The organism is Lysinibacillus sp. CD3-6, from assembly GCF_006351725.2.
Lineage (GTDB): Bacteria > Bacillota > Bacilli > Bacillales_A > Planococcaceae > Lysinibacillus.
This window is the reverse complement of the sequence record NZ_CP085880.1, coordinates 2133841-2249183: the sequence shown is the minus strand read 5'-3', so window position 1 is coordinate 2249183 and position 115343 is coordinate 2133841. Positions and strand designations below refer to the sequence as shown.

The following is a 115343-nucleotide window of genomic DNA, read 5'->3' as shown; positions in this document are numbered from 1 at the left end:
CATTCGTGCTTAGGAACAACGATAATCCTGTATTACTTTGACCTTCGATTTGACTATTAAAAAAGAAAATAACCATTCCCGTAACCCCATAAGCTATTCCAACTGTTCCAACTAAACTGATGCATATTGCAATAAACATACTATGAAAGCAATGACGATAGCTTTTCATTCTTAGAATGAGGTACGTTGGATGATCACGCAACTCACGCAAAATAAACGAACTAAAAAATAGAAGGATAGGGATAAAAATTAATAACCAACGTAACAAGTCGAATTGGATATTTAAAGGCATATAGAACATAAATACAATCCGATTTGCATAGCCATTTGGGATGAGATCTCCATATGTGGTATGAACAAGAATACCATTCAGTACAAAAACGCCAACGATACATAGAACATACGTAGGTTTAAAGAAAGAACATAAATAATAGAAAATTAATTTTTTTAGCATTATTTTCTCTCTCCAATATACATATCCTTATGATTGATACAGCAATACCCAATTAAATAAAGTATGAAAATTAACACAATCCAATATAGTAGAATTGTATATGGATAATCGGTTATGTCAGAAATTGAGCTAGTGGTATATTGAAAAACATTGATATGGTCATAAAATAAATAAGAAGAAATAGGCGTTATTTTTGAAAGGAACACACCTATATTCAACATGTTGACTAAAAGAACGACTAAACAAGCTAATAATATCCGTCCTGTAAACAAGTAGCTTATATAAAAAAGCATTCCGAAAAAACATAAAAACAACCATAATAGTACGACTGACATCGTAGTTAAGAAAATAGGTGTGCTATTACTTAATAGCTCAGTATGATGTTTATAGTAATGAACACTATAATTACTCCATTGATTCTTAAAATCTAATACAAATACAGCTTCGAGTACCATTATTGCCACAAGCATTAAACAGAAGTATGTAGCTGACTTTACCACTCGTAAAAGGTTTGCATGATACCATTGCCGTTTCGTATAAAATCGAATTAACAAATAGTTTTGCACATTCCCTAATGAAAATAACGATATAAGAATCATTAAAAATGCAGGCAAGATAGAATAAAAAAGAGGATGAAACTCCGTAAGATGAAGTAATAAATCAAAGATATTTCCTTCGACTAATTTTGTTGATAGCAACAGATTATAGAAATATAACATCAACACAATATAAACGAAAACGATACTTTTATTAGCTGAATATAGCTTTAATCGTTTTTTACTCTTTAAACCGCTCTTCAATCTTTGTTGCCCCTCCTATAAAAAATAGTGTCATCCCCACTACAACAAGCACTACGCCGTATAGAAAAGTTTGGTCAATATGATATTGGTCAATGATATCCACATCAAACAATGCCATCGCATTTAAAGCAGGGTGAATTTTCGCCAATACTGTCACTGAAATAATAAGATAAATAAACGGTATAAATATCGCAATATATTTATTTTGAATTACCGCAGATATTCCTAAACCTAGAGTTGCAAATATCATCCCACAACAAAACATAATTCCGATCATTATCATCATCATGAGAATTGGTGAACTTACACCGATACTTTGAAAAAAACGTACAGGATCTAATTGATCTCTGGATCTTAGCATTGGTACATTTAATAGAAGCTTTAAAACCATTAAAAAAATAAAAGCAATAAAAGGGCCAATTGCAACAGCTACTCCTCCTGCAAGGGCATTTACAGCTAAACGAATTGTCATATAGCGGCTTTTTTTCATACGGTATTGTATATAATGATGGAAGCCTGTTTGAATATCTATTCGATAAGAATTCGCATACGGCATACATGCAATAATGGGAAACGCAATAACGATAAAGGATGCCGTTCCAGCATTATAGCCCTGTAAAAAGGCATATACAATTGAAATCACCCCGCTATTAATCCATATTAATGCTTCCAGCATACCAATAAAAACGAGTAGAATAGAGGAGGCTATTGTGATAAGTCCCATTCTGGATAATAATGCTCTTTTAAACTCTTGCCTAATATACATAATCATCTCAACACCTCAACTTTCACCATTTCCAATCAATTGATTGAATGACCAAAAATTGAGTATCTTTTATCAAATCGATTAATTAGGTGTCCACGTTCCTGCAGTATCGACTGTTTCTAACGTACCTGGAGAAGTTGATATATTTAAATAAACATTCTCCCCTACTAAAGAACTAGCATTTCCTAAATAATCCATTACAATAACTTTGCGCTCTTTGTATGCTTCTTTTTTTGTAACATTTCTAGTCCCCTTTTCAACCCATGATACCAATTTGCCTTTCTGAATATACGTTACTAAATTGTAAGCACTGCCCGTAGTTTCTTTAATAGCATCATTAGTCTCTAAATCTTCGAATCTCGGAACTTTCCCTGAATATTGGTGATATGTTGGGGACGCATTTGCAAATGAACCAAACCCTATAGTCAACAAACTAACAGCTACAATACTGGCAAAAAGTTTAAACTTCTTCATTTTGCTCTCCTTTGGATTGTAATGTGGTTCTCACTATTTTCGGTCATTCAATTATTATAATTTTACTATTATTCAGTTTATTTCGTAAAGTATTTATTGTTAAAATCGCTATATTTAATTGATATTTCATTAGTATACAAGGTAAAGTTACTATTTTCACCGCTGGGTGTTATACAAGAAGACCAACTACTTTTTATTTATAAGTAGCTGGTCTTCTTCTATATGTTTCAATATTGTTTATCGTTCTATCTCAAATTCCTGTGGTCCTGCATATGGTGGGGCGATGTTATATTCATAGAAAAAGATGACAGGGTTTCCTTGTTCATTAATATAGAAGTTTTTAGATGTAAACTCGTCTATTCCTCCAGCACCCTTTGAAGCGTAATATTCCTCATAATACCATAATAGATTTTCATCAGCCTTGGCACGCTCCTTCACTTGACGTTCAATCTCAGGATCTACTATTTTCTCGTAATCGGGACCTAGTAAATCAACAAGTGTTAGTTCCTTTCCTGTTGTCAGATCAATATTATAAAAATATTTCGTGACAAATGTTAATCCGTTCGTTGTTTCTGTTTCACTAATGATAAATGACAAAATCTGTTCATTTGAACTTTTCACTTCATAATCAAATTTGTATATGCTCGGCGTATATTCAATATCCTCCGAATACTCCCCATCTCCAAGGTAGTTTTTTTTGAATTCCGCTGAGTCTTGCCTTGCCTTCTCAGCAAGACTCTCAATTTTTTTCTTAATCATCGTATTGATTCGATTTTCTATCGATGGATTACGCATATCAGTAAATTTTGGAATTTTAATATGCGCATCAATATAATCGGTTTTCTCTATATATTCATCTATTGTAATTACTTTAGCTACTGCCCCTAGTACAGGAACTTTTGATACTGCCAGTGCAAATGTAGGGCTTAAGTTTACAAAGAACATAAATATAAGACATGCCGTTAAAGGAATTGCAATAGATTTCATTTTCATAATTGTTACTCTCTTCTTCGGAGCCATCTCATTTTCAGCCTTCGTTAATACTTTTTTTCGTATCAATTCCTTATTCGCTAAGTTTTCTTCAATAACACGTTTTAATACTTTTCGTTCATGCTCTCTCATTTAGCTTCAACCGTCCTTCCCAAACTTTTTTCGTATTTCGTGAGTGGTGCGGTAAATATAGTTTTTTATCGTCGATTGGTTTAAATGCAGTAATTGAGCAATTTCAGGAATTGATAGTTCAGCATAATAAAATAAATAAAACACCTTTTGTACCTTTTGTGGTTTTGATTGCAAGAAGCGCCAAATAGCCGATAGCACTTCTTTATTTTCTAATGCAATTTCTATTTCATTTTCGTATAGTTCACTATTTATATCAGCCTGATTATATTCTTTATCTTCTTTATTTATATCAAACAACGGTATGAGGCTTTTTACTTTTTCCTTTAAAGAATAATGGTTGTAGATTTTCGATTTAGCGATGCGTATTACATAGGCCTCTGGATTTTTAATATAATCGTGTCCCTTGTTCTTTAGTATTTGATAAAGTGCTAAATATGTTTCTTGAATAATATCAGGAATAACATTCGTATGATTGCATTTACTAATGACATATATTAAACATTGATGATAAGTTTTATCATATATTTCGTTAAATTTTTCTTCGACTACTTGCGTATCCAAAGACTCACCTCCCTTTAATGATACGAGGGGATGCAATCTACGAATGATTGAACAAATATCCTAAATGTTTTAATTAGTTTTGTTTTTTGGCACAATTAATTGCCAAAATAGGGATCGACTTTTTCTTCTTGTAGTGTTAAAAGTTCCGATACCGTTACAAACTCATATCCCTCTTTTTTTAACGTTATTAATAACTCTGGTAAAGCTTCTGCTGTTGCAGTATGAATATCGTGCATTAATACGATAGATTTATTAGAGACATTATTTAAAATTTCTTCTTTTATCGTTGCTGGATTACGACTTTTCCAATCTAGTGAATCCACAGACCATAGAATGGTAGTATAATTATTTGCATTTGTATAGTTTAAAATATCTTGATTGTATACCCCATATGGAGGTCGAAACAAAGTTGCTGTTATACCTGTCGCCACTTCAATAATATTGTTTGTTTTATCGATTTCTTCTCTCATTTCTTTATGCGTCAATTTCTTTAAATTTGGATGACTAAATGTGTGATTTGCTATTTCATGACCTTCAGCAGCTACTTGTGCCGCAATATTTGGATACATTTCAACTCTGCTTCCTAGCATAAAGAAAGTTGCTTTTGCTTCATGTTGCTTTAAAGTTTGCAATACTCGTGGTGTTACTTTTGAGCTCGGTCCATCATCAAAGGTAAGCGCTATGTATTTTCCATCTGGACGCAATACAGTTGTTTCTACTTCTTCTATTACTTCTTCCACGTTAGCTTCATTTTCTTCTGCTATTTCTTCGGTTTCTACAAGCCTTGCCGCATTACTAACAAGATTTTCAGCTTGTCCATGATCCTCTATTTTTCCACCTATTAAGTAATAACTAGCTCCTAGCATTATAGTAAAGAACACAATGACCGCCACAATTCTAGTCCATCTAATTCTTTTCCTACCTTTCATTCCAATACACCTTTCTTTTCTAAATTTAATCTTTATAAAATAGAAGAGAATAAGAGAGTTGAAAAAGTTTCAATGAATTTTAAAAAAATATATCTTTTTTGTAGCATATGCTATAGCATTTTTCTACTTAGCCAATCTATAAAAAAACAGGTCTCTCAAGAGGACCTGTCATTTGTTATTGCTTATATGATTAATCAACAGTTTTTCCACTTGTGATTTGAGAGCCTGATTAGCATAACGGAGTACTACATCATTACCTGCCGTCGCGACTTGCACGTCACTAAAATATTCATCTACAGGCTGCCATCCTACTACGCGTATGCGATGCTGTGCAAGCTGACGTTTGAGGTTAAAATATTCTTGACGTAGTTCCTTAAGCAATGAATCCATTAAAGGAAGAAAGACTATTTTCATTTTAAATTGTTCCGCTTTTTGATAATCAATTTGCAATGATTTCACAGCTAACTCCAACAATAAATATTTGTGTAATAATTGTCTTTCATCGGCTTTAATCATAATAATCAGCTTCCAATTGTGCTGATTGTATATGCTGTAATGGAATGCGTATAGTCCTCATCAGTGTTTCCAGTATAAGTTCATTTGTATTGAAATTAATTGATTTTATTAATCCAGTCCATTGCGTAGTTTTACTGTCCGTCCATACTTCTAACTTAACGTCGCTTTGCTGATGATAGGCTTGATTTATTGTTTGTTGTAATTCTTCTAGCTCCCAATCCGTTAGCTCTCTTGGTGGCTCTATATATTCTGTTTGCTTACACACTCTCAGCAGCTCCAAATGTTCTGGCAACATCATCGATGCCCATTTAATACTCCCTCTATCCTTTATCATTTCATTCACTCCTATGCCAAATGACCACCAACTAAGCGATCTCGTTTAATAGCTGTACCAGCTCTTGTATAAGACACGGCTCTTAATATAGAGGTAGCTCCAAACCTATTGCGTATTGCATCCATTGTAGGCCCTATGATTTGTCGTTGAGGTTTACGTTCATCAAATAAATCCAACTGAATGCTATGTTCTTTCTCTAGGTTGGATATTCGGACTGATAATTGTCTTGCTGGCTCTCCAGCAAAGTGCTCATCCAGTAATTCAATACAAGCTTTATACATCACAAGCGTTTCACTTGTTGGTCCTGCAATGGTTTTAGAGCGATGAAACCCTTTGGTCATAGCATTATGACTATATGAAAGACCTAAGCTAATTGTACGCCCAACAAACCCTGCATCACGTGCGCGTTTCATTACGTCTTCACACATTTCTAAGAGCACTACAGAAATATCTTTACGTGTGTGATAATCTCTCATCAGCATTTGACCCTTACCAAAACTTAAAGCGCCGTTTGTTATTAACGGCTCCCCTAATTTGGATAAATCTATTCCCCATGCATGGTGATAGAGTTGATTGCCCATTACACCAAATCGCTCTTCTAATTCTTCTAAATCTGCATTAGCCAAACCACCAACTGTTTGTATTCCCATAGCATTTAGATTTGCTTCCATTCGTTTTCCTATGCCCCACATTTCGGATAAAGGTCGTACAGGCCATAATTTCTTCGGAATATCCTCATACGTCCATTTGGCAAAACCAGTTTTCTTGGCATCGAGGTCTAAAGCTAATTTGGCTATTAACATGTTTGGGCCCATTCCGACTGCACTTGGTACATTAAATTGGTCCAGAATAGCTCTTTGTATTTCCTTCGCCGTTTCCTCAGGCGAGCCCCACAGCTTTTCAGTACCAGTTAAGTCAACAAAGCTTTCGTCCACACTATACACATGTATAGCCTCAACTGGTACGTAATTAGAAATCAAATTGGTAATTGTCATCGACATTTGAATAAAGAAACTCATTTTAGGCTCAAACAATCTAATGTCAGGATGCTTCGGTATCTCATAACGACGACTTCCAGTTTTGATTTTAAATTTTTCTTTCATCAATGGTGATGCAGCAAGTACAACGCTGCCTGGTTGGTCAAAGTTTGCTACTACTGCAACTGGATTTTCAAGAATATTTAACCCGTGTAACATTGCTACACAGCTGGCATAAAAGCACTTCATATCAATACACATAATAGGTCTATTTGGCATACCTTCATAATTCATACAACTTCACGCCCCTTACGAACAATAGGAATAACGGCTAGAACATTACTGATTAAAAAAGTACGCCTTGCATGTCTTGTAAAACAAAATGCTTGAAATGAATCGCCAACAATTTTAATGACTTTCACACGCCTTTTTGTGACGGAACCATCTTTCGCTATATACATCATGTTCACTAATTGATTGCGTTGCATAGCTTTAATCAGTTGCTCTCTCATCTTCGTTTTCCTCCTCAGTGCCAGTCATTCAAAAAATTTTGCTCCACTAGCAACATCTAATGGCACAATAATTTTCCCTTTCCCTATCTTATGTAAGAACACTTGTTTGTATACATATTAGAACAAATGTTTGTAGCTTGGCAAGATTAAATTTTTGGAAACAAAAAAAGACCAGTTACTCAAATGAGTTCCTGACTTAACCTTAGCTTGCAAATAATTGGAAAATAGCTATGCATCAGTGCATGATGCAGATCGTTTGCAGCACATAATATTTCACTTCTAATAGCTAGCTAATAAATCGTGCTCATCTCATGTTTGTATTATTCTCCAGAACTCTCCTGCTTACTAATAGGAATGATTGAAAATTATTGAAATAAGTATAGAACATCTTATTAAAGTCTATTCTAAAAACTAAGCAATAAATGTGAGGAGCCTACAATTCAACATGAAATTTAAACTACCTTTCAGGAAAAAAAAGACTCCTGTAGAAGTACCTATGCCTAAAGAAAATCGTGAGAAAATTGCCCAATCAACAGATTACTTTATTCAGTCAATAAAAGACGCTACGAATAATCCATCTGATTTAATTATTAAGTCTGTTCCTCCTAATATTAGTCTGATTTATATAGATAATTTAGTCGATAAGCAGACATTAAACAATGATATTATAGCCAATTTACAAGACAAACCAAATGAAACACCAGAAAACATAAAGGCTAATCTTTCGATACCTGAACTTACTGTAATCAGCCATCTAGTGGAAGCAACTGAAGCAATAGTAGATGGATCTGTTGTGATTCATGTAAATGGCTTCGCACAACTAATAGTAGCCAATATTGCGAGCCGAGAATCTCGATCATTGTCTGCTCCTGAAAATGAATCACAAGTGATTGGAACACAGGTTGGCTTTAACGAGAGTCTTCCTACAAATATTTCTTTAGTTCGTCGTTATATAGTCAATACTGACCTATGTATTGAAGAAATAAAAGTGGGAAAACGTACAAATACTTCCGTCACGCTTTTATATATGAATGGTATTGCCGCCGATGAAATGGTGAATACGTTACGTCAAAGAATTACAGAACTTAACATAGATGCACTACTCGATAGTGCGGTTCTAGCTGAAATGATTGACGATAACTCCATGTCCGTCTTTCCTCAAATGTTGTTGACTGAAAGGCCCGACAGGTTTTGCGATTGTCTATTAGATGGAAAACTGGGTATTATCGTGGATGGTAGTTCGATGGCTATCGTTTGCCCTCAATCTTTTACTGAATTTTTTCATAGTCAGGAAGATCAAAACTTAAGATGGCAAATTGCTACCTTTGTTCGGATATTGCGCCTTACTGCATTCTTTATATCTGTTTATTTAACACCGATTTATGTTGCAGCATTAACTTTTCATTATGAGGTTATTCCTCAAGCTTTCTTAATTCCACTAAGTGAGTCTAGAGCATTAGTGCCTTTCCCACCAATATTCGAAGCATTACTCCTTGAGTTCATTATTGAATTACTGAGAGAAGCTGGAGCAAGATTACCAACAAAAATCGGACAAACTATCGGTATTGTGGGTGGTATCGTAATTGGAACCGCAGCAGTACAGGCAGGTATTACAAGTAATATATTACTTATTATTATTGCATTAAGCGCATTGGCATCATTTACTTCACCAAGCTATATGATGGGTAATGCAATCAGGCTTATTCGGTTCCCAATTATTATACTTGCAGGATTTTGGGGTTTTTATGGTATCATGCTAGCCTTTTGTTTTATATTAATTCATCTAATCCGTCAATCTAGTTTAGGTGCTCCGTATATGTCTCCACTTTACCCACCTAGAATGAGAGGCATGCTAGATAGCGTGATTAGAATGCCTAAACCGTTAACGGCAAGAAGACCCGCCATGACAAGGCCTGCGGATGAGGAAAAATTTGCCCCTGAACCTGTAAAACCCGAAGAAAGCTGAAATGAAGGTGAAATGAATGAAAAATCCTATACAAATTGGTCCTCAAAACATGATAAATGCTTACTTGCTTTTTTTTGTCATTCACAGTGCACAAATAGGAGTCGGTATACAGGGATTTCAACGTATTATATATAAAGATGCGGGACACGATGCATGGATTTCAGTTCTATTGGCTGGCATAGCCACACATATCGTTGCTTTTTGTATGATAAAAACATTAGAAATATACGGTTCAAATGATTTATATGGGATTCAACAAGATATCTTCGGCAAGTGGATAGGCAATTTTTTAAACGCCATCTATATAGCTTATTGCTTTGTAGCATTTTTGTCTGTGTTACGTAATTACATGGAAGTGATTCAAGCATGGATTTTTCCTAGTATCGGTGCATGGTTTCTATCAGCTACTTTACTAATAATCATTATCTATGCTTTCACGGGTGGACTTCGAGTAATTGTGGGTGTTTCTTTTTTTAGTATCGTACTCTCTTTATGGATTTTACCTATGTTACTATTTCCAATGAAGTTTTCAACAGCAGATAGTTTACTTCCTGTTTTAGAAACGAACTTTAGCTCAATATTAAAAGGTGCACAATCGATGACCTTTACAATTATTGGATTTGAAATACTTAATATAATTTATCCTTTCATAAAGGACAAAAAAAACGTCCGTAAGTATACACATTTAGGTTTGTTGGCTACCACCATCATATACCTAGCAGTGATGTTAGTTTCCATTACTTACTACAGTGAAGGAAAGCTACTTAAAACAATATGGGCAACACTGACATTATTTAGTTTTATCAGTTTTCCCTTTATGGAGCGATTTGAATTTGTAGCGGTTTGTTTTTGGATGTTAATTATTTTACCAAATCTTTGTCTCTATTTATGGGCTGCTTATCGAGGAACTCTACGACTAATAAATATAAGCAGTACGAAATTTGTATGGATTTTCTCTTTTCTTATTTTCACTGTCTCACTACTGATTCAAACTCGTACCCAAATTGATACGATTAACACGTATTTTGGAAAAGTAGCTTTTTATATCATCTTTGTATATCCAATTATCTTATTTTTCTTCGCGATACTTAAAAAACATTTCAAATCAAAGAAGGAGCATAAAAATGAAAAAGCATAGACCAATTATTATCCTTCTTTTATTATTACTTTTTTTATGCGGCTGTGCAGAGACCAATATTTTAGATCAAGTCGGCTTAACGACTTTAGTTGGCTACGATGTAGGAAAAGAAGAGGAAATAGCTACAACAGCCGTTATTCGTGAAGTAAATCCTGAGTTTCAGAGTAATGTTGAAGTCATTACAACAGAGGACGCAACGAGTAAAGGAAGTCGGATGAAGTCTAATCGAAAGCTGTCTAAAAAGATTATGGTCGGTCAAATGAGGGTCATATTGTTTGGCGAAGAATTGGCGAAAGATAAACTGCATTATTACATTAATACAAACCTTGAAAATGCAAGCGTAAGCAATAGTTTGTATATGGCTGTCGTAGAAGGTAAAGCAGAATCATTACTTAAATACGAATATAAAAATATTGATGATATTGGTCAGCATATATATAAGCTTTTAGAACAAAACATTAAACAAGAGTATACAATTTCTCCAACACTTCATGAAATTGCTCACGATTATTATACGACGGGTAAAGATATAGCCATGCCTATAATAAAAAGAGATGAAGAACTTGTCGAATTAAGTGGAGTAGCCCTTTTTAAAGATGACAAAATGGTCAGTACACTCCCAGCGAAAGATAGTTTTTACATCAAAGTTGTTAGAGATACATTTAAGGTAGGCATATTTGAAACAACATTAGAAGAAGAGGATCTCCCCCCATCATTACTGAAGAGCAAAGAAAAAGTCCCTGTAGCTTTTGATGCCATTCAATCACAAAGAAACATTCAGTTAGTAGATGCTTCTAAAACAGAATTTGACCTAAACATTAAAATGAAAGCACGCGTATTAGAAATACACCAAGATATAAATTTAGGCAACCCTAAAAAAGTAGCAGAACTTGAAAAGGCAATTAGTAAAAAACTAACAAAGGATATATCGAGAGTAATTGCACAAAGTCAGGAGGTCCAATCCGATATCTTTGGATTTGGAGAGCAATATAGAAGCACTGTGCGAAACTCGAATTTAACAAAAGAAAAATGGCATGAAATTTATAAAGACATCAAAGTGAATGTGAATGTCGACTTTGTTATCGTAAGGAATGGCGTTTTCGAATAAATGACTAAGATTCTTCAGAAGTTAAAGTCAATTATTTTAAATCGCTGTTTATTTGTTGGCCAGTCATAACGGACAAAAAATTGTGAAAAAACTTTTCATAATTTATATCGAATGCAATCCGATGCTTTTTTTGCCCAGTATTTAGGTTTTCATATGTTAGGGTCTCTGCAATACTTTGTCCTCTTGCAGGACCGTCCAGTTTGTCGATGACGGTTACAGGATATGACTCATATGTGAACATGTCAGGGTTCATAACAGCCATAAGGGTTAGTGCATCGTGAAGAGGACTCCCTAGAAGTGAGGGGTCCCTTTCTTTATAAAAACGCGTATAATACTCCATTAATGGTTTGAAAATTTTTGCCTTCCCAAAGTGGTCGATATAGTCCACCATGCCAGGTGTAACAATAGCTTTTTGTGTTGCATTTAAAGGAATGATTGTCACATTTTTAGCATAGTTGAGTACAATGTTTACCGCGAAAGGATCTCCGTGAAAGTTCGCCTCAGCGATGGACGTTACATTTCCTGGAACCCCAAAAGCGCCACCCATAATATAAATTTCCTTTACATTTTTCATTAAATCTTTGTAGAAGATAAACATTGTAGCTAATGAGGTAAGCCGACCGATATTTACGATAATCAGCTCATCCTTATATTTTTTTATGATATTTACGATTTCTAAAAAGTTTTCCGTTTTAAAATCGTAGTCTTCATTTAGTATAATTGGTCCAAGACCATGTTCTCCATGAATTTCTGGAAAGTATGTTGGCTGTTCCCCAGTTAAAGGTACTTCTGCCCCTAAAATAACAGGAATTTCCTTAGGGAAATTAAACAATTTCATTAAATACAAAATATTCGCAACTGCAACTTCTCTAGATACGTTTCCGTAATCTGCAATTAATCCAACAATTTCTATTTCTTGATGTAATCTAGCGTAGATTAATGCAGCTGTATCATCAATGCCAATATCCCCGAATAAAAGCACTTTTTTCACGAAAGAACCCCCTTTTATTTCCACGAAAGCTATCCTTATAGAAGCATACATAGTATATGAACAAAAGAAGTGATTCGTTATTAATAAGGATTTTCCAAACGTTTGAGATCTAAAAACTATCCAAAATTCGAATAGATTCAGAATGGTTTAAAAAACAAGAAGGCAGACTATGTCCAACAAACATTACACAAATTAAAGAAGACATACCTATTACTCATCCTGAAAACAAAAATGCCCGCTATTGAATAGCGAGCATAAATGTCAATTGATATTGCGTGCCAGACACTTAAGTGTATTATTTGCTTCTCACAAACAATAGTTTGTACCATTGATTAACTAAAAACGGCAAGAACGATAAGCTATAAATAAAGCCTAATTGTGCGCCAGTTAATGGGGCAACTTCAAATATATTCGTAAACGATGGTACAAATAATACAACATGTAAAGCAATAAAGCCGATTAAAAATGCTAACCAAGTATATTTATTCGAAAATACACCGATAGCAAAGATGGACTGTTTGGATCGGGAGTTAAAGCCATGAATAAGCCTTGATAAACATAGCGTTGTAAATGCCATTGTACTTGCTGTTAAAGTATCTCCTGTTGACAATCCTATTTCAAAAGCAACCGCCGTAGAAATAGCAATTAATAATCCTTCAAGTATCACTTGGGTTGTAAATATTCTATTTAGTAATGGTGTGTGAATATTTCTTGGCTTGTCCTTCATTGTATTTTTATTATTTGGTTCCAACCCAATGGCAATTGCTGGCAAACTATCAGTAAGCAAGTTAATAAATAATAGATGGACAGGCGCAAATGGAACTGGTAAACCTAAAACAGTTGCATATAAAACTACAAAGATCGCCCCTGCATTGCCTGAAAGCAAAAATAAAATGGCATTTTTAATATTTGTATAAATACTTCTTCCATTTGATATTGCTTTGACAATCGTTGAAAAATTATCATCCGTTAAAATCATAGAAGAAGCATCTTTTGCCACCTCAGTACCAGTTATCCCCATCGCAACACCAATATCAGCTTGCTTTAAGGCTGGTCCATCATTAACACCATCTCCTGTCATAGCAACGACGTTTCCTTTTTCCTGCCAAGCTTTTACAATACGTATTTTTTGCTCAGGTGTGACGCGAGCATACACTGAGTAATCTTGCACTTTATCTTGCAGTTCTCGATCAGTTAATTTTTCAATTTCAGCTCCTTCAATCGCTTCTGTTGGATCCTGTAAAATACCAATTTGCTTAGCAATTGCAGTAGCTGTTATTTTATGGTCACCTGTAATCATTACAGGTTTAATACCTGCATTAATACAGCTTTCGACTGCAGCCTTTGATTCTTTTCTAGGAGGGTCCATCATTGCGATTAATCCGACAAAGATTAAATCTCTTTCGTCTACAACAGAGATTGCCCGTGGTTCATATACCGCCTTGTAGGCAATAGCCAATACTCTTAAACCATTCATCGAAAAGTCTCGGTTAACTTCTTCGATTTTTTTCTTATGCTCATGAGTAATAGTTAATAAACCATTAGAAGTATGAATTTTCGTGATTTTCGAAAGTAAAACATCTAATGCTCCTTTTGTAATCATAATATTTTGCTGATTTATACGATTCACCGTACTCATAAGCTTTCTATCAGAATCAAAAGGAAGCTCTGCCACCCTTGGACAATTTTCTCTGACGAGTAATTCATCAAAGTCATATTGCTTTCCTAATTTCACAAGCGCAATTTCAGTAGGATCACCGATTTCTTTATGATCTCTTTCCAACGCATCATTACATAATATTGCCTTCCAAATAAGATCTTTTTCGATTGTGTTTCTCATATTAAGTTGATCATGCGGAATAACTTTTTGATCAACATATAAATGCTGCACAACCATTTTATTTTCAGTTAAAGTTCCAGTCTTATCAGAACATATAACAGAGACACTCCCTAAACTTTCAACAGCAAAGAGTTTTCGTATAATAGCATTTTCCTTTGCCATTTTTTGAGTCCCAAAAGCCAATACAATGGTCACTATTGAGCTTAACGCCTCAGGTATAGCAGCAACTGCCAATGAAACAGCGAACATGAAGGATTCTACCAACTCACGCCCTCGAACAAGGTCAATCGTGAAAATAACTACACAGATCATCGTAATTCCTAAAGCTAATTTTTCCCCAAACTGATCTAGACTAACTTGTAGAGGTGTCTTCTTTTCTTTCGCAGTATCTAGCAAATTGGCTATTTTACCAATTTCCGTTTCCATTCCAATAGCAGTAACAATCACAATACCTCGACCATTCGTAACAAAGCTCCCTGTAAAAACCATATTCTTCTTATCAGCAATCGTTACATCTTCCTTGATGGGATCCGCAAATTTTGCAACGGCCAAAGATTCACCAGTGAGGGAACTTTCATTTATATGAAGATTATGGCTCTCTACTAATCTTCCATCAGCATTTATATAGTCACCCGCCTCTAAATACAGCAGATCTCCTACTACTATATCTTTAGACGGAATCTCGATAATCTGATTGTTTCTCATCACTTTTGCAATTGGCGAGGACAAAGCTTTCAAATTGCCTAAAGATTTTTCCGCCTTTACATGCTGTACAGTACCGAGAATAGCATTTAAAATAATGACAATTAAAATGACAATTGTGCTTTCTACTTCACCTAATAGAAATGAAATTATAGCAGCTATCATTAAAATGATAACTAATAAATCCTTAAACTGACCGAAAAAAACGGCAAGTGTACTTATCTTTTTAGCTTCCTCTAATACATTAAAACCATACACTTCTTGCCTTTTTTGAACGTCAGAATCACTCAATCCTTTATTGGTCACGCTCAATTTATTCATGACTTCTGCGGACGACTGCTGATGATATTGTGTCATTTCATTTAGTTCTCCTTCCAGTGTAATTTTATTAGACGATCATACTCATGACGAAAAACGATTGCTGCTATTTTACAAACAATAGCGTCTCGCAAAACTCAAATAGACTTTTTTAACCTATGTGTCATTCATCGTAGAGTTGACTATTTCAATAGAAGGAAAATGTCTATTAAATAGTCTTTTAGCTACCAAATTTCAATTTCCATCCTATCTACTCCATCTCCAAATATTCGAACTATAACAATCTATTCCTTGTCCTAATCCAGTATGATAATAATTAATATAGAGATTTAAATTTTTGTCCTATCGGTGACGTAAACTTGCAATCGTTACTTGCTCCACAAAAAAGACACTCCCTAACATTCAGCATCAAAGGGAGTGTCCATTACTTTATCAAGTACTATATTTAAATGATTTCAATGATAGGCAAAGTGCTAAGACGAAGCATCCAATTAAGATAAATAAGGACTGGCACCAACTAGTCAAATTCATTAGTAAAGCCCCTTTAATTCCATGTAAAAACCATTCAAATGGATTGATTAAACTGATATATTGCACCATTTTAGGAGATTTATCCATTGAGAAAAATGCATTACTACATAGTAGCATTGGTATCATGAGCGCATTAGCCGACATACTTAAATGCCCTTCATTTTTTACTAAACTTGAAACAAAAAAACTAAGAAATACAAAACTTAAAGATGCTATTAAAATAATGGGAGTCATGAAAAGGATCGTGTTGAACGAGAGATGTAGTGGATGAATGACTTTGTAAAAGAAAAGCACGATATATGAAAGTATTATGGCGATGAACGACCATGCACAAGAAACGCTAATAATATACTTCCATAAAGGCAAAGGAGTTGCGTGAAGCAAATTGTAAACGCCTCTCTTGCGTTGTGATAAAGAGACAAAAGCAGTAGTCATAAATGAATAAAAGAACACACTAGTTGCAATAATTCCATTCACATAGTTTTCAGCATAGCCTGGGGTAAATATTTTTATGGCAACAATCGCAGTAAACGGCATGATAATTGACCAAAAAAGTAGGTACATATCTTTTATTGCAACTTTCAAATTTAACATGAAAATAGCCTTCATTGAATCCTTCACCTCACTTCGTTAATTTTAAAAATAAATCTTCTAAATTTTGAGTATGATATTCCGCTAGTAAATCATGGTGAGTACCGACCGCAACAATTTTACCTTTATTCATCATAATGATTCGGTCAGCAATATTGCTCACTTCCAACATATCGTGAGAAGCAAAAAGCACCGCCACACCTTTTTCCTTTAAACTTTTCAGCATGCTTTGAATGTCCTTTTGGCCTCTTAAATCTAATCCAGCAGACGGCTCATCCAAAATTACTAATTTGGGATTATGCAACGTTGTCACAACAATGGCTAAACGCTTTTGTTGACCTAAAGATAATTTAATGGCAGGCGTATTTTTTACATGTAATAAATCAAAAGAAGCAAGTTTTGCCTCAATCATTTTATTGGAAAGAACAACATTATAAAATGCAGCGAATAGTTTAATATTATCCTCTACCGAAAAGCCTTCAAAAAAAGGAGTAGACTGGAGCTGGGTGCCAATTTCTTTTTTATAATTTGGCGTCCAGTAATGAATCGTTCCAGCATCTTGAGCAATAATGCCAAGAAGCATACCGATTGTTGTTGTTTTACCAGCGCCATTCGACCCAATTAGTGCAATTGTTTCCCCCTCTTCAATCTCGAAATTTATAGCATCAACAACACAACAATCTTTATAGTATTTTGTTAAATTACAAGCACTTATTAGTTTTTTCACTAGCTGCCCCCTATTCAACATTGTATACTCAACTTTGACTATAAACGTATTTTTTAACTCCCTCATTCATTCGAGAGAGTTATTTTGATCTTTTTGCATTATCTTTATAGCTTGCTGGACAAATTTTTGTTGAACTTTCACAATTTCCAACATATTAGCAAATGCTAGTTGCGTTAGCTCTGGAATTTCACCTTGCATCGCATGCATTTTCGCCTGATAACCGACTGTTATAGCTTTTTCTTCATCGTCCAAAATTTTCTTTTGCTTTTCCAATGCACAAATAGCTTTTTCATTAGGAAGCTTAAATGCAAAGGACACACCCGAGTACAATGTCGTGGGATACACAACAGAAGATTGTTCTAGCGCTTCGATAATTAATTGCTGTTCATATGCTTTGCCCTTTTCAGTAATTTGGTAAATAGCCTTTTGTCTAAGTCCTGTCGATTCAATACTGGCAACCTCGATATATCCATCTTTTTCAAGCTTTTTCAGAGCATTGTAGATAGAGCCAATAAGAACGCCACCCCATCTTTCGGCATCATTCAATTCAAGCATTACTTTAATATCGTAGCCAGTCATCGGCTTTAAGCCCAGCATTGCAAGTACTAATAATTTCGTCACAATAATCACCTTTTTATATTCAACGTTGAGTAAGTTGAATATAACTGGAAATTCATTGTTTGTCAATAGATGCTTACCTACTGTGATGACGCATCTCCATTGATTTCAAAAGATTTATAATACATAAATACAACTTTAATTTTTATTTTTGTGGTATACTACTTTGAGTAGCACCATCAAAGGGCACAACCAATTCTCTAGCTGTAGCGTATTTCATACGTTGCAGCTTTTTTAGCTCTAATTGAATGCTTAGGCTTGAGTGTGCTTAGGTCTGGCACATCTAAACGCTTTGTAAAGAAGAAATGGTACATAAATTAGTATTATATCTATATAAATCCAATCAATACATTAAAGTAAATATAATCGTCTTGAATATTATACAGTTTTAACAAGAAAAGCCTTCTTTTAGTTAATAAATGTAGAAATCTTTCCACTATAGGTAGCTAAATAACCCTTTCCCGCTGGCATAGCTCCTTGTAATCTTAGATTTCCTCTATATAAATAACCATCAATCCATTTTTCATAAGGATACAATGTTGGTATAGAACTATTAAATGTATAGTACACTTGATGTGATGCATCTGCATAAAGATAAAAACCTCGCGGATTAATATCAGATTTAGTGATTGTCTCTGATATTATTTCTCCATCTTCATATTCTTTATTGATGTCGAAGCCAAGTGGTAGTTCTTCAGGTTCTGCTACAGATTCTGCTATAGGCTCTGCTATTGGTGTAATTTCCCTAACATCATTAGAGCTTGTTTCCTCGGCAGCTAAAGAGATTGCCGAAAATGCAAAAATTCCAAAAACTAATGTAAACGCGCACAACAAAATACTTAGTCTCTTCATTTTCTTCATCATCTCCTTAATATTGAAAATCACTTTAATTATAAAAAACAAACACATAATATTCAATATTTTTTCACAATTCAAACTACTAAAATTAAAAAGTTCAGGCTCAATATTAATGAAGTAACTAGACTTTTAATAACGGTTATTTATCCAATGACAAGATGACATGTACAGATTACTACTGTGTGCTGGGGGTTATTGGAATAAGGGTATCGCCGCTGTTAAAAAATGGATTTTTGAAGAAAACTTATTAAGACAAGCATCTTTCTGGTCTGGTGAAGGAATTATTGATTTAGAAATTCACAGCACACAGCATCTTGCAAGAGGATTACGATGGTAAAATTCTTATCTAGGCAAGCACTCTATATAGGAATAACCCCGTTTAGAGTGCTTGCGCGTTTAGCTGAATGGCGTTTGTCACTAATTTTAGAATATACCTAATTATTTTCTTTATTTTTCAAAATGTTTTTAAGCTCTAAAAATCCCGAGATTAGCATTAATATAGCTAACGGTATAAATAAGAGTACAAACACTTCTTGGTTTATGTTATTTGTAATTAATAGAAGTAAGGCAAGGATTGTGATTACAGTAATAAAGCCTACATATTTATAATATTTGTTGGAAGTACATGGCACCCTTTCTAACTTTTTAATTAACTGATTTTTCGGTTATTTCTAGTATATAAATTAGGTAGTTCTACATATGACATTTATTAGTTCCTTCAGCAACAGATAATAGCAAAAGGGAGGTGAATTTTGTGAAAAATAAAACTATTTTTTATATTTTTTTAACATTATTCGTCATTTTCTGTCTAGGGATGCTATCATTCTATAGTCTTAGCAATGAATAGCAATGTTTATCTATCATCATTCGTATCCAGGCAAACAGCCCAATCTATAACCATTTTAACGCAATAAAAGTACTCTAACCAGGTGTAGCCTTGTTTAAAGTACTTTTATTGATTAGTACAATCTTATGATTTCATTTCTTGCCATTTCCAATATGCTTCATATAGCATATCGTGTAGAAATTCCTCATACTCTCGTTCCTCATCTAGACCTCTCTGTTCTAGTTTTAGCCCTAACCACACCGTATCATCATTTCTAAATTTAGGATCACCAACACCATCTATAATACAGAAAAAGTGAAAAAAGGTTGAAAGCATCCGATCGCGAACAATCTTTTCAATGCCACATATACTATGAAAATCAAATTCATTTGCTTTTAACGCTTTAACTTCTTCATCAGTTAATTTTAACTCTTCCTCTACGCCTATTATCGCATTTTCTGGATGACGTAAACTATCACCCATTTTAGAGTATTCTTTAATTAATTCATGAACCTCCATTAGTAAACTCATTTGACTATCCATCTAAATCACCACTTTTAAGTTAATTTAGAGAAAAATCCTCAACTATCATTTCTGAGCTATTTTCTTAGTGGTAGCTTATTTACTTACGCCATACAGTTTAAAAAGTTCGCCGGATTCATATTGTTCAAGAACTATGCTTGCATGAAAACTGGTCATATTCTGTCCCATTCCTGCAATCTTTTCAAGCATTTTTAAAGCATCCGCTCTGCGATAGTCCACTACAATTGCATAAATACTGCAAACATATAAGACAAAAGGATTATCATGTAAAAACAACTCATCTAACACGTCTGTTGCAAGTTCGGATGATTGCTTTAGTTGATCCAAAATAACTAGCAATGCCCTATTGGATTTATTTCCTCTTTTATAATCTCCAGTCATCTGCGTTTCTTCTGCTATCAAGCAATGTTTGATAAATGTTTCAACTAATATTTTCTCATCTTGCACATTATCACCTCATATTATTATCGTAGACTATCCATAATTTTTATACCATAATCATATTGATAATCCCAACTCTTTCCAGCTATCCAATCCCTTACTCGTTTACCTTCCGTATGAGGTTGGATAGAATTATAGTATCCTGTAATTCTTTGATGATGTTGTATATCAATGGATACGATATTACGAGTATTGTGAATAGATGTTTTACTAAAGCCAGACTTTGCAATTTGTGATTGTTCAACAATATGATGCCATTGTCTATTTGTACCAGCATTCCCTAAGAATTTTCTTAAAGAGTCAAAACTATTAAAGCCTCTATGAGATAAGTTTTTAATTGGTACTCCAAGAACATACCTGGCAGTTGTTCGAATTGCAACTCCTCCAACAACATACACAAAAACCGGTAATACAGAAGCATTTAATTCAGTTGAATCAATATTGTAAACTTCACCTGTTTCAATGTCTTGTAAACTTGCTTTAAATACATCGTCTTTGTTTTCATGCACAACTGCCGCGAGTTTTTTATGAATCTCTTCACCTTTATCGTCTATAAAGGTACTAGTTAAGATAATTGTATCGCTTTCTGGATACATATCTAACTCAAATCTAGCATCGAAATCAGTTGTTTTTAAATTAAGAGTTACAATAATTTGTCCATTTTTAAGGAATTCGATGCCTAAATCCAAAGATTCAATATCTTCAAGTGTTTCCTTTCCATATAAATTTTTAATTTCGTTTTCTATCTCTTTCCTTATTTCCCTTTCTACATCTTTAATTTCTGTATCAATATCATTTTGCAACTGTTTTTCATTATTATTTTCAATATTATTTATAGGTATAATCGTACTTGCACCTGCAGGCGGGATAGTTACACCGAAAATCAAAAAAATAACCATTAATATAGAGATAATCTTTTTCATAAATAATCTCCTTTCGTTATTAATTATCTTCTATAACCCCATATCCATATTCACGATCCAAACCTTCTTCACCTAAATCTTTTGCCTGTTGCTTTAACAGTGCCACTATTGATTCCTTACTTAACGATTTCTTTTTTGCAGCCATTAGGCTGGCAATATATTTAGTAGCTTTGGCAGTTGCAAAGGACGTCCCAGTAAATTTTCTGTAATATCCATTTTTGTCTATAGCTACGACATCTTCTCCCACAAAGGCGAAATCAATTTTTCCTTTTCCTGTTGAACTAAGTCGTCTCAACTCAGTATCTGTAGCAGTAATAGATATCACTTCATCATATTTTGCTGGATAATCAACACCAAAACCGAAAGTGTTGCCAGCAGCTGCAATAATAAGGATTCCATTTGCAACGGCTTTACCAATAACAGTTTTGACAGCTAAATTTTCCGTTTGGTAACCAAAGCTGATATTGATAATATCTACTTCTTGCTCAATACACCATTCGATGGCTTTAACTAAGTCTTCTGCCTTCCCCTTACCGTCCTTGTCCAAAACTTTCACATCAATCAAGTCAATCTCACTATTTTCAATAATATTAGCAATTGGAGTTCCATGACTCATTTCATCAATAGTGGGCGATGTCGGGTCTATTGCATTAAATTCATCAACAATACCACTTTCCAAAAATTCTTCATTAATACCACTATCTAAAATTGCCACCTTAAACCTTTCTTTTTGGACTTCCTGATTTTCTGATACAACATGATGAGTAAACACTAAGATAATGATTAAGGTAGCAAATACAAAAAAAGAAACTTTTTCATATATACCTCCTTCAATACATTTCAGAAACTAATAGTTTTGTCTTTCTCGACAATTATATATTAATTGAATATTTAAAAAAATTGAATACATTAAATACAAATTTACTCTTAAAATTCATTTTTTCGACACTTTTTTCAGTTCGAGTACAAAGGTTACTTAAATATTTCGACATTAAATTTGATAGTTTTATTAAAAAGGAATTTAATAAGAGAGTTCAGAAAGACTTTGATGAGTTTTTTCGTAAAAATACTGATTTTGCTATATATGTATGAGTCATTTTACTCCAAAAAAAGAACACACATTCCCCCCTCTTTAATTTCTTTATCGTGAATATTTAGTTTTATACTAAGACAATGGTGCGAGAAGATAATTTAAAACTAGAAAATATAGTGTCGGATAATCTGTTGGTATTTTCTAACAATTATAGACGCAACCAACAAAAAAAGATTGTAAATGCTCCCGAAAATTAGGAGCATCTACAATCAAACAGTCTCTATTAACCTACTTTTACTTAATACTTTTAGCAGCTTGCTGAATAAGTGCAGCTACCATCGTATCCATTTGTGCAAAACGATCATCCTTCGTTTGCCCGTTTACATAGCGGTAATAAATCTGTTGGCAAATCACCGCTAATTTAAAATAAGCAAATGTTATATAATAATGGATTGCTGAGACATCACGGCCACTTTTCTCCGCATAGCGTGCGATAAACTCTTCTCTTGTATAAAAGCCAGGTAAAATCGTAATCGGTGGCTCCCCTAGCGCATACAACAACATTTTTGGGTCATCTGCATGCATCCAGTAGCTCATGGCAACACCGAGATCAGCTAAAGGATCCCCTACTGTTGTCATTTCCCAATCAAAAAGCCCAATCATTTGTGAAAAATCGTGTGAAAACATCGCATTATTGAATTTATAATCATAATGAATAATTGTCGCTTCAGCATTTGTCGGTATATTGGCCTTTAACCAAGCCGTTAGCGTTGCTACCTCTGAAAGCTCCGCTGTTTTTGCTTTATCGTAACGATCAATCCAGCTATGAACCTGACGTTCCATAAACCCATCAGGCTTGACCATGTCTATTAAGGGCGTTTCCTTATATGGTATGGCATGGAGTGCTACTAATGAATCCACCATTTTTTCAGATAACTGACGTGCTAGTTGTACTGTCGTTTCTGTACCAGGTGGAAAATGGGTATCCAATACAATGCCCTTTTTTCGTTCCATTATGAAAAAATCACTGCCGATAATGCTATCATCATCGACATAAACATATGGTTTTGGCACAACGGCTAAAAAAGGATGAAGCGCAGATAAAATGGTAAATTCACGCTTCATATCATGCGCCTTTTTTGCCACTGGTCCAAGAGGAGGTCTTCGAAGTACGACTTCAAAATCCGCTATTTTCAAACAGTAAGTTAAATTAGAATGGCCAGCACTAAATTGAGAAATTTCTAGTTTCCCCTCTGGTAGATCTGGGAATTGTCGCTTTAAAAAAGCATGTAATTGCTCTGCATCAATCCGTTCACTTCTTCTTACTTGCATTGTATCCATAGGAACCCCCCTTAAATGATTGCGCTCATACCACCATCTACGACAATAACCTCACCTGTAACATAATCTGAAGCTGCAGCTGCTAAAAATAGTGCAACTCCCTTTAAATCATTTTCAGAACCTAAACGCTTTAAAGGTGTAGCGCCCATTAAATAATCTTGTCCTCTTTCAATTAAGACATTCGACATTTTCGTTGGGAAAAATCCCGGGGCAATAGCATTGACGTTTACTCCAGCAGGTCCCCATTTCACCGCTAAATCTTTCGTTAACGTAATGACTGCGCCTTTACTTGCATTATAGCCGATCGTATCCATAAAATCAGGTAGTGTCCCACCAAGCCCTGCAATGGAAGCAATGTTAATAATTTTCCCAGCGTTTTGTTCTAGCATCACTTTGCCAACTGCCTGTGTCATTAAAAATGTCCCATTGACATTCACATCAAATACCTTTTGCCAAGCCTCGTACGGCATGTCAACAGCAGGCGTACCCCATGAGGCGCCACTATTATTTACTAAAATATCAATCTTGCCGAACGTCTCCAACGTTTTCGTTACGACATTCGTAATCTCTTCTGGTTTTGTCACATCACAGGCAAGTGCTAGTGTTTTGACACCCAATTTCGCAAGCTGTCCAGCTACCTCTTCACAAGCCTCCACTTTTCGTGAGCAGAGCACAACATTAGCACCAGCCTCAGCAAAGCCTTGGGCAATTTGCGCGCCGAGTCCGCGCCCACCACCAGTAACAATAGCGGTTTTCCCTTTTAAGCAAAATAAATCTAGTACACTCATTTCACCAGCTCCTTTTGCTTATTGGCATGTTTTTTCAGTTCCAACTTCGCTACAGTATTGCGATGTACCTCATCTGGTCCGTCTGCTAAACGCAAAGTTCGCGAATTGGCCCATTGTGCAGCTAATGTTGTATCGGGTCCCACTCCAGCAGCACCAAATACTTGAATGGCACGATCGATAACACGCAATGCCATATTCGGTGCAACAACCTTGATCATCGCAATTTCAGCCTTCGCCTCTTTATTACCTACCGTATCCATCATATAGGCAGCCTTTAACGTAAGTAGTCTTGCCTGTTCAATATCAATGCGTGACTCGGCTATACGTTCACGCATTACGCCTTGGTCTGCTAATGGTCGATGGAAAGCATGGCGCTCCTGTAAACGGATACACATTTCCTCTAAAGCACGTTCGGCTGCTCCAATTAGGCGCATGCAATGATGAATCCGTCCTGGACCTAAACGACCTTGTGCAATCGCAAAGCCTTTGCCTTCACCCCATAAAATATTTTCCACAGGTACTCGCACATTTGTAAACGTAACCTCACCATGTCCTTCTGGTGCATGATCATAGCCAAAGGCAGTTAACATGCGCTCTATTTTAACGCCAGGTGTATCCATCGGTACTAAAATCATCGATTGTTGTTCATGTACAGGTGCCGTAGAATCCTTATGTTTTCCCATAAAAATAGCGACTTTACATCGTGGATCTCCAGCACCCGTTGTCCACCACTTATGACCATTTAAAACGTAATAATCGCCATCACGTTCAATACTAGCCTCAATATTAGTGGCATCACTTGAAGCTACTGCTGGCTCTGTCATGGCAAAGCAAGACCGAATCTCCCCACGTAATAGCGGTTCTAGCCACTCTTTTTTCTGCTGTTCAGAGCCGTAGCGTACAAGTACCTCCATATTCCCCGTATCAGGTGCATTACAATTAAAGACTTCCGGTGCTATTAATGAACGCCCCATAATTTCACATAAAGGAGCATATTCTAAATTCGATAAACCTGCGCCATACTTGCTATCAGGTAAAAACAAATTCCATAGCCCCGCTTCCTGTGCTTTACGCTTTAATTCTTCCATAATAGAAGGAATCGCTCCCCAACGATCCTCCATTGCCTCCACCTGTGCCGCATATACTGCCTCATTTGGATAAATATAGTGCTCCATAAAATTCGTCAGTTTTTCTTGCAGATCTACTACTTTTTCACTATAAGAAAAATTCATATGAACGCCCCCTTTGATTGACAACGTGAATGGAAAATGAATGATTGTTCATTCTTATTCTTATATTAAATGTTACCGCTATATGCCATGTAAATCAATCATCAATTCCATAAAAAAATAGAATAAACGAGATAATACGTTCACAAAACAGCTAAAACAAGCTCCATTTTTTCCTTTATTCCATAAAACCTATTCAAGGTATTAACTATTCTAGAAAAATATAATTATTATTTTTCGCTGTCAAAATATTGTATAACACCATCAATAAATTGGCGGATTGCAGAGGGAAGATGCCGATTTTTCAAATACACTAAATAAACATGTCGCTGTAAATTCGGGCAATCAATTTCTTTCTGAACAATTGTTTTTGCAGTTGGTCCTTGTAAATAATTTTCTGGCAAAATCGTAATTCCTAAATTTTCACGAACGAGTGATACAGCAGTTTCAAAACGCTCGATTTCAAATTGTACATTAATCTCTTGATTTGCATTTTCAAATGCTTTCAAAATATCTTGGCGTGTTTGAAAACCGTCTGTACTAATGATGAACGGTTCGTTACCTAAATCCGCAATAGATAAAACATCTTTTGCCGCTAACGGATGGTTTAAAGGCAACACTGCTACAAGTCTTTCCTCATACAAACACTTCACTTCGAGCTCTTCATCATCTATTAACTGATTTGTAATAATAACATGTGTTTTATAACCTTTTAGTGATTTTTTAACACGTTTGCTGCCTAAAATATCTACTAAATGGAACTTCATCTGTGGATAGACCTTTTTATATTCAACAATCGCTTTTGGTAACCAATGCTTAATTGATTCCATCACACCTATAGTCAAATCACTTGTACCATGTACAATGACCTCGTCCATTTCAATTTTTAGCACTTCCATATTTTTTAATATAACTTTTGCTCTTTCATATAGAAGCTCACCCGCTTCAGTTAAGTGCAAATTTCTTGTATTTCTTTCAAGCAAAGCAGAACCCACTTCTTGTTCTAATTTTTTAATTGCATTACTTAAAGAAGGCTGAGAAATATGCAATTTTTCGGCTGCTTTCGAGTAATTCATGTGCTCTATTACTGCGATAAAATATTGTAATTGTTTTAAATCCAAAACAACATACCTCCCTATTTATAGTTTAAAACTATAGATTAATAATAATTATATATTAGTAAATATAATTATGTGAATATATAATAAATTAACACTACATGAATAATGTTAATGGAGTTGATAAAGAGATGTATACAATGACAGATCAAAAACAATGGAAAGGTCGAATAGATTCAACTACAAATACTAGCAGTTTCCGTTTACATCAAAAAGTAAAAAGAATAGCTATTAATGATGTAAGCGCTTCAGAACAGAAAAATGCTGGTATTGTAGGTTTTATATGTGATGAAGGAGTACGCCGAAATCAAGGGCGTGTTGGTGCTGCCAATGGCCCAAATGCGTTGCGTGAAGCGTTAGCAAGCTTACCGTGGACATTTGAAGACCAACAGGAAATTATCGATGTAGGTAACATTCTTTGCCTAAATCATGCGTTAGAGGATGCGCAACGTGAGCTTGGTGAAATCGTCCAAGGCTTACGAGCAAAAAACATGAAGTGTATTATTCTTGGTGGCGGTCATGAAACATTATATGGACATTATTTAGGCATTCGTGCAGCATTACCAAAAGATGCTAGCATTGGAATTATTAATATTGATGCGCATTTTGATTTACGCCCATATGATGAACAACCTTCATCAGGTACAATGTTCCGCCAGATTTTAGAACAAGATCCACATGCGGATTATTTTGTACTTGGTATTCAGCGTTATGGAAATACAAAAGAGCTTTTTGACAAAGCACATGAGCTACAGGTGAAATATGTATTAGAAGAACAAATGACAGCAGAAAATCACACGAATATCATGAATGATTTACAGCACTTTATGGATAATCATGATACGATCTTACTTACTTTATGTATGGATGTCGTCAACACTGCATTTGCACCTGGCGTAAGTGCGCCATCACCTTTTGGACTCGATACAAAAACTGTTCGCTCTTTAATTCAAAAAGTAGCATCACATCCACACACACATTCGTTTGATATATGTGAAGTGAATCCGTTACTGGATGAAAATGGTCAAACAGTCAAATTGGGTGCTTACTTTGTCTACGATGCACTCAATCACTTAATTAGGGGGAACGGTTCATGATCGAAATTAATCAAATCACTACTATATTTCTCGCAGTCGCTCTATTCGCATTCGGGAGCTTTCTTATTAATAAAGTAAACTTTTTAAAGCGTTTCTGTATTCCAGCACCAGTTGTTGGTGGCTTACTGTTCGCAGCCTTAGCAACCATTTTAAAAACAACTGGCGTGCTAGAAATATCTCTTGATACGTCATTACAAAGCTTATTTATGATTACGTTTTTCACAACTATTGGATTAGGCGCTAGCTTTAAACTTGTAAAGCTTGGCGGTAAACTACTTGTCATTTATTGGTTAGCTTGTGGATTCCTTGCATTAATGCAAAACGTCATTGGTGTATCACTCGCTTCACTTATGGGCATTCATCCACTAATCGGTATGATGGCTGGTGCTGTTTCAATGGAAGGTGGTCACGGCGCAGCTGCTGCATTTGGACAAACTTTAGAAGATTTAGGTATTTCATCTGCTATGACAATCGGTGCTGCTGCTGCAACATGTGGCTTAGTAGCTGGTGGACTAATCGGTGGACCGATTGTAAAATATTTAGTTGGCAAATACAATTTAACACCAGATGAACAAGAAACTGAAGCAATTGAATATGAAAATAAAAATGAACAAATTACATCTGATTCATTCTTTACACAGGTAGTTATTATTACATTTTGTATGGCATTAGGAACATATGTTGGAACTTTATTCTCTGAAGCTACAGGTTTCGTTCTTCCAGGCTACGTCGGTGCAATGTTTGTCGCTGTATTCGTTCGTAACATTTTAGATAAAGTAAAACCAAATGCGATTAACATGAAAAGTATTTCTTTAATCGGTGACGTAACACTTGGTGTCTTCCTGTCAATGGCATTAATGAGCATTAAATTATGGGAAATTGCCGACTTAGCATTACCACTATTTTTAATCGTGTTTGTACAAGTACTATTCATTGTTCTATTCTGTATATTTGTATTATTTAAATTACTCGGTAAAAATTATGATGCTGCCGTTATGGTTGCAGGTTTCGCAGGACATGGTTTAGGTGCAACACCAAATGCGATGGCGAATATGTCTGCCGTAGTTCAACGTTTTGGTCCTTCTACAAAAGCTTTCCTAGTTGTACCAATTGTAGGCGCATTTTTAATCGATGTTTTTGGTATCCCTATTATTATTACAACAATTAACTTATTTAAATAACATTTAAAAAGCCGTGCACAGTCTTAGTATGACAGTTGCACGGCTTCTTCTATTATTATAGTAAGATGATACAAGATTGAATTAATGTAATATGTCGCTAACGGTTACGCATTCATAACCTTGTTTCTGTAAATAAAGAATGACATTTTCTAACCCATTTGCTGTCGTCTGATGAATATCATGCATTAAAATAATGCTTCCATCTTTCACAGATGCTTTAACATATGTTAGAATTTTGTCGGCATTGCGATGCTTCCAGTCAAGTGTATCTATAGACCATAAAATAGAAGGCACCGTTATGACAGATCGAACTTGGTCATTTGTAGCGCCATAAGGTGGTCGGAACACAGTTGGATATTGACCAATCGCATCATAAATAGCATTGCTTGTTCGATCAACTTCTTGTTTAACACTTGCTTTCGATAAGCTAGTTAGCTTTGGATGATTCCATGTATGGTTACCAATTTCATGACCTTCTTTATATACTTGCTCTACAATTTTAGCGTTGCTTGACGCATTTTTTCCAACCATAAAAAATGTCGCCTTCACATTGTGCTTTTTTAAAATCGCTAATATTTGCGGTGTTACTTTGGCATCAGGACCATCATCGAATGTTAAAGCGACTCGTTTTTTAGCCCCTTTCGCTACAGCAACCCCTTTATTATAAACTTTATTATCAATAATTGTTAAATCAGTTAGCTCAGAAGCCTTTATGTAACCTTTTTGTTCACCTGCTTCAACATATGCCCAACCTGCCACAATTGTATATTGCTGAACAATCGTTTTGTTCGCAAGCGTACCTAGCACTTCACCGCTTGGACTCGCTGTTAAATGAATCATAGCCCCGTTAGGAGCATCTACCTGCTTTTTGATCGCTGTCGGCTTTTTAAGCGTATTTGTCGCTGCATAGCCGTATTGATGTCCGTATTGAACATACGACCAACCTCCAGGCGCTGTACCATACACAAAGAGCATACTATTTTCATATAGCTGTCCAGCCTTTTGTGCATTTGGACTTGGATATGTAAATAAATTGGTGCCACCTTTTTTTGCGACTAATGTTTTTTCAGGTGTAACTACGGTTAAAGCTGTTGCTTCTACATATCCCTCTAGCTGGGACATTTGGATATGGACCCACTCTTCATTTAAAGGTGCGGCTAACACAAAACTGCCATTTGTTACATGACCACTCACATTACTTTCAGTTGAAGCATCTACATAGACCATTGCATCCTTTGTAACTTGCAGGATGGTGGCCACATTTTCTGTCTTTGCAGAAGCTTGCCCTACCATCACAATGCTACAAAAAAATGCCCAAATCAAAGCAAAAGGTACTAATTTTTTCATTATTCTACACCGCCTTTTACAATCTCTGATGTCATCTCCCGTGTAAAATATGCTAAAAACATAGGATTTGATTTTAATTATAGATGAAGATTTCTCTCCAGAAAATAGTAATAATCAACCAGATTTGCTAATTGTAAATTTAGCTAACAATGCTTTTTGATAATCTGAATCAACAGCATACTGCTGAATTGTTTGCTCATGTGTTTGCAAAAATGCCTTTACCTTTGTTTTATCAAAAAATTCATTGCCATTAGGTATTGTAGAAAATAGATTTTCCATCTCATCTATTAAGACATCTCTAGAAATTTCATACCCTTCACCATCCACTTCAAAACCATAACCCTTCGCGTTTGGTACTAAAATGGCACCCATCATAGCGTTATAAACGATGGCTTTATCTTCAGATATAGATGACGAGAACCATTCACTTAATGTTTGATCATCATTTTTATAGATAACGCGTAGCACCTCCCCTCGCAAATCAAAGTGGTCGATTGTATCCCCATGTAAAAACACGGTATTCGCAATTTTGCCAACATTCATCGCATCCCCCACATATGTGCCAATTAAAGGCTCCCAAGTGGCCTGCTCCTCTTTTACTTCAGGCGCTTGAGCAGTGCATCCTGTAATTAAAACTAAGCAAAAAAGAAAAGAAGCTATTATTTTTTTCATTGTTTTCCTCCTATAGTGCTTGATAAGCTGTCATGGCATCTTCAACATGAAATGGAGGTGTCCAAACATGCCCTTCTGCATTCGTCGTAACGAAAATAAATACTTCACCGTTCTTTTCCATTAAGGACGCTAAGCACAGTCCTGCCTCAGGTGTATAACCTGTTTTCCCACCAAGAATTGCACCTTCCACACCATCCATTTTTGTAAATAATGTGCTGGATATCGTTAATTCATTTGGCACTAATGTCGTATAACTTTTTGTAGTCAAAATTTGATAAAATGTAGGATTCTCCAGTGCATATTGAAAGAGCTTACTAATATCACGAACACTTGATACATGTGCTGGATGATGGAGCCCACTAACATTTTCGTAATGCGTATCATTTAATTCTAGCTCCTGCGCTTTATCGTTCATCATAGCAACAAATGCCTCCTCACTACCTGCGATAGCAATAGCAAGCGTAGCAGTTGCATCGGCACCTGATGCCAGTAATGTACCGTATAATAAATCCTCAATCGTCACAAAATCTCCACCTTGGAAGCCAGCCATCGAAGCATTTTGGGCAGTATACTTTGCAATTGTTTGTGGCGTAACCATCGTTTGCATTTGAAGATCTTTACTCGCCTCAATTGCTACGATTGCCGTCATGATTTTTGTTAACGATGCAGGATAGATAATGGCATCTGCATTTTTTTCATATAACACATCGCCGTTATCGTTTAATAATAAAGCATTTTTACTATGTAACGATGGTAGCTCAATGTCCACTACTTGTTCGTTTGTTTTATTAGTATAGAAAAATATTGCAACCGCACATATACAACAAAATAATACAAATTTTTTCATAAAAAAAACGCCTCCCACACATTATAATAGGAGGCAATTATGAATATTCCTGTAGGAAATTTATGAAGAAATTCTTAAGGATTGTATATCACTTCACATTATGTAATAAAACAACCGCTACTTTTTAATAAAAATCATCGAATGCTAATGAAATGTTTTGGATGTTTTTATGTGTTAATTTAAAAAATACATCTTGTGAAACATCTAACTTCAATGCATCCTCTTTTGCAAGACCAGCATAGATGCCCCGTAAAATTCGCCCTGTTAGACCATGTGAAATGACAATTACTTTTGGTACATCTTTTATACTATCAAGCCAATCCGTTAGTCTACTTACAACGGCGTCGTAGCTTTCACCATTTGGCGCATTGAAAAACCAGTTATAATGATCTGTTTGATCTAAAAGAGTAGGCCAAGTATGCCCAATTTCTTTCGTCGTTAAGCCCGCCCAATCCCCAACAGCAACCTCAGCTAGTCGATTGTCCTGTTGTACATTGTTAAAATCATAGCCCATCGTATTGCATATTATTTCGGTGCTCTGCAAGGCCCTTCCTAAAGGGCTTGAAAATACTTGCCACTGTTGCGAATCACCAATTAAACTTTTCAACATATCCGCATTTTGCTGAACTTGTTCGATGCCAATAGCCGTTAATGGTGAATCAAGCTCGCCTTGATATCGTCCTTGAGTATTTAAAACTGTTTCTCCGTGACGCAATAAATAAATTATTTGATTCAAACATTTCCCCCCAATCCAAAAAGACATACACTACCGTATGTTTAATTTAGAATATGGTTTTTTCTAAATTTCGTCAATTGAAAGAACATAAAAAAGCCCCGTAACAGATTGCTAGGGGCAATGAGGTGATACGCCTAATCTTGTGTTTTATTCCCTTTATGAACATCGATGTTGTTATTGATTGTAATCTTAATGTGTAAAAATGTTGGTAAAACACACGCAAGAACCAACAACCATGGCACTATTTTCTTCATCAAGCTCTCCCTACTAGATAAAAATTATCTATTTTCTATATTTTCATTTCTTATATATATGATATTTATATAGTTGCCATGCATTGTGATGTTAAGTTATTAAAACGTACTATCAAAAAGATCTTCAGAAATCGCTTGGACAATATCTGCCTCCGCAAATTCCATTAGTTCACTTCTCGTAATATTTTGCTGCTGAATTAAACGATTTGACTGAATTGTCACCAGCTTTTCAAATACATTTCGAATATAACGTCCGTTTGAGAAATTCGGGATTGTTTCAACAGGAATCTGGTTTAATTGTGTTTTCATATGCTGTGCAAAAGCATCGCCATAACGATAATCGTTATTTTTACATAGCATCGCAAATATTTCATATAACTCATCTGTGCTAAAGTTATCAAATTGCACAAAATGATTAAAGCGCGATTTGAATCCTGGATTAGCTTGTAAAAATTCCTCCATGAGCTCTGTATAGCCTGCCACAATGATAACTAAATCATCGCGTAAATCTTCCATTGCTTTTAATAAGCTATCAATCGCCTCTTTACCAAATGCATCCTGCTTATCATTAATTAATGAATAAGCTTCGTCAATAAATAACACGCCACCTGTTGCCTTTTTCACCACTTCTTGTACTTTTAGGGCTGTTTGACCAACATAGCCCGCTACGAGCCCTGCACGATCTGTCTCAACGAAATGGCCACTGGACAATACGCCAAGATGTTTGTAAATTTGACCAATAATGCGAGCGACCGTTGTTTTTCCAGTTCCAGGGTTTCCCGAGAATACGAGATGATACGTTATAGGGAAGCTCGTTAAGCCATGGTCAACACGTAAGCTTTGAATTTTAATAAAGTTGATTAAATTATGTAATTCCTTTTTTGCATTTGGAAGCCCTACAAGCCCATCTAATTGCGCCTGTAGTTTAGCTATCTCTCTCTCTATTTCTGGTGTAATGCGCAAACGCTCACCGTTGATAAATTCTCCACTATAAATGATTTTGCCTTCTTCATTATAATAATCGCCACGACCATGCTTTAGCCCGTTGACAAGGTCGCCATTATAGGATGCTTGTCCATTGCTATAATAAAGTGTGCCTTTCCCTGTCATAACATCCTCTTTAAAATGCCCTTCCGCTTCAAGCACACCTTGTCTTGAAAAGACTTTCCCTTTTCCATGCTTCATATCTTCAAAGAAATAACCTTCAAAGTGTAAAGCTGTTACACCCGATTGAAGCTCCATCTCGGTAGGTGCCTCTGGAACATAATACAGCTTACCTGCCCCTTGCATATGGTTCCACATAAAATCACCTTCGTATTGTAAAAAACCACTTGGATAATATTGTATGCCCTTACCCTTTTTCATACCATGCACAAAATCCCCCTCAAATTGCGGTCGATTTAAGTGCGGATATTGCTCACGACAATCTTTAAATGGTGCAATGACATCCTCTTCATAATATAAAATGCCATAGCCATCCATTAAGTCATTACGAAAATGTCCCTCATAATAGACCTTTCCGTCTTTATATAAAATACCTGTACCTTGTTTTTTATTTTGGATAAATTCGCCTTGATAAACTTTTTTACCTTTTAAATACATAATGCCGTTGCCTTGCTTCATATGATTGACGAATTCTCCCTCGAATAACACCTCTCCCTCCTGATCAAAAATAGTCCCCTTGCCATCATAAATATCATGGCCAAAATCGTTTTTCTTAACGCCACCACGGTACATTATTTTCCCATCTGGGTAAAAAAGCTCTTTTTCTTGATGATTATAGTTCATTTTATTGCCTTCCTTTATCAATTCAGTATATGCTCAATTATAGCGTGGAACAGAATACATATGTGTGAATTTTTAGAATTTAAGGAGAGTACCATGAAAAAAATTTATAAACTAATTTTAATTGTCCTATTCCCCCTAATTATCTTGTTTGTGACGACATCATTACTAACTCGAGATTCTACTTTCAATAAAGAAGTGATCGATCGGCTTGATATCGAAGAGATTAATGAAATTGAAATTATTCGAGCCTCTGACGAAAAAACAATTACCATAAAAGATGCAGCGAAAATTAGTGAAATTATGCAGTTATTTAAGAACAAAGAAATTCGAAAAGTATTTTTTGCGAAGTCAGATTCTAAAGAGGCATACTGGTTAACATTACGAATTAATGATAATCGTGAAGTCGGCATTCGCCTTGATGATGCAACACATCTATTTGTTTATTTATACGAGGAAAATTACATGAAAGACTATAAATTATTAGACAAACTGGATACTACGTATATTGAAGAATTATTTTAATATACGATTAAAATTAGAATGAATCCTCAGTAAATCATGTGGGAACAGTACATGTTGTAAGACGCAAAAACCGCGCATTGAATATTGCGTCTTACACTGTGCCCTAAAGTAGTTTTATTGGCAAATAGCATTATTAAACTAAATGTTTAACCATTGTGTAATAGCTACTTCCAGGGGGATAATCTTTTATTTCCCCAACAACTATATAGCCTCTCGCTTCATAAAACGAGCGAGCTTGAAAGTCATATGTAGTTAACAATGCCTTTGTGGCCCCCATCTTTATTGCGGTTGCTTCCGCTTGTAACAACAATTTTTCACCTAATCCTTGTCGACGATATTCCTTACTAAACCAAAACTTATTAATTTCGAGCCAATCCCAATAAACCTCCGCGGTTAATCCGCCAATCCATTCATTATCATTTGAAACAATAACATTTAAAGGCTGCACAGCTCCCACTTTTCTTATTTCTTTATGGTATCGAGAATGTTCATTATTAAACTCTCTTAAACTTGTATTTAGAAATGTGACAAATGCTTCATGATTTTCTAATAAAACTTCTACATTATAATTCATCGTTTTCCCCCTTAATACACTGCAAAGCTATCTCTCCTTCGTTTATCGTCCGATATTTCTACTAATTAAACTACCCTAGTCTTCATTCAACACCTATTGTTTTTTACGTTTCTTCACCGTCACTATCGTTGCAATAACGATGGCTACCTTTCCTAGTAAAAGCAGTACGTAAATACTAAAAGAAATGAGCGATGGTAACAGCACTATCCACCACGACCATGTAATGACTTCAGTTAGCTTTAGCACAATAAAGACAATGGTTAAAACTTCTGCTACTCCCACAATCTCACCACCATTAATCACTTATTTAGTACAAAGTATAGCCGATTCAACTTATTTTTAGGAAGGCATTCTATGGAACATAGAGGTAAAAAATTCGTTTAAATAAAACAGGAGGGAATGTATGGAAATAACCTTAACTATATGGTCACTGATTTTATTAATAGGTACCATTATTATATTTCTTATTGTCAGTTCATCCGCAACATTTTTAAACTTTTTTATCGTATATTTTCATTTTCATCCTTTGAAAGCTATATTGCTCCTAACAATAGGATGTTTCCTTCTAGCCCTTCTTGGGATGAAAGATACTAAAAATTGGACTACTTTAATTATTAGCTATATTACGATTATGATAACTTTAATTTTCATTGCAATTATCTCTTTTATATTAATCATTGGGCACTTGTTCAGTTAGTTGGTACTAGCCAATTGTGCAACCGAAGATAGAATCATGTGAATCGCTTGTCATTAGGAGCATGTTAAAAATTGTTAATAATCCAATTATTAACATTAATCAGTATTTCATTGTCACGTATTGTTTTACAGTTATAGAGAGGTACTTACATAAAGTTGAGTATCAAAATAGAAATAAAGGAGGTTTACTTTTAGGTTAAGGTAGAAACTCAATTTAACTAAAAAGCACTACTATACTAGGAGGGAAATAAATGCAAACTCAGCTAATACGAGAGAAATTTTTATTTTCAGATTTACCTGCAATGAATTCAAGTTATGACAAAGTGAGAGAAGCATTCAAAGAAAAATTCAAAGTAAATCCAGATGGTATTGCAGTAAATAGCGAAACTTATTTTAAAGGAGTTACGCCTGCAATCACTGAGCAATATGGCCACCCTTGCTACAAAACACTTGGTGACTTTACGTATACTAAGGGAGACGGGGCACCCCCTAAATCTGTCATAGTCGGTAGTAATATTGCTGTAAATCATGGGGATGAAGCAGCCACTATGACTTTAGAAGTTCAAGGCAGTTGGCAAAGTCAACAAACATGGTCTACAGAAAGTACAACAGGCTTAACTTTCGCTTCTAAATTTACAATAGAGGGCTTTTTTGAATCAGGGATGGAATTCTCTGTTAGTACTACTATAGGGGAATCAAAAACTGAAACAGAATCAAAAACGGCAACTGCCAAGATAGAGGTAACAGTACCACCAAGAAGTAAGAAGAAGGTTGTAATAGTTGGGACATTAAAAAAAGAGACGATGCATTTTCGTGCACCGATTTTTGTCAATGGCATGTTTGGTGCAAACTTCCCTAAGAGAGTACAAGATCATTATTTTTGGTTCCTTAATGCGACAAGTGTACTCAAAAATACTTCTGGAGAAATATCTGGAACGATTAAAAACTCTGCCGTCTTTGATGTTCATACGGAGATTGGTAAAACAGAGCCTTTAACAGCTGAAGAATTAAGTGAATTTATGGCATTAACTAAATAGCTTTACTTTATCGGTGGGTTAACTCATACCCACCGATTTTACTATGGCCTCAAATGAAGGGGGGTCTCTCATCGGACACTAGGACAACACATCGTTAAAAATTTGTCCGCTATCTTTTATATTAATTATTTTTAAACGATTCGTATTTTTAATAAAAATAGATTTATAAAGCTTTGTGCCATTTTCATCGATAATTAATAAAATACGTTTATCACGGGTATCGGTTACCTTTTCAAAGTGAATGTCGTCTTTATTGTCGATTTGTTCGGTAATTTTGCTATATTCAGGTAATGAAGTCCATTCACTAAGGTCAATATTTTCCTTATCTTCACCTTGTACATTTTGTTCTGGCTGTACTGGTTGTTCAACCTGGTCTTTTCCTTGTTGATTTTCCTGTTTCTCCTGCTGTTGAGAGGTATCCTGTTTTGTAGCCTCATCTTCATTATTGCTGCAAGCTGCTAACATTGTTACAACAGCACTTATTACTATCAATTTTTTAAACACGCTGCATTACATCTCCTTGTAGTCTCATAGTTTACGATAATCGCCTAATTATGCTATTATTTTTTTGTATTTTTAAGCATAAGGAGGAAATATTATGTCCAATAACACAATGAAGTGGACCATTATTACTGCTGTTTTAACAGTTTTCGTGTACATTGATGGCTTCTATTTGTGGGATATCTTTTATGTAACTATTCCTTTGGCGGTTTTGTCATCTATCATTGCGATGGTAGTCACGTATAAAGAACTACGACCTGTTTATATGCTTTTAAATGTTTTATTCACATTTATTGCGATTGTCGCTTTTTTTGTTTTAAACAAATAACTTTTCTATGATAGCTATCACAAGAGATAGCTATCATTTTATTTATCTTACACATAGCTCTTTAAAATTACATCTCAAACAGCGCCATTCATCAGTTGTTTGCTCAAAGTCCTGAAAGATCTACAGGTTTGTTTGAAAGTATTTCGGCTTGAAATTTAATTATAGCTTTCTTAAAGTTTAACTGTAAACCAAAAGCTCTATTTACCTAAATGGTTTAACTTTAAAGTTACTAGAAACCAATTATATATTCCATGGAATTGCTAAGTTTTATCACATCAGTAGATAAAAGAGTCTCCATTAATTGACCATCAAATTTAATGCCCGTTGATAAATCTTCATGTAAAAAATCAATAGCTTTTTAATTGCTAAATTTTCTAGTATGCTTTATTTTAACATCCTTATACCATCTAACTTTGATAAACCTTCTACTTGCTTATCATAACGTTCAGTGTATTACTGTTCCAAACTAAATCATCGGAAACGTTAGGCGAAGGCAAATTATAATTTCCCTAATTGTAATACCTATAGACACTTTTTAATACCCTCAAAACTTGAAAATAAATCTTCCTTTTTTTGTGTATCTGTTCACTTTAGTTAAAAAGTAGATGAGGCGATTATTAAGGTTGGTCACTCAATACATTTTCCATAACACGTCCTTTTTGTTCATAATAAAAGCTAAAAGCCCTCCACACTTATCTGTGGAAGGCTACCTGCTTGTTACATTTAAAAATTAATCATTAATAAACACTCTATTATTGCGTAAAGTGTCTACATTTAATTTAATTTTATATTTTTCATTTGGGTTTGAAAGACTTTGTACTACAACAACGAAGTTATCTTGTTTAAAAATTGTTGAAACGTTATCAACATTAACATCAAACGTTAGCGTATGTTCGTCTTTAACTGTTACAGTTACCCCCTCATTTGGACCATAGAAATAAACGTTTCCATCAAAACCTGTTTCAGCACCATCAAACTCGACATATACATTATAATCAGTTCCACCAATAGGCGCTTCTTTATAAACCTCGTTTGACATATATCGTTTTACCGTATTTCCATAAGTTCGATATATCGCTTTGTCATATGCAATTGCCTCAGTCAGTGTTATTGTATTTCCCACAACTGAAAAATTCACGTCATTCGATGTCCAATCAACTTTATTCACAAAAACTGGATTGCTATTCTCGTCTTATCCCTTATCTCAAGATTTTATAACGAGCCTTCACCGTACAGGCGACTTTCATCGCATACGGCGATCCATCAATATAGAACTTTGTACTTATTCCCCCGTCAACATCTTAATTTTATTTATTATATAAATCAATAGAATCTCGACAAGGTAAAGAAATCTTAACCTTCCACCTTCTAATTTAGACAATAAAAATAACGCTAAGCTTATGCTTGCGTTTTACCTAGTGTGTATAAAAATAAGGTTACTCTTTATAAACAGAACCTCTAAATACACACCCCTCTACCTTTCAATGTATACTAAACCCTCCCCAGTCTTTTAACTGTTTCATCAATCAGTATTTTCCGTTTGCGCAATACCCTTTGTGAAAATAATACTATCTATGTAGACAAACGCTTCAAATTAATATGGAAAGTAGAAAACTAATAATTTTACTTCCCCCCAAAAAAAGCCAAGATTACTTTACGTCCCTAAGGTTTGATGGGTGAACTAAAGATATTTATCGAAGAATTAAATGGGTAATACTTGGAATGCACTAAAGATGATGATGGGGTTCCCTTAAATTTTATCTTTACAAATTCTGATGGATATCCATCAAAACTAGGTGCTCTAGATTTGGCTTGGAGAAAACTCATTGAAAAGTACAACTAACCAAAGTTATAGTTTCATGTTTTGCGACATTCATATGCCTTATTTATTATTAAAGAACAACTTGATCACTCTTATATAAAAAGGAGGCAAGCGACCATTTCGATGATTTAAATTAATTAGTCACTTGCTCCATTTTTCATCTATTTGTTGGCACATAACTCTTTAAAATTACATCTCAAACAGCGCCATTCATCTTGTGTTTGCTCAAAATCTTCAAGATCTACAGGCTCGTTTGAAAGTATATCAGCTTGAAACTTTTTCATTTCTAAAACACTGTGTCGAAATGTATGTAAAATATTGTCCATATCGAACGATGTAAACATATATTGTTTGCGTTCCCCTGTCACTAAATATTCATTATAAACTTCGATTTTTTCTAATGAAACACCGTATTTTTGTTGAATGTAATAGGCGTAAAGCGCTAATTGCTGACGATCGTCGTCTGATTGGCCACCTGTTTTCCAGTCAATAATAATCCATTTATCTTCTATATCATCGTAATAATGAAAGTCCATCACGACAAAAACTTGTGTATCCTCAATTTTCATTGAGCGAAACTGTTCGGGCTCTCCAATTCGTAATGAGCCTGTATGCGCAGTAATTTGTAAAAACGTCTCACTTAGAAGAAAGTTCGTAAACACCGCTTCCATTCGATTTTTATAATCTGTAATTAAGTCAGCATTTAGCTTTCCCTCATAATAGATTTCCTGCATCATGTAAAACTTGTTAGGTTTATGTCTCCATAAATCCACATGTCGAGTCGAATCAATAAAGGCAGCATTTAACTGACCACGCGCACGATTTACAAGCTCTGACACAGATGGTACTGTCTTCGTTTGCAAATAATCGATAATCGTTTGCTCGATTAATCGATGGACAATTTGTCCAAATAATATAGGCATCGCTTGCAACTTTTTTAAGCGATAAACATGCTGGTGAAATGGCTCTACTTGATGGCTCAGCCACCCATTATGAGAAAAATAATATTCAAAGCCATATTTTCTAGCACAGCTCGTTAATGTTTTATGACGTGAAAGTGACCAGGAAAATGTTGGAAAAGGTGAAATTTCAAACATGCGAACCCTCCTTATAACTGTTGGAAGAAATCATAAATAAGTTGTAAAATAAGCACTATTGTTACAACACGTAACAGTATCTTGACTTGATTTGCCTTTACCTTTCTTGCAAGGACAATGCCAATTTGCGCGCCAATAACGGATCCAAACATTAAAACGATCGTTAGCGGCCACTCTATTTTTCCTGTTGCAATATACGTAATGGCTGCCCCTGAGCACATCGCAAAAACGCCAACACGAGACAATCCTACAGCTTTTATATAGGAAAGTTTTTCATACGCATACGTATACAACGCCAATGTACTACTACCAGGGCCAAATAAGCCATCATAAAATCCTACACCCAGCAAAATGGGTCCATTTTTTCTATTCATTTTAAAGCTTTCTACTTCACCGAAATCAGCACCACCGATAAACGACATAATGAGTGCGAAGCCAAGTAAAATAATAGCAATAAGTGTTAACGTCTGACCGCTCATAAAGGAAGCAAAGAGCCCACCCAATGTTCCACCAATCAAAGATACAAGCAGAACTGAACGCATTTCCGACCATGACAATTCCTTTCTTTTAAAAATCGTATAAAAGCTAGAAAAAGCACTTACCATATTGGAAACTTTATTCGCTCCAATTGCTGAGTGAACTGGTACACCCATCAGCATCATTGTTGGTAATGTAATTAATCCACCACCGCCAACTAATGTGCCGATGACATTCCCTGCAATACCGATCACTAAAAATAAAACGTATTCCATCTAATCCTTCTTTCTAACCACTTGATATCAATCTTATGTTACAGTATAACAGAATCCTATTTTGAAAGAAGTCAATATCGAGGTGATCGTATGCATGAACAACTAAAAACACCTACCCCAAAACTGTGTAAACAACTTACAATAATTGTGGCAACCATTTTTACAGCTGGCATTACCGCAACTGTACTTCAATATCATAAACTCCCCTCCTCCATTCCAGTTTTACAAAGCTTTACGACGGACCATGCACAGTTCGGGCCTAAAATCGCTATCTTTTATTTACCATTTGTAGCGTTAATGCTCTTTTTACTTTTGCATTACTTGGAAATAAAAGCGGCTTATCCATTAGTACGTAAACATAAGCCTACCTTATCTCATATCGAGCGACAAAATGGGATAATCACCTTCTGCCTTATGAAAAACAGTATTTTGCTGTATTTTACATACTCACTTTTCAATGATTTATCAGTGGCAATGGGACACAATCGTATTTTACAACAATGGCATGCGTATGGATTTCTTGCCTTGTTGTTTATCATCTTTATTGCGGGTATTATCCGTGGACTATACCTCCAACATAAAACAAAAAGCTAGCTGCACAATCACCTTTGTGCAACTAGCTTTTTTTATGATATAACACTGACAAATCGCTGAGTAGCGCTTCTCTTTCATCATCAACTATTGGCAAAAAAACTAATAAGATCCCCACATAAATCGATTGACCGAGAATGATTCTCAATGATAAAATTTTCGTAATTAAACGATAAAATGACAAAGGAGGACGACTTATGTCGAGTTGGGGAACAACAAAGGAACAACCTTCTACTATTCGAAAAATCCGCAACTAAAGATTAGGCAAATCCTCATTTACGAATCGACCCTACAACTATGAAATTAGGTATTTGGCATGTAAGAATTTTAGTTAGTAACATTCTCGTGCAAAAAGTACCATTTAAGTTATCAACCATTTCGTACTTCAAGGAAAGTTGGTGAAGTATTATGTGGTATTATCAATCACTCGCTTATTTTTTGTACTTTACGCTAATTATTTTTATTCCTTCATTTGTAAGGGGTTCTCCTTACAAGGAGACCCCAAAGTCTTCTTATACAAGAAGATTACTAGCCTCTATGGTAGTGGCTCTTATCATGACATGTATTGTTACTCTTTTAGATATAAGATTTCCTTTTGGATTTGACTAGACTTTTCTTTACTTCATGTGAATGGTAAATAGACTATACAATATTTGCTCCATTCCCTTTTAATAGGGAATGGAGCATAGCAACTGAACCTACTACCTTCTTATCTTCTTATGTTGGAATACAATTTACTATTTCATTCTTAATAGAGAGTTGGTGACGATTCATGTGGTATTATCAATCGCTCGCCTATTTTTTGTACTTTACGTTAATTATTTTTGTATCTTTGTTTGTAACGGGTTCTCCTTACAAGGAAACACCAAAATCCTCCTATACAAGAAGATTACTAACGACAATGGTATGGGCTCTTTTCTTAACTTGTATTGTTACACTTTTGGATATAAGATTTCCTTTTGGATTTGATTAGTACTTCTATTACTAATGGAGTTCGGTGGATAGGCATTCATTCATATATGAACCTCTTCTATTTAAATTAAATGACTCTTCCTCAAAATATTCAGGAGGTGTTTTCCATTAAAGATAATACAAAAAAAGATAAAGCATTAATCGCATCTGGCTTTTTCTTTATCGCTTTTTCTTTATCGCTTTTTTCGTTAAGTTATTGAAGGATCTGGAAGATTTCAACCTAAAAGATTTACTCGCTTATACACTTTTTGCTGCAATAGCTACTGGGATATTTTTTATTTTAAAGTACCCATTTAATAGCAAATAATTTTTATTAAATACATTAAACTGCAGTGTTATTATGATAAAAAATAATTCCATATACATTATTTAAAGGAACTATGGTCGTTGTTATTGTAATGTTTTCTATTCTTGATGTATTTACAAAATATACGGTTGCGAACGAATACCCAGATGACGAAGAGGTTCTCGCTTTGCAGAAGAAATAAATAAGAAATTCCCTGGAAAAAGTAACTGTGAATAATTAAAAAGTAGATTAGGTAGTAGCATCTTTATTTTTCTCTAGTAGTATTTTTCATCATGATAATTGTGAACACTGATATATCAGTATATCCAACCTAATAAGCTCAATTATTTTTGCGGTATTTGTAGGTGTCATATTTTTCATTCTAAACTACCCATTTAAAAATAAGTAAGATGCACATTTTCAACTCATAAAATTCAAATCATATGCTCTTTATTAAGCGTTGAAAAGGTAGAAATAACTTTTATTGTAAAGGAAGAGGAAGAACTAGATATTATCAAAGTATTTTCTGTATAGAACCACAATGTGCCTATCTAATCGTTGAAATAGTCTGGATTCTTTGAAATAAACCCAATTTTAACATCACATATAAAAAGTCGATTGAATCCTAATATTTCGGACCAATCGACTTTATCGTTTATATCACATCGTTCACTTTCTTTTTATTGTGAGAAAAACTACTTTCAAAGTACAAATTCATTAAAATAAGCCCTAAAGCAAAGGCAATAAGTCCTCCACTAATAAATGCAAGTAACAGTTTATAAAATAAGCCAAAATCAGCTGTATATTGATAATAATCTAATATTAAAAAAATAGCGATTGTGCCAATAATTGAAGTAACACTAGAAATACAATAAGCCCAGATAAATTGTTTTCTGCTGTACAAAATACTTCCCACTTCCTTTCGATGTGCTTGTATATATTAGAATGAGAAAAATCAAATGAAAATATGCATATTTTAAACATTTATTTGTAAATTATCACAGAGCTTTTCTTTATTAATTTATACCCCAGAAATAGATTTCTTAGCCATGTATGTTACGAAGCTAAAATTCCGTTTATTGTACTGAGTTTCACAAAATACGGAAAATAGATTATACTGGAACTAACTATTAACAATCATATTCAAAAAGGGGAATCTCCTATGACAGAAAATAATCAGACTGAAGCACCAAAAAAGAAAATGACTCTGCAAGAAGCCGTGAAGCAACAGCTTGAAAACAAAAAGAACAAAAATGCTACTACTAAGGGAAAAATGAATGGTGACACTTCAACAAAGAAAATGAAAAGCCAACAAACGAAAAAAACAAGTAATACACGTAGAAAAATGGGCGTTTAAGAACTTGATTGAAAAAAATTCGTTTAACGCAAAAAAGCATCCAAGGAATCGTCAATTTTCCTTGAATGCTTTTTACATTATTTAACCTCTTGGCGTAATGCTTGTAACTCTTCAAATGATAAGTTAGTTAAATCTATAATCTCTCTATCACTATTCCCTTTTAAAATCATCTTTTTCGCAATGCCTTCTATCCCTTGTTTTATTCCTTTTTCTATTCCTTCTTGTTCCGCGTAGTATTTTGCATCTTCAATTTTAGCCTCTTCATCTAGCAAATACTTGACCCGTGATTGGTAAGCGATAATATTATCTGGATCTTGACTGATTTCTTCCCATGCTTGAAGTGCTTCACGTATATTTTCATCGGTCTGCGCTATTTCCTCCAATACTTTATAGATATCCTCACGCACAATCTTTTTACCGTCATCTACCTTACCAAACATAGCAACCACCTCTCTAAATTAGTATTGAATGATTAAAGTTCTTTATTTATCTAAACCTTAAATATTTATCCATTTCAATAAACGGAATTTCTACCACATCATCTGTTCTTTGTACTCAGTGTAAAGTCTTATCACCGCTGAAATTGTGAGCAACTTTGTGAAATTGCCTTTATTTAATAAGTTATTCGACACCATATTAAAGGAAGTTTTTATTTAAAGGACCACAAAGTACTAAAAAAACAGAGAAAACATTTTCAATCATACTCCTTTCTAAAATACTTAACTTACTTTCATCGTATCTCGCACATAACAAAATTTTAGTCGGTAGCCTTCATTTACAGCATTATGAACGGTTGAAACTTTGATGATGTCAAAAATGTTCGTCTTCATTGCTTAATTCATTAACCTTTAGTTTTTTTAATTTTTTATCATTAAATTCAAAAACCTCATCGCATATCAATTCAATATCTTTTTGCATATGGCTTGTCAGAAGAATCGTTACTCCTTTTTTCTTCAGTTCAAGCAATAATGTACGAATGTTTTGGACACTTGTTTTATCAAGTCCATTAAATGGCTCGTCAAGAATAAGTAAAGAAGGTCCCTCCATAATCGCTTGTGCAATCCCTAATTTTTGTTTCATACCTAAAGAATACTTTTTTACAGGTTGCCTATTTTTAGGATCTAACCCCACTCTCTCAAGTGTAGCCTTAATCGTAGTATCGCTTATTTTATTTTGAATGGCTGCTAAGTAACGCAAATTTTTAATTCCAGAATAGTCTTCTAGAAATTGAGGTGTCTCAATGATGATTCCTGTATTTTTAGGAAAATCCACTTCATTTCCAAGTTTTTGTCCAAATACTTTAATTTCACCACTATCAGGGGCAATGAGGCCACTAAGAATTTTAAATAAAATGGATTTTCCACACCCATTATGACCAATAAAGCCATATGCTTTGCCCTTTTCTATAGACAAAGATACAGAATGGAAAATGATTTGCTTTTTAAAAGATTTAGATACATCTTTTGCTTCTAAAACTAAATCGTCCATCGTTTAACCCCTTTCCGAAAAGAATAATGTATTCTTCTTGCTAGTGACATAAAGATATCCTACAGAAATACCAATGATCACAAATTGTATAAATAGAAAGTAAAAGTACGTTCCATGATTTTTTAGAATGTTAGCAACAAATGCATGCTGACCTAAAATAAAGGGAAAAACTAATTGAAAAAAATAGAGGAATACAACGAAAATAAAACCACTGCTTAGTCGGTTAAATTTAATTGAAACTGCAAGCTGTACACATGAAATACAAAACGCACCTATAAATTGTCCAAAAAATGCAGGAAGTAAAAGCCTTTGAAGTATGTCCTCCTGTGGGAGGTCTAGCCAAGAGAAAAATGCCTCAGTGATCTGCGTAGTTCGTTCATATAAAGAAAACGAACTAATCAGCAACATTAAATAATAGATATATAGCATTGCAAAGATAATCAAGTAGAGGGACAAAACATGGGAAACTATAAAAAGCACACGCTTCTTAATTCTTAATAAACAATTGATTGCATGCTTCCCCATCATTTGGGCTATGTATATATCTACAATTATCGCCATTGCGATATAGGGAAGTAACAATATGAAAATTTGAATAAAATGTAAATTTTCAAGTGGCATAAACCCAATACTTACTAAATAAAAATCCATCGCAGAATGATACAAGTCACTCCGATTAAATAATGTATGAAAAATGAAAATCCCTGTCATCCAACCTAAAATGAAGAATGCTTTCTTGTAAATAAAGCAAAGATTGTATCGAATAATTGACAGTAAGCGGAAAGTCATTCGTTAGTAATTCACCCCTTTAGACAGACGCACAGAAAAGAATAAGAAACCTAGACTTAATATAATAAAAGGAACATACAACATGAATGAACATAGCAAAAGTGTATTTTCATGTGGGTTTAAATAATAGATACTTACAAAACTTAAATCTAGTAGCTTTAATATAGGAATATTGTATAAATTTATAATTGAGTTAAAAAGTAGTAGGAAAAAGTTTATACTCATACCTAAACTCCTGTACTGTCTTTTCGTTATACTTTGCCAATACAAATAAAAACTCCCTATAAAAAAAAGTGTCACAAAAAACTTCACTGCAAAAAGACTAATTACAATAATTGGTGAGAGATCGAGGAAAAAAAGCGTATATGGATCAAGTCCCCATTCGGTTTCTTTGCTCCATTCGGATCTTCCTCCAAGCACTAAAAAAGCTTCTATAATAACTACGCCAAACACATATATCGTTAGAAATACGCTTAGGAAAATCATTGCCATTATTTGAACTTTTAATAAAGTAGCTTTTGTATGTAGCCTCCCTGCGCAATATCGCAGGTTACCTTCATTCGCAAGATCATAGAGACAAATAAGAAACACTGGAGCAATTAATAAAAAATAGATATACCTATTGCCAAAGATAAAAAACACACCATTCCAATTGTTACTATCAACAGACCAGTCATTCATCAATAAAACAATGAACGGAAGAATTAGAAAATAAATTAATATACATAGAAACTTTCTACTCTTTAAAATTCTTTTACAAGTGATTTTTAAGAAATTAGCTTCCATTTTTCAACTCCCATTTATTATTTAGATAAAATGCTACTGTTCCTAGTAAGATTAAAAGTAGATTAATCATGACAACATCACTACCATGTAATTCTATATTTGATATGACGTAATAGATTTTAGTTAAAGCGTATTTTTCTAGTCCATAAAAATTAGAAATGAAAATATCAAATGTTAAGTAAAGTGCGAAAGAAATAGCATAAACATAAACAATTTTTGAAAAGAAACTTGTTATTCCCATAGTGAAAATAGCTATAGAAAAACCTAAAGCAAAATGAATGGCTAAAACAAACAGGATATAAAGCAAAGGAGTCAAAGCAAATAGATTATCTAACAAACCGTCTGGCTGAATTTCAAATGGATAAAGAATTTTATTTTCAAAAAAAGCACTCATTACTAAGAAAAAAAGAACATTCGGTATAATTAATGCCAAACCACCAGCAACGCCATTGGCAAATAATTTATTGAAACGATATTTAAAATGACCCATACGAATAATAGAAAAATAATGAAAATGTCCCCTTTTCTCATCTACAAAAGAGGCAGCGTAAGGATAGATTGCCGCTAATACAAATACTATTTGTGTATAATGGAAACTATCAAGCCAAATATGATATGTATTTCCACCAACTTCAAGTAGATATTTTAGATTTTCAGGAGTTAAGTCATCTGCTTCCCTATCAATAAAAAAGTGAGAACTTAATAAAGAACCATAAGCTGAAAAATAGGACAAAATGAACATAATCACAATAACTAAAGCCATTCTTTTATTGTAGATAGCCCGCATTAATTCTCTCCTTATCATTGTCATCACCACTTATTCTTAAAAAATATTAAACTAAAAGGTTTCCCTCCATAACAATATGGAGGAAACCTTTTCAGTAGATATTAATAGGAATCGGGGTTCCAAGCTCCTCTAACATTGTATCTGTTATACCAACTTCCATCATCAGTTTGTATGCTCATACGATACTGATGGTTTTGTGCCATTCCTAGATTATTTAATAAACTTGAAGTTGCTGAGCGAGTTGTCAACGTTGAGCTTCTGGCATCACCATTGGAGTTTACTACCATAAATTTTGTGCGTACACTGGATTCAATATAATCAACTTGAAGAAATGGATCTTCATCTTTTGTATACTTGTACGCTGGAGTTGTAAATACCTTTCCATGGAAGAGGCCAGTATTCATATCAAAGCTAAATTTGGCATTATATGCACTTACCCCTGTTGCTCCCAAAACCATCATTAAAAATAATCCTAATACTGATAAAGCTTTCATCTTTTTCATGAAGACTCCTCCTTATTAGCAAAAATTATAGTGATAGCATTTCTATTAATATATAGTTGTCAGCTAATTGAAGAATGGCTATAAAATTCATTTTTTATTCTGTCTAAATATATATTAGGGTCCTCCCCATCCTCTCGGGGGTATCGCTCTAGTAAAACGGGCATTAATTTATCCCATAACGTGTCCATAACATAAAAATCTCGATCAAAACTATAATCTAAATCATAAAGCGATATCCCTAATGCCTTAGCATAGCGTTCTTTTTCGGGCATCACGACATCCGCAACATTTGTATCGATATAATGATCTACTTCCTCTTGCGTAACACTTACACCATAAATCTCTTCAGCGATTCGAATTGCGTCTAGATATCTTTCTGTTTCCTCTATAGCAACTTTTTTCAAGTAAGCATTATCATGTTTCAAATTACTCATTTCATTATGGACTTTTAATCGAAACTCTGCTTTTTTGTTATCTAACGATTCTACTACTGAGGCTAAATTTAAATCATTATATTTAGTTACTAGAAGTTTATATGCTATCTCAGGCATTTCATCTAACACTTTATCTACAGCATATTCAAGTTCATTCCTATCACTGCTTACTGCATAACTTTCTTTGCCTAATACAATTAGGCACCCAAAAACTACCGTTAACAAAAGTGCAAAAACAGCAAAAATAATTCTATTAATTTTAGGGCATATAAATTCTCCTTTCGATAATCTGTTAATTAAATTTTATCTTGTCCATAACCGACATTTCAACCGACAATATTTTTGGCGGTACCGTCAAGAATTCTGTCGGTTGCAACCTATTTTTCATCTGATATTTTACTCAAAATATTAACGCAAAACGGAATTGGAAAAAGAATATTAAATGTTTTTCATCACAATCTCAAATGCTTCGATTATCAATTGTTTATCGTTCGCTTTAATATTGCTTAAGTTAGTCTCCTCGCATTATTATTACTATCTTCAACCTTAAAAAATTTCTTATTTATATAACATTCTTTGAATAGAAAAAGGATTATAGTGATAGTACCCCCATAGTTTGAATTTAGTCAGATAGCTACTACTTGGCGTAGCGTTCCAAACCTCAAAAAACCGAGATAATACAGATACATTTTATATTTTGTTGAGTAATCCCAAGATTATGAGCTATTTTTGTCTGAAGTTGAATATCCTAAATCATTATTAATAGCATTTTTAGAATTAAAATGAAGATTACTGCTTTATTTCATCTTTCCTTTCTCAAACGCATAGTTATTGCTTTATCCCATCACATTAGAGATTCGGCATTTATTCTGTCTCGCACCGTATATTTTACAATTGTTAGAAAATAAAGAAACTATTTCTATAATCATTTGTCTAGTTCTTTAAAGGGGGAAATTAAAATTAATATGATAAGGAAATTACCGATGATGTTAGTTTTTTTAAGCTTATTATCCTTAGCAGCTTGTACATCAAATGAAACAAACAAAAAAATATCGCTACCCGAAGGCATTCCTAATTTTGTTGAAGTAAGTGATTTGGAAAAGATTGATTGGGATAAAAAAGCGGTGACATTCAATAACAATATTATTGGAAATGAAAATAAGTCAGGCGTTATAGGTGCAGGCGCGCCAAGCTTAAATGTTCAAAAATGGATGTGGCATCTTTGGGGAATTGAAAATCCTACAGAAACAAAGTTAACGGTGGTAGGTTATCACAAAGAAACAGGAACGGTCCATCAAATATTAACAACTGGCTGGACAATAGACCTTGGAGGAGCAAATAATGGAGCAGATGCCCACGCCCCATCAGGCGTTAAAATACCAGAAAAAGGACAATGGGCGATACTGCTTTATACAGATGAAAAATTGTTTGATATCTTGATTTATGACATAAATGAATAAGAAAAGAATATTAAAAGTTTAGTTTTAAAGTGCAAATTCAAATTACTAAAATTGTTGGCTAACTTGCTCAAAGCCTTCTTTTCAGCAACTTGGATTTTTACTACTTATATTTTGTTCATATAAGTTAAGCTGGAATAGCATCTTTAACAGTTTTTATTGCTTGAAAAGTAAGTACATGATACCAGACGCTCCTCATTTGATAAACATATTTTTAATCTGTCTACCTAATGAGGAGCATATCAATGTGCAGTTGCTTGTTTAAATTCTATCATTCATTATTTGCTAGATTCCTTCTATTTTTGAAGAGAATGATTAATATAACGGTTGTACTAATAATTATTCCTGCATAAGGAAAGAACAACGGTAGGTGAATAATATCAAGTAAAGTTAAACCCACTAAAAGCCCGCAAATCATAATAATCAATGAAAAAATATTTTTAATCATAATTAGAATAACACCTCTTTTTGGAAATTTTTCATCATGCATTTGCTCTGACTTTAAAAGCACAATAAGCTACTACTCCTTCAGAGCTAAGCCAGCTCCTAACAAGCAAGGGATACACCCAACACCTGCTGTACCTATACATGCTAATCCACATGCAACCGATAAAGCTGTTATTGCCCCAGCAGCATTTTAATCATATACATTTCCCCTTTACTTTGTTTAATATAATGTATAAAAAATATAACTATATGTCTTAGTTCCAACAATTGCTATCTGTGTATAAAATCAATTTTCGTGGAAATCAAGATTTTTTACTTTATTATGATATTATCTGCTATAGCACACTTCTACTCGAGTTAAATTAATCATATCCCCTTACCAACCGACATTTCAACCGACAATATTATTGTCGATACCGTCAAAATTTCTGTCGGTCACGATTACATTTCCTTACTTAACAGTCTTCTAAATACCCCAAGTTCGAGCTTTTTCGCTTCTAGTCGTTGCCAATGACAAGTGATTTGTGTAGCTGAAAAGAAATTAAAAAAGTGCCGATTTACCTCGACACTTTTATCATCAAATATCTTTAAATTCATCAAGCAATTGTTTCTCTTTTGCAACCTCAACCGCTTCTAGTCTTGTAGATACACCTAACAGGCTAAAAAGTTGTGATAAATGGCGTTCTACCGTACGCACAGAAACATTGCATATTGCTGCGATTTTCTTATTTGGGTAGCCCTTCATTAGCATCTGCAGTAATTTTATTTCTCGATGTGTTAGCTTTAAATTAGCATAACGATCATTTAGTTTTTCATTTATATAATCTAAAAAATCAGTTGGAACCACGATTTTCTCTTGAATGCTTAAACGAATTGTTGAGATGATTTGCTCAATAGGAGCTGTTTTTACAAGAATGCCCTCCACTTTTTTCTCAACTAGTAGGGAAAAATACGAACAAACATCATTTGTCGTATATAAAATAATAATGGCTTGTCCCTGCTTTGCTTTAATTTCTGTCGTAAGTTCTAGATTGTTATTTGTAGCAATACAAGCATCAATTAAATATACATGGAATTCTTCCTCTTGCATTCTATCAATAACTTTATGTGGACTCTTCTCGATTTCAATATTTATATCTTCTATCTCCAGAGACAACGTTTTTAAACCTTTTAAAACAATTGGATGATCATCCACAACTAAAACTGAAATCAATCGTATCCCTTCCTTCGAATAGTTTTCATTTATAGTTACGAAACATTTATAGTATCAACCACATTTTTTAAGTTGTATTTCTAATACTACTTACCATACTTCCTTAAATAGTATCTAGCATTTGCAAAAAAGATAGTTAAGAAAAAGAACAAGAAAAAATAATCCAACTAGCAATGGCTGAATAACGACCACTTAAAATAAATTCACTGATTAATTTTACAAAAACAATTAGCATCATCATTACATATAAAGCGATTACATATTTCATTTTATCTACCTCAAAGTAAACTCATCGTCATTCCCTTCCACCTATTTTTTCTTAAACATCCTTATACCATGTGATTTGAGAAAACGTGAAACGCAATCAAAAAAAACAGTCAATTGAAGGTTCTTTACCTTTTCAATCGACTGTTTCCTTGTTATCACATGTTATCTTACAATGTTTAGACATGGTTTATAGTACTTTTCCAGCCTATTGATTGAAATGAAATTGTGAATACCGAACACACCTATGTACTTATCTAAACTTATTTATTACGAACAAAATCTACTGTAATTTCTTCCGCATCCTTCTTGTAAATATAAACCCTGCACCTATAAAGAAAACAAGCATCAAAACCTTAATAATTGGAAAGATAACTAGCTTACTGACAACAAAAATAACAAAGATATAATAGATGGCCATTGCTAATAAAAACAATCTAAGTTTATTCAATATGTTACCTACTTTCTTTTAATGCTGCTTCAATTGCAGCGAGCGCCTTGGGACCCATTCCATGCAAATTTTTTAATTTCTCTAAATCGACCTCTTTTAGCTGTTGCAATTGTGTATATCCAGCAGCATTCAATGCACGAATTGCAGGCTTAGCAACGCCTTTTGGCCATTCTGTCATATCAGCACATCCTTTCTTCTTCAAAAATTCTCAATTTCTTATTAGTTTTACTTAATAGAAGTATAACTAGTGCTGTACAATCCTAATCAAGGCTTAATAGAAGTAAATATCTCGGTTGGACTACTCCCCTGCTTTATTATGCAAGTGGTGGTGATGAAATGCAATTCCTCATCTTCTAGTCTAGTACTGTTTTATTTCTTCTTCTACCATTTCTAATAATGTAAATTGCTCGAGTGTTATTAACATATTTACTCCCTTCCTAATCCACTTTTCACCCAAAAGTCTAAGTTGATTCAAACAAATACCCTTCCTTACATAACAAATTGCAAGAAGGATAAAATCATGCTCTTTTTTGCATAAATATATAGCGTTTAAAATTTCTCTTTGGGCTTTGGAAAACTTATTATCTTTCATTAATAGTAAAGCAATATTCATTGAAATATTAATTTTTAAGCGAGACACTTGACGAAAGTTTCCATATAAAGCGAGATGTCGTAAAGCAAATTGTTTTATTTGAAGGACTGTTGGTAAAGGGAATAAAAATAATATCGCATTCAACATATATAAATCAGTAATATAGAGCTGATTACGTTTAGATAAGTCGCGCCAAACGGGTTCAACCATTTTCTTCGCTCGCTCAAAATCGCCCGTTTTAGCTAAAATGATGAGTGCTTCTAAAATAATCGAAATATGAAAAACTTGTTGATCTTCCTTAAAATCTCTTAAATACTGTTGGCACTTCTCTGATAGCCCTCTAAGTACTGTTTCTTCGTTAAACGATAACCGATAAAATTGAGTGATGATTTCATCACGTGTACTATATTGATAGCCATGTTGTATATAAAAGAATTCCTCAAATGTAATACCTAGACGATTTAATATCCCATGCATCGTTGCCAAGTTGATGTCGGTATTTTTATTTTCAAACTTGGAAAACGCACCTTGTGTTAATAAGTTAGCTGCCACATGTTTTTGTGTATACCCTTTGCCAATCCTAATTTGTTTTGTTGTTTCACCATAGCCTTTCACGTTGACATTCACTCCTTTACAAAATATTCTTTTATGAATATTTAGCTAAAACGATTGAAATGTATGCAATCATATAATTTACAAGGGGGTGATTAAATTGAATGATGTAGGAGATTTCAAAAAAGCAACTTCAACACTTTGGTTAGTCGGCACTGGGACAGGAAGCTAATTTAAAGACCATAAAGCCCCTCTCCCCTGGTTAGAATGAAAGATTGAGCAACTGATTACATCATCATCGATGACCAGTTTTCCTTTATTGTACAATTGGCATTTTTTTGTTGTCCATAGCTAAGAGCTTTGCAAACCTCTATAAAGTAGAGGCTTGCAAAGCATATTAATTACATGAAGTACTTTACGCAACACAATCAAGCCGAATGTCCAATATTTTTCTTTTGTTCTCCACTTAATATTTTTAACGAGACTAATGCAGTAACAACAGTTAGTAAGCCCAATATCCCCATAACAAGGTTTGGATTTTTAGAATCCAGTAACACACCCGTCATGACTTGTCCGACTGGAATGGATATTAATAAGGCAGCACTTAAAAATCCAAAAAATCTTCCTTGCTTTTCAACAGGAATTTTTCTTCTATACATTATGCCAAAATAGGTATTCCCCATACCAAATGCTATACCAGATAAAAAGTAAAAAATCGTTAGCACAAGTGGCGTATTAGCTAGACTCATCAATATATTAAAAAACCCCATGACGGCACAACATATAAACCCGTAAATAAATATGTTGGATTGTACTTTCAATTTCATTGACATAACAGCCCCGATTAGCACCCCAACAGGTGAGCCAACAAAAATAATGCTCCACCATAATGAGCTTACTTCCATATTAATAACAATTACACGTAGTGTTAATATAATTGTTGCACCTAATATATTGATTATAGCAGCGCTAAAAAGAAAGGTTTTTAATATCCTTTCTTGAAAAAGAATAGACATTCCTTCCTTTAAATCTACAAGAAAAGATTGTTTTGATTTAGCTTTATGCTGTTCTGTAATTTTTGAAGTCAACAATATAAGAAGAGAAAGAACGAAGCACAATCCATTAATAAGAAAGAAGTTACCAGGACTAAACACACTAAATAACAGCCCACCTAACATTGGCGCTAAAATACCTTCCAGTTGATTTGATGTTTGTCTGAGAGCTACAGCCTCCTGTAGCTCGTCTTCATTGACAATAATTGTAAGCGCAACATTGGCTGCTGGTGAATGTAACGTACTGCCAAATGAATAGACAATAAAAATAAGGAGTATATACAAAAACTCAAAATAGCCCAAAATAGTAATAACGGCAAGTAAGATTAATAACATACATCTTATACTATTTGCGACAAGCATTAAACTTTTTTTATATAATCTATCGACAAATGTCCCCATAAAAGGTGAAAGAATTATGATAGCGATTGTACTACTAGCACTTAAAATGGATACGAAGATGGATGATCTAGTTACTTCTAAAATCCAAAGAGGTAAAATAAAGAGTATAATTTTATCTGCAAGACCTGATAGAAATTGGGCATAAAAAACTTGTGTAAACTGTTTATTAATAAAATAAACTTTCGGAATGAATTTCATTCTTCCTCACTCCTCGATTTTCTCTAATTCATGTATATTCCATAAAACTCCTCTAGGATCTGGCCTAATATTTCTTATGCGTTTATTAATAATTTGAACATCGTATGGGCTACATATAAAAAGAACAGGTAATTGTTCGCCAATATATTTAGACCATTGTTTGAAATAAATTGGGTCTATCTCCAAACCTTTTTTAATCCAGTTAAGATTCTCCTCGTCTTCCCACCCTATAATCTCGTTAATGATACCCTTTTCACCAAAAGCATATGATGGATCAGGATGGAGCATTAAAGTTTGTGTGATTATAAACATATCTAGCTTATTTTCTCTAAATTCATTTATCCAACTATTCGAATCAAATTCTTTAAGAATAATGTCTATACCTTTAACTTTTAAGTCTTTAACCAATTCTTTGGCTATTAATCCATGTTCTTCATTATTAATAAAATAACCAAGTTTTAAAGTTAATGGATATTCATATTTAGTATATCTCGTATCCTCTTGATAGCATTCATTTTTATATCTTTCCAATAATTTGGGATAAAATTGATTAACATTTTCCGCAAATCCCTTGTACACATTGTTTATTATTTTTTTCTTGTCAATAAATCTGTAAATATAGTTTCTATTTCTTTACTACTGAAAAATTCAGTTCTATGATTTAATGCTATATAAATGATTTCTGGTTTTGTTAACGGGTAGAAATAATAAGTTGAATTTATATATATATCTTTTTTAGATAAAAATCTGATTGGAAGGGTTGTAAAATCTAATTTTTCTTCTAAAAACAGTTGTTCTAATACCTCTATATTTCCTGTTTGAATAACCATATTTCTAATTTTGGGGGCACCTAAATGAAAAGTATCATTTCGGTCAAAGTAGTATTTATTGCCTTCTATTTTTGTTAATTTATAAGGACCACATCCTGTATAATTTTTATTATATTTATTAGAATAAAATGATGCTAAATCAATATTTTCAAAAATATGTTTAGGAAGAATAGGTAACAATAGGCGTTGTTTAAAAAACTTATCAGGTACTATTCCAAAGTGTGAAACTATCGTCAGTTTTTCGAGATTCCATTTCTAATTTTTCTATATCCATTAAATCTCCCCCAGATAGAAAAACAAATTCACATAAAGTGAATTCGTTTTTCAAATTTTTAAAAGTTTTCATACATTAAGAAACTCTTATATTATCATCACAACCATAACTTGTACTACTTGTTCCTTTTTGAGAAAGCTCAATTGTCTCTATTTCTTCAACTGTTATCTTCATTATTTCACCTCCTTTGATTAAAAATAAATATACAATATTTTTAGAAAAATCAAACAAAATATTCCTAAAAGAATACTAAAAATTCAAAATAAAAGATCTACTTCAACATTTCATCCTAAGTTCTAATAACCAACAAGAAAAAATCGTAGAAACTATTTTAAATATTCTTTTACGCATATTTTAAAAAATTCAAATAATGACCGTTTAATATAGAAGTATTAAATTAGGATATTAGTCAAATCACCAATATCCAAGTTTATTTAGTTTTAGAAGCCAAATTTCAAAATAGTATACGGACATGAAAGGGTGATGAAAATATTAAAAAACGCATTGCAGTTGTGCTTTTTATATTGTTACTAGCATTCCTTATAGGTTATTCCATTCTAAAATTTAAGGGATATGAAGACAGTGCAATTTGGGGGTATCATGAGGTTCTATCAACTTCTGTAAATAGTGAAAAACCAACTAATAAAAAGGTTAAAGTGGCCATTTTGGATAGTGGTATTTCCCCTCATGATGATTTGAAAAATAAGATAGTTGCTTCTTACAACGCTATCCAAAGTGATCAAGATCCAATTGATGATTTAAACCATGGTACAGCAATTGCCGGAATTATCAGTTCATCTCAAAATAAAATGGGCTTTTCCGGAATCGCAAAGGACAATGTAGAAATTTATAATGTAAAAGTTTTAGATAGCCAAGGTAAAAGTGACTTTCAAACAGTTATCAATGGTATCGAATGGAGTATCAAAAATGAGGTCGATATTATTAATATCAGCTTTGGATTTGAGACAAATAATCTGGAATTTGAAAATGTTATAAAGAAAGCTTTAGCAAATGGAATCATTATTGTAGCTGCTTCTGGAAACACATTAGGATTAAGGGTAGATTATCCAGCAAAATACGAAGGTGTCATTTCAGTTTCTGCATTAAAATCTGATTTCACAATCTATAGCTACTCTGGTAAGGGTAAAATCGATTACGCCGCACCAGGAAAAAACATCTTATCTACTGATAAAAATGGTGGCTACAGCATATTTAATGGGACATCTTTTGCTACAGCTTTCGTTACGGGCTCTATTGCTTATATACTTGGAAACACTAATGAAAAGATTAATAGTACTAATTTAAACAGCCTTTTAGCACCTTATGTGAAAGATTTAGGACTACCTGGATTTGACGAAGAATATGGACATGGTTTTATACAACTTAATTAGGAAAAGGAGTAATGAATGATGAAAAAATTCTTAATTAAATTAATTGTAATAACAATGCTAATTTCTCTTGTGCCAAGTGTTGATCCACTCAAATCTTACGCAAATGATGAAGCAAACACGATCGAATATAATACGTTTGAAGTAGAAAATGAAATATTACAAGAGCTCGGGATAGATGATACTGAACAATTAGATTTAAATGTTGAAGAAGATAATAATTTGGTCACAATATATACTGACATCAACACAACAGATGTTCATGTATCAACGGTAATATATTATGATCTATTGACTGAATCCATTTTATTGCATGGTACAGTAGAAGAAGATGGAGAAAAAATCTCTCATGAATATGAAGTAATCGTACATACAAGTGAAGGACAGGATTTCTCAGCAACTTTTGTTGATCAATCTACTGGCGATATTTATGATATCGATACTTTAGAAGCACAATCTTCTGCTTTACCATTTGCCATTATAGCCGCCGTAGCAAGATATGGTATTTCTTATGCGATTAAAAGATATGGTAAAAAAGCTGTAACTAATGCCATTCGCAGTAAAAGTTTTGATAAAGTATTACCTTCTGTAGCAAGATTAGATAATAATAAACGCCATCACATTATGGCAGCAAAGCATGATTGGCATAAAGTAACTAAGAATAATTGGGATGACATAGCAAAGGTCATTTCTCAAGTGATGCGATATGGAAAAGAGGGTCCGTATGGGTTATTTGCAAGAGAGAAGACATTAATGTTGAATGGTAATAAAATTACAGTAACATTTGTTAGAGAAAATGGAAAAATACACATTAGTAATGCGTGGGTGAATAAATAATGTCTAAAAAATTAGAAAATTTGATTTTAGCTTTCAAATTTATAGATGCTGAAGAGTTATATCACACAAACGATTTACAACATTTTCATGATGAACTAATATCAAGTGCTTATGAAAATGGTAATATGATTAATTATACCTTTCTACATTATTTATTAATGAAAGAAGAATCAGCGGAGTTACACAATCTTGTCTTTTCTTTATTTGTAAATGCTTTAACACATATCGAAGGTGCCTATCATTGTGCTCTCTATCACGCACAAAGAGCTGTTGAACTAACCAATGAACAAGATACATTTAGTTTAGAACATTTATTATTCCTTAATATCGTTCCTGATAAATTAGTGAGTGATGAACAAGCAATTGAAATTTGTCATAAAATATTGGCTCTAGACCTTTCGAATAAAACCGCGAAAAGTTCCCTTAATGAATTACAACGTAAAACTAAATAAAATAACGATTACATTTGTGAATAGATGGATTTACAAGCACTAGGTTAAAACGTTATAATTCTTCGTTTTAACCTAGTGGTATTTAGTTTCAAGTGCACTTCTTATCTATTGATGCTATTTAAATAGCAAAAAAATCAGTATTATGTAGGTGATGAATCTATGCTAAAAAATCTAGAGCAACTTATTCTATCTGGCAAATTTAAAGAAATTGAAGCGTTATATCACGAAATGGATTTCCAACAATTTGAAGATGGAATCATAATTAGTGCTTATGACAACCGCAATATACTTTACTATACTTTTTTACATTATTTATTAATGAAAGTAGAATCAGAGGAATTACACAATCTTGCCTTTACTTTATTGATAGTCCCTTTAGTGCCTATTGAAGGTGCCTATCATTGTGCTCTCTATCATGCACAAAAAGCTATCGAATTGACAAATGAACAAAATGTAGGAGATTTAGAACTTATATTATTTCTATATGAGGTGCCAGATCAAGTCGTAAGTGATGAAAAAGCCCTTGAAACTTGCCATAAAATTTTAGCGTTAGAGCCTTCTAATGAAATTGCTAAAAATAAACTTGAAAAGTTGCAACGTAGAATGAAGTAAACGGTCTTATGCACTTGTGAAAAAAGTAAAACGCCTTTCTTATCTAGCTCTCTACCCTATTAATAAATAAGCGTAAATTTTAAAAAACTAAAAAGCTCCTAGAAACTATAAAATTTTCTTCGTTACGAAATTATAACAAAAGGAGAATAAAACATGTTAAAAAATTTAGAACAGCTCATTTTATCAGCCAACTTTAAAGATGCTGAAGAAATCTATCATAAAACGAACTTCCAACAATTTCATGATCAGTTAATATCTATCGCTTTTGATAACCGCAATATGATTAATTACACCTTTTTGCTTTATTTATTAATGAAAGAAGAGTCAGCGAAGTTACACAATCTTGCCTTTTCATTATTTGTCATCCCTTTAACACCTATCGGCAACCCCCATCATTGTGCTCTCTATCACGCACAAAAGGCTGTCGAGCTAACAAATGCACAAGATACACTTAGCTTAGAACATTTATTATTCCTTAATACTGTGCCCGATCAATTAGTAAGTGATGAAAAAGCGATTGAAATTTGTCATAACATATTGGCGCTAGACCCTTCGAATAAAGCCGCGAAAAGTTCCCTTAAAGAGTTACTACCTAAGACAAAATAAAATTTTATATACTTATGGAAAAAACGTACAAGCCCTAGGTTAAAACGTTATAAGGATTTATTTTAACCTAGTGGTATTTAATATGGTTAAGTGCCCTTCTATCTATTAATGCCATTTAAAATGTTTAAAAAGCTAAAAATCAGTATATGTAGGTGATTATTCCATGTTAAAAAATCTAGAGCATCTAATTCTATCAGGCAACTTTAAAGACGCTGAAGAGTTATATCGTAAATGTGATTTTCAACAATTTAATGATGAACTATTATTCCGCGCTTATGACAACCGCAATATTCTTTACTATACCTTTTTGCACTATTTATTAATGAAAGAAGAATCTGTGGATTTACACAATTTGGCATATTCATTGTTTATATGTTCATTAACTCCTATTGAAGGTGCCTATCACTGTGCCCTCTTTCACGCTGAAAGACTAGTAGCTTTAACACATGAACAAGATCCCGACGCCTTAGAACACTTATTATTCCTTAATGAGGTGCCCGATAAATTAGTGAGTAATGAAAAAGCCCTTGAAACTTGCCATAAAATTTTAGCTTTAGACCCTGCTAATAAATACGCTAAAGAAACATTAAAAAAATTAACAAAAAAAAATAAAACTTCTCTTAAAGTGCTACAACGTGAGCTTAAGAAAAAGTTTTAATACAGTTTTCATATGCATTTTTAGAAAAACGTACAAGCCAAACACTTTAGATTATAGAGTCGGTGACTTTTTTCATCCAGTCACCGTTTCCATTTTTAACTTTAACAATGATTCTTAAAAGTGTATTTTTAAAGTAATGCGAAACACTCACACAATAATGCCTACCTAAATAGTAAACTTCCCACCATGATAACAATAGTACGTGTCAGCTTGAAGGCTTTTAATATTACGCAAAGACAGTTCTGCGTTCTCAACATTTAAACAAAAATGTGGATTCGCAATAACCAATTCTTGATTTTCGTGTGCAGCTGCATCGCCTGTAATAACGCTGTTTAACGTTGGAAAATATAAAGAAATATGCCCTAAAGTATGTCCTGGTGTTGCTATTACTCTACACTCATTGTTTAAAATCATGTCCCCATCATGTACCTTTTTATCAATTGCAACATGCTTTAAATCCTTTAATTGTTGAATAAACCATGTGCCAAATTCCTTTTGTTCTGGTGACATATTGTCAAGTAACTCTTCAGCTTGAACTAATCTCTCCGACTTTATTTCTCCACTAATATATTTCGATTCAATTTCACTGGCGATGATATTAATCCAAGGATATTTTTCTTTGAAATTATATAAAGAACCGATGTGATCATCATCATAGTGTGTAATGATGATATTCTTTAAATGTTCCATTTCATAGTCCTTTTTTGTAATTTCATGTTCAATCAATGGTAAAAAATTAGTATAGCCTGTATCTACCAACGTTAGTTCATCATTCATTATAATTAAACTTGGATAAATCGTATTCAATTGTCCATTAAATTCAAATGCTATAGGTAGTTCTATAATTTTCATTTTACATCCTCCAAACTTTTGATTCTGAAATAAACAATAATCAAATATTCATAAAATTCATTACACAAGACGATTTGGGATTTTCTACAATAACAAAATTTTCAAACAACAAATCATTTCTATACTAGATTAACATCATCATAACAGCAGCAAGTAGATTAGCAGTGCTATGGATTCCCCAATTCGTCATAATAGAGCCTTTGGATAATTTTTCGTTCATCCAGCCCACTAAATAGCCAGCCACTGCTGTTGCAACAAAGATGAAAGCCACTCCTATAAGCTGAACAGTGGACAAAAACATCAAGCCATGTATGGCGCCAAACAGTAAACTTTGCATTAGATTGCCCTTATAAAATCCCCATCTAGTAATGAACCTCTTTGTTAAAAAACCTCTGAAGAACAGCTCTTCTGATAACCCCGTTTGTAAAATTGCATATAAAAAAGCAGGTATTAAGGCTGCTAGTCCTAGTCCTGCAAATCGATTGGATGCCAATAATGATTCATCTACAAAAAATAAACTATTGTAAAAATTGGTATAACTAATAATGCCATACAACAAGAAAACATGCCCAGTAATTCGCTTTATTTTTAATGGTAGGTTTATGTAGACCGAGCCATGCAAAACACGAACATTTCTGTCTTGCGACAATCAACCACCAACAAAATGGGATGACAGAAAATACAATGATTTGCATCACCGCATTAACTAAGCTTTCAATAATCATAAAGCCCCTCCTATGTTCAAATGTAACTATTTATTAAAAAAACAAAATTTAACTTCTTACCAGCCTATACTTAAACTTTTATTAGGGTATCGTCAGAAAAATGCGAATTTAGGCGATAGTGTAACAGTGTTCCAAATACTATGAGCCATGAATACGTTGAATGGTACAACATTCGTGGCTTTTTATTGTTTGTCCAAACTATCCTTGTGGAATTTAAGCACACATTAAATCAAAAAAGTGGAGCTTACTCAACGATTGCGACCGATTGCTTACTAGAGTATTGACGCAAATAGAACGTGAAGAAAGATATCTGCTGACATATGTGCAATCATTGCATATTCTAAGCCCTGCCTCCAGTACAAGTAACCGAACTACAAGCCTAAGCTAATCCTATTGTATTTAATATCGTAAATAACAGGACTAGTTTTATTCTCAAGTTCCCCACGTGTACACTCCTTTCAATATCCAATTTGATCTAATCCGATTACTATAAAAATCATAATCACATCAATAATAGCCAAGACTCCAGAGATTTTTCCCACTGTAGCTCCAAACCATATGGTAAAAATAGATGTGAAAATGGCTATAACGCCTATAATAATTAAGAGAATACCGACTCTGTTCCCTAGTCTTTCTTCATTAATTGGTTGCCATGTATCCCTAAAACCAGCAAGAAATACAAATACCTTTTTTGTCCGAACAATATTACCAGCCCAAATTATAAATACTCCGAAAACTAGTCCGAGCACCATTTCAAGTCCCATTTCTTTTGTCCTCTCTTTATATCAGCAGTTTTTTAAAAATTTATGTAAATGTAATACAATTATTTTAATATTTACCATATACAATGTTATACGGAAGTCGAGTAATAAAAGTTTCATTTTTTTTATTCCCAAAGCATCATTTGAGAACTTCAATTGCTTAGCATTAGAAAATACAAATCAGCACTTCTACCAGTGTGGTCCTCGCATGTTTTTGATAGCACGCTTACATATCTCATAAATTCTCTTTATCTATGTATCTCGCATTAAAGTTGTTGGATTTTACATATTTCATATTTTCATATTCTATTTACAATAATATTTTAAGACAAAAAAATACAGCCTTTTATCTGTATCAAGACTGTATTTGGTGGTTAACTTTTAAGTTTTAGTAAGGTTTCTTACCTGTAAGCTCTCTGTTAATTTCTTTTAAAAATTTTCACTTGCTCGAATTTATGAACATAATCTTCTGGTAAAGGAAGTCTCCCGTTTTCATCCATTTTATATTCTGTACCTTGAATTAAAAATATTGTATTTTCGTCGTGACCAAATTTACGCCAATCTTGTTCACGCATTCCTTTACTTTCTAAATCAACATCATGCAAAATACCGTAGGGACTAATTCTATACCGTTTAGCCCCATTATTTATGGTAAATGGTTCCTCAGTCGTAATACCAAAGCTTTCAAAGCCCTGTAAAATCTCACTATTATCCCTTGCTGTGTGTAACCAAGAAGAACTACCTGTATGAATAAAAGTTTGTATGTCCTGTAACAATTGCCGCTTTCGCTCTAAATGAACACGTTTGTGATCGGAAATTTGATTATCATAATGTAATAACTTTACATATCTAGATGCCCCATCATCAATAAAATGATAATTAATAATCCCATAATCCGTTGGAATACCATATATTTGATTGTTTTCTATCGTCAAATTAAAATTTTGATCAACATGAAGAATTTTTGCTTTAGTTTGTTTGTGAAAATTACTATTTTGTACAGGAGATTCTAAACTATTTGAATTAACTGTAGTATGTTTTTTTTGACTATAGTACTTCATTTTTTTCAAAGCAGAAGCTACACTTCCTAAACTCTCTAATCCCTTCAATAACTTATTCTTATCAATTACATTGGAAAGATAAGCAGGATTCCGTGTATGAATATAAGTTTGTATACTTCCTAACAAATTACTTTTTTGCTCTAGGTATACTCTTTTATAATTAATTGGATTACCTACAACTTGATTTTTCTTGAAGGTCAAACGATTATAGTGCTGTACTTCACGTTGCGACCGCAATAAATTTGGTTTTGTCGGAGCCTGTTGATTTTTTCGTGCTATTTTTTGATAAGCTTGAGAGTCGAAAGTTTGTCGCTGAGTAATTGAATGTAGTGAATGCCACATTTTTAATTCCTCCTTTTATTTCATTTCTCGTTTATAGCTTATTAAAACAAATGGTTTTAAAGTATAAGTTCCTGGACGGTTGAAAGAGGCAGAAAATCTAAAAGAGTATGGTTGTTTGACTTTTATTTGAGCATGTTTAGGTACAGCATCTAAATGATTTGGACTATATAAAGGATACGTTGCATCAATCCAAGAAAGAGCAGAATTTGGACGTAAACTTCTCCTAATAGAATATAGGCTAACTAAATTACGATTTGTCTCCGTACCACCTATTGTAAAACCTGTCAAAATTGCATCATCTGGAATACTGCTAACATTCGTTAAATCAAAAGATTGAATAGCACTCGTTGTATTTCTTGAAGTGATAGAAGAAGTACGTAAATCAACTCGATAAACAGGATTCGCATAAAGATAGACTGGCTCGCCTACAATTGTTCGTAAACTATAAGGATAATTATTTCTCCCATCTTTTGCAGGTTTAATTTGAATATAATATTTACCAACAATCCTTGTTTCAAATTCTATTTGCCTATTACCCTCATCTCCTAATCCCATTTTTTGAACGATTCTATCCCCATTTGGATCGAAAATCTCTACATCAAATGTTTTTCTAGATACCAGTGTTAATTTCTCGCTTTTGTTTATACCAAGAGCAATTTTATAAACTTTGCTCTCCTCTGGTCCCTTGACTGATATTAAATCGCTTTTTTCAGGAATAGAAAAGTCGGTTCTATCATTACGCTGAAGTTCAATGGCTTCTTCAGAAAGTTCATTTGCGTTAGTGACCAAGGGCATACATACAAACAAAGAGAAAATAAACAACAGAGAAAAGAGTTTCTTCATTTCTAATCATCCTTTCCTTCTATTCTTTTTTGAAATTAATATACAATATTTTTCGTTTCATTTATCAAAATATTCCTAAAAGAATATTACAAGAATGTAAAAATTCTAGCGGAACCTATCAAAATATTGTCATATCTTTTCTACGTGAATTCCTGTACGATATTACAAAATAAACTGACATACGCAAAGGAACGTTTTTGTATTTTTTCACATGTCAAGGAGGGCTTCATATGAACGATTTTATTTTTCCAATACGTAATGATGAGGCAAAGTATAAACAGATTTATCAGCAATTAAAAACCTTAATTGAGCAAGGAAACTTAAAGTCAGATGACTCTCTCCCTTCTATACGAAGGCTGGCAGAGACGTTACAAGTCAGTCGGAATACTACTTTGACTGCTTATGAGCAGCTTGTAGCAGAAGGATACATACGTGGAGAAGGACGCAAGGGCTATTTCGTCAATGTATTGGAGCAAGTCTTTTTACAGCAAGAAGAGTCCTCCCCGCTTACGCCAAGCGCAAAGCAAGAATGTCCGCCTATAAAGATTGATTTTCGGGCTGGGGCTGTTGATCAAGCATATTTTCCGCTCAAAACCTGGAGACAGTTTGCCAATCGAGCACTTCAGTTAGAAGAAAGTTTTGTCTATGGTGAACCTTTTGGGGAACCTTTATTAAAAGAGCAGCTTGTTCAATACTTATTACAAGCACGTGGGGTCAAATGCGAAGCTGATGATATTATTATTGGTAGCAGTACACAGCAAATGTTACTGTATCTCGGTTGTATGTTAAAGCATGATTTTTCCAGTGTCATTGTCGAGGACCCAGGCTATATCGGTGCACGACGATCGTTTCACGTAAACGGTTTTGATTTGGAAGCACTGTCCGTTTTAGAGCAAGGTGCTCAGCTTCACTTATTGTCAGAAATGCAATCACGACTCCTATATATTACACCTTCTCACCATTTTCCTTACGGTGTTACCATGTCCATTCAGCAACGTCAAACGGTTATCCAATGGGCAAAGAAAGTGGATGGATACATTATCGAGGACGATTATGACAGTGAATTTCGCTATGCACAGCAGCCGTTTCCTGCACTTGCATCCATCGATCATTCACGTGTTATTTATCTCGGGACTTTTTCAAAATCGTTTTTACCTGGTATTCGACTAAGCTATATGGTGCTACCTAAATCACTTCTACATCGTTACAAAGAACAGTTTATTGAGTTTGAACAAAATGCATCCTCACTTCATCAATTAACGATGGCAGCCTTTATGGAAAATGGTGAGTGGACACGTCATATTAAAAGAATGCGTCTTATCTATAAACAGAAAATGAGCTATCTTGTAGAGCAGCTACAACAACAATTTGGTGCCTATATTACGATACTTGGAGAACATTCGGGCCTTTATGTATTGGTAAAGCTGCATGTCCAACAAACAGAAGAACAGCTCATCCAATCTGCAGAAAAATATGGTGTTCAAGTATATCCAACAAGCCCATACTTTCTTAAACAATTCACGGCTGAACCAATATTACAATTAGGCTTTAGTAAGTTAGCTATTGAGGACATCAAGCAAGGGGTTCAACTATTAGTAAAAGCGTGGCAGCTATCTTCAAACAACGAATAAAAAACGCAGGAACGTTATATTTCTGCGTTTTTTTATGTATTATTTTTGTGCGTATTTTTGTAAATGCTTTGGTATTGTACGAAGATCCATCAAGAAAGGCATCATCATAAGTAGTACAATTAAATAGAGCGCAATCCCGATTGCTACAGCGGAGCCTTTAACTTCATCATCAACCACATAAGGCATTGTAATATAAGGTACAAATACCAATAGTAAAATAGAAATGCGTGTCATTGATGTGAACATTTGTTTTTTCGCACAATATGGACAGCTAATGAATCGTGAAAATGTCACAATCGAACGCATCGACTGCTTCCAAGTCCATTTCTCCTTACATTCAATACATTTCGGCATACAATACATCCCCTCCATTCACTAATTATGCCATATTGTGGAGAATAGAAGTACTAATTTAAAGTAAAAAAGAATTTGCACAGGCATTTACTGTACAAATTCTTTTAAAAATAATCAATAAACGTTGGGATTCCTACTGGTAATACTACTTCTAAAAGCGCCATTTCCATTGCTTCACCTTGTAACCGTTCAATTTTCTCCAAATAGCTAGGGCGTTTATACCCAAGTAGCATCGTCGCTAATGTTTGAACTGTCAGTTGAATAGCATTCTCGGACAGTTGTTCACTAATCTTATCAACTGCTACTTCTCCGTTTTGTACTGTTACGACAAACGTACCGTTATTCCAAGCTACAATGCGATCGCTTACAGCGAAGCGCAACTGAAAATCGTTCCCTACAAACGGGTACCGCAGTAAAAATTCCTTTACGTCCACAATACGCGCCATAAAATAAGGAGAAACTTTTTGAATAATTTCGCTATCCTCAAGTAAAAATGCTACCGCTTCATTGCCCGTCGTTTTGCCATATACATTGTAAACCATTGAGCTATGTGCTGAGACAAAATTCCATAACCCTTTTCGAGCTTCTTCCTGTAAATAAACGATTTCATCAATATAAAAATTTTCTTCCATAATACGATAGAACATATAGCCTTGAGGCTCATCTTCCTCATCATAATAGACTGCTGCCTGCAGTTTGACATCACTATCTATAAATTTTTCTTCCCAAAAATCTTCTTGAAATTTTTCATTCCAGGCTATGCTGTTTCGCACCATTACACCATGTGTCTTTATTGCATAACGTGCATAAATTGCAACAACATCTTTATCTTTAGGATCGACACGACGAATTTTGCCATTTAAACCACCATAATGAGGAAGTTGTGTATCCTTCACTTGAAATTCCACAATATCACTCATAATTTCCCAGCCTTTTTTGCGGTAATATGGAATAGAATAAGGGAATAAATAAGATATATACCGTCCTTCCTCACGCATTTGTTCTAGACACTTGATAATGAGACTTTCCATTAAGCCATGTCTAGAATATTCAGGGTACGTGCCAACAGCCGTTATCCCACCCATTTCATAAAACTTCCCATGTACATTGATTTGAAAAGGTAAATTTAAAATTTGTGATACTAGTTGAGAGCCATCAAACCACCCAAAAGCATGCCCTTCGTCAAACTGTTTACTTTTGGCATTAACGAAACGACGATCTTTATGAATAGACATAGACATTTGAAATACGTAATTTAACAAATCGATGGATTGGGCCATCTCATCTAGTCGTATTTCTCGCATTACTAAACCTTTCCGTTGATTCATGTTTTTCTCTCCTCATTAAATAGCTCTGCAAAAATGGTTTCAGGAGCATTTAAAAATCTCTTCGTTACAATATAATGTATAGTTTCTTCGTATCGGACGGATTCAATCCCTCCTTCTTCAAAACTGTAAATAGTAGCATTCGGATAGCCGAGTAAAATGGGTGAATGTGTGGCAATAATAAATTGGGCTTCACGCTCTAAATCCTTCATTATTTTAAGAAGACTCAGTTGTCTTGTAGGTGATAAAGCTGCTTCTGGCTCATCAAGTAAATAAATCGCCTTACCTTTAAAACGATTCATAAATAGCGCTAAAAAGGATTCTCCATGTGATTGTTGATGAAGGGATTTACCTCCAAATGCAGCATACTTATTAGGATGATATTCTAACAAATCGATATGGCTTGCAAATTGATAAAACGTTTCTGAACGTAGAAAAAAGCCGTTAGAAACTTTAGGCAACCATGATAACCGTATATAGTCCCCTAGCGCAGCTTCTGCTTTATGTACTTCATAACTGTTTTGCCGTCCACCACCTGCTGTATTAAAATCACAGCGATCTGCAATTGCTTCGAGAAGTGTTGATTTCCCAGAGCCATTTTCCCCAACAAAAAATGTCACATTCGTTGGAAACTCAAGCTCTTGTAAATCCTGCAAACTGGGTATATTAAAAGGATATTGTCGTTTATCCTCTATGTTGTCCTGTAAAACCTTACATGATTTTAAATACATTGTATTGCCTCCTTCATGATAGTATAACTCGCTGATGCTACTCTGAAACGGTCCTTCTTTCTAAATACAAACTAATAATACCAGCTATGAATAATAAGATGATACCTATTAAAGAAATAGGCGACCACGTAAGCCTAGAATCAAATAGTTGGAAGAAAAAAGTGAAAATTGGGACAAAGCATAAACTCATCATCACCATTAAAGGAGAACAATTCCGAATACCTATTTGCAATAAATACATTGGAAGCATGACACCCGTTGCTGTAACAGCAAGTATCCAGCCAATATTTCCTGAGAAATACTTTAAAAATTCATCGTATGTAGCTAAAAAAGATAATAAAATTATGCCATAATAACGATTGGCCAAAATCATAGAAGTTGTCCAGCCAGCCTCATTTAATTTTTTTGAATATACGGTACATAAAACAGCACCAAGCCCACAGCTAATACTCGCTATTAAAGCTATGATGACAGGCATTGTTATGTCCAACTTGACTGCTGAGCTTCCGCTAAGTACAGAGACAATCAGTACACTACACGCAATCAGTGTGCCAATGGCAATTAACCACTGGGACCTTGGAATTGATTCCTTTGCAATGACCGCCAGAACTAGGACAAATAATGGACCGATACCCATCTCAAGTGCACTGACTATGGCTGATTCCACGTATTTTAATGCAAAATAAAAACACATAAAAGCTAGAACGGACGCTCCATTTAATTTCAATACATAGCCGATTGTTCCTTGCCATTTATAAGGTTTTTTATGTATACGTGCAAAAAATGCAAAATAGCATGTCGTCAGAAAAAAACTAATACCTGTAAATAAAAATGCAGGTACTTCTTGTACTTGCTTGGCATAAAACACTTGACTCATTGCCGTCAAGAGCGCTGATAAAATCAGTGCTAGCAGCCCTATCGTTGTAATGCGTTTCTTCGTAATAACCATTCTGTCTCCCACCCCTTGTCATTATTTCCTAAAATAAAAAAACTCCATCTCTAATAAATATAGAGACGAAGTTATCCGCGGTACCACTCTGTTTAGCATATATGCTCACTTTGACTATAACGGTAGTTGCCGTTTATACCTACTTTTTTCAGTATAAAAACTCCTGGACGAGTTCACGAATCCTTTACGATGATTTTCACCAGCCACCATCTCTCTGTAAGTAAATCACATTCGCTACTTTTCCCAATCATTGTTAATTATTAACGTCCATAATAAGTTATTTAATTATTCTCGTCAAGGTTTTACGAAGATTGTGACATCATAATATCAGTTGCATATAACCCTTTAAACGACAACACACCTATAGTTAGCTAATTTTACTTTAGTACATCAGGTACCATTCGATTAAAAAAGTTTCCTAGCTGTAGGCTAGAAGACTTTTTACATCATATGGGATTTTATCAGCTAACCTTTGTTATTTTGCATTTTTATCAGGCTGATGAATACCAAATACATTGCCTTCAGTATCTGTATAATATCCTTGCCATGCCATTCCTGGAAGAGCATATTTAGGAATGGCTATCTTACCACCATTGTTCATAATTTTTGCTTCTGTTGCATCGTAATTTTCCACACCCATTGTACAAGCAAATCCATTCAACGCTTGATTTGGTGCTGGAGGGGGACCTTGCCGTTGCATTAAGGCACCATTAATGCCAAGTTCATCCTCGCCACCTGTTACAGCACCAAAATACGGCATGCCAGCGTAGTCACTCCAATCTTCAAATGACCATCCAATAATATTGCCATAGAAATCCTTTGCTCGCTCCATGTCACTTACATGAATTTCAAAATGAACTAATCTCCCCATAATATCCTCCTAAATGCAATAGAATATATTTACTATAATTCATTTTTTTGTAGATAGGAAATATAATGGATTGCTTGTAAGCTTCCAGTTGTAGCGGCTATAATGTTCTATGCTTTTAGCTGGCGTAATAATATATTATCGGTTTGTATCTTGCGTTACCTTTCTTCCAGGATAAAACTTCATTTGTTCATCACCTTTATGTTCTTTTGCGGTCATAGTAATTGGTTTTATTTTTAGCACCACCGTTTTACTACCTAAAGAAGATATATATTTATCGACATGCGCTTTCGATAAAGCGACTTCATAATAATTCGGGACATATTTATCAAGCATTTCTTGCATTGCTGCTGTTGCTTCATCTAAATCCGTAACAATTTCAACGTTTCCATTGGCGATAACGCTCATATAAGCCGTATCAGTATTCGCAGGAACTGGATCTGCGATAGTTCCGTAAATTTCACATACTGTAATACATGCATTCGTATTATTTTTTAAAATATTAATTTTTCTTCCTTCGTTTGCGCCATGAATATAAAAGTTTCCGTTCTTAAATACAAAATTCAATGGAATTACATATGGCATATTGTCATCCACTAACCCTAGAAAAATGGTTTGAGCTTGTCGTAAAAAATGATTGATTTGTCCCTCATCTGTAAATGTTCTTTTCCCCATACGAATTTTTGTTTCCATCCTTATCACTTCTCCCTATTTAACAAGTATAATAATTTGCTTACTTCTATAGCGAGTCTATAGCAGGATAGCCCTTTAAAAAAGGGACAGTTTGATGAAAACGAATGGGTACAACGTAAATTTTTCATCCTGTGTTATTAGGATTACACTTACCGCTTTAGCAGTTCCTATAACGCTTGCAAAACAATTTCTTCACTGCTCACGGTAAAATAATTTTAGCTGTGCGACTATCATAATACTAATGACGACAAGTAAAAACCAAGAGCTAATTTTTCCGAAATGAACAATCGTCCATCCCATTTCTTGGTTAGGATATGACCAAGCACCAAAAAATGTTGCAATATTTTCAGCGATCCAAATAAAAAACCCAATTAAAAGGAATGATGCAACAATAGGCATCTTATAAATGTTTTGTCGTATTGTAAATTTAACAACTGTTCGAGAAAATACGAAAAAAAGTAAAGCTATTAGCAGCCATCTAAAGTCATATATAAAATGGTGTGTGAAGAAATTTAAGTAAATCATAGCTCCTAACGGAATGGCAATATAACTTCTTGGCCAATTCAAAATCTTCAAATCAAACCTACGCCAAGCTTGGCAAATGTAACTTGCCACACTTGCATACATAAAGCCGCTATATAAGGGCACACCACCAATTTTTAACCACGCCTCTTCTGGATAAGACCAAGAATGAAAGTTCACTTTATATAATTCTAGTAAAAGACCAATAATATGAAACGAACAGATTACTTTTATTTCATCTTTAGATTCTAGACCAAATTTATACATCAAATATTGTGTCATAAGACAAATAACGAGAATAAAATCATATCTTGAAAGTGGTAAATGGCTAACCTTTGACAGCGCAAGCGTAACAAATATGACAACAGGAAAAATACAAGATAAGGATTGATGGTACGTAAAGTACACTAAGTCTTTAAAAAATTTTTTCAATATACATTCACCTCATGTAACTAAGTACGAGAAAATTTATCATTACTTGTATGAAGAATAAATGATATTTTATTTTATTTCAATGTTTTTTTATCGAAAAACGATAAATATATTTACTTATTTTTGAAACATTTTTTTATAAGTAACGTCTTTTGTAAACCTAAATAAAACAAGAGTAGCCACATGATTGCAGCTACTCTTGTCCTTTTAAAGAAACATTTTTTGGTCTAATTTTAACTGTACTTCTTGTTGGCTTACTTTTATTACCTTCGTTTTCTTCACTTTTACATAATAAACGATATAACAGCCGATGAAGAATGCGCCTCCACAATATAGAGCTAATCGTTGCGACGGATCAAAGGCTAAGCTTGCCATAACTATACAATTCGCTACTAAGCCTAAAATTGGCACGAGTGGATATAGTGGCGCTTTGAATTTTAAATCTTCCACTTTACCACCTTGACGAACATATGAACGTCTAAAGGCAATTTGCGATGCTGTAATCGCAATCCAACCGATTTGAGCACCTAAACCTGCTAGCGATAATAGCCAAACAAACACTGTTTTTGCAGCGAATACACTTGATAATAGAGATAACCCTGCTACAGCAAGTGTAATTAATAATGCATTCATCGGAATGCCTCTTTTATTCACTTTCCCTAAAACAGGGCTAGCCATCTTTTCAACAGATAGAGAGAACAACATACGAGTTGCCGCATATAAACCAGAGTTTGCAACCGATAATAGAGCAGTCAAAATAACAAAGTTCATAATATCAGCTGCATAAGGAATGCCTATACTGTCCAGTACTACTACGAATGGACTTTCAACAACACCTGCTTTATCCATTGGAATTATCGCGGCAAGAATGACAACAGATAGGACAAAGAAGAACAATGTACGCCAAACTGTTTGTTTAATAGATTTAGGAATTGTCTTTTCTGGATTTTCACTTTCCCCAGCAGCAATACCAATTAACTCAGTCCCTTGGAATGAAAAATTCACCGTAATCATTGTAATCAATAATGCTGTTACACCATTTGGAAATAGCCCATGCTCATAAAAATGCGTTAGAAATGGAGCGCTGGATCCGTCTTTCATATCAATAAGGCCAAACATAGCGGCTCCTCCAACAATTAGGAACATAATAATAGCCAATATTTTTATGCTAGAGAAAACAAATTCTGCTTCACCAAAAGCTTTCGCTGATAAACCATTTAATAAAAAGAGCAAGGCACCAAATATTAAACACCACATCCATACTGGTGATTCAGGAAACCATCTTTGCATAAGTTGTCCAGCCCCTAAAAATTCGAGGGCAACTGTAACTGCCCACCCTAGCCAATAAAGCCACCCAACGGCAAATCCAGTAGCAGGACCAATAAACTTCGTCGTATATGTTTGAAACGACCCAGATACTGGCATAGCAACAGACAATTCACCCAAACAAAGCATCGTTAGATACATTACTAACCCGCCTACTAAATAAGAAAGAATAGCACCAGTTGGCCCAGCTTGATTTATAGTAAAACCTGATCCAAGAAAGAAGCCAGTTCCAATGCATCCTCCTAGGGAAATCATAAATAAGTGTCTAGCTTTCATACTTCTTTTTAATTCATGTTGTTCTGTTGCCATAAAATAACCCCTTACCCGATTATCATGTAAGCACTTTCTTTTTAAAGTGCCAAAAGATAATGATGATAAATATTAATAGAAGTAATTTTAAAATTACTTCTATTTTGTGAACAGTCAATTTTCTGACAAAGAAAAGTACTTAAATAGTCTAGAGCATTCGTTCCGTCTATTGTAAACTACAATTAGGGAGAGCTATTTTCTTAAATTTGGTTGTCGCGACCTCATTTTACTAAAAAAGTTCTTCCTTATCAGCAAATTGTTTTTCCCCAATCCATTGTTTAAAGTAATGTATCGCCAAATAAAGAGCTAATTAAAGCGACCGCAGCAATAGCTGTTTTATTATACTGATCTAATACTGGGTTTGTCTCTACAAACTCTGCCGAAGTGATAATATTGGCTTCTGATAGCATTTCCATAGCTAAATGACTTTCACGATAGCTAATGCCACCTGCAACTGGTGTTCCTACTCCTGGTGCATCGTTTGGATCAAGGCCATCTAAATCTAAAGATAAATGAACACCATCTGTATGTTCCTTTAAATAATTTATTGTTTCTGACATTACTGTCGTCATACCTAAACGATCGATTTCATGCATCGTGTACACTTTAATGCCAATTTCTTTAATAAGTTTTTTCTCTCCTGGATCTAAATCACGAGCGCCAATAATTACTACATTTTCTGGCTTTACTTTTGGCGCATAACCACCGATATTCGTAAGTGCAGGATGTCCAAGACCTAAGCTTACCGCTAAAGACATTCCATGAATATTTCCAGAGGGAGATGTTTCACCTGTGTTTAAATCACCATGGGCATCATACCAAATAACGCCTAAGTTCTCATAATGTTTCGAAACACCTGCTAATGTTCCAATCGCAATACTATGATCTCCTCCTAAAACTAAAGGAAAGCGATTAGAGGAAATAACTTGATCTACTTTTTGACCAAGCTTGTCATTAGCATCCGCTACCGTTTTTAAATTTTTTAAGTTTGTTGTTGTGTCTATCTTTTCTTCTTTATTTACGAATTCGATATTCAAATCCCCTAAATCATCAATCGCATAGCCGAGCCCTTCAAGTCGATCTGTTAATCCAGCATATCGAATAGCACTCGGTCCCATGTCTACCCCTCTTCTAGTTTGCCCCAGATCCATAGGTACCCCAATAATTGTAACTTCTTTACGCATGATATTTTCTCCTCTCCAATAATTACTTTCACAGTATAAAGAAAATGAAAAATTGACTCAACTCGACATTATTTTTAATTTTTATACAGTTTAGATTATTAGAAACATAGATTTCATCTTGCATAAATGAATGCATAAACACAATAATAGTGAATAAAGATACTTATTTTTACAATTTTATATGTTTTTTTGTCAGAAATATCAAAAATAAAAGATTAAAACTATATAATTTTATTGTTTTTTTAGAAAATTAAAACGTTGTTTACAGGTTTTATATCAATATAATGTAAAATTATTTAAAATATTTATATATTTGTATAAGAATAATAGCGATATTTTTTAATAATTTAATAAAATAAAACCAGAATCTCATTTTTTTAAAGTGAGTTCTGGTTTAAAATTTTTGTATGAATAATTTTTCATCTGATTGGATTTCCGCATAAAATACTTCTTCGACATTTTTAATTCCTACTTTAGTTAATTCCCTTTTTAGCCATTCTTTATTTTTCCCTACTTCTAATAAATTTCTTTTTAATAATTTGCCGTCTGATATTATTTCTATAGGTAAAAACGGTGGATTTTTAGGTGCAATGTTTAGGTCTATCTTTTGTGTGCCTTGAAATTGAGGTTTCTTCAGAATACTCAGCGTGCCGTTCGGTTCAAGTATTGCAAAATCGATTTCATCGATCGAAAAAACTTGATATTGCCTTATCATCATTGTTAAGTCATCGATATTGACGCCTGTCCTTTTCAATGCTTTTTTATCGATTTTGCCGTGTTTTATTACGATTGTAGGCTGACCATCAAGTATCATCCTTATTTTTCCTGATTTCAGACTTATATAGCCAATAAGTGTTGTTAACGAACACCATATAACCAAGCTCAGTAAATCTTTTGTGTAATCTTTTGTACTAAGAACAATCATATTAGCGGCAATGGAGCCAATTGTTATGCCTGTTACATAGTTAAAAAACGTAAGTTGGCTTAATTGTTTTTTTCCTAAAAAACGTGTTAATGCAAGAAGGACAAAAAAAGTTATGACTGTTTCTATTGCTATTTGTAAGTAACTTACATCTTTCATGCCTCCACTCCTATCTATTCAATAGAATGTGTTATGCATAAAATAAAATACTAAAACTCGGCACTAATTAGCGATTTTCATCAGAATTTTCTAATGATCGGTATAATGTTGATTTACTAATACCTGTTTCATTTTTAATATCATGTAATGTGAAATTTCCCGAATGGTACATCGAAATAGCTTTTTGAATGTTTACATCTGGTTTCCTCGGTCTACCAATTGTCTTACCGTGCTCTCTTGCATTGGCAATGCCGATTAGAGCTGACTGCTTTGCAACATCTGTTTGGAATTGAATATAATGTTTCATCATTTGTTGTAATGTACATGTTAAAGGTTGATTATTAGAAATAGCCTCATTACAAAATTGAATGCTTACGCTGTCTTTTTCACAAATGTTAAGGATATCTTGTAGTTGTCTTGTCGTGTCTGCAAGTGCAACCATTCGTTCAACTATAATCGTATCCCCTTGTTGTATTGCCATCAGCATTTCTTCTAGTTGATGTCGCTTTTTAGGTGAAGCATGCGGTTCACGATATATAGTTTGGCATTTTTCAGATATAGCTTTTAACTGTTTTTCACAGGTTTCATCATTATATAAAGGTCGTACATAACCGAAAATCATCAATTTTCCTCCTTATATTGTCTCAAAAAGGTTCCATTTTGGGAATATGAATGGTATGATACTCAAAGAATTTTCATATTAAGGAGTACATCATGCAAAGTTTAAAACAACAATGGTTTGGAAATATCCGAGGCGATCTATTAGCAGGCATTGTCGTAGCACTTGCTCTTATCCCAGAAGCCATTGCCTTTTCTATCATCGCTGGCGTTGATCCAATGGTAGGGTTATATGCATCTTTTTGTATCGCTGTCACAATCGCGTTTGTCGGTGGTAGACCTGGTATGATTTCAGCAGCTACAGGCGCAATGGCACTTGTAATAGCCCCATTAGTAAAAGATTACGGACTAAATTATTTACTAGCTGCCACAATTTTAACAGGCATTATTCAACTAATTTTTGGTATGTTAAAAATAGCAAAATTAATGAAATTCATTCCCAATGCTGTAATGATTGGCTTCGTTAATTCATTAGCTATTTTAATCTTTTTAGCACAAGTCCCTCAAATTATTGGAATGTCTACCATGACATATATCTTTGTCGCATTGACACTATTACTTTTGTATACTTTACCACGTTATATTCAAGTAATACCAGCACCACTTATAGCAATCATCGTCTTAACTACTATCGCGATTTATAGTGGCGTTGATTTACGAACAATTGGTGATTTAGGTGTTATAACGCAAACGCTACCGACATTCGCCATTCCGAATGTGCCGTTCACGTTTGAAACATTAAAAATTATTTTCCCCTATTCGCTTGCATTAGCCATCGTCGGTCTAATCGAATCTTTATTAACTGCCCAAATCGTGGATGACATGACGGGGACGGAAAGTGAAAAGAATAAAGAAGCGAGAGGACAAGGTATTGCTAATTTCATTAATGGATTTTTTGGAGGAATGGCTGGTTGTGCGATGATTGGTCAATCTGTCATTAATGTAAAGTCTGGTGGACGAGGGCGTTTTTCAACCCTTATAGCTGGTTTATTTTTAATTTTTTTAATTCTCGTTTTAGGGGATTTAGTCGTCAAAATTCCTATGCCAGTATTAGTAGGCGTTATGATTATGGTATGTATCGGTACATTTGATTGGAATTCATTCAAGTATTTAGTGAAGGCCCCTCCTAGTGATGCAATTGTTATGCTAGTTACAGTGATCATCGTAGTATACACGCATGATTTATCGAAAGGCGTTATTGCAGGGGTTGTATTAAGTGCTATTTTCTTTGTAGTAAAAATTTCAACATTGAAAGTAGCAAAAAATGGAGATATTTACAAAATAGAAGGTCCATTATTTTTTGCTGCCACACATAACTTCGTTCATTACTTCAAAAAAATTGAAAGCATAGATTCTAAAGTTACTATAGATTTTAGCAATAGTCGACTATGGGATGATTCTGCTGTAGGTGCCTTGCATAAAGTAAAACATTTACTTCAAGCAAAAGGAATTAAAGTAGAAATAACAGGACTCGATACTTCAAGTCAAAAATTAATAACTCGAATAGACAGTATAACTTCTTCTCACTAAAGACCCAAGGAATTCCTGCTTACTTTTGCGGAATTCCTTGTTTATTTTCTTCCGCGGGATTATACCTCTCTTCCGCGGAATTACTCCTCAGACGCGGGATTACTCCTTCCTTTCGCGGAATTATACCTCTCTTCCGCGGGATTCTACCTTCCTTCCGCGGAATTACACCTCAGACGCGGGATTACTCCTTCCTTTCGCGGAATTACGCCTCTCTTCCGCGGAATTACTCCTCAGACGCGGGATTACTCCTTCCTTTCGCGGAATTATACCTCTCTTCCGCGGAATTATACCTCTCTTCCGCGGAATTCTACCGTCCTTCCGCGGAATTACTCCTCAGACGCGGGATTACTCCTCCCTTTCGCGGAATTCTACCCATCTTCCGCGGGATTACGCCTCAGACACGGAATTCAACCTTCCTTCCGCGAATATTAAATAATTACATTCATCTCATTTTAACAATATTTGGTGTATGATTTAAGTATTGTTTATTAATTACCTAATTGATAAAACTGGGGGATATAGCATGAAAAATAGGAAAAGCTGGTTTCGAATGTGGAAAATCCTTTCCTTTGCATTTTCCATGATTATTCAAGTTTATTGGTATCGCTTTAGAAAAAAATCGGATGCACAATGGGAATTGTTATGGGAAAAGCTTGGTCGACAATTTCGCCAGACACTATTTGAGCTGGAAGGTGTATTAATTAAAGTTGGGCAACTTTTAAGTATTCGTGAAGACTTATTGCCAAAAAGTTTTATTAGTCAAATTCAAGATTTAGTTGATCAAGTACCTCCCTCTCCTTGGGAAGACATTCAATGCGTATTGGAAAAAGAATGGGGCAAACCGATAGACAACGTACTTCTTTCCATCGAGCCAAAGGCAGTGGCTTCTGCCTCTATTGGTGAAGTTTATCGCGGAAGGCTAAAAGACGGAACAAATGTAGCTATTAAAGTCCAACGGCCATCCATCCCATCAATTATGCGAACTGATTTTCGTTCATTAGCCATTATTATTTCATTTGCTCAATATTTTGCTCCTATTCCAAAAGGATTTATTAATTTTAGAATGCTCTTTAATGAACTCAAATCTGTTATAGGACGTGAATTGGATTTCAAAAAAGAGTTAGATACAATGAAGCATTTCAGAGAACGCTTTGAAGACATCCATCAGCTTACGATTCCAACTGCTTATCCCGATATTAGTACATCACAAGTATTAGTAATGGATTGGATAGATGGTGTTAGAATAACTGATAGTGTATTTTTATCAACAAATCATATTGATAAAGAAGTTTTATCTAAGCAATTATTGCGCGCCTTCTTGCCTCAATGGTTAGAGGCGGGCATGTTTCATGCGGATCCACATGCTGGAAATGTTTTAGTAAAGGCAGATGGTACAATTGTACTTCTTGATTTTGGAATGGTAGGCGAAATATCAAGAAAAGATGCAGCTAATTTCCAAAATTTAATGCAGGCCATTTTTCTGAAAAATTATGCACAAGCAGCAGAGACATTAAAGAGTTTAGGTTTTTTACTACCAGGAGCAGATTTGAAAGTCATTGAAAATCTACTTAAGGAAGTACTCTTATTAGATGTAAATAAGGTAAAAGAAATGGACTTATTCGCCGTCAAAAAAGAAATGAACGACATTTTAAAACTACTTCCTATACAAGTACCTACACGATTTATTTTTTTAGGCCGCTCCTTTGTGACAATTGAAGGTTTACTGTTAACCATAAATCCAGAAAAAGAAATTTTAGATATCATTAAACCAGTATTTACTGATTGGGTAAAGCAAGGAAGCTCAAATAATTGGAAGTCTGTATTACAATGGCTCAATGCGTTACCGATTTTTAAAGTATTTCATTCTTTATACGATCTCGTGGAAACACCCCAGCGCTTATTAATCCAAAAGGAAAATTTGCAGTACAGAGAATTTGTCTTTTCTGTCTATGAAAATCAAAAAAGGCAAATTTTCATATTAACTGTTTTAGCATTAGTCGGTATTTTCGTTGGCAAGTATTTGCATTATGCAATAGTGTATAAAGCATCCGCTGTGTTATTGTCACTCTCTATTCTTTTATATATTGTGAGTAGTTGGAGGCAACGAAAATGGTTAAAACGTATGTATAACAAAGCATTGTAAAAAACAGCGCCCATTCGCAGTGCATGAGTATTGCCTCCTAAAGTTTAGGAGGCATATTTTATTTCTGTTCGCCACGTTTTCCTATCTGTCTTTCCCTCTCTATCTATAGTTCTATATTCTTTCAATGTCTCATAAATTGACTAAAATACCGAATAAGGAGAACTGTAAATATGCATGTTGTTCATTTTTATGAAAATAAGTCCTCAATTTTAAATCAGTTATTAATACGCATTCCCACTGTGGATGAAAACCTCCAACTAAAAGGTCGGAAGGCAAAAGTAATCGATGTTATTCAAATCGATGAGCGACAGTATCATGTATTTGTGTTGTTTGAAAAAATACCGAAAAAACAACCTCTATCAAAAGATTTAGGGAAGAAAAAGAGATAATTTCTTCCCTATTTCCATAGGCGAAAAAGTTTATGAGCAGACAAAACGGGTAAGTTATAATATACTCACAAACCACATTGCGATTAATTCTCATTTAATCTAATTTATTAAGCAGAACAATTGACTTTTTAATTGATAACAATTATCATTATCATATAGATTTTTTCTCTAGTTTGTTTATTTCAGAATCCCCCCTTATTTTTTGAAATAAGCATGCATTAAACGGATATTCTTACATCAGACTAAGAATATCCGTTTTTTCATTACATATATCGAAGGAGCTGTTATAAATGGATTATCGTATCGAAAAAGACACTATGGGTGAAATTAAAGTACCTGCCAACAAAATATGGGGAGCACAAACTCAACGTAGTAAGGAAAACTTCCAAATTGGCACTGAGCATATGCCTATTGAATTAATTCAAGCAATGGCTATTCTAAAGAAAAGTGCAGCAATTGCGAACAATAAATTAGGAAAGCTTTCAGATATTAAGGCAAATGCGATTGTGCAAGCTGCAGATGAAGTTTTAAACGGTCAATGGGATGACCAATTCCCTCTTGTTGTATGGCAAACAGGTAGTGGCACACAATCCAACATGAATGTAAATGAGGTTATTGCGCATCGTGCAAATCAAATTTTACAAGACGCTGGTGAATCAGACCGCATCCATCCAAATGATGATGTCAATAAATCACAAAGCTCCAACGATACGTTTCCTACGGCGTTGCATATCGCAGCTGTACTAAAAGTAGAAGATTATTTACTACCTCGCCTTCGCTTACTAAAAGCTACTTTGGATGAAAAGGCTGAGAATTTCAAAGATATTATTAAAATCGGACGTACTCATTTACAAGACGCTACGCCACTGACTTTAGGTCAAGAGATAAGTGGCTGGTCAGCAATGCTAGGTAAATCTGAGCAAATGATTAAACATAATGTTGAATATATGAAGGAGCTTGCAATTGGCGGAACGGCTGTCGGTACTGGTATTAATGCACATCCTGAATTCGGCGATCGAGTAGCAGCTGAAATTAGCGAGCTGACAGGAAAACAATTCACATCTGCAGCAAATAAGTTCCATGCACTAACAAGTCATGATGAAGCTGTCGTGGCACATGGCGCATTAAAAGCACTCGCAGCGGACTTAATGAAAATTGCCAATGATGTACGTTGGTTAGCAAGTGGTCCTCGTTCTGGTATCGGTGAAATTACCATTCCAGAAAATGAACCAGGCTCATCTATTATGCCAGGTAAAGTAAATCCAACGCAAAGTGAAGCAATGACAATGGTGGTGACACAAGTCGTTGGAAATGATGCAACGATTGCCTTTGCCGCTTCCCAAGGGAATTTTGAGCTCAATGTTTTTAAACCAGTCATTATCTATAATTTCTTACAGTCAACTCGCCTCCTAGCCGATACGATGAAATCATTCAATGATAACTGTGCGATTGGTATCGAACCAAATATTGAAGTGCTTGATCATAACCTGCAAAACTCCTTAATGCTAGTCACTGCATTAAATCCTTATATTGGCTATGAGAATGCAGCAAAAATTGCGAAAAAAGCACATAAAGAAGGCACTACATTAAAAGAAGCTGCTATTGCTTCTGGTTTGTTAACTGAAGAACAATTTAATGAATATGTTGACCCAGCTACGATGATTTATCCAAACGCTTAATGTTATAAGTGTGGGGCAACGAAGCTAACTACACATAAAAAAGCCTTGATATTACATCAAGGCTTTTTTCTCTGTCAGAAATTCCACTATAAGACGTGACTTGCTATGTAATTTTATAAAGAATAAGAGCTGTGTAAACACTATGCTTATCATAAAAAGTATATGTAGAATACTTAATATCGACAAAGTCTCCTTCTGGTAAATCATATAAAAATTTATTAATCATGTTTTCAAGCGTATCTTTATCTCTAGCCTCAAGTATGTTCGTTCTTAATCGTGCCACTTTTATCACCTCGCTGCATTCATCATATATTAAATGTCTATATTTGCCAATATTATAGATTGAATTTAAAGGATAGGAAGCTAAGAGCCTGACTACACAAATCAGACTCTTAACTAAACTATTGATGCAACTCTAATCGTTTTTGTTTAAGTGAATTCCAAATTTTTATCGATGCTGCGAATACTAAAATTAGTGAAACAATTACGAACACTAAACCAACTGTATATTCATGAAGGTTACTGCCCATATAACTATATAGAATCCTTAATGGGGTACTCGCAATAATCACAGTAAAAATGTAAGTTGAATACTTAATCCCTACAGATGCGGACAAAAAACAAATCACATCTGCTGGTGCTATTGGACATATGACGCCTATTGCTAAAAATTTGTAATTGTACGTTTCTAATAAATTATTCAAGTCGGGGTACCTATTTTCTAAATATTTATTTAGCCTATTCCCCGCAAAGCTTTTTGAAAGTATATAGACGAACGTTTCGCTCAATACAATGCCTACAGTAGATAACATGAAAGCCTCAATAGGTTGGAAACAAACTCCCCCCAAAATCATTAGTGTTGTACCTGGAATAAGCAATATCAGTCTAATTATCCAAAGGCCAATAAACAATAAGTATGCATAATTTTTATTGGCCGAAATCAAATCATTTAGTGCATTCAAATTAAGTGGCAGTAACTGAAAATGCTTTAATATATAAATGAATACGAACCAAATTGCAATTATGAGCAGTTTCTTTGTCATTTCTACACTCTCCTCAACACTTTCAATAAACACATAATAAGAATTAAATATTAAGAAATACGCGTTGAAATCATTAAGGATTCTTAAGATGAGCAATATATACTTATGTCAATGTATGATAAATTAGGTTGCACAGTGATTATTAAAAGTCGAGACTAAAAAAGAGATGTATTGGCATGCACATCTCCTGCTTCTTCATTAAATTATTCTTCCTCAATAGGGAGCATCACAATAAACGTTATCCAGCTATCCTTGTATACCGCGCGTAAATCCCCATGATGAAGTTCAATGATTCTTTTAGAAATAGACAATCCAAGACCAGTACCTTTTGCGTCCATTCTTGCTTTATCCCCTCTAAAAAAACGTACAAACATTATTAGAGTTTCTTTTTTCAAGCAATTTTTCTGTGAATACCTGTATCTGGCCCAGATACAACAATATATTTTGCTACTTTAAAATCAATTTTTCCAATCATTTTATCACCGAGAAAACTTGAGCTTGGAAGAATGGCTCCAATTGTTTTTGGATTTGCGAAAAATTGAGTTAAGAAAGAAAGGTTTTTTACACTTATTCACCTCAGTAGTTTGAATTGATATAGATACTTTAAAATTCAAACCTTAAGAGGATATATCGAAAATTCTTAAGAATCCTTAACATTTCTTTTTCATTACCTCTAAGACGATTTAATTCGTTTAAAGCAAATAAAAAAGAACAGTATTAGAACTTCCTTCTCTTCTAACACTGTTCCATATTTATTTTTGTAAAAATTATTTCATCATCTTGTCCAATTAATCGGCTTCCAATCTTCATCAATCCATTTTGAAGATGGTATTTCGAATGGTGCTGTCGCTAATAACTTGCCCTGTTGCCATATGGCAGCTTTAGAGCGAATCATTTCATCCAGTAATAGTTGGACAAACTCCTTAGGCTCTAATTGGAAAGAGTGCACGGCAAAATCATGAAACCAGCCACAGCCGAGTAGATACGGTGGAATTTCCTTGCTCGTTAATCCATTTTTCAGCATCAGTGTGAAAGAAAAAATTCGCTTACATGCATGCCAAGCCATTTTCTCAGGAGATTTCATCCACTTTTCGAGTCGTTCTCTTGCTTTATCTATCATTAGTAACGGTTCTTCAATCGCTCGCCCATGCCCAGGGTAAGCTAGTTTTATTGGTAGCTTAGCGAGTCGCTCCAAACTTTCGTATGAACGTCTTACACTATTTGTGCCTTCACGAAAAATATTCAACCAACCTACATCATTATATTGAAATAAGTCTCCACAAATTAATATCTGTTGCTTTTGTTCGTATAAAGCTATATGCCCTAATGTATGTCCTGGTGTATGTAAAACTTGAAGAGCACTATTTCCCGTTAAAATTTCTTGTTCATCTATAAGTAGCTGTTGCACAACATACTGTTCTACTGGTTGATCTAAATAATGGGAACCACATGACTCTAAATCACAATGGTTCACCATCTCCCCCTCCCAAAGATGTGCAGCAATCGGTAATGCGTACCGCTGTTGAAAATAATGATTACCCCCAACATGATCACTATGATAATGTGTATTAATGATACCTGCTAACTGCTTTGGTAATATCCCTGCATCAGTTAAAAGTTTTTCCGTTCGGAGCACATCACTACCAAAGCCCGTATCAACTAAAAAAGGTTGATCGTCTTGAATAACAATGCAATTGGCACTTGGAAACGGCCGTTCAAAAAACATCATATTTGTAGTTTTCATATGCTAGCCTCCACTTCTATAATTTATAGAATAATGCCAGAAAAGCTCCCTTTTAATACCTCTTTGTTAAGTTGATTTATACAAGAAAATGATGTATTAATCGCTTGACGATTTTTTTCATCTAGTTCAAATTGTTCAATCATGACATCACAGCGAATAGTATCACCGCTAAAAACTGGACGTAAAAACTCGAAGTTCATTGTACGCGCCAATACGTTAAAGTCACCACCCACTTTTGTTGGGAGTGTAGCTGTCAAAAGCCCCTGCACAACAAAACGACCTTGTTCATCTGGTGTGATATGATGAACACCTTCATCCTTTGATACCTTTGTAAATAATTCAACATCTTCTATTGTAAACGTACGTTCAAAAGTAATCTTTTCACCTACTTGTACTTTCATCATTTGCCCCCCTCTATATAAAACAAATTGTAGACTGAATGTTAAAATAATTCAATAAACGATTAAAAAGATATAAGTGCATTAACGTTTGCAATAAACGAGCCACCTAGCATCTTTTGAGAGGTGATACTAGGTGGCTCAATAAAATTGTTTAGTATAATTAATGAATATTTGGTAACCAATTAATTTTTGTTTTCTAAAAAAAATAAACTTCTTTCTTTCGTAATCCAATCATTCAAATTAGCATCACTTCTTTTTACTAATCGATTGACAAGTACGTCATGCCAAATGTAATCTTCTAAAAAGTTAATATGGAATGCATCATCAGTAAAAAAGGCTAAATCTTTGCGGAAAGGTGATGGTCCATAAATCATTTCATTTCCATCAACAGCGATAATAAACCAATGGGCAGTTGTTTGAGCTTTAATATAGTTGGTTGTTCGATGTTGGTCTACAGTAGCTATAGGGTTGTCTACATTTATTGTAATGCCATGAATGGGCACTTTTTCCCCAATTTCCTCTAAGTCCTCACGTAATATATTATAGACATCATCCCACATTGAAATTAGTACTTTTTCTTTTGCTCGTTTTAACATTGCAGTACAGAAGCTAAGAATTGTTTCCTTATCGCGTATAATTAGTATTTGATTTTCTTCTTCTTTCTTTTTTTGTTCTAGTGTCTTTAATTGATCAGCAATGGACATAAAATTAGATTGCCATTGCTGTTCTGTTTTTTGGATAAAAATAGAACTTGGTATTGCTGAATAGGTTGTTTGCTCAGGTGTCTCTTCCTTCATAACAAGTCCTTTTTCAACCAATTGATTGAGTGTATCGTATACACGTGCACGTGGAACTTTAGAATCTTTACTAACTTGATACGCCGTCACATTATTATTTTGTACAAGTGCTATGTATGCTTTCGCTTCATATTCTGTATAACCTAATTGCTTCAATTGGGAAATTAACTCCATCATCCATTACCTCCATTTGTTTCATTATAGTAAAACTATTCATCTAATTGCGAATGAAAATAGTCTTTACTTATATATTTATTTTAGTTACTATTGCAGTAGTAACTAAAATGAAAAGAGTGACATCATGATTTTTAATTTAGATCCACAAGTTGTAATTATCCTTATATTACTTGGCTTTTTAGCCGCTTTTATTGATTCTGTTGTTGGAGGTGGTGGTTTAATAGCATTACCAGCTCTTTTATTTGTAGGATTAAGTCCAACAACGGCTGTTGCAACAAACAAACTTGCAGGTACGATGGGGTCATTAACTTCTGTTATTTCTTTTTATCGTTCTGGAAAACTTGATTTTCGATCTGTCAAAAAGTATTTCCCATTAGCATTTATTGGATCACTAATAGGAGCCTGGTTCGTTACATTAATAAGTCCAGATATATTAAAACCTTTAATGCTCATTATGCTTGCTGCAGTGGGCGTTTATACCATTTTTAAAAAGGATTGGGGAGGCAGCGCTACAATAAAAAAACTCTCACCTATTCGTATTTTCGGGCTCATCTTTTTACTATTAGCGATTGGCTTTTATGACGGGTTTTTAGGGCCTGGTACAGGTTCCTTTTTTATTTTTACTTTTTTAATGCTTGGCTTAGATTTTTTAAAGGCGGCTGGAAATGCTAAGTTTTTAAATTTGGGCAGCAATATGGCAGCACTTCTGATGTTTGTCTATTTAGACGAAGTGCATTATTTATACGGAGTTATTATGGGGATCGCTCAAATTTTTGGGGCTATTGTGGGGACACAGTTTGCCATTAAAAAGGGCAGTACCTTTGTACGAAAATTATTCATCATTGTTACCATGACCCTCCTTCTCAAAAACACCTATGACTATTTCTTCAGTTAAAGTGTCAGGCACCGAAACGATTCTGAATTTTCACATAGTAAAACCCCCTCCATCGATTGGAGGGGGTTTTATATGTTATTGCATTAATTCTTCGAAAAATTCAACAGGTACATATGTTTTTGATGGTTCTAGTAAAGCAGGTGCTACCTCAAATTGACGAAGTGCTTTATTGTAGCCGTATGCTTTTTCACCACGTGTAATTGTATAAGATACTGCGCCTTTTGAAACAATTGCGCCAGTTCCTGTTGACTCTACTTTAAAGCCAAGTTCTTCGGCAATTAATCGTAAAGGCACCATTGTAGTGCCATTGATATCATAGAAATCATTTTTTATTATATCTTGTACTGCTGAATTAGAAGAAGCTTCCTCAGTTTCCTCAGCTACTTCACCTTGTTCTTCAGCTACAGCGTCTAAAACGATTACTTTTGTTGGTGGTGTTTGTGCTGGGATACTTCTTGTTGTAATCGTAAAGAACACAAGTAAATGTTGCTCTGCTAAATCTTTCACTGATACTTCTTTACCTAGTTGGCTTTGGACTACTGTTTCTTCCCCAACATTTAATTTTAAGCTGTTATCCGTATTCACTAAATCTTCATTGAAAAAGTCAACTGTCACACTGCCCATTTCCTGTGATTCAACAATGATAACTTCTGGGTTGTATTGTGGCGGATAGATCATCAGCATTGGCTTATTTGCATACGTATAAGCCGTTACTTTATCTCCTTTTTGAAGCTTTACTTCTTTCCCTGTATTATCAAAAATAAGTGTGTCTTTATTTACAACAAATACGTTCGTATTTTCTCCATCTTTTGTTGTATAATAAGTCGCATTGTCACGTTCTTCCACATTCTCAACTGTACCAGCTACTTTTATAAAAATTGGCTGCACTTGTGGGCTTTGTTCATCTTGTTGTGTAGCATTTGTCACAACTGCTTCTCCTCCGTTTGCTGATGCTGTTGGAGCGATTGCCACACTCCCTAGTAATAATGCTGACATTGCAAATGGTACGACCTTAGTCATTTTCATAAAAAATACATCTCCTTCATTTCACGAATTCAATGAAGTAGTCGATTTCAAAAGAAAAAGGTTACAATATTACCAAATTATTTTTACATTTGTCGAAAGCCAGCATATTTACGATTTAACGAGCTAAAAAATAAAGGACAATTTATTTAATATCCGTTGTAAAAAATATTGTTGTTCGTTTTGCTTTGATCTTAAATCTAATGCCACATCTGGATGATCTGTAATGACACCTGAGACATTTTTCTCAATAAACTCCTGTAATGAACGATCTTTGTTTAATGTCCAAACAAATAAATCCATATGTTGTGCCTTTAGTTCGGTAATTAAGCTTTCATTCACCCACGATTCCTCTAACGCAATAAAATCCACATTTAAATCATCCATCGGTCCAATATTAAGTGCATAAACAATTCCTACGCGCAAATTAGGTGTTAAATTTTTCAACTGTGACATCAATTGCGCATCTGAGGACTGTACATAATACGTATCAAGCACCTTATAGGCTCGCAATTTTTCTACTAACCGAGGCAATACGTCTTCCCTTTCTTTACCGTGTACCTTTAATTCAATAAGCAATGTAACATCAAGTGCTTTTGCGATTTCTATAAAATCATCTAAAGATGAAATTTTATCAGTAAACCCATTTTCATAGATGGTAATTGTTTTTAAATCACTTAGTGTCATATTTGCAATCACTCCATTTTTACCAGCTAAGCGCCTTAATGTACGATCATGAAAAACGACAAATTCCCCATCTACCGTTTGCTGAATATCAAGTTCTATTATATCTGCACCTGCATTGGCTGCACTAACAAGTCCATTGATCGTGTTTTCTACATGTCCTGCTGTATAGCCTCGATGTGCAATAATTTTTGTATCAGGTGCGTAAACACTTTTTTCTAACGAATATATATTCGTCATGCTTAAAATAGAAAAGATTACACTAATCAGTATTGGCAATAGGTTATAGCGTTTGCTCTTATGCGAATATTTTGGCATTGCCATATAACGTGTATTATACGTAATGGCAACCATTACTTGCGAAAACATTGCTTGCAACAAACTAAATAATACAACAAAGACCATTTCTAAAAACGCGAGTGTAAGACCTGCCGTTACAAGTGCTGCACTCGGCATATTGCGCTCCAAGAAAAATAAAGGTAGCGTACTGACAACTGTTATAGCTAATAAAAGAAATAAATGAACTGTTAAAACCATTGCCAGTAATACGAGTAGCTCAGCTAATCCTCGTCTTGAAAAACGCCAACTTTGTAGAAACGACTGGCGAATAGATATTTTCGGCTGTATTGTAAAAATAGGTAAGGTCAAAATGCTACGTATTCCTACTATTACTAATATACTGGCTATAGCCGCATAAAGTACCCTTCCTAAACGTGTGCTCATCATTTCATTTGTAATAAAGTGAGGTAACGTAATTCCTTGCGTTAATGTAAGAGGAAGCAAAAATGAAGCCAAAGGCAACAATAGGGCAATATAAACGATTAAATAAATGACTTGCAGACTAAAAAAGTAGATAAGCTTGCGATTTAATTGTTGCCACATTGTAAGAAAGCGATAACGGATGCCCCTTTGCTGATTAAAAGCCATGATAAATAGAAAACCCATTTCATAATAAATAAAAAGTAAGATAAGCAATACTAAAAGAAGCATCATCGCTAAGACAAAAGGGTGCATTAAAAAGCTTTGTATATTTTGTTCCGTAATGTGGGTGTAGCCCGTCACATTTAGCATTAGCTTCAATACGACTGTTGACACTGGTATTACTAATAAAAACTGAAATACACGTATCATAATGAAAACTCGGATATAATCGGTGCGATACGTGTAAATGTTATAGATGGCTTGTCGCATAATTTGACGAGCTTTTTGCATTTCCTCACCCCTGTCGCGTACTATCCATTACGAGCCGTTTCACATTATTTCTACTTATAACGTATGATAATTTTTGCATTTCAAGTTATCTTTCAAATAGAAAATGTTGCGTCCAGCTTTATTGTGGATGTTTGAAACACACATCTATCATATAAGTTGCGGTTGCGGATTTCTGCTCAAGCAAGATAAACTCGGGAATTGCTTGAATGTGATGATAAATTGAAACCTTTCCTTAGTTAATACGGTATATAAAACATCACAACAAATTAGGAGGAGGAAATTTAGATGCAATTCAACATCGGTGATATCATTAGTACTATTTTTATTTTTTTCGTTTTGGTCGCTATGTTTTTCTTTCTGATAAAGCTCATTAAAAATGGAAAGTCTAGTCTTCAAACACTTCCTCCCGAAACGCTCCAACACCAAATAAATGAACTTACAGTACGCGTTAAACAATTGGAAAAACAAGTACAGGACCTTTCTGATAGACGATAGCTCCTTCAATCATTTTTAAATTCGGTACAAAAAAAATCGTTATGAAGCTAAGCTTCACAACGATTTTTTTTACTTTCATATACGATACGACCATCTACAACTGTATAGGCAACTTGAATATGTGGTACTTTTTCTATATCTACCGCAAATATATCATCTTCGAAAACGGTGAAATCAGCACTAAAGCCTTCTTTTATTTTGCCTCTCGCATGCTCCTGGCCAATTATTTCAGCAGACCCTACTGTATAGAGGCGCACTGCATCGAAGCGTGAAATTTTTTCCTGCGGGCCAAAACCATGATGGCTTTCACCGAAATTTCGTCTTGTCACAGCGGCGTAAATGCCGTATAAAGGATTCGGTACTTCAATCGGTGCATCACTGCCACCTGCTACAATCAGTCCTCGATCTAGCAGTGATTTTAATGGATGAAGTCCTTGTGCGCGCTTCTCACCTAACTTCACAAGCTCCGCTAAATACTCTCCTTGAACAAACTGTGGTTGCATATCTACAGCTATCGGTAATGCTGCCAATTTATCTAAAATAACCTCATCAATTAAGCTGCAATGAATTAGTCTGTCCAATTGCCCTTCACGAGGTGGAAAAGCGGCAAAAACATCTAAAATTGTATCTATTGCTAAATCACCAATCGCATGCACTGCAACTGTTTGTCCATGACGTCTTGCAAGTTGCACATACTGCTCTAATTGCGTTGTTGAATGAACAAGTATGCCGTAATTGTTAGGGTCATCACAATATGGTTCACGTAAAGCGGCCGTACGTCCCCCGAAAGCACCATCGACGAATATTTTCATTGCACCAAATTGTACATATGTTGTTGATTGCTCGTTTAACAAAGCAACTTCCTCAAAAACGGTATGGTGTTGTAATAAGTGCACTTTAAATGATTGTTGCGCATCAACTATTTTTCGATAAGCATTTATTGGTTGACTAGGAGGACCGAAGTAGCTTAAATCTTCCGAGTGACCACCTACTAAGCCATACGATTGGAGCGATGCTATGGATTTTTGAAGCGCTTCTTCAATATATTCAGGCGTATAATACGGCATATGGTTAACGATTAAATATAATGCAGTATCTTTTAAAACACCTGTTAATTGACCGTTTTTCTTATCAATAATACCGCCTTCTGGTGAAGGTGTATCGTTTGTAATTCCAGCAAATGCAAGTGCCTTTGAATTAGCTAAAATTAAATGATGGCAACTACGTTTAATAATCAAATGGGCTTCACCGAGCGCATCAAGCTCCGACAAAGTTGGGAAAATGGGTTCGGCATACCCTGTTTCATTCATGCCAATAGCAACAACCCATTGTTCTGCAGAAGTGCCTTGCATACGTTCACCAATGATATGTAACAATTCTTCCTTGCTAGTTACATTCGACACATCAATGTGCATTAATTTTTCCCCATATCCAATAATATGTAAATGGCTATCAACAAATCCTGGGTACATTACATTTCCTTGTAAATCTCGGACCGTTGTAGCTTGTGGTAACAAACTGTCAACGGTACCAACCGCCACAATTTGTCCATCTTTTTCAAGTACTGCTTCAACTGTTTCGCCCGTTTTTTCCATCGTATATATTGTTCCACCTGTCCAAAGTGTTGCCATCCAATTACTCCCCCTATGCTATTGCTTCGATTAAATGCGCACTTTCTAAACGTCGACGTACGATGACACCAAGCCATGCCGCAAGTACTGCCTTCAATACTCCAACAACAATAAATGGAGCAGCTCCACCCATAAATGCTGCTGTCCATGTTAAATCGCCGACAATTTTTAACCAAGCTGTACCAAACGCCAATGTCACGACCATACCGATAATGTTGGCAATGATTGCTTGTACAATGGTAATGCCAAATTTATTTAAGTATAAACCCATCAATACAGCCGCAGCAAGGAAGCCAACAATATATCCTCCTGTCGGTCCTATAATGATACCATACCCCCCTGACATACCACTAAATACTGGAATACCTGCTGTGCCAAGTAAAATATAAACAAGTACAGATAGTGTACCAAGTCTTGTACCTAATATTGTAACAACTAAGCCTACAGCTAAAGTTTGACCTGTAATTGGAATCAGTGGTAGCGGAATCGTTACCTGTGCAAGAACTGCGATAATAGCCGCTCCGAACGCCGCTAACACATAATTGTAAGTATTACTCTTTTTCAAACGAAAATCCCCCTTTTGTTAACCTAAATTAAAAATAAGTTAACAAAAAGATAATGCAAATAAAAACAGTTGTCAATCGAATTTGACAAATTACTATAAAAAGAGACTTTTATATTTTTATTAGCTACCAAAGAGGCTCGTTACTTGGATCATCTTCTTGTAATTTTACTATATCAGGAAGTAATAAATAATGATAAATTACGCTACTTGCGATAAAAAACACGATACCGATAAAGAATTGATCAAATACTTGACCCATAAACACAATAAACGGTATAGGAATATTGAGTAGGCCAGATAATTGTACCGACTTTTTTGTACGGTATTGCTTTTTACTACAATGTGGACACTCTATCTGCCCATTTTTCCAATACAATTTTCGAACTTGCTTAGCTGACCAATTTTCTCCACATGCAACACATACCGCCAAGCCATACCCTTTTTTATGCAATATACGTTTAATAATCAATGCTATACTTACAGATATACAAATAAGGAGCAGCCCTTTTACCCAATCATGCTCTAATACCGTCCAAATGGTCCATCTCTCAGATTCTTGCTGTATGGCAGCTCCTTTCATAGGGGTTGTTTGTTGCTCTGATTTCTGTGTCATAAGGGCACTAAAGCCAATCGCTAGCAGTGTAAAAGTCGCTAGCACAATTCGATACTGATGTTGGCCACTGCTCTTGCTTTTACTTTTAGCTCTTGCTTTTTGTGCAATCCGTAGCTTTTTCTCCTCCGAAAGCTTTACATGTTGAAGCTCATGTAACACGTTTTCTTTAAATCGATTCATAGCGTAACACCTCCCAATCGTAGTCAGCGATGACTGTAGCTAGCTGCTTTCTTGCCCGTTGTAATCTTGTGCGCACAGTTGCCTCAGGACATTGAACAAGCTTAGCAATGTCTACTGTTGTCATTTCCTCAAAATAATAGAGAATCAACACCTCTCTGTATTGTACAGACAAAGTGAATAAAGCTTCTATTAGCTCCTGCTTGGACGATTTAGCGAGCATTTCTTTTTCTGGCGTGACTGTAGTTGAACGTCCTGAAATTTTCTCAAATAGCGACAGCCGTTTGCTTTTCCAGCTTCGTAAATAATCGTGACTGCGATTGACCGTCATTTTGACCAAATATGTACGTAATGATGATTCTTGGCGAAACTGTTGCTGCTTTTGATAAAAGGCAATAAACACATCTTGGACAATATCCTCTGCTGTTGCTTCATTCTTTACATATAAGTAGGCAACTTTCAGTAGATAATCCCCGTGCTCTGCAATAATTTCTTCAATTTCCATTGCTGCCTCACCTTCTTTCTAACCTACTGACGTAACCCAATTTATTTCCGATTCATTTTACATGAAAATTTTTTCAAAAAAGATAACAATTTTCTACTTGCAAGCTAGTCCTTAACACAAAAATCCGCTCCCTTTACACAAACAATACAATACACTACGTTTGCTCGTAATGTATTGTATTGTTCTATGTCCTACATAAAGGTCGCGGAAACTAACTTCATTTCATTTGTATGAATGCATTAAACATATTGAATAAATTACCTTTTTATTACTTTATTTACTATTTCCCACATTGCTATATTGGTTATAGAGCGTTAGTTGGTTACGTCCATTTCGTTTTGACGTATAAAGCGCACTATCAGCATAATGGATTAATTGCTCTACGTTCGTTATGTGAACATCTTCGTTGGTACTAACACCTATACTAAACTCCAATTGTACAACATCATTATCTACTGTTAAGACAAGGGAAGTTAAAGTATTGTATAAATTTTGAGCTATTATGGCGATGGATTCTTCTTCTCTTAAGTGGATGAGAACAATAAATTCATCACCGCCAAAGCGGGCCACAATAGATTTGTACGGCTGGAAAAATTGTTGCAATGTGGTGGCGGTCATTGTTAAGGCGTCATCGCCAAATAAATGACCATTGGAGTCATTTATGGATTTAAAATGATCTAAATCAATCATGAGTAAAGCTAATTTTTGATCATGTGATACACTTTCCACCATTGCTTTCGCATGTTCATCAAAATAGCGGCGATTATATATATTTGTAAGTGGATCGATGTAGGAAGTTCTTTCAAGATGTTTCTTTTGATCGTTATATTCCATTTCAAATAACACTTGCGTATAATTCTCTCTTTGCATCTCTAATAATATATTAATATATTCCTTTTGGACGGCACTTAATATAATCTTATTTCCCTGCTCTTCAATAAGCTTAACTAATGAATTGTAGATGGTTTGTAACAATGATAAATCATTATTTTGCAATGCATAATGCTTGGATTTTTGGTACATATCAATCGCTTCGCCGATATATCCTTGTTTTTCAAACAGTAATGCTTGAGCATTAAACACCTCTAATTGAGCCTTATTATAGGGAGGGTCCTTAATCGTCATAAGCAACTCTTGTATCAGAACATCTGCTTCTTCATATTCCTTCAGCCAAATATGCGCTGTAGCTAAATTGGTCTTAGAATGTATAATACTTTTATAGGGTTCATCATGTTTCATTTCACATTCATTGGCATAGAACAAACTCTTTAATGCAAGTCTCTTTGCCTTTGCATACTTACCGAGTTCAATTTCTAAACCACTCAAATTATTATAAATTTTACCTAAGCTTTCTATATGTTGTATACGCTTTGCAATTTCGAGACCTTTCATTAAAAGCTCTTCCGCCTTTTTTAAATGCCCGAATGTTCCCCAATAAATGGAGGCAAGAGAATAATATTGAATGATATCGATATCATCGCCATATAAAAAAGTCAGTTCACGGTATTTTTCTAGTAAATTAATGGATATTTGGAGATCCCCCACTTGAAAATAGCTAATACAGCTATAACGCAATAAATGCATTGCTTTATCGTACAGAGCTAGTGCATTGGCACTTTCAATAGCGGCACTGCTTAACTCGATATATTCTAAATAGCGATTTGCACTATATAATTCATCTAGCGTAATCCATAGTTCTTCAAATTCTTGTAAATCCATACCGCACCCTCCTTTTTCATACCCCACTTCCTTAATACTACATTTGCTTATAAAATATTACAATTCTTTATCCTTATTTATTTTCCAATTAATGAGCAAAAAGTGCCAGTCACTCAAATAATTTTGAATTTTCAATTTACAACAGCAGCACTTCTACGACATACTGTTGAACGTGACAGAAAGTTTTCACTGCATCGAAAATCTACATAACAAACAGTCAAATGAAAATAGACTGTAGACAAACGCGAATTTTTTCGAGTTTGTCTACAGTCTGATGGAACTTTATTGGAGACTTAAATTCATTCTTCAATTTTTAAGAGTGCTTTAAATTCGTTAGCCCTTTCTTGACTAAGTTGTATTTCACCATATTCCTGCACTTGTAGCCAAAGTGAATTGCCATATCCTTCCCAAATGTCCACTCGATTTTCATCTATAATAAAAGAATAATTTGGTGGTCTCTCAATGTTTTTTTCTTTTACTCTCCAAGTTATTTGTTGAAGAAATTGTTTCACTTCATCTTTATTTTCAGGGGTAAGCTTTTTTGTAACAGTAGGCTCTAATAATTCTATTTCATCTACTAAACCATATTGGTTTACCAATCCATCTTCTTCAACTGTACCCCCGCCCACTGACTGGACGGCAACATAATCTCCTTTTTGCAATGCCATATTACCGATAAGAGGATACCATGTAGCGTTATGGTATTTGTCTATAATTTGTTCCTGCGTCAAATCTGCAATATCCTCTGGAACAGCCCCTTCAACATGTAAAAAGGTATTACCTTGGACTGCAACAACGGTCCCAATGTGGTTTGTTCCTTGACGGATATTTGAATAATTTTCTAAGCCCAATTCCTCCTGAAAGGCCTTCGCCTGTTCTGAAAAATGTGCATTAAAGTAGTGAAGCGCATCCCGAGTAGCAATATCCTCTACAATCCAATTCGGAAATGTTGGATACTTTTCGGCGTATATTGTTATAAGTTTTTTCTCTGCTACCAACATTGGTAACATCGGCTCAATATACTTTGTAAAATAACCTTTTAATCCTTGTTTTTCAAAGAGCTTGGCATATTCAGGTGATTCCTGATACATTTGCAACTCTTCATAGCGACTTTTTCCTTCGAGCTCTCGTTCTTCTTTTGTACTTTCGATACCAAGAGACTCGGCAAAATAATAGGACGCAACACGCTTTTCATAGCGTTCATACGCCTCTTCTATATTAGATTCTCTATCTGGATTAAACGAAATAATTTTTAAAATATCTTCATAATAGGCGAGCTGGGTCTGATTAAATAGTGATGCCGTCTGTTTTTTATCACTATCTAAAAGCTGTATGACGAATCCTACTAAACATAGCGTCACAATAGCGGCTATTACTCTAAAGCGAATGGTCTTTTTAGGTTGTACTTCATGACGCTGTAAAACACGTTGTTTGACACGTTCTTTACTCGGTAACATATCCCCTGCTATTTTAATCAGTTCTTTTTTAACGTCATTCATGTAATAACACCTCCCATTGCTCCCCTAAATGTGGCTTTAATGCTTCACGTGCCCTTTTAAGTCTTGTTTTCACAGTATTTTCAGGAATTGCAAGCACTTGGGCAATATCAGCAATCTTCATTTCTTCATAATAATAAAGTAGTATCGGTTCTCTATATGCCAGCGGAAGATTTAGGATTGCGGCTCCAATTTGTGATTTTTCCTCCGCTTCAATTAGTGCATCTCGCTGTCTTTTGGCCTGTGTAAGAAATAGTTTTTCCTGTAAAACACATTTTTTATAATGCCAGCTTTTTAAATAATCTTTGCTTTTATTAATCGTCAGCTTCGATAAATAAGCGCGTAGCTGTCCTCGTTCCTCATAGGCATGCTCTGAAAATTTTATAAACACTTCTTGCACAATATCCTCTGCTACATGCCGATTTTTAACGTAAAAATAGGCGAGGCGAAGCAAATGCTCTGCATGATCATCGATAATTTTTTCAAGAATGCTGTCCACCTCCTCCTCTTACACTATAAACGATTACCAATAGATGGCCGTTTCAACTTATGTAAAAATTTTATATAAATACACAAAAAAAGAGAAAATCCACTTAATTTCTATAGTGGATTTTCTACTATTTAAATAAATCGTTTAACGAGTGTTTCGTATACCCCAACCATAAACAAGCCGCCGAAGACAGGGATTAGGGAACTAAAGCTAAAATAAAAGCCTTCAGCATCGTACTGTCCTAAAAATTGAAATGCAAGCCATGAGATATTATAGGTTTCTCCGACCCCATATAAAAAGCTAGTAGTAAATAAAAATAACGCAAAGCATTTAATAAAATTAGCCTTCTGCATACCGTTCACCTCACTGAACAATAGTCATTTCCTTCGCATATGTTAGTATTTCTTCTTTTGTCAAATCAGGGTTTTCAGTAAGAATGCTGTATTGGTAGCCATTTTCATTCCAACTAATAACGAAGCGATCTCCTAATTCCATATAAGTCCCTTCTTGACCTCGTACTTGTATATCTTCTTCATTCGCAAGACTACCACCAAACGTTTCATAATTACTCACAACTTTAAACACTGACACTGAAAATGCAGGTTGCTCCTCTTTTTCATATTCAAATGAAAATTCTGGACGTTCTTCTACTTTCATATCTAGTATCGTTGATAGAGTCACCCCATCTTTTTCAGGTAGTATTAAAAAATTACCAAGCTGTTTTTTCACCTCATCCATTGTCGCAGATGTCGTTTGATCTTGCGTATCAATTTGCTCGATTGTTGCACCTTCTGGTATATCATAAGCAAACAACGCATCATCTATTTTCTTATTCACTTCAAGCTTCGTGTACTGTTGTTGCGTTACAATACCAGCGTTCGTCGTAATGGTTTTTAACGTTAACCACGTTTTTTTATCAATCCACACTTCAATGTCGCCTAGTAGTGTATTCTTTTTTTGTGCTTTTGCCGTTATATGATAAGCATCTCTTCCAGCAATTTTTTCTTCACCCGCTATGGCAATGTCATGGGAATCCTTTACTAAGTTTAATAAGACTTGGGCATTATCTTTTGCCGATCTTCCCATTAACTCTTCTAATTCTCCATTTTCAAATGTCATAATGGACGCTTTGTTTTCTTTTTTACTAAAAGTAATAACTTGCTTACCATCATTAACTGCAATTACATAATCTTCATCGACTGACATTTCAATTCGGCGTTTACCATCCTTCATCCACTCCTTCACGGTAGCGCCCTCAGTTTCATCTATATCCATAGTATATTCACCATAATAGCTTTCTAGCTCTTTTGTTTCCTGTAAAGCCTGGTCGATTATCTCCTGTGGCGAATAAGATGCCTCTGAATTGCAGCCAACTAAACTAATCGTTAGGAATGCAATCATTCCGCCTACACATAATGTTCTTTTCCATTTCATTCCTTATCTGCTCCTTTGTATGGCGGTAACCAGCAGAGCACTGCTGTCCCAACACCTTGTTGTGATACCATATTTACGGTTCCACCATGTTTTTCAATAATTTGTTTTGCTATGCTAAGACCAAGCCCAGTTCCTCGTTGTCCTGTCTTTGTTCTGGCATGATCGGATTGATACATTGGTTCAAATAATTGATTGATTTCTTGTTCACATACACCTTCCCCACTATTTTGCACAACTAAATACATTCCTTTCGTTTGGGAAAGCGCTGCATTGACAAAGTCAAAGCCCCAATCAAGTTTACGATTACTAATAGCCGCTAAACCAATCGTAGTGCCAGATGTTCCAAAATGTGTCGCATTGCTCATTAAGTTATCGATCACACGTTGCATTTGTGAAGGATGAACAGCATATGCCCCCTCAACATCACATAATGTATGTAGCGAAAATCCTTTTCTTTGACAAAGTGGTTCATATTCTGAAATCGCCATATCAAAAAATTCCTGTCCTTCTACTTGAACAAGTGATACATCGTAGCTTGTAGATTGAAGCAATGTATACATTAGTAAATCTTCTAGCATGTCCTTCATATCCACTGCCTTCGTTAGTATAACAGCTTGATATTCCTCCTTTATGTGAGAAGAGAGTGAAGGGTTTTGTAAACTTTCAGCATATGCTTGTATCGAGGTTAAAGGTGTTTTTAAATCATGTGAAATACTGGCAATCATCAGCTCTTTTTGTTGCTGTTCTTCTTTTAAATGTGCACGTGCTGTTTCAATTTCACTTTGCATACTTATGAAAGTCTTTGCAAGTTCACCAATTTCATCTTTTCTTGCAGCAATAACAGATTCAACATGTTTTCCTTTACCAAACGCATGCATTTGTTCCATTAACTTTTGTAAAGGCCGATTCAATTTACGATTAAGCAATAAAATTACTGTCACATAAATTGCTAAAAATAGTGTTATCGTGCTAGCAATAACAAGCCACGAACGCCTCTCTACAGCTTGGACCCAGTCCTTCCTCACTAATTGAATTTCATAAAATCCAACTAAATCACCTTTTTGATAAATAGGTTCTTTGTACGTAAACGCATTGTATTTTTGCTGTAATTCAAATAAGTTTTTCATAATAAGTTCCCTTGAAACAAAACCAGAATGTAAAGGATTTGAAGAATAATAAACAAAACCAGATTTCGCATACAGCGTAATAGCAAGTTGATCGCTCGTAAGTGCTTTCACCTCTTGCAAATCGGCATTTTTTCTATATAACAATGGGTCGTTAAGAACTGATTTTACACGATTTAGTTCAGTCCATTTTTCCATATACTCTGCAAAGCTTTTATCATGGTAATATGCGTTTACCCACATATATAAGCCATATGCCCCGCCAATCGGTACAATCATAACGATAAAAAACATGGTTAGTAGCCAAGTTTTAATTTTCATAACCGTTCTCCAATAAAGCGATAGCCCTTGCCCCAAACTGTTTGAATATAATGTGGGCTTTTAACAGGATCCTGTAGTTTTTCCCGCAGTGCTTTAATATGTACTGTGACTGTATGTGTTTCATCTACACTGGCTTGCTGCCAAATATGCTGATATAGCTCTTCTTTGGAAAATGTTTGACCAGGGTTTTTCGCAAGTAGTTTTAAAAGAGCAAATTCTTTTTGTGTTAAGGTTAATTCTTTATTTTGCAGTGTCGTTATTTCTTTTTGCCAGTCAATTACTAAACCAAAATCAAATGTTGCTACGTGATCTGTCATTTCTATTTTCTTAAAGCGTTGCCATCGACGTAGATGAGAAGCAACACGTGCCTTTAATTCTGCTAAGCTAAATGGCTTTGCTAAGTAATCATCCGCTCCTTGTAACCCTTCAACCTTATCCGCTTCTTCTTTACGAGCGCTCATCATAAGGATTGGCACATCACTTTCCCAGCGAATATTTTGACATACGGTTAGGCCATCCATTTCAGGTAGCATCCAATCGACTAATACTAAATCAAATGATTGTGCTTGAAAATCTGCTAGACCTTCTAAACCAGTTGTCGCCCAAGTGACTTCATATCCTTCTTGTTCAAGCGTATCTTTTACAATGCGTCCTATTGCGGGATCATCTTCAATAAGTAATAGCTTTTCACTCATCTGTTTTCCTCCTGTATTAACATTACTACGGATTGTTGCATTTCCTTTGAACTTTATACTTTCTTTATAATTACCTTAGATGGACTTATCTGTATTAACAAGGGCAAATCAAAAACGAAATAAAAAAAGAATGCACATCAATTGTGCATTCCTTCAATCTATTTTAGAAAAATAAGCTTAAGATAAAGTAAATTGTGGCTGCCATGACAGCTGAGATTGGCATTGTAATAACCCAAGTCGTCACAATTTTACGCGCCATCCCCCATTTAACACCTTTGACACGATGTGCAGTACCTACACCCATAATGGAAGATGAAATAACGTGTGTTGTCGAAACAGGCAAATGGATTAGCGTCGCACCGAAAATAATGGAAGCTGATGCTAAGTCTGCTGCTACACCATTAACTGGGCGGATTTTCATAATCTTACCACCCACTGTTTTAATAATTTTGTAACCACCTACTGATGTCCCAAGACCCATCGCACATGCAGCTGCAAAACGTACCCAAAACGGAATATCGTCTCCTTGGTGTAAACCACCTGCAATTAATGCAAGTGTAATAATCCCCATCGCCTTTTGCGCATCGTTTGTACCATGTGTAAATGATTGTAATGCCGCTGTACCGATTTGCACTGTACGGAATCCTTTATTCGTACGATATAAATTCATATCTTTAAAGACTACTTTAAATATTGACATCATTAAAAAACCAGCAGCAAACGCAAGTAATGGTGAGAAAATAAGCGCTTGAAGTATTTTAATGAAACCTGCGTAATTTAGAATATCAAAGCCTGCTGCTGCAATTGCTGCCCCAGCTACAGAACCTATTAATGTATGAGAGGAACTTGATGGTATTCCGAAATACCACGTTAACAAGTTCCATGTAATCGCTGAAAGTAATGCTGCTAAAATAACAACTGAACCTGTAATATCACCGTCATAAGTATTTAAGGTGAAAGGGTCAACAATATCCTTCGTTAGCGCCTTTGCAACACCCACAAACGTAATAGCACCGATAAAGTTCATTACTGCAGCCATATAAACGGCCGTGCGGGGCTTTAATGCACGTGTTGATACAGATGTTGCAATCGCATTAGCTGTATCATGGAAGCCGTTAATGAAATCGAATATAAGTGCGAACATAACGACTAATATTGTTATCAGTAATATCGTATCCATTATTTAGTACACTCCATCTTACGCATTTCGCATAATTATTGTTTCAATTGTATTTGCTACTGTTTGGCAGCAATCTGCAATATCTTCGAATTGTTCATAAATATCTTTGAATACGATAAGACGCATTGGATCTTTTTCTTGAATAAATAATTGCTTCATAGAAGAACGGAAAATCTCATCACATTCACGTTCATAATCTTTAATTTGAATTGCATGTTTACGCATTTCAACAAGCTTTTTATTATTTAACAGTTCCATTGCTTGTACCATTTCATCTGTACTTTTCGCAATATAAGTAAGGAATTGGCGCATTGGCTCTGTTACTTCTGTTAAGTTATACATATTAAAATGAGCAATACAACCTTCCATCCCATCGATTACGTCATCTAATTTATTTGCTAATGCTAAAATATCTTCACGTTCAATCGGTGTCATAAAAGATTTATTAAGCATGACGATAAGCTCATGAATTAATTTGTCACCGCTTGTTTCATATTGTTTCATTGTATCGGCAATTTCTTTCAATGCATCAATATTATCTTGAATACGCGCATTATGTGCGTAGTAAATGCCTTCTTTCACATTTTGAGAGATTTTTAATAATGCCTGGAAAAATGGATCTTGCTTGCTTGAGTTGAACATTATGTTCCTCCTGTTGATTAAATATTGTCGATTGCTGCAACCATCATAACAAAACCTTTACATAATTCTACATAACTTTAAAGATAAATAAATTGAATTTACAATAATGTAATATAAAAATCGCCACATTTACTTCCAATAGGCTTTAACAAGTTACAAACGTTGGAAATCTTCTAACAAAAACGTGTTTTTTGCTGTGAAATGTAACGTTTTTTCTTTCATTTTTATAAAAATACTTGAAAAAACTTTTTTCTTTTTATTTTTAAATGTAAAGGAATTGTAAAGGTTCTTTTCACAAAAACTACAAACCCCATTGTTATTTTTAGCCATTCACAGTACGCTTACAAGATAGCAATGATATCATAAGGATGTGTACTACTTTATATGGATATTAATTTACTCTCACTCGGAACATTATTAGTTTTTGGCTTTATCGCATCCTTTTTGAATGCAATTGTCGGTGGTGGCGGATTGATTTCTCTGCCAGCATTAATGGCAGTTGGCTTACCTCCAAGCACAGCAATAGCAACAAACAAACTGGCGAATACCATTAGTAATGGAACAAGCATGCTAACATTTTTACGAGCAGGTAAAGTCGACTTTAAAAAAATAGGTAAAATCTTACCCTTTATTTTTGTTGGCTCACTAATTGGCGCATACACCGTACACCTCGTGTCTCCGTCCATTTTAAAGCCACTTATGCTTGTTATGCTCGTACTTGTAGCTACTTATACAATTTTTAAAAAAGATTGGGGACAACAACCTCATCAACGCATTTTAAGTATTGGGAAAAAACTTGGGTTCCTTTGTGCTTTTGCTGCAATCGGTTTTTACGACGGATTTTTCGGTCCAGGAACAGGTTCTTTTTTCATCTTTATCTTATTAATGATGGGTAATGACTTCTTACAAGCTGCAGGTAATGCAAAAGCATTTAATTTCACTTCAAATTTAGCAGCTCTTGCAATGTTTTTAGTATTAGGACAAGTTAATTTTCTGTACGGTTTACCAATGGGCTTCGTGATGATTTTCGGCGCCATTTTAGGTTCTAAATTTGCGTTAACTCGAGGTACGAAATAAATGCGAATTATTTTTATTATTATGACCTGTATCTTAATTGTGAAAAATGCATGGGATTATATTGGCGCACATTAATTAAGCAGGCAGCAATAATTATTGCCGCCTGCTTTTTATTTGAATTTTCAATCAATTGACATTAATCGCTAGCGTGCTATAATACTTTTGGGCTTCACCGCATTGAAGCGAAAAAGTATTTTGTAGGAGGATTCATATGTTTCGAATTGAAGCAAAAAGTAACCCTCGATTTTTTGAGGCTTGCTTCATTACACTTTTAATTATTGCTACAATGGCAATTAGTATTGGCTATTTAAAGGCAACACCGCATATTCCGATTGTTTTAGTTATTTCGATTTTAATTGCCTATGGTCTTCTAAAAAAAGTTCCGTTTCGTGAGCTTGAGTCTGGGATGATTGCAGGCGCTAGCGCTGGTTTAGGTGCAGTCTTTATTTTCTTCTTTATCGGTATTTTAATTTCCAGTTGGATTATGGGTGGTACGATTCCAACACTCATTTACTACGGCTTTTTAACTGTATCACCTAGCTTTTTCTTTGCAATCGTTTTTCTAATTTGTAGCATAGTCGGTATTTCAGTTGGTAGTTCACTAACAACCGTTGCAACAGTTGGGGTAGCATTTATGGGAATTGCGGGTGCGATGGATATTTCATTAGCAATAACAGCTGGTGCAATCGTTTCAGGCGCCTTTTTCGGAGATAAAATGTCACCACTATCCGATACTACTAATCTAGCATCTGGTACGGTAGGCGTAGACCTTTTTGAGCATATAAAAAATATGGGTTGGACGACAATTCCCGCCTTCATTATTTCATTTGTTCTGTATGCCTTGTTATCACCATCTAGCGCCAATACTTCTTTTGAAACGGTTGAACAATTTAAAGTAGGGTTACTTTCTACAGGTCTAATTCATTGGTATACATTACTACCAATCGTTGTGCTTATCATTATGACATTATATAAAGCTCCTGCACTTATTACACTTGCAGTTGTCTCTATCGTTGGTGTTGGGCTTGCTTACATTCAAGAACCACTTGCATTATCTCATGTATTCGAAATGCTTTTTAATGGTTATGTTTCTGATACGGGGAATGAGGAAGTAGATGCACTGCTGACACGTGGCGGTATGAATAGTATGCTATTTACCATTGCGCTAGTTTTACTTGCGTTATCAATGGGTGGTCTTTTATTTACACTCGGTATTATTCAAAGTATTTTAGCAAAAGTTGAAAGTTTATTTACAAGTGCTGGCTCAGTAATTACGGGTGCAGCTCTTACTGGGATTGGCGTCAATACATTAATCGGTGAGCAGTACTTATCCATTTTACTAACAGGTGAAGCTTTTAAAGCTCAGTTCGCAAAGGTCGGACTTGCGCCAAAAAATCTATCACGAGTAATGGAGGATGCTGGTACTGTTGTCAATCCACTTGTGCCTTGGAGTGTATGTGGTATTTTTATCGCTAGTGTACTAGATATCTCCACGACAACTTATCTTCCATTCACCTTCTTCTGTTTACTTGGTCCAATTTTAACGATACTCTTCGGCTGGAGTGGCAAAACGTTAACAAAGCTTGAAAAATTAGATTAGCATTAATAAATCTGCTAGCATTCTACATTATTACTCGTAGATTACTAGCAGATTTTTTTCTATTACATCATTCCAAATTGGAATCAAAACATCCACTTTTTCGCATTTCTGATTTATAAAACGCTTTGATATGCTAAAAACAAAGGAGATGAATTAACGATGACAACAAAATGGAATGCAAACCTATACGATCAAAAGCATGACTTTGTCTCAAAATTCGGGGAAAATTTAGTGGACTTACTTGCACCACAAAAACATGAACATATTTTAGATGTTGGCTGTGGAACTGGAGATTTAGCAAATGAAATTGCACTTGCTGGGGCTGTCGTTTTAGGCATTGATGCTTCAAATGACATGATTAACAGTGCTCAGCAAAAATTCCCGACGCTTACGTTTGATACACAGGATGCAGCGACGATGGACTATTCACATCAGTTTGACGCAGTATTTTCAAATGCTGCACTACATTGGATGAAACAACAGGAAAAAGTTATCGACAATATTTACCGAGCCCTGAAACAACACGGACGTTTTGTTGCTGAAATGGGTGGTCAAGGGAATATCGCTTCAATCGTCGGGGCACTTAGACAAAGTATGGAAGAACTTCAGCTTCCATATGAGGAGCAATATTTCCCATGGTATTTTCCTGCGGCCGAGGAATATCAATCAATGCTAGAAAATGTCGGCTTTACTGTTCAAATGATTACTTTATATGAACGACCGACCCCACTTCAAGGTGACGATGGCTTACGCAATTGGTTAGTCATGTTTAGCAATAATATCCTTCAGCAATTAAATGACGATGAAAAGGAGCTAGTTTACGCTAAATGTGAAGAATTATTACAGCCAACATATTATCAAGACAAACAATGGATTGCCGATTATTGGCGATTACGTTTTGTTGCGACGAAATGCTAAAAATACACGGGGCGGTGACGCAGCTTAAGACGTAACAGACTACTGTAAACCTAGTTAAATCGCCAGCAGAGTCCCGTGAATCTCCACAAAGACATGAGATTTCGCCATAAACCTATGGAAAGCAACCGTCGTAGAAGCAAAAAAGTGTTAGATTGACTGTAATCAATCTACCACTTTTGCTCATTGTCTCCGCCTCGTATTATGAACGAGGCCATAACATTACCATGACCCCTACTATACAAATGCCAGCACCAATTAAATCTAACATATCTGGCTTTTGCTTATCTATTCCCCAGCCCCACAATACGGAAAGCACAATAAAGACGCCTCCATATGCTGCATAGACTCTACCGAAAGTTGGGAATGATTGAAAGGTTGCAACGACGCCATATAATGCTAATGCAATCCCACCAAAAATGCCCCAATAAAATGGTTTACCTTCCCTTAACCAAAGCCAAATTAAATAGCCCCCTCCAATTTCGCCAATGCCTGCTACGATAAATAATATAATTGCGTAAATCATGTTTTCTCACTTTCTTCTAATATTATTTGAGATACCGCTATGTAAAAATTCTACTATGTTTCATGCAAGAAAGAACCCCATTGGGTACAAGGAGATGCCTGCTTCAACATCACCTCATGAAGCGCCCCAATATGTAATCGTGTCCGTTACACCAATAATGATTAAAATAATACCTGCTACGATTTGTATTACCCTTCCCATTTTCATACTTGTTTTCATAATAAAACGTTTTGTATCAAACAAATGGATAAGTGTCAGCATTAAGGTTAATGGCAATGAAGTCGCAACGCCGAAAATCGCAGGCAAAATAAAGCCGTATGAAGTTGTAACAACTGTCGGCATGAGCCAAACGAAAAAGAGCACAAACATCGTTGGACAAAAGGCAATGGCAAAACAAGCCCCCATTATAAATGAACCAAGCTTTCCTTCTTTCAATACAAGTGGGATACGTGTTGCCATTTGATTTAGCCATTTTAATTTTAAAATACCAATTAGGACAAGGCCAGTCAACAACATAATTGGCCCGATCACCTTTCGAAAAATTGGAAAATAGCTAGTCATTGACGTTTCAAATGATTGACCAAATAGCCACGCAAATAATCCGATTAAACTAAACACAACAACCTTACCGATGATAAAAAATATTACTTCCCCAAAATTATTTTTCATTTGAATCGTGCGATTACCATAGAAAGTAATAGCACTCATATTGCCAGTTAATTGACAAGGTGCAAGTGCGCCTACTAACCCTAAAAGTAACGCTATTATGAGTGGAGAATGTTCATAGGAGTTTAAAAATAAAGTAATTGGTCCACTTACGATACGACTAATTTCAGACATCAAACTATACATGCTACTATCACCTTCAATCCTCGTAATGACCTGCACAACGGTCAGTCATCACCTTTTATTATAGATGTCATAACAAACAGCCAAAAATGCTTCTATATCTACAGTAACGTATTTAGCTAAAAAATAAGTGTTTGACACAATATGTGAAAACTCTTTTATCGAATAACTATGAAGCAATTGCCCATGATAGGCAGCTTCGATAACACTTTTCGGTAAAAAGGCTATACCTAAGCCTTGCTTCACAAAGTTTTTTATGACTTCGGTTTGATTAAGCTGCATGCTTTTATAGCTTGGCAATTGCTGAAGTACTTGCTGTACCTCCTGCCAATATGGTGCATATTCATGAGTTAAAATCGTTTCTTGCTGTAGAAGCGTCATTGGATCAGTAAATTTTTTTCCTATCGGTACGATTAGTTGGAGTGGCTCTTGAGCAAGCATTTCCATATGGATAGCACGTGTGGATGTTAATTTCGATATACCTATATCGACAGCTCCAGCATACACCGCTTCTCCAATTTCATTGGATTTTAACAGTTCTATTGAAAGCTGAATGCTAGGTTTTTGTTGTTGAAAATGATTAATAATAGCGGGTAATGTTGAATTCGCAATTTGCGGTGCTACGCCAATTGTTAAATGTGAAGTAAAACCGCTTTTCAAAGACTGTGTACTATGTAATGCTTCATCAATGGTTGCTACCACTTTTTCAGCATGCCTTAAAAAGTGTGCCCCAATGTAATTTAGTTTTACCTGTTTTGTTTGCCGTTCAAAAAGCGATGATTGCAATTCCTTTTCTAGATGCTGAATATGTTTCGATACTGTAGATTGGGTAATAAAGCGTATTTCTGCCGTCTCACGAAAATTTTCAGTTTTCGCTGCTACGATAAACGTACGTAACCATTCTGTTTCCATAGACAATGCCTCTTCTAGTTTTTGATTTATTATAACGAAATTGTATTGTAACTTGAAGGATAAAGGGGAGACCATATGTCAAATAAGGCACTCCCCTTCTAAATACGAATATTAAGTCATTTTAAAAATTGCTTCAATGCATCTATTTGTTGCATTGCTTGCTCGTAGCCCATGTCGTAATTTTTACGCATTTGCACTGTATCTTTCTCAAAACTATTGAGCGCTTGTGTTGGGCGGAATATAAATGCTTTTCCTTGTGCCTCCAACTGCTCACAATATTCAAGTGAAGCGTTATAATGGTCTGCACGTTTTTGCATGCTTTTCACCAAATTAGGATAACGTTTCGCTAATAGTTTCATAGCCCACTTGCTTTGACGATCCATTTGTTTTCGATAGCCTTTAGGCCGAGTTAACACAAGTACATGTTTTTTAAAACCGTTTTCGACACCATGCATTATCGGAATAGGCTCTGCTAAACCACCATCGTAATATGGCGTATTATTTAGTTTGATTTCTGGAAAAAGGATAGGTATAGCACATGTTGCACGCAACATCATACATTGTCGATCCATTTCTTTTGCATCCATATACTCAACTTGCCCTGTTGCTGCATTCGTTACACCAAACAGTAATTTCCCATCATATCGCTTGTACGTATCCCAATCAAAAATATCTAACTCATTCGGAATCACATTATAGGCAAAGTCTAAGCCAAATAAGCTCTTTTCCTTCAGGAAATTTTTCAAGCCCATATAACGCTTATCGTGACGGTAATCCATTAATACACGTAAAGAACGTTCCTTTTGCTGTGACACATAGGAGCAAGCATTGATAGCACCTGCTGAAATACCTACAACATAGGGCATCATAATATCATGCTCTAAAAAAGCATCGAGTACACCAGATGTAAACAATGTACGAAACGTTCCACCTTCCAATATTAAACTTGAATCCTCCACATTCACTTGTAGCATGCAATCACTCTTTCACTCTATTGTTCCTTTTAGTTTACCGCAATAAGCGTAGACTTTCTTATTTATTTTCAAGTATTATTTCGCGGCCTTGCCATTCTTATTCTAGAGGTTCTGCTAAGTTTATCTGCGATTCCCTCAGGTTTACCCGCGATTACTGCATTCAACGACTACAAAAAAAGACTATAGACAATCTCGTACTTTTCGAGTTTGTCTATAGTCTGCGAAGAGCCTATTAAAAGGAACTTCCTTCTTTACGCCATTTTGCCGACAACTTTTACTTTTAATCTCGTGGCGTTTTCTGGATGATAAGCAAGTGGCGTTTCTTCCACTTCTACTAATTCAATCGTCTCTGGAAGTGCTCCAGCTAAAACCGCTTGCTTCACTGCTTTATTTTGTGCGTCTTTCAATGACTCTTCACGTGGCTCTTTTGCATAAATGTAAATCTGTTCATATTGCCCGCTAATTTGAGCAATGGATGCGCCAATTGCATTGGCAACACTCCCATGTTCATTTTTAATAACGCTAGCGACCCCACGTAATGATTCAGGTACAATAATACTGCCCCCACCGACTAAAACGAGTTGCACATCCTCTGATGAAGTTTTCATTTTATCAATAGCCTGCTCAAGTAACGACGCCATTTCTTTTTGTACATCTTTGGCAAATGCTTCATCAAGATGAGCTACTAAACTACGATCTCCTATATTTGCAAGACCTAAACGCACAGCAATATCTGTTGTTGTAAGCGTGTCGCCTCCAAAGACAAGTGCTTCTTGGCTAATTTTATAGCCTACACTATCAGGGCCAACCGTAATCTTGCCATCATTAACACGAACGATACTACCTCCGCCTAGTCCAACCGAAATAATATCGGGCATTCTAAAGTTTGTGCGGATATCCCCTACTTCTACAGCGACAGACGATTCTCTTGGAAAACCATCCTGTAGGACACCAATATCAGAAGTTGTTCCACCAACATCCAACACCATCGTATCTTTAATTTGTGATAAATACGATGCACCGCGAATACTGTTCGTCGGTCCACAAGCAATTGTTAGTATAGGGAATTGTTTTGCATAATCAATCGACATTAACGTTCCATCATTTTGACATAAATATACTTCCGCATTAAATATACCCTCTGTTTGCAATGCATGAACGAAGCCTTGTGTTGTTGTTTCAATTACTTTGCAAAGAGCTGCGTTTAGGATTGTTGCATTTTCACGTTCAATTAATCCCACTGAACCTATTAAGGAAGAACAAGAAATAGGAAACTCGTCGCCATACACTTGTTGAATAATATTACGAACCTTCAATTCTTGATCATTTTTAATAGAAGAAAAGACCCCAACGATAGCGATAGACTCTACTTCTTGTCGCCAGCCCTCTAATAGCGATCGTATTTCATTTTCGTCAAGCTGACTTAATACTTGCCCGTCATATTCATAGCCACCATGTACTAAAGCATAATTCCCTGATAGGTTGTCCACCATATCTTGCGGCCAAGCAGTATATGGCAATACTGATGCTGTTGCTGGATAGCCAAGACGAATAACACCTACTTTTGCTAGTTTTTTACGCTCTACAATTGCATTCGTACATTGTGTTGTGCCTAGCATGGCATGGCTAATTTGCGTTTTATCAATGGCTAAGTCTTGCAATAAATTTCGTAAAGACGTTTCAATCCCCGTTTTAATATCTAAGCTAGTTGGTGATTTCACACTATGAATTAGCTTATTATTGTTATCTAAAAGGATAGCATCTGTATTTGTTCCACCTACATCAATTCCGATTTTATACATGTTCAGCTGCCCCCTTTTTGACGATTTCCTCGATTGGCTCATAATCATAATCATAGCCAAAGTATTTTGGACCTGCTGTTTCGATCCCTTTTGCCGTGCGCCATTTTTCATGAGCAGGCAGGCCAATAACACGTACACGTTTGCCATATTTCAAACTTTCTGTTGTGACAGGTAATAATGTTTCGTAATCTACTAAACAAATTAAATCTGGCGTCATCGCAACAACTTGCTCATTTTTTTCTGCTAGCAGGTTTTCATTTTGGAAATGGACTTTCATCTGTTCATCTTTATTGACATCAATGCCTTCAAGATTCATCTTCCCAAGATTAAAGCCGCCCTTCGTTTCACGAATAACATCTACAATTTTACCTTGGAATAATTCGAAGCCTGAAACAAGGTTCAGCAATTCTTGTAACTTGTCATTTACTTCTTTATTTTTTGACGCTATGATTTCTCCAATTTTTTCCGAAAGTGTAATAATATGATGTACACCACTGTTCTTCATTTGTGCACCAGTTGTAGGATACAAGCTCACTAAAGCACTGGCGCCCATTTCTACTGTCGCCGTACGAGCTAGTCGTTCTGTCCATTTATTATCAATCGTTTCAAAAATACCAATATTGCCTTTTTCATCAGTAATCGCCATCGGTGTTGCTGATATCCCATCTAAATG

119 protein-coding genes, 2 pseudogenes and 1 other annotated feature (2 of these 122 only partly in view) are annotated in these 115343 nt (G+C 34.8%); of the genes and pseudogenes, 28 read left to right on the top strand and 93 right to left on the bottom strand.

All coding sequences use genetic code 11. The features are described 5' to 3' along the window. The 11 genes from FH508_RS10870 to FH508_RS10820 all read right to left on the bottom strand — a co-directional run. On the bottom strand, positions 1-454 hold the 5' portion of the coding sequence (locus FH508_RS10870) for a hypothetical protein (protein WP_172771347.1). It extends 332 nt beyond the left edge of the window; 454 of the gene's 786 nt are visible here — the first part of the coding sequence; its start codon is at positions 452-454; its stop codon lies off the left edge, out of view. After that, positions 454-1254, bottom strand: a complete 801-nt coding sequence (locus tag FH508_RS10865) for a hypothetical protein (protein WP_172771346.1) — start codon at positions 1252-1254, stop codon at positions 454-456. The genes FH508_RS10870 and FH508_RS10865 overlap by 1 nt, the downstream gene beginning before the upstream one ends. Then, complete coding sequence (locus FH508_RS10860) at positions 1232-2020, bottom strand: hypothetical protein (protein WP_172771345.1); 789 nt, start codon at positions 2018-2020, stop codon at positions 1232-1234. The genes FH508_RS10865 and FH508_RS10860 overlap by 23 nt, the downstream gene beginning before the upstream one ends. A gap of 81 nt (positions 2021-2101) precedes the next feature. Continuing rightward, the gene (locus FH508_RS10855; RefSeq protein ID WP_172771344.1) at positions 2102-2494 is read right to left on the bottom strand and encodes a hypothetical protein; all 393 of its coding nucleotides are present in this window, start codon (positions 2492-2494) and stop codon (positions 2102-2104) included. Positions 2495-2731: 237 nt separating this feature from the next. Further along, entirely contained in the window at positions 2732-3616 is an 885-nt protein-coding gene (locus FH508_RS10850) for a DUF3298 and DUF4163 domain-containing protein (RefSeq protein ID WP_172771343.1), read from the bottom strand. A gap of 6 nt (positions 3617-3622) precedes the next feature. Further along, the gene (locus tag FH508_RS10845; protein ID WP_172771342.1) at positions 3623-4177 is read right to left on the bottom strand and encodes an RNA polymerase sigma factor; all 555 of its coding nucleotides are present in this window, start codon (positions 4175-4177) and stop codon (positions 3623-3625) included. Positions 4178-4272: 95 nt separating this feature from the next. Further along, positions 4273-5106, bottom strand: a complete 834-nt coding sequence (locus tag FH508_RS10840; protein ID WP_172771341.1) for a polysaccharide deacetylase family protein — start codon at positions 5104-5106, stop codon at positions 4273-4275. Between the two features lie 168 nt (positions 5107-5274). Next, positions 5275-5622, bottom strand: coding sequence for a YhjD family protein (locus tag FH508_RS10835; protein ID WP_172771340.1), 348 nt, complete (start codon positions 5620-5622; stop codon positions 5275-5277). Further along, positions 5615-5956 carry a YolD-like family protein gene (locus tag FH508_RS10830; protein ID WP_172771339.1) on the bottom strand — a complete coding sequence of 114 codons (342 nt, stop codon included), beginning with the start codon at positions 5954-5956 and terminating at the stop codon, positions 5615-5617. The genes FH508_RS10835 and FH508_RS10830 overlap by 8 nt, the downstream gene beginning before the upstream one ends. An 11-nt stretch (positions 5957-5967) precedes the next feature. After that, the gene (locus FH508_RS10825; protein ID WP_172771338.1) at positions 5968-7227 is read right to left on the bottom strand and encodes a Y-family DNA polymerase; all 1260 of its coding nucleotides are present in this window, start codon (positions 7225-7227) and stop codon (positions 5968-5970) included. Beyond that, positions 7224-7445, bottom strand: coding sequence for a transcriptional regulator (locus tag FH508_RS10820; protein ID WP_172771337.1), 222 nt, complete (start codon positions 7443-7445; stop codon positions 7224-7226). The genes FH508_RS10825 and FH508_RS10820 overlap by 4 nt, the downstream gene beginning before the upstream one ends. A gap of 445 nt (positions 7446-7890) precedes the next feature. Here FH508_RS10820 and FH508_RS10815 point away from each other — a divergent pair, with 445 nt between their 5' ends. The 3 genes from FH508_RS10815 to FH508_RS10805 are packed head-to-tail and all read left to right on the top strand — an operon-like array spanning position 7891 to position 11657. Beyond that, the gene (locus tag FH508_RS10815; protein ID WP_172771336.1) at positions 7891-9411 is read left to right on the top strand and encodes a spore germination protein; all 1521 of its coding nucleotides are present in this window, start codon (positions 7891-7893) and stop codon (positions 9409-9411) included. Positions 9412-9427: 16 nt separating this feature from the next. Then, positions 9428-10549: a GerAB/ArcD/ProY family transporter gene (locus FH508_RS10810; RefSeq protein WP_172771335.1), complete on the top strand. Its 1122-nt coding sequence runs from the start codon at positions 9428-9430 to the stop codon at positions 10547-10549. Next, positions 10536-11657 carry a Ger(x)C family spore germination protein gene (locus FH508_RS10805; protein ID WP_172771334.1) on the top strand — a complete coding sequence of 374 codons (1122 nt, stop codon included), beginning with the start codon at positions 10536-10538 and terminating at the stop codon, positions 11655-11657. Before FH508_RS10810 ends, FH508_RS10805 begins: the two co-directional genes overlap by 14 nt. Positions 11658-11688: 31 nt before the next feature. Here the strand turns inward: FH508_RS10805 and FH508_RS10800 are convergent, their stop codons facing one another. The 6 genes from FH508_RS10800 to FH508_RS10775 all read right to left on the bottom strand — a co-directional run bounded on the left by FH508_RS10800 (position 11689) and on the right by FH508_RS10775 (position 18827). After that, a complete protein-coding gene (locus tag FH508_RS10800) occupies positions 11689-12699 on the bottom strand; it encodes a nucleoside hydrolase (RefSeq protein ID WP_172771333.1) in 1011 nt (336 codons plus the stop codon). Between the two features lie 244 nt (positions 12700-12943). After that, the gene (locus FH508_RS10795; protein ID WP_172771332.1) at positions 12944-15547 is read right to left on the bottom strand and encodes a cation-translocating P-type ATPase; all 2604 of its coding nucleotides are present in this window, start codon (positions 15545-15547) and stop codon (positions 12944-12946) included. 393 nt (positions 15548-15940) lie between these two features. Continuing rightward, entirely contained in the window at positions 15941-16633 is a 693-nt protein-coding gene (locus FH508_RS10790; RefSeq protein WP_172771331.1) for an ABC transporter permease, read from the bottom strand. A 28-nt stretch (positions 16634-16661) separates the two neighbouring features. Continuing rightward, a complete protein-coding gene (locus tag FH508_RS10785; protein ID WP_228134481.1) occupies positions 16662-17357 on the bottom strand; it encodes an ABC transporter ATP-binding protein in 696 nt (231 codons plus the stop codon). A gap of 66 nt (positions 17358-17423) precedes the next feature. After that, a complete protein-coding gene (locus tag FH508_RS10780) occupies positions 17424-17978 on the bottom strand; it encodes a PadR family transcriptional regulator (RefSeq protein ID WP_172771330.1) in 555 nt (184 codons plus the stop codon). 405 nt (positions 17979-18383) lie between these two features. Continuing rightward, on the bottom strand, positions 18384-18827 hold the full coding sequence (locus FH508_RS10775; RefSeq protein WP_172771329.1) for a hypothetical protein: 444 nt from the start codon (positions 18825-18827) through the stop codon (positions 18384-18386). A 169-nt stretch (positions 18828-18996) separates the two neighbouring features. Here FH508_RS10775 and FH508_RS10770 point away from each other — a divergent pair, with 169 nt between their 5' ends. Next, positions 18997-19170 carry a hypothetical protein gene (locus FH508_RS10770; RefSeq protein WP_172770963.1) on the top strand — a complete coding sequence of 58 codons (174 nt, stop codon included), beginning with the start codon at positions 18997-18999 and terminating at the stop codon, positions 19168-19170. 633 nt (positions 19171-19803) lie between these two features. Here the strand turns inward: FH508_RS10770 and FH508_RS10765 are convergent. The 8 genes from FH508_RS10765 to FH508_RS10730 all read right to left on the bottom strand — a co-directional run bounded on the left by FH508_RS10765 (position 19804) and on the right by FH508_RS10730 (position 27078). Then, complete coding sequence (locus FH508_RS10765; RefSeq protein WP_172771328.1) at positions 19804-20202, bottom strand: hypothetical protein; 399 nt, start codon at positions 20200-20202, stop codon at positions 19804-19806. A gap of 75 nt (positions 20203-20277) precedes the next feature. Continuing rightward, positions 20278-20649: a hypothetical protein gene (locus tag FH508_RS10760; RefSeq protein WP_172771327.1), complete on the bottom strand. Its 372-nt coding sequence runs from the start codon at positions 20647-20649 to the stop codon at positions 20278-20280. A 17-nt stretch (positions 20650-20666) separates the two neighbouring features. Continuing rightward, entirely contained in the window at positions 20667-21566 is a 900-nt protein-coding gene (locus FH508_RS10755) for an SAR2788 family putative toxin (RefSeq protein WP_172771326.1), read from the bottom strand. 19 nt (positions 21567-21585) lie between these two features. Then, positions 21586-22281: a S8 family serine peptidase gene (locus tag FH508_RS10750; RefSeq protein WP_172771325.1), complete on the bottom strand. Its 696-nt coding sequence runs from the start codon at positions 22279-22281 to the stop codon at positions 21586-21588. A 612-nt stretch (positions 22282-22893) separates the two neighbouring features. Continuing rightward, positions 22894-23940, bottom strand: coding sequence for a phosphotransferase family protein (locus FH508_RS10745; protein ID WP_172771324.1), 1047 nt, complete (start codon positions 23938-23940; stop codon positions 22894-22896). 11 nt (positions 23941-23951) lie between these two features. After that, complete coding sequence (locus FH508_RS10740) at positions 23952-24728, bottom strand: SDR family oxidoreductase (RefSeq protein WP_172771323.1); 777 nt, start codon at positions 24726-24728, stop codon at positions 23952-23954. Further along, the gene (locus tag FH508_RS10735; RefSeq protein WP_172771322.1) at positions 24725-25960 is read right to left on the bottom strand and encodes an acyl-CoA dehydrogenase family protein; all 1236 of its coding nucleotides are present in this window, start codon (positions 25958-25960) and stop codon (positions 24725-24727) included. Before FH508_RS10735 ends, FH508_RS10740 begins: the two co-directional genes overlap by 4 nt. A 227-nt stretch (positions 25961-26187) precedes the next feature. Continuing rightward, positions 26188-27078: a LysR family transcriptional regulator gene (locus FH508_RS10730; protein ID WP_172771321.1), complete on the bottom strand. Its 891-nt coding sequence runs from the start codon at positions 27076-27078 to the stop codon at positions 26188-26190. 128 nt (positions 27079-27206) lie between these two features. Between FH508_RS10730 and hutG the strand changes: the two genes are divergently transcribed. After that, complete coding sequence (hutG, locus tag FH508_RS10725) at positions 27207-28172, top strand: formimidoylglutamase (protein WP_172771929.1); 966 nt, start codon at positions 27207-27209, stop codon at positions 28170-28172. Continuing rightward, positions 28169-29353: a sodium/glutamate symporter gene (gene gltS, locus FH508_RS10720; protein WP_172771320.1), complete on the top strand. Its 1185-nt coding sequence runs from the start codon at positions 28169-28171 to the stop codon at positions 29351-29353. Before hutG ends, gltS begins: the two co-directional genes overlap by 4 nt. Before the next feature lie 81 nt (positions 29354-29434). On the opposite strand, the gene FH508_RS10715 is transcribed toward gltS, so the two are convergent. The 5 genes from FH508_RS10715 to FH508_RS10695 form a co-directional block, all read right to left on the bottom strand. Next, on the bottom strand, positions 29435-30700 hold the full coding sequence (locus tag FH508_RS10715) for a polysaccharide deacetylase family protein (protein WP_172771319.1): 1266 nt from the start codon (positions 30698-30700) through the stop codon (positions 29435-29437). A gap of 114 nt (positions 30701-30814) precedes the next feature. Then, a complete protein-coding gene (locus tag FH508_RS10710) occupies positions 30815-31372 on the bottom strand; it encodes a hypothetical protein (protein WP_172771318.1) in 558 nt (185 codons plus the stop codon). 10 nt (positions 31373-31382) lie between these two features. After that, the gene (locus FH508_RS10705) at positions 31383-32219 is read right to left on the bottom strand and encodes a D-alanyl-D-alanine carboxypeptidase family protein (protein WP_172771317.1); all 837 of its coding nucleotides are present in this window, start codon (positions 32217-32219) and stop codon (positions 31383-31385) included. Between the two features lie 124 nt (positions 32220-32343). Continuing rightward, the gene (locus FH508_RS10700; RefSeq protein WP_172771316.1) at positions 32344-32955 is read right to left on the bottom strand and encodes a histidine phosphatase family protein; all 612 of its coding nucleotides are present in this window, start codon (positions 32953-32955) and stop codon (positions 32344-32346) included. A 353-nt stretch (positions 32956-33308) separates the two neighbouring features. Then, positions 33309-34997 (bottom strand): AAA family ATPase, encoded by a 1689-nt coding sequence (locus FH508_RS10695; RefSeq protein ID WP_172771315.1) that lies wholly within the window; start codon positions 34995-34997, stop codon positions 33309-33311. 93 nt (positions 34998-35090) lie between these two features. Between FH508_RS10695 and FH508_RS10690 the strand changes: the two genes are divergently transcribed. After that, entirely contained in the window at positions 35091-35519 is a 429-nt protein-coding gene (locus tag FH508_RS10690) for a hypothetical protein (protein ID WP_172771314.1), read from the top strand. Between the two features lie 133 nt (positions 35520-35652). On the opposite strand, the gene FH508_RS10685 is transcribed toward FH508_RS10690, so the two are convergent. Then, positions 35653-36093 (bottom strand): GNAT family N-acetyltransferase, encoded by a 441-nt coding sequence (locus tag FH508_RS10685; RefSeq protein WP_172771313.1) that lies wholly within the window; start codon positions 36091-36093, stop codon positions 35653-35655. A gap of 93 nt (positions 36094-36186) precedes the next feature. After that, entirely contained in the window at positions 36187-36375 is a 189-nt protein-coding gene (locus FH508_RS10680) for a transmembrane Fragile-X-F protein (RefSeq protein ID WP_172771312.1), read from the bottom strand. A 665-nt stretch (positions 36376-37040) separates the two neighbouring features. Here FH508_RS10680 and FH508_RS10675 point away from each other — a divergent pair. Continuing rightward, the gene (locus FH508_RS10675; RefSeq protein WP_172771311.1) at positions 37041-37826 is read left to right on the top strand and encodes a hydralysin-2; all 786 of its coding nucleotides are present in this window, start codon (positions 37041-37043) and stop codon (positions 37824-37826) included. A 78-nt stretch (positions 37827-37904) separates the two neighbouring features. On the opposite strand, the gene FH508_RS10670 is transcribed toward FH508_RS10675, so the two are convergent. Then, the gene (locus FH508_RS10670) at positions 37905-38330 is read right to left on the bottom strand and encodes a hypothetical protein (RefSeq protein WP_228134480.1); all 426 of its coding nucleotides are present in this window, start codon (positions 38328-38330) and stop codon (positions 37905-37907) included. Positions 38331-38424: 94 nt separating this feature from the next. Between FH508_RS10670 and FH508_RS10665 the strand changes: the two genes are divergently transcribed. Beyond that, positions 38425-38655, top strand: a complete 231-nt coding sequence (locus tag FH508_RS10665) for a hypothetical protein (protein WP_172771310.1) — start codon at positions 38425-38427, stop codon at positions 38653-38655. Between the two features lie 730 nt (positions 38656-39385). Here FH508_RS10665 and FH508_RS10660 read toward each other — a convergent pair. The 3 genes from FH508_RS10660 to FH508_RS10650 all read right to left on the bottom strand — a co-directional run bounded on the left by FH508_RS10660 (position 39386) and on the right by FH508_RS10650 (position 42326). After that, a complete protein-coding gene (locus tag FH508_RS10660) occupies positions 39386-39778 on the bottom strand; it encodes a hypothetical protein (protein WP_172771309.1) in 393 nt (130 codons plus the stop codon). A gap of 860 nt (positions 39779-40638) precedes the next feature. After that, positions 40639-41574 carry a PD-(D/E)XK nuclease family protein gene (locus FH508_RS10655; protein ID WP_172771308.1) on the bottom strand — a complete coding sequence of 312 codons (936 nt, stop codon included), beginning with the start codon at positions 41572-41574 and terminating at the stop codon, positions 40639-40641. Between the two features lie 11 nt (positions 41575-41585). After that, complete coding sequence (locus FH508_RS10650) at positions 41586-42326, bottom strand: sulfite exporter TauE/SafE family protein (protein ID WP_172771307.1); 741 nt, start codon at positions 42324-42326, stop codon at positions 41586-41588. Positions 42327-42416: 90 nt separating this feature from the next. On the opposite strand from FH508_RS10650, the gene FH508_RS10645 reads away from it, so the two are divergent. After that, complete coding sequence (locus FH508_RS10645; RefSeq protein ID WP_172771306.1) at positions 42417-42920, top strand: DUF1648 domain-containing protein; 504 nt, start codon at positions 42417-42419, stop codon at positions 42918-42920. 1910 nt (positions 42921-44830) lie between these two features. Here the strand turns inward: FH508_RS10645 and FH508_RS10640 are convergent. Then, positions 44831-45079 (bottom strand): hypothetical protein, encoded by a 249-nt coding sequence (locus tag FH508_RS10640; protein ID WP_172771305.1) that lies wholly within the window; start codon positions 45077-45079, stop codon positions 44831-44833. 258 nt (positions 45080-45337) lie between these two features. On the opposite strand from FH508_RS10640, the gene FH508_RS10635 reads away from it, so the two are divergent. Further along, complete coding sequence (locus FH508_RS10635; protein WP_172771304.1) at positions 45338-45532, top strand: hypothetical protein; 195 nt, start codon at positions 45338-45340, stop codon at positions 45530-45532. 77 nt (positions 45533-45609) lie between these two features. Here FH508_RS10635 and FH508_RS10630 read toward each other — a convergent pair whose 3' ends face one another. From FH508_RS10630 to FH508_RS10605, 6 genes are all read right to left on the bottom strand, one after another. Beyond that, on the bottom strand, positions 45610-45972 hold the full coding sequence (locus FH508_RS10630; RefSeq protein WP_172771303.1) for a hypothetical protein: 363 nt from the start codon (positions 45970-45972) through the stop codon (positions 45610-45612). A gap of 370 nt (positions 45973-46342) precedes the next feature. Further along, positions 46343-47020, bottom strand: coding sequence for an ABC transporter ATP-binding protein (locus tag FH508_RS10625; protein WP_172771302.1), 678 nt, complete (start codon positions 47018-47020; stop codon positions 46343-46345). A gap of 792 nt (positions 47021-47812) precedes the next feature. After that, on the bottom strand, positions 47813-48595 hold the full coding sequence (locus FH508_RS10620) for a hypothetical protein (protein ID WP_172771301.1): 783 nt from the start codon (positions 48593-48595) through the stop codon (positions 47813-47815). After that, positions 48585-49400, bottom strand: a complete 816-nt coding sequence (locus tag FH508_RS10615; protein ID WP_228134479.1) for a hypothetical protein — start codon at positions 49398-49400, stop codon at positions 48585-48587. The genes FH508_RS10620 and FH508_RS10615 overlap by 11 nt, the downstream gene beginning before the upstream one ends. Before the next feature lie 83 nt (positions 49401-49483). Then, positions 49484-49885 (bottom strand): hypothetical protein, encoded by a 402-nt coding sequence (locus FH508_RS10610; RefSeq protein WP_172771299.1) that lies wholly within the window; start codon positions 49883-49885, stop codon positions 49484-49486. A gap of 59 nt (positions 49886-49944) precedes the next feature. Further along, on the bottom strand, positions 49945-50544 hold the full coding sequence (locus FH508_RS10605) for a hypothetical protein (RefSeq protein ID WP_172771298.1): 600 nt from the start codon (positions 50542-50544) through the stop codon (positions 49945-49947). 740 nt (positions 50545-51284) lie between these two features. Between FH508_RS10605 and FH508_RS10600 the strand changes: the two genes are divergently transcribed. After that, positions 51285-51779, top strand: a complete 495-nt coding sequence (locus FH508_RS10600) for a DUF4871 domain-containing protein (protein ID WP_228134478.1) — start codon at positions 51285-51287, stop codon at positions 51777-51779. A 1021-nt stretch (positions 51780-52800) separates the two neighbouring features. On the opposite strand, the gene FH508_RS10595 is transcribed toward FH508_RS10600, so the two are convergent. From FH508_RS10595 to FH508_RS10565, 7 genes are all read right to left on the bottom strand, one after another. Then, positions 52801-53436, bottom strand: coding sequence for a response regulator transcription factor (locus tag FH508_RS10595; protein WP_172771296.1), 636 nt, complete (start codon positions 53434-53436; stop codon positions 52801-52803). Positions 53437-53983: 547 nt separating this feature from the next. Then, positions 53984-54151, bottom strand: coding sequence for a hypothetical protein (locus FH508_RS10590; RefSeq protein WP_172771295.1), 168 nt, complete (start codon positions 54149-54151; stop codon positions 53984-53986). Between the two features lie 4 nt (positions 54152-54155). Then, positions 54156-54329, bottom strand: a complete 174-nt coding sequence (locus FH508_RS10585) for a helix-hairpin-helix domain-containing protein (protein WP_172771294.1) — start codon at positions 54327-54329, stop codon at positions 54156-54158. 180 nt (positions 54330-54509) lie between these two features. Beyond that, on the bottom strand, positions 54510-55358 hold the full coding sequence (locus FH508_RS10580) for a helix-turn-helix domain-containing protein (RefSeq protein WP_172771293.1): 849 nt from the start codon (positions 55356-55358) through the stop codon (positions 54510-54512). Positions 55359-55723: 365 nt separating this feature from the next. Further along, entirely contained in the window at positions 55724-56947 is a 1224-nt protein-coding gene (locus tag FH508_RS10575) for an MFS transporter (protein ID WP_172771292.1), read from the bottom strand. Positions 56948-56953: 6 nt separating this feature from the next. After that, the gene (locus FH508_RS10570; protein ID WP_228134477.1) at positions 56954-57526 is read right to left on the bottom strand and encodes a periplasmic substrate-binding domain-containing protein; all 573 of its coding nucleotides are present in this window, start codon (positions 57524-57526) and stop codon (positions 56954-56956) included. An 8-nt stretch (positions 57527-57534) separates the two neighbouring features. Next, the gene (locus FH508_RS10565) at positions 57535-57957 is read right to left on the bottom strand and encodes an ABC transporter substrate-binding protein (RefSeq protein WP_172771290.1); all 423 of its coding nucleotides are present in this window, start codon (positions 57955-57957) and stop codon (positions 57535-57537) included. A 618-nt stretch (positions 57958-58575) separates the two neighbouring features. On the opposite strand from FH508_RS10565, the gene FH508_RS10560 reads away from it, so the two are divergent. The 6 genes from FH508_RS10560 to FH508_RS10535 all read left to right on the top strand — a co-directional run bounded on the left by FH508_RS10560 (position 58576) and on the right by FH508_RS10535 (position 62604). Then, positions 58576-59442, top strand: a complete 867-nt coding sequence (locus tag FH508_RS10560) for a S8 family peptidase (RefSeq protein ID WP_217270101.1) — start codon at positions 58576-58578, stop codon at positions 59440-59442. A 15-nt stretch (positions 59443-59457) separates the two neighbouring features. Beyond that, the gene (locus FH508_RS10555; protein WP_217270073.1) at positions 59458-60276 is read left to right on the top strand and encodes an SAR2788 family putative toxin; all 819 of its coding nucleotides are present in this window, start codon (positions 59458-59460) and stop codon (positions 60274-60276) included. Next, positions 60276-60728, top strand: a complete 453-nt coding sequence (locus tag FH508_RS10550) for a hypothetical protein (RefSeq protein ID WP_172771288.1) — start codon at positions 60276-60278, stop codon at positions 60726-60728. Before FH508_RS10555 ends, FH508_RS10550 begins: the two co-directional genes overlap by 1 nt. Before the next feature lie 159 nt (positions 60729-60887). Next, positions 60888-61340 carry a hypothetical protein gene (locus FH508_RS10545; protein ID WP_172771287.1) on the top strand — a complete coding sequence of 151 codons (453 nt, stop codon included), beginning with the start codon at positions 60888-60890 and terminating at the stop codon, positions 61338-61340. A 153-nt stretch (positions 61341-61493) separates the two neighbouring features. After that, on the top strand, positions 61494-61946 hold the full coding sequence (locus FH508_RS10540; RefSeq protein WP_172771286.1) for a hypothetical protein: 453 nt from the start codon (positions 61494-61496) through the stop codon (positions 61944-61946). A gap of 163 nt (positions 61947-62109) precedes the next feature. After that, positions 62110-62604, top strand: coding sequence for a hypothetical protein (locus FH508_RS10535; RefSeq protein ID WP_172771285.1), 495 nt, complete (start codon positions 62110-62112; stop codon positions 62602-62604). A 165-nt stretch (positions 62605-62769) separates the two neighbouring features. On the opposite strand, the gene FH508_RS10530 is transcribed toward FH508_RS10535, so the two are convergent. The 5 genes from FH508_RS10530 to FH508_RS10510 form a co-directional block, all read right to left on the bottom strand. Continuing rightward, positions 62770-63456, bottom strand: coding sequence for an MBL fold metallo-hydrolase (locus FH508_RS10530; RefSeq protein WP_172771284.1), 687 nt, complete (start codon positions 63454-63456; stop codon positions 62770-62772). Positions 63457-63580: 124 nt separating this feature from the next. Further along, complete coding sequence (locus FH508_RS10525) at positions 63581-64105, bottom strand: CPBP family intramembrane glutamic endopeptidase (RefSeq protein WP_172771283.1); 525 nt, start codon at positions 64103-64105, stop codon at positions 63581-63583. Positions 64106-64639: 534 nt separating this feature from the next. Continuing rightward, positions 64640-64945 (bottom strand): DUF3784 domain-containing protein, encoded by a 306-nt coding sequence (locus FH508_RS10520; RefSeq protein ID WP_172771282.1) that lies wholly within the window; start codon positions 64943-64945, stop codon positions 64640-64642. Positions 64946-65361: 416 nt separating this feature from the next. Next, positions 65362-66345: a hypothetical protein gene (locus FH508_RS10515; protein ID WP_172771281.1), complete on the bottom strand. Its 984-nt coding sequence runs from the start codon at positions 66343-66345 to the stop codon at positions 65362-65364. A 15-nt stretch (positions 66346-66360) separates the two neighbouring features. Continuing rightward, positions 66361-67188 (bottom strand): hypothetical protein, encoded by an 828-nt coding sequence (locus FH508_RS10510; protein WP_172771280.1) that lies wholly within the window; start codon positions 67186-67188, stop codon positions 66361-66363. A 230-nt stretch (positions 67189-67418) separates the two neighbouring features. Between FH508_RS10510 and FH508_RS10505 the strand changes: the two genes are divergently transcribed. Then, positions 67419-68819: a MocR-like pyridoxine biosynthesis transcription factor PdxR gene (locus FH508_RS10505; RefSeq protein WP_172771279.1), complete on the top strand. Its 1401-nt coding sequence runs from the start codon at positions 67419-67421 to the stop codon at positions 68817-68819. 39 nt (positions 68820-68858) lie between these two features. On the opposite strand, the gene FH508_RS10500 is transcribed toward FH508_RS10505, so the two are convergent. The 11 genes from FH508_RS10500 to FH508_RS10450 form a co-directional block, all read right to left on the bottom strand. Continuing rightward, the gene (locus FH508_RS10500) at positions 68859-69173 is read right to left on the bottom strand and encodes a TIGR04104 family putative zinc finger protein (protein ID WP_172771278.1); all 315 of its coding nucleotides are present in this window, start codon (positions 69171-69173) and stop codon (positions 68859-68861) included. A gap of 104 nt (positions 69174-69277) precedes the next feature. After that, positions 69278-70501 carry a GNAT family N-acetyltransferase gene (gene eis, locus FH508_RS10495; RefSeq protein ID WP_172771277.1) on the bottom strand — a complete coding sequence of 408 codons (1224 nt, stop codon included), beginning with the start codon at positions 70499-70501 and terminating at the stop codon, positions 69278-69280. Next, positions 70498-71229 carry an AAA family ATPase gene (locus tag FH508_RS10490; protein ID WP_172771276.1) on the bottom strand — a complete coding sequence of 244 codons (732 nt, stop codon included), beginning with the start codon at positions 71227-71229 and terminating at the stop codon, positions 70498-70500. The genes eis and FH508_RS10490 overlap by 4 nt, the downstream gene beginning before the upstream one ends. Before the next feature lie 37 nt (positions 71230-71266). Then, complete coding sequence (locus FH508_RS10485; RefSeq protein WP_172771275.1) at positions 71267-72178, bottom strand: DMT family transporter; 912 nt, start codon at positions 72176-72178, stop codon at positions 71267-71269. A gap of 58 nt (positions 72179-72236) precedes the next feature. Beyond that, positions 72237-72438: a binding site (T-box leader), on the bottom strand. A gap of 215 nt (positions 72439-72653) precedes the next feature. Beyond that, a complete protein-coding gene (locus tag FH508_RS10480) occupies positions 72654-73049 on the bottom strand; it encodes a VOC family protein (RefSeq protein WP_172771274.1) in 396 nt (131 codons plus the stop codon). Positions 73050-73184: 135 nt separating this feature from the next. Then, positions 73185-73739: a pyridoxamine 5'-phosphate oxidase family protein gene (locus FH508_RS10475; RefSeq protein ID WP_172771273.1), complete on the bottom strand. Its 555-nt coding sequence runs from the start codon at positions 73737-73739 to the stop codon at positions 73185-73187. Between the two features lie 192 nt (positions 73740-73931). After that, on the bottom strand, positions 73932-74696 hold the full coding sequence (locus FH508_RS10470; RefSeq protein WP_172771926.1) for a DUF817 domain-containing protein: 765 nt from the start codon (positions 74694-74696) through the stop codon (positions 73932-73934). 204 nt (positions 74697-74900) lie between these two features. Continuing rightward, on the bottom strand, positions 74901-76328 hold the full coding sequence (locus FH508_RS10465) for an amino acid permease (RefSeq protein ID WP_172771272.1): 1428 nt from the start codon (positions 76326-76328) through the stop codon (positions 74901-74903). Between the two features lie 278 nt (positions 76329-76606). Further along, positions 76607-77512: an arginase gene (rocF, locus tag FH508_RS10460; RefSeq protein ID WP_172771271.1), complete on the bottom strand. Its 906-nt coding sequence runs from the start codon at positions 77510-77512 to the stop codon at positions 76607-76609. Between the two features lie 394 nt (positions 77513-77906). Continuing rightward, on the bottom strand, positions 77907-78593 hold the full coding sequence (locus FH508_RS10455) for a DUF421 domain-containing protein (protein ID WP_172771270.1): 687 nt from the start codon (positions 78591-78593) through the stop codon (positions 77907-77909). Positions 78594-78660: 67 nt separating this feature from the next. Beyond that, a complete protein-coding gene (locus tag FH508_RS10450; RefSeq protein ID WP_172771269.1) occupies positions 78661-79215 on the bottom strand; it encodes a recombinase family protein in 555 nt (184 codons plus the stop codon). Positions 79216-79304: 89 nt separating this feature from the next. Between FH508_RS10450 and FH508_RS10445 the strand changes: the two genes are divergently transcribed. From FH508_RS10445 to fumC, 4 genes are all read left to right on the top strand, one after another. Then, positions 79305-80741 carry a SulP family inorganic anion transporter gene (locus FH508_RS10445; RefSeq protein ID WP_172771925.1) on the top strand — a complete coding sequence of 479 codons (1437 nt, stop codon included), beginning with the start codon at positions 79305-79307 and terminating at the stop codon, positions 80739-80741. A gap of 523 nt (positions 80742-81264) precedes the next feature. Then, the gene (locus FH508_RS10440) at positions 81265-82884 is read left to right on the top strand and encodes an ABC1 kinase family protein (protein ID WP_172771268.1); all 1620 of its coding nucleotides are present in this window, start codon (positions 81265-81267) and stop codon (positions 82882-82884) included. 170 nt (positions 82885-83054) lie between these two features. Continuing rightward, entirely contained in the window at positions 83055-83273 is a 219-nt protein-coding gene (locus FH508_RS10435; RefSeq protein ID WP_172771267.1) for a hypothetical protein, read from the top strand. A gap of 290 nt (positions 83274-83563) precedes the next feature. Next, the gene (fumC, locus tag FH508_RS10430; protein ID WP_172771266.1) at positions 83564-84952 is read left to right on the top strand and encodes a class II fumarate hydratase; all 1389 of its coding nucleotides are present in this window, start codon (positions 83564-83566) and stop codon (positions 84950-84952) included. 103 nt (positions 84953-85055) lie between these two features. Here the strand turns inward: fumC and FH508_RS10425 are convergent, their stop codons facing one another. The 6 genes and pseudogenes from FH508_RS10425 to FH508_RS10400 form a co-directional block, all read right to left on the bottom strand. Further along, positions 85056-85235: a sporulation protein Cse60 gene (locus tag FH508_RS10425; protein WP_172771265.1), complete on the bottom strand. Its 180-nt coding sequence runs from the start codon at positions 85233-85235 to the stop codon at positions 85056-85058. A 118-nt stretch (positions 85236-85353) separates the two neighbouring features. Next, positions 85354-85995, bottom strand: a complete 642-nt coding sequence (locus FH508_RS10420) for a TVP38/TMEM64 family protein (RefSeq protein WP_172771264.1) — start codon at positions 85993-85995, stop codon at positions 85354-85356. A gap of 203 nt (positions 85996-86198) precedes the next feature. After that, a pseudogene (locus FH508_RS10415) lies at positions 86199-86369 on the bottom strand (ATP-binding protein); the annotation flags it as partial. Between the two features lie 401 nt (positions 86370-86770). Continuing rightward, entirely contained in the window at positions 86771-87739 is a 969-nt protein-coding gene (locus FH508_RS10410; protein WP_172771262.1) for an MBL fold metallo-hydrolase, read from the bottom strand. Positions 87740-87762: 23 nt separating this feature from the next. Further along, positions 87763-88140 (bottom strand): hotdog family protein, encoded by a 378-nt coding sequence (locus FH508_RS10405; protein WP_172771261.1) that lies wholly within the window; start codon positions 88138-88140, stop codon positions 87763-87765. 182 nt (positions 88141-88322) lie between these two features. Further along, positions 88323-89114, bottom strand: a complete 792-nt coding sequence (locus FH508_RS10400; RefSeq protein ID WP_172771260.1) for a TrmB family transcriptional regulator — start codon at positions 89112-89114, stop codon at positions 88323-88325. 124 nt (positions 89115-89238) lie between these two features. Between FH508_RS10400 and FH508_RS10395 the strand changes: the two genes are divergently transcribed. Beyond that, positions 89239-90009: a TSUP family transporter gene (locus FH508_RS10395; RefSeq protein WP_172771259.1), complete on the top strand. Its 771-nt coding sequence runs from the start codon at positions 89239-89241 to the stop codon at positions 90007-90009. Positions 90010-90084: 75 nt separating this feature from the next. Here FH508_RS10395 and FH508_RS10390 read toward each other — a convergent pair whose 3' ends face one another. Both FH508_RS10390 and FH508_RS10385 read right to left on the bottom strand, forming a co-directional pair. Next, the gene (locus FH508_RS10390; RefSeq protein ID WP_172771258.1) at positions 90085-91035 is read right to left on the bottom strand and encodes a stalk domain-containing protein; all 951 of its coding nucleotides are present in this window, start codon (positions 91033-91035) and stop codon (positions 90085-90087) included. A 123-nt stretch (positions 91036-91158) separates the two neighbouring features. Next, positions 91159-92928, bottom strand: coding sequence for a glycerophosphodiester phosphodiesterase (locus FH508_RS10385; RefSeq protein ID WP_172771257.1), 1770 nt, complete (start codon positions 92926-92928; stop codon positions 91159-91161). Between the two features lie 285 nt (positions 92929-93213). Here FH508_RS10385 and FH508_RS10380 point away from each other — a divergent pair, with 285 nt between their 5' ends. Continuing rightward, positions 93214-93423, top strand: coding sequence for a hypothetical protein (locus tag FH508_RS10380; RefSeq protein WP_172771256.1), 210 nt, complete (start codon positions 93214-93216; stop codon positions 93421-93423). A 47-nt stretch (positions 93424-93470) separates the two neighbouring features. Here the strand turns inward: FH508_RS10380 and FH508_RS10375 are convergent, their stop codons facing one another. The 13 genes from FH508_RS10375 to FH508_RS10315 form a co-directional block, all read right to left on the bottom strand. Beyond that, entirely contained in the window at positions 93471-95054 is a 1584-nt protein-coding gene (locus FH508_RS10375) for an amidohydrolase (protein ID WP_172771255.1), read from the bottom strand. A gap of 13 nt (positions 95055-95067) precedes the next feature. Continuing rightward, positions 95068-95619 carry a biotin transporter BioY gene (locus FH508_RS10370; protein WP_172771254.1) on the bottom strand — a complete coding sequence of 184 codons (552 nt, stop codon included), beginning with the start codon at positions 95617-95619 and terminating at the stop codon, positions 95068-95070. A 124-nt stretch (positions 95620-95743) separates the two neighbouring features. Further along, complete coding sequence (locus FH508_RS10365; protein WP_172771253.1) at positions 95744-96412, bottom strand: TIGR04104 family putative zinc finger protein; 669 nt, start codon at positions 96410-96412, stop codon at positions 95744-95746. Beyond that, positions 96399-96914, bottom strand: a complete 516-nt coding sequence (locus FH508_RS10360; protein WP_172771252.1) for a sigma-70 family RNA polymerase sigma factor — start codon at positions 96912-96914, stop codon at positions 96399-96401. Before FH508_RS10360 ends, FH508_RS10365 begins: the two co-directional genes overlap by 14 nt. Before the next feature lie 273 nt (positions 96915-97187). Further along, entirely contained in the window at positions 97188-98633 is a 1446-nt protein-coding gene (locus FH508_RS10355; protein ID WP_172771251.1) for a GGDEF domain-containing protein, read from the bottom strand. 299 nt (positions 98634-98932) lie between these two features. Continuing rightward, positions 98933-100132 (bottom strand): hypothetical protein, encoded by a 1200-nt coding sequence (locus tag FH508_RS10350; protein WP_172771250.1) that lies wholly within the window; start codon positions 100130-100132, stop codon positions 98933-98935. Further along, the gene (locus FH508_RS10345) at positions 100125-100628 is read right to left on the bottom strand and encodes a sigma-70 family RNA polymerase sigma factor (RefSeq protein ID WP_172771249.1); all 504 of its coding nucleotides are present in this window, start codon (positions 100626-100628) and stop codon (positions 100125-100127) included. Before FH508_RS10345 ends, FH508_RS10350 begins: the two co-directional genes overlap by 8 nt. 122 nt (positions 100629-100750) lie before the next feature. Next, on the bottom strand, positions 100751-100972 hold the full coding sequence (locus FH508_RS10340; protein ID WP_172771248.1) for a hypothetical protein: 222 nt from the start codon (positions 100970-100972) through the stop codon (positions 100751-100753). A 10-nt stretch (positions 100973-100982) separates the two neighbouring features. Continuing rightward, positions 100983-102053, bottom strand: coding sequence for a LolA family protein (locus tag FH508_RS10335; protein WP_172771247.1), 1071 nt, complete (start codon positions 102051-102053; stop codon positions 100983-100985). Next, the gene (locus FH508_RS10330; RefSeq protein ID WP_172771246.1) at positions 102050-103498 is read right to left on the bottom strand and encodes a sensor histidine kinase; all 1449 of its coding nucleotides are present in this window, start codon (positions 103496-103498) and stop codon (positions 102050-102052) included. The genes FH508_RS10335 and FH508_RS10330 overlap by 4 nt, the downstream gene beginning before the upstream one ends. Then, the gene (locus FH508_RS10325; RefSeq protein WP_172771245.1) at positions 103495-104193 is read right to left on the bottom strand and encodes a response regulator transcription factor; all 699 of its coding nucleotides are present in this window, start codon (positions 104191-104193) and stop codon (positions 103495-103497) included. Before FH508_RS10325 ends, FH508_RS10330 begins: the two co-directional genes overlap by 4 nt. A gap of 163 nt (positions 104194-104356) precedes the next feature. Further along, complete coding sequence (locus FH508_RS10320) at positions 104357-105373, bottom strand: inorganic phosphate transporter (protein WP_172771244.1); 1017 nt, start codon at positions 105371-105373, stop codon at positions 104357-104359. Positions 105374-105391: 18 nt separating this feature from the next. Next, complete coding sequence (locus FH508_RS10315) at positions 105392-106015, bottom strand: DUF47 domain-containing protein (RefSeq protein WP_172771243.1); 624 nt, start codon at positions 106013-106015, stop codon at positions 105392-105394. Positions 106016-106399: 384 nt separating this feature from the next. On the opposite strand from FH508_RS10315, the pseudogene FH508_RS10310 reads away from it, so the two are divergent. From FH508_RS10310 to FH508_RS10300, 3 genes and pseudogenes are all read left to right on the top strand, one after another. Continuing rightward, positions 106400-107167, top strand: a pseudogene (locus tag FH508_RS10310) (sulfite exporter TauE/SafE family protein). A gap of 136 nt (positions 107168-107303) precedes the next feature. After that, a complete protein-coding gene (nhaC, locus tag FH508_RS10305; RefSeq protein ID WP_172771242.1) occupies positions 107304-108692 on the top strand; it encodes a Na+/H+ antiporter NhaC in 1389 nt (462 codons plus the stop codon). Positions 108693-108851: 159 nt separating this feature from the next. Then, positions 108852-109610, top strand: coding sequence for a class I SAM-dependent methyltransferase (locus tag FH508_RS10300; RefSeq protein WP_172771241.1), 759 nt, complete (start codon positions 108852-108854; stop codon positions 109608-109610). A 199-nt stretch (positions 109611-109809) separates the two neighbouring features. Here the strand turns inward: FH508_RS10300 and FH508_RS10295 are convergent, their stop codons facing one another. The 6 genes from FH508_RS10295 to FH508_RS10270 all read right to left on the bottom strand — a co-directional run. Further along, the gene (locus tag FH508_RS10295; protein WP_172771240.1) at positions 109810-110133 is read right to left on the bottom strand and encodes a YnfA family protein; all 324 of its coding nucleotides are present in this window, start codon (positions 110131-110133) and stop codon (positions 109810-109812) included. A 114-nt stretch (positions 110134-110247) separates the two neighbouring features. After that, a complete protein-coding gene (locus FH508_RS10290) occupies positions 110248-110985 on the bottom strand; it encodes an urease accessory protein UreH domain-containing protein (RefSeq protein ID WP_172771239.1) in 738 nt (245 codons plus the stop codon). Positions 110986-111033: 48 nt separating this feature from the next. Further along, a complete protein-coding gene (locus FH508_RS10285; protein ID WP_172771238.1) occupies positions 111034-111894 on the bottom strand; it encodes a LysR family transcriptional regulator in 861 nt (286 codons plus the stop codon). A 116-nt stretch (positions 111895-112010) separates the two neighbouring features. After that, the gene (locus FH508_RS10280) at positions 112011-112868 is read right to left on the bottom strand and encodes a patatin-like phospholipase family protein (RefSeq protein ID WP_172771237.1); all 858 of its coding nucleotides are present in this window, start codon (positions 112866-112868) and stop codon (positions 112011-112013) included. Between the two features lie 251 nt (positions 112869-113119). Beyond that, positions 113120-114670: a hydantoinase/oxoprolinase N-terminal domain-containing protein gene (locus FH508_RS10275; protein ID WP_172771236.1), complete on the bottom strand. Its 1551-nt coding sequence runs from the start codon at positions 114668-114670 to the stop codon at positions 113120-113122. Beyond that, on the bottom strand, positions 114663-115343 hold the 3' portion of the coding sequence (locus FH508_RS10270) for an S-methyl thiohydantoin desulfurase family protein (RefSeq protein ID WP_172771235.1). 423 nt of this gene lie beyond the right edge of the window; only the last 681 of its 1104 coding nucleotides appear in the window; its start codon lies off the right edge, out of view; the stop codon is at positions 114663-114665. Before FH508_RS10270 ends, FH508_RS10275 begins: the two co-directional genes overlap by 8 nt.

Bases quoted from the DNA above. Each gene is read 5' to 3' on its own strand.
- FH508_RS10860 (WP_172771345.1), bottom strand. From the start codon at position 2,020: ATGTATATTAGGCAAGAGTTTAAAAGAGCATTATTATCCAGAATGGGA.
- FH508_RS10855 (WP_172771344.1), bottom strand. From the start codon at position 2,494: ATGAAGAAGTTTAAACTTTTTGCCAGTATTGTAGCTGTTAGTTTGTTG.
- FH508_RS10850 (WP_172771343.1), bottom strand. From the start codon at position 3,616: ATGAGAGAGCATGAACGAAAAGTATTAAAACGTGTTATTGAAGAAAAC.
- FH508_RS10840 (WP_172771341.1), bottom strand. From the start codon at position 5,106: ATGAAAGGTAGGAAAAGAATTAGATGGACTAGAATTGTGGCGGTCATT.
- FH508_RS10835 (WP_172771340.1), bottom strand. From the start codon at position 5,622: ATGATTAAAGCCGATGAAAGACAATTATTACACAAATATTTATTGTTG.
- FH508_RS10830 (WP_172771339.1), bottom strand. From the start codon at position 5,956: ATGATAAAGGATAGAGGGAGTATTAAATGGGCATCGATGATGTTGCCA.
- FH508_RS10825 (WP_172771338.1), bottom strand. From the start codon at position 7,227: ATGAATTATGAAGGTATGCCAAATAGACCTATTATGTGTATTGATATG.
- FH508_RS10820 (WP_172771337.1), bottom strand. From the start codon at position 7,445: ATGAGAGAGCAACTGATTAAAGCTATGCAACGCAATCAATTAGTGAAC.
- FH508_RS10815 (WP_172771336.1), top strand. From the start codon at position 7,891: ATGAAATTTAAACTACCTTTCAGGAAAAAAAAGACTCCTGTAGAAGTA.
- FH508_RS10810 (WP_172771335.1), top strand. From the start codon at position 9,428: ATGAAAAATCCTATACAAATTGGTCCTCAAAACATGATAAATGCTTAC.
- FH508_RS10805 (WP_172771334.1), top strand. From the start codon at position 10,536: ATGAAAAAGCATAGACCAATTATTATCCTTCTTTTATTATTACTTTTT.
- FH508_RS10800 (WP_172771333.1), bottom strand. From the start codon at position 12,699: ATGTATGCTTCTATAAGGATAGCTTTCGTGGAAATAAAAGGGGGTTCT.
- FH508_RS10795 (WP_172771332.1), bottom strand. From the start codon at position 15,547: ATGACACAATATCATCAGCAGTCGTCCGCAGAAGTCATGAATAAATTG.
- FH508_RS10790 (WP_172771331.1), bottom strand. From the start codon at position 16,633: ATGTTAAATTTGAAAGTTGCAATAAAAGATATGTACCTACTTTTTTGG.
- FH508_RS10775 (WP_172771329.1), bottom strand. From the start codon at position 18,827: ATGAAGAGACTAAGTATTTTGTTGTGCGCGTTTACATTAGTTTTTGGA.
- FH508_RS10770 (WP_172770963.1), top strand. From the start codon at position 18,997: ATGTACAGATTACTACTGTGTGCTGGGGGTTATTGGAATAAGGGTATC.
- FH508_RS10765 (WP_172771328.1), bottom strand. From the start codon at position 20,202: ATGGATAGTCAAATGAGTTTACTAATGGAGGTTCATGAATTAATTAAA.
- FH508_RS10755 (WP_172771326.1), bottom strand. From the start codon at position 21,566: ATGAAAAAGATTATCTCTATATTAATGGTTATTTTTTTGATTTTCGGT.
- FH508_RS10745 (WP_172771324.1), bottom strand. From the start codon at position 23,940: ATGGATACAATGCAAGTAAGAAGAAGTGAACGGATTGATGCAGAGCAA.
- FH508_RS10740 (WP_172771323.1), bottom strand. From the start codon at position 24,728: ATGAGTGTACTAGATTTATTTTGCTTAAAAGGGAAAACCGCTATTGTT.
- FH508_RS10735 (WP_172771322.1), bottom strand. From the start codon at position 25,960: ATGAATTTTTCTTATAGTGAAAAAGTAGTAGATCTGCAAGAAAAACTG.
- hutG (WP_172771929.1), top strand. From the start codon at position 27,207: ATGTATACAATGACAGATCAAAAACAATGGAAAGGTCGAATAGATTCA.
- gltS (WP_172771320.1), top strand. From the start codon at position 28,169: ATGATCGAAATTAATCAAATCACTACTATATTTCTCGCAGTCGCTCTA.
- FH508_RS10715 (WP_172771319.1), bottom strand. From the start codon at position 30,700: ATGAAAAAATTAGTACCTTTTGCTTTGATTTGGGCATTTTTTTGTAGC.
- FH508_RS10710 (WP_172771318.1), bottom strand. From the start codon at position 31,372: ATGAAAAAAATAATAGCTTCTTTTCTTTTTTGCTTAGTTTTAATTACA.
- FH508_RS10705 (WP_172771317.1), bottom strand. From the start codon at position 32,219: ATGAAAAAATTTGTATTATTTTGTTGTATATGTGCGGTTGCAATATTT.
- FH508_RS10695 (WP_172771315.1), bottom strand. From the start codon at position 34,997: ATGAACTATAATCATCAAGAAAAAGAGCTTTTTTACCCAGATGGGAAA.
- FH508_RS10690 (WP_172771314.1), top strand. From the start codon at position 35,091: ATGAAAAAAATTTATAAACTAATTTTAATTGTCCTATTCCCCCTAATT.
- FH508_RS10685 (WP_172771313.1), bottom strand. From the start codon at position 36,093: ATGAATTATAATGTAGAAGTTTTATTAGAAAATCATGAAGCATTTGTC.
- FH508_RS10675 (WP_172771311.1), top strand. From the start codon at position 37,041: ATGCAAACTCAGCTAATACGAGAGAAATTTTTATTTTCAGATTTACCT.
- FH508_RS10665 (WP_172771310.1), top strand. From the start codon at position 38,425: ATGTCCAATAACACAATGAAGTGGACCATTATTACTGCTGTTTTAACA.
- FH508_RS10655 (WP_172771308.1), bottom strand. From the start codon at position 41,574: ATGTTTGAAATTTCACCTTTTCCAACATTTTCCTGGTCACTTTCACGT.
- FH508_RS10650 (WP_172771307.1), bottom strand. From the start codon at position 42,326: ATGGAATACGTTTTATTTTTAGTGATCGGTATTGCAGGGAATGTCATC.
- FH508_RS10645 (WP_172771306.1), top strand. From the start codon at position 42,417: ATGCATGAACAACTAAAAACACCTACCCCAAAACTGTGTAAACAACTT.
- FH508_RS10635 (WP_172771304.1), top strand. From the start codon at position 45,338: ATGACAGAAAATAATCAGACTGAAGCACCAAAAAAGAAAATGACTCTG.
- FH508_RS10630 (WP_172771303.1), bottom strand. From the start codon at position 45,972: ATGTTTGGTAAGGTAGATGACGGTAAAAAGATTGTGCGTGAGGATATC.
- FH508_RS10625 (WP_172771302.1), bottom strand. From the start codon at position 47,020: ATGGACGATTTAGTTTTAGAAGCAAAAGATGTATCTAAATCTTTTAAA.
- FH508_RS10620 (WP_172771301.1), bottom strand. From the start codon at position 48,595: ATGGAAGCTAATTTCTTAAAAATCACTTGTAAAAGAATTTTAAAGAGT.
- FH508_RS10615 (WP_228134479.1), bottom strand. From the start codon at position 49,400: ATGATAAGGAGAGAATTAATGCGGGCTATCTACAATAAAAGAATGGCT.
- FH508_RS10610 (WP_172771299.1), bottom strand. From the start codon at position 49,885: ATGAAAAAGATGAAAGCTTTATCAGTATTAGGATTATTTTTAATGATG.
- FH508_RS10600 (WP_228134478.1), top strand. From the start codon at position 51,285: ATGATAAGGAAATTACCGATGATGTTAGTTTTTTTAAGCTTATTATCC.
- FH508_RS10585 (WP_172771294.1), bottom strand. From the start codon at position 54,329: ATGACAGAATGGCCAAAAGGCGTTGCTAAGCCTGCAATTCGTGCATTG.
- FH508_RS10575 (WP_172771292.1), bottom strand. From the start codon at position 56,947: ATGAAATTCATTCCGAAAGTTTATTTTATTAATAAACAGTTTACACAA.
- FH508_RS10555 (WP_217270073.1), top strand. From the start codon at position 59,458: ATGATGAAAAAATTCTTAATTAAATTAATTGTAATAACAATGCTAATT.
- FH508_RS10550 (WP_172771288.1), top strand. From the start codon at position 60,276: ATGTCTAAAAAATTAGAAAATTTGATTTTAGCTTTCAAATTTATAGAT.
- FH508_RS10545 (WP_172771287.1), top strand. From the start codon at position 60,888: ATGCTAAAAAATCTAGAGCAACTTATTCTATCTGGCAAATTTAAAGAA.
- FH508_RS10540 (WP_172771286.1), top strand. From the start codon at position 61,494: ATGTTAAAAAATTTAGAACAGCTCATTTTATCAGCCAACTTTAAAGAT.
- FH508_RS10535 (WP_172771285.1), top strand. From the start codon at position 62,110: ATGTTAAAAAATCTAGAGCATCTAATTCTATCAGGCAACTTTAAAGAC.
- FH508_RS10530 (WP_172771284.1), bottom strand. From the start codon at position 63,456: ATGAAAATTATAGAACTACCTATAGCATTTGAATTTAATGGACAATTG.
- FH508_RS10520 (WP_172771282.1), bottom strand. From the start codon at position 64,945: ATGGGACTTGAAATGGTGCTCGGACTAGTTTTCGGAGTATTTATAATT.
- FH508_RS10515 (WP_172771281.1), bottom strand. From the start codon at position 66,345: ATGTGGCATTCACTACATTCAATTACTCAGCGACAAACTTTCGACTCT.
- FH508_RS10510 (WP_172771280.1), bottom strand. From the start codon at position 67,188: ATGAAGAAACTCTTTTCTCTGTTGTTTATTTTCTCTTTGTTTGTATGT.
- FH508_RS10505 (WP_172771279.1), top strand. From the start codon at position 67,419: ATGAACGATTTTATTTTTCCAATACGTAATGATGAGGCAAAGTATAAA.
- FH508_RS10500 (WP_172771278.1), bottom strand. From the start codon at position 69,173: ATGCCGAAATGTATTGAATGTAAGGAGAAATGGACTTGGAAGCAGTCG.
- eis (WP_172771277.1), bottom strand. From the start codon at position 70,501: ATGAATCAACGGAAAGGTTTAGTAATGCGAGAAATACGACTAGATGAG.
- FH508_RS10490 (WP_172771276.1), bottom strand. From the start codon at position 71,229: ATGTATTTAAAATCATGTAAGGTTTTACAGGACAACATAGAGGATAAA.
- FH508_RS10485 (WP_172771275.1), bottom strand. From the start codon at position 72,178: ATGGTTATTACGAAGAAACGCATTACAACGATAGGGCTGCTAGCACTG.
- FH508_RS10480 (WP_172771274.1), bottom strand. From the start codon at position 73,049: ATGGGGAGATTAGTTCATTTTGAAATTCATGTAAGTGACATGGAGCGA.
- FH508_RS10475 (WP_172771273.1), bottom strand. From the start codon at position 73,739: ATGGAAACAAAAATTCGTATGGGGAAAAGAACATTTACAGATGAGGGA.
- FH508_RS10465 (WP_172771272.1), bottom strand. From the start codon at position 76,328: ATGGCAACAGAACAACATGAATTAAAAAGAAGTATGAAAGCTAGACAC.
- rocF (WP_172771271.1), bottom strand. From the start codon at position 77,512: ATGCGTAAAGAAGTTACAATTATTGGGGTACCTATGGATCTGGGGCAA.
- FH508_RS10455 (WP_172771270.1), bottom strand. From the start codon at position 78,593: ATGAAAGATGTAAGTTACTTACAAATAGCAATAGAAACAGTCATAACT.
- FH508_RS10450 (WP_172771269.1), bottom strand. From the start codon at position 79,215: ATGATTTTCGGTTATGTACGACCTTTATATAATGATGAAACCTGTGAA.
- FH508_RS10440 (WP_172771268.1), top strand. From the start codon at position 81,265: ATGAAAAATAGGAAAAGCTGGTTTCGAATGTGGAAAATCCTTTCCTTT.
- FH508_RS10435 (WP_172771267.1), top strand. From the start codon at position 83,055: ATGCATGTTGTTCATTTTTATGAAAATAAGTCCTCAATTTTAAATCAG.
- fumC (WP_172771266.1), top strand. From the start codon at position 83,564: ATGGATTATCGTATCGAAAAAGACACTATGGGTGAAATTAAAGTACCT.
- FH508_RS10420 (WP_172771264.1), bottom strand. From the start codon at position 85,995: ATGACAAAGAAACTGCTCATAATTGCAATTTGGTTCGTATTCATTTAT.
- FH508_RS10410 (WP_172771262.1), bottom strand. From the start codon at position 87,739: ATGAAAACTACAAATATGATGTTTTTTGAACGGCCGTTTCCAAGTGCC.
- FH508_RS10405 (WP_172771261.1), bottom strand. From the start codon at position 88,140: ATGAAAGTACAAGTAGGTGAAAAGATTACTTTTGAACGTACGTTTACA.
- FH508_RS10400 (WP_172771260.1), bottom strand. From the start codon at position 89,114: ATGATGGAGTTAATTTCCCAATTGAAGCAATTAGGTTATACAGAATAT.
- FH508_RS10395 (WP_172771259.1), top strand. From the start codon at position 89,239: ATGATTTTTAATTTAGATCCACAAGTTGTAATTATCCTTATATTACTT.
- FH508_RS10390 (WP_172771258.1), bottom strand. From the start codon at position 91,035: ATGAAAATGACTAAGGTCGTACCATTTGCAATGTCAGCATTATTACTA.
- FH508_RS10385 (WP_172771257.1), bottom strand. From the start codon at position 92,928: ATGCAAAAAGCTCGTCAAATTATGCGACAAGCCATCTATAACATTTAC.
- FH508_RS10380 (WP_172771256.1), top strand. From the start codon at position 93,214: ATGCAATTCAACATCGGTGATATCATTAGTACTATTTTTATTTTTTTC.
- FH508_RS10375 (WP_172771255.1), bottom strand. From the start codon at position 95,054: ATGGCAACACTTTGGACAGGTGGAACAATATATACGATGGAAAAAACG.
- FH508_RS10365 (WP_172771253.1), bottom strand. From the start codon at position 96,412: ATGAATCGATTTAAAGAAAACGTGTTACATGAGCTTCAACATGTAAAG.
- FH508_RS10360 (WP_172771252.1), bottom strand. From the start codon at position 96,914: ATGGAAATTGAAGAAATTATTGCAGAGCACGGGGATTATCTACTGAAA.
- FH508_RS10355 (WP_172771251.1), bottom strand. From the start codon at position 98,633: ATGGATTTACAAGAATTTGAAGAACTATGGATTACGCTAGATGAATTA.
- FH508_RS10350 (WP_172771250.1), bottom strand. From the start codon at position 100,132: ATGAATGACGTTAAAAAAGAACTGATTAAAATAGCAGGGGATATGTTA.
- FH508_RS10340 (WP_172771248.1), bottom strand. From the start codon at position 100,972: ATGCAGAAGGCTAATTTTATTAAATGCTTTGCGTTATTTTTATTTACT.
- FH508_RS10335 (WP_172771247.1), bottom strand. From the start codon at position 102,053: ATGAAATGGAAAAGAACATTATGTGTAGGCGGAATGATTGCATTCCTA.
- FH508_RS10330 (WP_172771246.1), bottom strand. From the start codon at position 103,498: ATGAAAATTAAAACTTGGCTACTAACCATGTTTTTTATCGTTATGATT.
- FH508_RS10325 (WP_172771245.1), bottom strand. From the start codon at position 104,193: ATGAGTGAAAAGCTATTACTTATTGAAGATGATCCCGCAATAGGACGC.
- FH508_RS10320 (WP_172771244.1), bottom strand. From the start codon at position 105,373: ATGGATACGATATTACTGATAACAATATTAGTCGTTATGTTCGCACTT.
- FH508_RS10315 (WP_172771243.1), bottom strand. From the start codon at position 106,015: ATGTTCAACTCAAGCAAGCAAGATCCATTTTTCCAGGCATTATTAAAA.
- nhaC (WP_172771242.1), top strand. From the start codon at position 107,304: ATGTTTCGAATTGAAGCAAAAAGTAACCCTCGATTTTTTGAGGCTTGC.
- FH508_RS10300 (WP_172771241.1), top strand. From the start codon at position 108,852: ATGACAACAAAATGGAATGCAAACCTATACGATCAAAAGCATGACTTT.
- FH508_RS10295 (WP_172771240.1), bottom strand. From the start codon at position 110,133: ATGATTTACGCAATTATATTATTTATCGTAGCAGGCATTGGCGAAATT.
- FH508_RS10290 (WP_172771239.1), bottom strand. From the start codon at position 110,985: ATGTATAGTTTGATGTCTGAAATTAGTCGTATCGTAAGTGGACCAATT.
- FH508_RS10285 (WP_172771238.1), bottom strand. From the start codon at position 111,894: ATGGAAACAGAATGGTTACGTACGTTTATCGTAGCAGCGAAAACTGAA.
- FH508_RS10280 (WP_172771237.1), bottom strand. From the start codon at position 112,868: ATGCTACAAGTGAATGTGGAGGATTCAAGTTTAATATTGGAAGGTGGA.
- FH508_RS10275 (WP_172771236.1), bottom strand. From the start codon at position 114,670: ATGTATAAAATCGGAATTGATGTAGGTGGAACAAATACAGATGCTATC.